We start from the raw sequence: 115,343 nt of genomic DNA on the forward strand, positions 1-115,343 counted from the left end.
AACGCCGCCAACATATCCCTTCCAGTCTCTACTTTATAACCCATATTCTCTTGTCAATGACCACCCCAGCCGCCCCGAAACTTCCGCTCCAGCGCCGCCGGTGAATGGGCTTATACGCAGATCCCCCCGACCGCACAACCCCATCACACCAAAAAAATCAAAAAAACTTCAAAAAAAGTTACACCCCCAAAAACAGCAGAGGGAATGGACCCTGCGATCCACTCCCTCTGCCCACCCAAATAATAGAATCATCCAACCTCAGAAATTCGGCATGGAAGGTAACAAATCTCCCCCCTGCCGGAACGGACAGACCCTGATGGCAAGGCCCGTCACATCATCTGTCTCCACCATCAGGCCAGAGACAGTGGCCTTTCCACTCGCAGGCTGAAACCGTTCCGTCGGCACCTTTTTGAGCATCTTGCGAATGGCGTTCTCTTTTTCCATGCCAATCACACTATCATAGTCGCCACACATGCCTGCATCCGTCTGATAGGCAGTCCCGCCTCTCAGAATACGGTGATCGGCCGTTGGTACGTGCGTGTGTGTCCCGACCACGAGAGAGACCCTTCCATCATAAAGATGGCCGAATCCCATCTTTTCACTGGTTGTTTCTGCATGGACATCCAGAATGGCCGCATGGACGGTTCCCCCGAGACGATGCCGAGAGAGAATCGCCTCCACCGCCCGGAATGGATCATCCAGCGCATCCATGAAAACACGTCCCATCACATTGATGACCAGAACCTTCCGTCCACAGGGCAAGGTGACGACACAGCTCCCATGCCCCGGGGTTCCTTCAGGATAATTGGCCGGGCGGACAACAGCTGGAAGCTGGTCAAGCTGACCGATGAGGTCTTTGCGATCCCAGGCATGATTGCCCAGCGTGATCGCATCCACGCCACCATCAAGCAGATCCCGCGCGATCTGGGGAGACAGGCCGAATCCATGAGAGGCATTCTCTGCATTCGCCACAACCACATCCAGCGACAGCTCTTCCCGCCAGCCTTTCAGCCCACCAAGAACAGCCTCACGCCCTGACCGGCCAACAATGTCTCCCAGAAATAGCAGTCTCAATGTCTATCCTTCATTCTTTACTGATATGAATGACCTCACGCTCCGTCACGATGACTGGCAATCGATGGTCATGTTCATCCATGGGCAGGGCCTCCCTTTCCTGCGAGGACAGACCATACCCCACAAGAGCAGCCTGTGAGTGGAGCGGCAATGTCCTGTCATAATAGCCCCCCCCATAACCAAGCCGCCCTCCCTGTCTGTCGAACGCCACAAGGGGGACCAGAATGACATCCGGCGCCCACCGCCTACCTGTAGGGTGCTGCGTCCCGAAACGACCTTTCCGCATCGGCCGGTCATGCCGCCACTCCCGAAAGACGAGTGGCTGACCCCTGGGGGGAGTTTCCGGCAGAACCACACGATATCCCGCCCGACCAAGCTGCCGACACAACGGACGCAGGTCCGCCTCTCCAGGAAGGGGCCAAGTAGCAGCAATGACAGCTGGTTGCATCCGACGGAGATAGGCCAGAAGATTGGAAACAAGCTGGCGGTTCTGCCGGGGCAGGACAGAACGGCGACGGGCCAGGACTTCCTGACGGATCATCGCCTTGGTCTGATCGGAAGGAAGAGAAAGCAATGCCATGGAATCCATCACCTAGTGAAGCCGCCTTGGCCGTTGGTCTCATCAGCCCTCCCGGACCTGCTAGGGCAGGTGGGCACCGGTAATAACGTGACCACAGCCACGACAGAGCCAGTTCCCTTGGAAGTGCTTATCGGCCCAGAGGTTGATCTTGCCTGACGCACCAGGCAGCTCCACCTCTCATATTGCACCCCTGCCCGGCGATAGACAAGCACTGGAGCCATGCTTTCTGCGGATTACAGCCACAGACAGAACCGATAGCCTCTACAGAATCTCATTCACCGGCCGCTGCCTCACCCGCAGCCGCTGCACTACCAGAAGGCCGAAGACCTTCTTCCACCCTGCTGAGCAGACTGGCCGCAATATCGGCAGCATCAGCCAGACGCCCTGCCGTCTGCTTGTAGGAGGCTTCGATTTGGCGGCTACGCTCTACCAGACTGCGCTCCTCATCCGTCATCTGCTTCTTTCGAGCCTCGTAAAGATCATCCGCCATGAGAAGCGATACCAGAAACATGGCCTCGCCATCACCACGCGGCCCCAATGTTCTGCGTACTTCCTCAAGACGCTGCGAAATGGAGGCGGCAAGCGCCTTCAGATGGTCTTCCTCACCATCCTGACAGCCAACCGTGTAGCTGAGGCCACCGACCGAAAGCGTTACCTGCGCCATGACCCTTATCTTTCCTCTTCTTCTGTTTCAGGAGACGCAGCAGCCCCGAGCGCCCCGGCATCCATCTCGAGAATTGTCCGCAGACGGGCCTCAAGAGCATCGATCCTGTCCAGCAGGGCCTGCCTCATTTCCTTCTGTTCCGTACGCTCGGCTTCGGCCTGGATTTCCTGCTGCTCCAGAGCAAAACCAAGCTGGACAAGGGCAATTTCCAACCGTTCAAGATCCGGATTTTTCTGCATGACACTCAACTGCCTGTTCTCCTGCACTGACACCCCCACCTTCATGGCCTATGATGCACGTCTGCCATGGCAGGATTCCCCTGCACTCCCAACATGACCATCCAGCTGATTTCCCAGATGAAGCCAGAATGACCGATCTTTACAGTGCGTCAAGCACCTTTCCACCCTTTCCACGCCCCTTCATCACCATTTCCACCCGCCCTGCCCTCCTGAAGGCTCATCAACATTTCGCCACACGCCCCTTCACCATCCTCTCGCCCCTCCATGCCGGGGCAAGCCTGGGCGTAGACTGGTGGCTCCACCTCACCAGAGGATCTGAAGCCCCTTCCATTCTTGATTGCGGTGCCAGCGCCTCACTGGCCATCAGCGCCCTGCATGAAGGGATTGACGGAGTCGTTTGCCGCGATTTCCGTGCTGGACTCCCCGACGACATGAAACATCGCCTTTTCTCCAGCCGCCCAGAAGATGACGTCATGCTGGACCTGCCTCTCTTCCAGGAGACGAAATGCTGGTCAACCAGCCAACAATCTGTCACATCTGACCCCCATGAATCACTGTGACCTCTACCCTGTCATCCCCTCACTTCCCGCCCTGACACAGCTTCAGGCGCAGCTTCCTCCCCTGCTGGCGCAAGAGGCCGTCACGGCTCTGCGGCTCTGCTTCGACAGGCCACCAGAGCGGAAACAGCTGGATGCCGTTCGTCAGATGGCCTGGGAAAGAGATGTCGCCCTGATTCTGGCTCCCGCCAACCTTGATCTGCTCCATGGTCTCTCCCTCAAGGAGAGCGATGGCGTCCATCTTTCCAGCCCGAAAGATGTCAAAACCTTTGCCGGACGCAGAGACAGACCGGAAGCGTTCCAGATCGGCTGCCATTGCCTGACACTGGATGACGCCATGCTGGCCGGGGAACAGGGAGCCGATTATGTCAGCCTGCCCGCCATCGGGCTGACAGCCCTGAAGCAGTGGAGCCTGTTTGCGGAACTGCCTGTCGTGGCCGAGCATGTCTGCACCACGGAAGAAGCCTTGGCGGCCACCCAGGCCGGAGCTGACTTTCTGGCCATCACGCTGGACCCGGCAGAGAATGGCCTGGACCATTTCACGGCCATAAGTGCAGCCATCCCCTGACGAAACCCTGTTACTGGTAGGGAAGGATTGAATCCACCATATACAGAACCCCGTTGGACTGCGGATAGCCATCACCGGCCAATGTCACGGTGCCATCTTTGCCGATGACCTCCACATTCCCGAAGACCGTGGGCTTCAGGATCACGTCATAGCCGGGGCCGGCCAATGTCCGCACCTGTATGCTCCCGCCCCTCTTCGCCGCCTTGCGCCGGATTGTCGGCATGTCCCAGTGCCCCACAAGAATCATCTGGCCGATGAAGCCCGTCAGATAACCATGCCCCGTTGCCCTCATGAGGTCCGGCCTGACCTCATGCTTGAAGGCTTCAAACGGCCCATTGGGAACAGCCAGCACGGTATGATCCTTCTCTCCCTCAAGAATGGACCAGTATCCCGCCCTTATGACGGCAGCCTCAAAATCGGCCAGCTCAATGGCACTGGCCAGATTGTCGCTCAACGGCCTGTCCTCAAAAGAGAAAGCAGGCGGCATGTGGTACCGGACCTGCGGATTGGGAGGCGCATCCGGTGCGGCAGGCCGGTATGTCGCCTGAATGCTTTTCGCCTCGGGCAAGGCCTCCGCATGGGTTGAGCCATGTACGTCAACAGGATCCTGCCGGACCACCCGGTGGCCAGAACAACCCGCCAGAACGGCAAGAACCATACAGGACAGACCCAGCCTCACGGACAGAGCCTGTCCTCCAAAAGAGCTACGCATCAGGCTCAACATCCTCCCCCATACAGCTTCCATCCCACAACCTTGTCTCCCACAACCTCAAATGTCGTCTGACAGGTAGCGCTGTAATAGCTCGGGGGAATGTTGATGCCCCCCCAGCCGCCACCATAGCCGTACCCGTATCCACCGCCCCAGCCCCAATCCCAGCTGGAATAGCCCGGCGAAACCTGCGTCTGTGTCTCGATATAAGAGAGGAAATTGTGCCCCTGTACATCGTAGGTACGGGCCGGAACCCCAAACCGCCGCAGCAGTTCAACGGTTGACTGACCAACCATGGAATCCAGAACCTTTGGCCGCTGAAGGGCCGGGACCGTACACCCGCCCAGCAGCATGACAGCCCCAAGGACCAGCCATGCCCGGCGCTTTCCCGCACCATTCACATCTCGTTCCATATTCCTCCCCCTGTTCCACACGCCTGCACCCTGAACACAGAAAATTCCACTCCGCCTCAGCTTAACCAAAGAATCTCCTCAAGACGAGGGGCACCCGTTGCCAGCATCACGAGCCTGTCGAAGCCCAGTGCAATGCCAGAAGTCGGCGGCATGTCGGCCAATGCCTCAAGAAAAGCTTCATCCAGCGGCCAGTCCTGCTCTGGTGTGATCTGCATCCGCCGTGCCCGGTCCGTTTCAAAACGCTGGCGCTGCTCCTGCGGGTCCGTCAGCTCCTCGAAGGCATTGGCCAGCTCCAGCCCGGCAGCATACAGCTCGAAACGCAGGGCCACCCGAGGATCAGCCGGATCACGCTTTGCCAGAGCCGCCTGTTCGGCAGGCCAATGCGTCAGAAAGGTCGGTCGCTCCCGCCCTATATGCGGCTCGATCCTTTCCAGAAGCAGGCGAAAGAACAGGTCCTCCCAGCTTTCTCCCTCCCGCAGCACCACCCCGGCCTCACGGGCCAGACGGTCGGCATCCCCGGCACTGGCCAGCAGGTCCACCCCGACATGGCGGGCAAAAGCCTCCTGCATCGTCAGGCGTTCAAAAGGCCGGTCCAGCTCCAGCATGACATCCCCATGAGAGAGACGGGGCGGCAGGACACGACGCAGCAGGTCCTCCGTCTCATCCATGAGGGACGACAGCCCGGCACCGGGACGATACCATTCCAGCATGGTGAATTCCGGCATGTGGGTCGCACTCCGCTCCCCGTTGCGCCAGACACGGGCCAGCTGGAACAGGGGCTGCCCCGTGGCCGCCACCAGACGCTTCATGGCAAATTCAGGACTGGTATGGAGGTAACGGACCTCGTCCGTGCCATCAGGACGTTCCAGAACCGTGCGGAAACAGCGCAGATGCACCTCTTCCCCCGGTGCCGGAACGGCATAGGGTGTCTCGACCTCCAGATACCCCCTGCCCTCAAAAAAAGCCCGCACGGCCTGCACCATCCTGGCACGCCGGCGCAGCAGGGGCAGGCGCTCCTGTATCCGGGCTGTCGTCTGTGTTGCGCTGGAACTCTCCATGACCGTTTCCTTCCACCCTCATCCGGCGATGCCGTCCCCTCCCTATAGGCCAGAGGCCCCGCACGGCACCATAGGCAGAGTTTTCTTGCAGGACGACGCGGCCTTTCGCTAGAGCAACTTCATGCACGATACCGCCTCATCCTCCCCGTCAGGCAGAACCCTCCGCAGCACACAATCGCTTCTCGAGGCGAAGCTCATCACGCCGGAACAGGCCCCGGCACTGGAGGAGGTGGCCAGGCATTATGCCACGGCCATTCCCCCCGCCTTCCAGCGGCTCATCACCAGCCCGGATGACCCGATCGCCCGGCAGGTCATTCCCGATGCCCGGGAGCTGCGGACCATGCCCCATGAAAGCGAAGACCCGATCGGTGATGAGGCCCTCTCCCCTGTCCCAGGCATCGTGCATCGCTATGAAGACAGGGCCCTGCTCAAGCCCCTGCTGGTCTGCCCGCTCTACTGCCGCTTCTGCTTCCGGCGGGAGCATGTAGGGCCCGATGGCGGCCTGCTGGGGGAAGAGGCTCTGGAAACCGCCTTCCACTGGATAGAGGCACATCCGCAGATACGGGAAATCATCCTGACCGGGGGCGACCCGCTGATGCTCTCCCCCCGCCGGATGCAACACATCATCCAGCGCCTGTCCTCCATCAGTCACATCGACATCATCCGCATCCACAGCCGTGTACCTGTCGCCGCCCCGGAACGCCTGACCACGGCGCTTCTCGACGCCATGGAGACTGACCGTGCCCTCTGGATGGTTGCCCACATCAACCATGCCCGGGAGCTGACGGACGAGGCCCGTGTGGCTGTCCGGCAGATGCTGGGCCGGGGTATCCCCGTCCTGTCCCAGTCCGTCCTGCTGCGGGGCGTGAATGACACGACGGAATCGCTGGAGGCCCTCCTCCGTGCCCTGATCGCCGCCCGCATCAAGCCCTACTACCTGCATCACCTCGATTCCGCCCCCGGCACGGCGCATTTCCATGTGCCGGTGGAGGAAGGCCGTGCCCTGCTGGAAAGCCTGCGGGGCCGGGTCTCCGGGCTGGTCTGGCCGACCTATGTCGTGGACATACCGGGCGGGAAAGGCAAGGTTCCACTCGGGCCGGATTATCTCGTCTCCACCCCGGCCGATGAAAGCTCCGGCTCCTCGCAGGCACGGGGACCGGACGGAAAGCCTTACCCTTTTACCTAGAGTGTACAGAGGGAGCTTGCGCCCGCCCCACCGACGCGGCTAGAAGTCTCCCTGAAGTTCATCAGAGAGTTTCCGCTTCTGCCCTGCCTGCATGGCCAGAAGCCTTGAGCAATACCCGATCTTTTGCATGTACATCAGGAGCTGACATGAAACAGCAAGCCAACCTCATCCGGGCCGGGCAGGTCATCGAACATAACGGCCGCCGCTGGACCGTCCTCAAGCAGCAGATTCTGACCCCCGGCAAGGGCGGTGCCTTCATCCAGGTGGAGATGCGCGACCTCGCCAGCGGCAACAAGAGCAACGAGCGGTGGCGTACGGCCGACACCGTCGAGCGTCTCGTCACAGAGGACAACGACTACATCTATTCCTACATGGATGGCGACAACATCGTCCTCATGGACCCCGAGACGTTCGAGCAGACCATGCTGCCGAAGGACATCCTTGGCGATCAGCTCCCCTTCCTTCAGGACAACATGACCATCAGCGTCAAGCTGGTCGAGGGCGACCCGGTGGCCGTCACCCTGCCGCCGCAGGTCACGCTGGAGATTGCCGAGGCCGACCCGGTCGTCAAGGGCCAGACGGCCAGCTCCTCCTACAAGCCTGCCGTGCTCTCCAACGGCGTGAAGGTGATGGTGCCTCCTTTCATCGAGGCCGGTGAGCGCATTGTCGTCCGCACGGAAGACGCCACCTACGTCGAGCGTGCCAAGGACTGATCATGCGTCTTTCTCCCCATATGGCTGTCATGCAGAACACCGCGCAGAAAGCGGCGCGGTCTCTCCTGCGTGACTTTGCCGAGGTCGAGCAGCTCCAGGTCAGCATCAAGGGTCCGGGAGACTTCGTCTCCCAGGCCGACATGCGGGCCGAGAAGACCATCCGTGAAGAACTGGCCCGTGCCCGTCCCGGCTACGCCTTCCTTATGGAAGAGAGCGGGGCCTCTGGCGGTGACAACTGGACATGGCGCTGGATTGTCGACCCGCTGGACGGCACCTCCAACTTCCTCCACGGCATTCCGCACTGGGCCATTTCCATCGCCCTCCAGCGTCGTCATCCGAATGGGGACGTCGAGCTGGTGGCCGCCGTCGTTTACAACCCGGCCTCTCATGAGATGTTCTGGGCCGAGAAAGGCATTGGTGCCTTCCTCAATGACCGGCGCATCCGTGTCTCTGCCCGGCGTAAGCTTTCGGAAGCCATGTTTGCCACGGGGATTCCTTTCGCCAAGGTACCAGCCCAGTACCGCATGCCTTTTGGCCGCGTGCTGAGCAGCCTGATGCCCAAGGTCGCTGGCATCCGCCGCTGCGGCGCTGCCGCCCTGGACCTCGCCTGGCTGGCTGCCGGCCGCTATGAAGGTTACTGGGAGCTGGGCCTGAAGCCGTGGGACTGTGCCGCAGGGCTGCTGATTGTCCGGGAGGCCGGTGGCCATGCCACGGATGTTGAGGGCAACGACCTCGGTACCCTTGATGATGATGTCCATGTCGTCGCTGGCAACCAGCACTTCCATGCCCCCCTGCGTGAACTGGTGCACAGCGCCCTCACGCAGGACTGAAACATCATTCCACCATGACCGGGGATGGAGCCGTGTTCTCTGCTATGGTACCGCCATAAAGATTGCAGGATGCGGCTCCTCCGCATAGGATGCAGGCATGAAAAACCGGCTGGCTTCCCTCTTCCCTCTGCTTTGCACGCCTCTCGTGGCGGGGCTTCTGTGCGCCCCGGCGGTGCGGGCCCAGGTTTCCACGAATCTGGATGCCCTCCCCGAGGCTGCACCAGCAACCCAGACACCCCGGCAATCCGCCCGGCAGGAAAATCGCACGGTGACCCATCCTGCCCCCGTACCGCAGGCCCCGCCCGTACCGCCGGGATATACCCGGGTTCCCAGCATTGCTGCTGAGGCTCCCAAACCGACAGTCATCACCCCACCAGAATTCCCTGTCATCCTGCACCCTGCCGTTCCCGCAGCGGACGTCCAGCCCGACGGAAGCAGCCACAGCCATACCGAGCCGCAGGAGGCGGACGCCCTGCGCATCCTGTTCGACACCGGCAGCACCGGCCTGAACGCCACAACCATCGAGTCCATCCGCCATTATGCGGAGACCATGGCCCCGAAAGCAGACACACGCTTCGTACTCCGCAGTTATGCCACGGTGCCCGGCAGCGACATTTCTGCACCCCGCCGGCTGGCCCTCTCCCGTGCCCTGGCCGTGCGTGGCCTGCTGGTACGGAGCGGCATTGCCACGACACGCATCTATCCCATCGCCCAAGGGCGGCCAGACAGTACCGACACCGCCCCTGCGGACAGGCTGGACATCCTCCCCGAAGCCAACCCCTCTCCTTCAGACAGTCCTGAAAAAGGAAACACGGCACCATGACGCGCCCGACCCGTTATCTCGTCCGTATCGTTGTTTTTCTGCTAATCATCATGGGGCTGGCCTTTGCCCTGCGGGATGTGCTGGTCCATGCCTTCATGGTCAATCCGGGACTGGACGGTGTCATCATCGCCATCCTGCTGCTGGGCATTCTCTGGAACCTCCATCTGACCATCCGGCTCTTTCCTGAAGTCCGCTGGGTCAACATCCTGCGCCAGCCACGAGCCGGGCTGAAAGTGCCGGAGCCGCCCCGGCTTCTCTCCCCCATGGCCCGTGTCCTGCGGGCACGGCGGGATGAGAATCCCGGTCTCTCCCTCTCCACCCAGACCACACGGGCCATGCTGGAAAGCCTGGAAGCCCGCATGGATGAAGGCCGGGAGATTTCCCGCTACATCACGCAGCTTCTGGTCTTTCTCGGGCTGCTGGGCACGTTCTATGGGCTGATTCTCACCGTACGTTCCGTGGCAGATGTCATCAGCGCCATGCCTTCCGGCGGGGCGGACATATCCACCATGTTCGAGCACGTCAAAACAGGACTGGTCAAACCGCTCGGTGGCATGTCCACGGCCTTCTCTGCCTCCATGTTCGGTCTGGCGGGGTCGCTCATTCTCGGCTTCCTCGACCTGACATCAGGACAGGCGCAGAACCGTTTTGCCAATGAGATCGAGGAATGGCTGGCTGACCAGACCTTTCTCGAAAACCCGGAAACAGGACCTGAGAGCCCCGCAGAAGACAGACTGGCCACCATGGAAGCCTGGCTGCCACGTGTGCAGGACTTCATGCGGCTCACGACGGAAAATGTGGCCCTGCTCCAGCAGAACATCACCATCCTGCGCCGCATCCTGGAGGTGGACGGAGAGGACAACGCCAAGATCATTCTTGGCCTGCGCGCCCTGAACGAAACCATGCACAAGCTCTATGCCGATGGTGCCTTCCACAGGGACCAGTCCGCCATTCTCGGCCAGCTGACCAGCATGAATGAGACCTTCCGCAAGGGAGCTCCAGCGACACAACATGACACATCCTCCCCATCCCGTGAAAATCAGGGGTCTCTCATTGAGAGACTGACGCGCATCAGCGAGAATCTCCTGCATCATCGTGAAGCAGCCGCTCAGCCTCATGATAAAGTCCTCCGTGAAGGGCAGGCCGCCATCATCGAGAAGCTGGCGGAGATCCGTGAAGCCCTGCCTCATGAACGTGAAACCACATCCCATCAGCATGATGAGGCCATCCGGGCTGGACAGACGCACATCATTGAGAAGCTGACAGAAATCAACGAGACCCTCCGCAGCCATCAGGCACCCCCTGCCGCCCCTGCGCAGGACCTCTCGCAGCTCCAGCAGATCCTTCAGCAGATCGAAGAAGGGAACCAGGCCACACTGCGGACCATGAAGGCCCTGAGCAGCAGCGTCAGCCAGCGTCACTTCGAGGATCCGGCCGTCACCCAGCTGCTTCAGGACATGGAAAGGCAGCTGCTCGGCCTGCGTACCGATATCGTTTCCCTTGCCAGAAGTGAGAAAAGCCCCTTCATCTCCCGGCGTGGGGAGGGCTGACCATGGCCCGCCGCCGTCACCGCTCCGGCTCCATCAATGCCTGGCCGGGCTATGTGGACGCCCTCTCCTCCCTGCTGATGGTGGTCACGTTCGTCCTGCTCGTCTTCGTCCTCGGGCAGGAATTCCTCTCTGCGACCATCACCCAGAGAGAACACGCTCTGGAAAACCTGAAGCAGGAGCTCACCCATCTCAGTGACATGCTCTCCCTCAGTGAGGCAAAGGTCAAAACGCTGAGCAGTGCCGAGCAGGAACAGCGTGCCATGGTCGCCACGCTGAAGAGCCAGCTTGATGAGCGACAGCATCAGCTGGACGACATGCAGACCCACTCAAAAGAGGTCGAAAGCGCCCAGCTTGGCAGCATTGCCGATCTCTCATCGCAGATCACCGAGCTGACCCGCCAGCTCCAGGCCGTCTCCAGTGCCCTGGAGATTGAAAAAAAGAACGAGGTGGACAAGGATGCCCGCATCGCCGAGCTGGGGCAGAAGCTCAACATCGCCCTCGCTGACAAGGTCAACCAGCTTCAGCGTTACCGTTCCGAGTTCTTTGGCAGACTGAGGGACATTCTCAAAAATCAGCCAGGAATCTCCATTGTGGGCGACCGCTTTGTCTTCCAGTCCGAGATTCTCTTCCCCAGTGGCAGCGCAACTCTCACCCCGACAGGCCAGAAACAGCTCCTCACCCTGGCCCGTACGTTCCGTGAGGTGGCGGCCACCATTCCGTCTGATGTCCCATGGATTCTCCGTGTTGATGGCCATGCGGACCGCAAGCCGATCCGCTCCACTTTCCCAAGCAACTGGGAGCTGTCATCCGCCCGTGCCATTACGGTCGTCAAAACACTGATCACCAATGGGGTGGACCCGCATCACATTGCTGCCACGGCATTCTCCGGCTATCAGCCACTGGACAATGGCTCAAGCCCGGAAGCTCTGGCCCGCAACCGACGGATCGAGTTCCGCCTGACAGACCGCTAGCCCCCTTCACCCGTGGCGAGGGCCTCCCCGCCACCACACATGCTGACAGAACTTTCAGAATCACCTAATTAGGGCGTCATGACCGACACACCGCTTCACCTCATCCGCAATTTTTCCATCATCGCCCATATCGACCATGGCAAATCCACCCTGGCCGACCGGCTGATCGAAGCCTGCGGCGCCCTGACTGCCCGTGAAATGAAGGGGCAGGTTCTCGATTCCATGGAGCTGGAGCAGGAGCGGGGCATCACCATCAAGGCCCAGACTGTCCGGCTGACCTATCCCGCCAAGGATGGCAACGTCTATACGCTCAACCTCATGGACACGCCCGGCCATGTGGACTTCGCCTACGAGGTCAGCCGTTCCCTCGCCGCCTGCGAAGGGTCCCTTCTGGTCGTGGATGCCTCACAGGGCGTCGAGGCGCAGACTCTGGCCAACGTCTATCAGGCCATTGACGCCAACCATGAGATCGTCCCCGTTCTCAACAAGATTGACCTCCCGGCCGCTGAGCCGGAACGTGTCCGTGCCCAGATCGAGGAAGTGGTCGGCATCCCGGCAGATGATGCCGTGGAGATCAGTGCCAAGACGGGCCTGAACATCGAAGGCGTGCTGGAAGCCCTTGTCCAGCGCCTGCCTGCCCCCAAGGGTGATGCCGAGGCTCCCCTCCAGGGGCTGCTGGTGGACAGCTGGTACGACAGCTATCTCGGCGTCATCATCCTTGTCCGCATCAAGGAAGGCCGCCTGAAGCGGGGCGACAAGATCCGCATGATGCAGACCGGGGCAACCTATCATGTCGACCAGGTCGGCGTGTTCCTGCCCAAGATGCAGCCGGTCGACTCCCTCGGCCCGGGCGAGATGGGCTACATCAACGCCGCCATCAAGACCGTGGCGGACTGCAATGTCGGTGACACCATCACGCTGGACAACCGCCCGGCGGAAAAGGCCCTGCCCGGCTTCAAGCCCTCCATACCGGTCGTCTGGTGTGGTCTCTTCCCTGTCGATGCCGACGATTTCGACAAGCTGCGCACCAGCCTCGGCAAGCTGCGGCTCAATGACGCCTCCTTCCACTTCGAAGCGGAAACATCGGCTGCCCTCGGCTTCGGGTTCCGCTGCGGGTTCCTCGGGCTGCTGCATCTGGAGATCATCCAGGAGCGTCTCTCCCGTGAGTTCAATCTGGACCTCATCGCCACCGCTCCCTCCGTCGTGTACAAGATGCACATGAACAACGGCGAGGTCGAAGAGCTGCACAACCCGGCCGACATGCCGGAGATCAGCAAGATCGACTATATCGAAGAGCCGTGGATCAAGGCCTCCATCCTCGTGCGGGACGAGTATCTGGGGTCCGTCCTCACCCTCTGCACGGAACGTCGTGGCGTCCAGATCGACCTGACCTATGTTGGAGACCGGGCCATGGTCGTGTACCGCCTGCCCCTCAACGAGGTGGTGTTCGACTTCTATGACCGTCTGAAATCCCTCACGCGGGGTTATGCCTCCTTCGAGTATCAGATGGATGGTTACGAGGAGAGCGATCTGGTCCGCATCTCCATCCTCGTCAATCACGAGCCAGTGGATGCCCTGGCTTTCATCGCCCACCGTACCGTGGCCGAGACACGGGGCCGGGCCATCTGCGCCAAGCTGAAAGACCTCATCCCCCGCCAGCTCTTCAAGATCGCCATCCAGGCCTCCATCGGCTCCAAGGTGATCGCCCGTGAGACGCTGGGGGCTCTCTCCAAGGATGTCACGGCCAAATGTTATGGTGGTGACATCTCCCGTAAACGCAAGCTGCTGGAAAAGCAGAAAGAGGGCAAGAAACGCATGCGGCAGTTCGGCAAGGTCGAAATCCCGCAGAGCGCCTTCCTCGCCGCCTTGAAGATGGACTGACCCATGCCCCGGACCGCCGCCCTTCTCTGCGTCCACAATGAAGCCAACAGGCTTGGCTGGTGGATCGCCCACCATATGGCGGCGGGTTTTTCGGCCCTGCTCATCTGTGACGACCATTCCACCGATGGTACGCAGGACATCCTGACCCAGGCAGCCCGCAACTACGACATCCGCCTGCTGACAACGGACCGCCAGGAAACAGACAGCCTGCACCGCCATCAGGATGCCCTGCTGACCATGCTCCAGCAGGAGGGCGACCATTTCGACTGGATCATCCAGCTGGCCGTGGATGAATATTTCACGCCTGATGGCGGCTCCGTGAAGGCGTTCCTGACCGGGATGGAGGCAGAACTGGGGGCAGAGACCTTCCAGAAAACCAGTCATCTCCCTGTCAACTGGTGCCTGACCGGCCTTGGCCAATGGGCCCACAAAACCCTTGATGGGCAGATGCCCCATCCACGGGCCCTCTTTCAGACCCACGCCGACAGCAATTTCCCGGACAGCCGGGTCACACGGTCTTTTTTCCGTCCTTCCAGCAGACAGGGCCTGCCAGACCCGTTTGCCCATATCCATGCAGCGCCGGACTGGTCCGCTGCCCGCATCCTGCATGATGCTGCCACCAGCAGCCACACACCGCAGATGCGCCGCCACTTCGACCGCAGCGAACAGTTCTACGACAAAGGGCAGGCTCTCCTGCCCCAGACGCTGGATATCAGCGCCCATCTCCTTCAGGGCCTGATCCTCGGTGCCTGTTACGCCATACAGAATGGACAGGCCCCTACCTCCTCCACCGGGGCACCTCCCCCCGAGACCGCCTGCCGCTTCAACCGGTTCCATCTGCACCGCGACGGACAGCGGCTTGCCCTGAACAGGGACAGCCGCATGACAGGCTTCCACCCCCTTGAGGAACTCCGGGACAGTCCCACGCTGATACCGCTCTGCCTCATCAAGCCGGAAAACCCCGTACCGGGAATGGAAAATCGGGCATGGCTGTATGCAGACCGTCCGTCTGGCCTCCCATACCTGCCCGCAGCAGCCCCTGCCTCCACCTGTTTCCCGACCCTGCTGGACTGCCTGCCCCTCCATCTCCAACAGGATGACGGAGCTGTCAGGCTCTCGCTCCGCCCGACGGCGCTGGCTTTCCCCGATGACGCCCCCGTAACCCTCGTCCCCGCAGAGATCTCCTCATTCTCCAGGCTGGACCCCGTGGAAAACGCTCTCCAGCACTTTACACTCCATGGTTTTTCAGCCGCTGGACTCCATGAAGCCATACGGCAGGGCCGGTGGCTCTCACCATCCGTCATCGGGGCTCTCTATGCCCAGCTGCCAGAGCAGGAGGCCCGTACACTCTTTACCCCCCTGCTCTACCGGCTCTTCCACGACTGGCCCCGCTAGACATCCCCTCTTTCATGAAACATGACGCCGTGATCCGCTCTTCCCTTGACCATTTCTTCCAGATCACCCGGCGTCACTCAACAATCCCCCGTGAAATCAGTGCCGGACTGACCATTTTTGGCTCCATGGCCTATATCATGGCCGTCAATCCGGCTGTTCTGGCAGGTGCCGGACTGGCCCGCCATGACATGATCATGACCACCATCGCCGGTGCCGTAGCCGGAACACTGCTCATGGCCCTATGGGCACGGCTGCCCATAGCCCTGGCCCCCGCCATGAGCAGCAATGTCCTGTTTGCCCAGGTGGTCGTTCAGCAGGCCCATGTCTCACCCTCCACGGCCTTCACGGTCGTCCTCTTCAGCGGGATGTGTTTCACGCTCCTCTCGCTCACACGGCTTCGCCTGAAAATCATACAAAGCTTTCCACCCTGCATCATACTGGGCATCCAGACAGCCATTGGCGCTTTCATCGCCCGGATCGGTCTCATCTCCGCCGGAATCGCAGTCCCATCCGCAGGCGGGCTTGGTTTTGCCTCCCTCTCGCACCCGGCCGTGATCCTTGCCCTGGCTGGGGTGATGTTCTGCCTGCTGCTCCAGCTTCTCCGTATTCCCGCAGGGCTGCTTATCACCATCATGGTCCTGACCCTTGCCGGCCTTGTCGTCCCCGGCCCTGATGGGCAGCCCCTGACCCAGCTTCCCGGCCACCTGATTGACTGGCCCCATTATCCGGTCAACATGCTTGCGCCCTTCGACTTCCATGAATTCTTTCAGCATCTCGGGCTGCTGCTGCCCATCACGCTCTATATCCTGCTCAGCGATTTCTTCGATGCCACAGGAACGATGCTGACAGTGACACGACAGGCTGGGCTCTGCGGCACCAGAGAACAACCCGACCTGCCTCCCCGCGCCTTTGCAGCGGACGGAGCAGCCAGCATCATCGGGGCCCTGCTTGGAACCTGTACCGTTTCCGCCTATCTGGAAAGCCTGACAGGCGCCGAAGCCGGTGGCCGTACAGGCCTCAGCGCCCTTGTGGTCGCCCTGCTGTTTGCCCTCTCCTGTTTCTTCTGGCCCCTGATAACAGCCATCCCCGCTCTGGCAACAGCCCCTGTACTGGTCTTTGTCGGAATCATCATGCTCAGCAACCTGACCGAACTGCCCGACAATCTGGAAGAGTCCTTCCCACCCCTCTGCATGGTTCTGCTGACGGTCGTTACGGGCAGTTTCATGCTGGCCCTTGCCTGCGGAATGCTGCTCTATACGGCCATGCTACTCATCAGACGGGCATTTCACAAAGTTACACCTGTCATAATTTGTCTTGATATAATTTTTCTCTGTTACATGATTCTGCAGGGGCGGTTTTAATGAAACTGTAAGACAAAAGCCCTGATGTTCCTCGATAAAAAACGTTAAAACAGGGTTGCCACTCTCCCGGAAAAACATCACGGCGCTCCGTGATGTTCCCCGACGGGCAGGATGAGGGCTGGAAAAAATCTCTCCATCCCTGTAATGCCCTGTAAGTTTCATGATCTGAACCCCGGCTGGATAGTTCATGCCCGACCCTACGACGACACAGACAACACCGCTGCACCAGCTTTCTTTTGAAAACGCCCTGGCCGAACTTGAGCAGATCGTCCGCGGGCTGGAAAGCGGCCAGATGAAGCTGGAAGACGCAATCTCCGCTTATGAGCGCGGTGCTGCCCTGCGCCGCCATTGTGAGGAAAAGCTGGGAGAGGCAGAAATGCGTGTGAAGGCCATCGTCCAGAAGGCTGATGGCTCCCTGTCGGAAGAACCTCTGGAGAAGGCGGAACAGCCTGCCCCACGCAGAAGGGCCAACGCCAGCCCCAGAAGGCCATCACCCGCCCCAAAGGAAGGCTGGTCTTCCCCGCCGCCTCATCTGGATGATGAGATTCCATTCTGATGAATCATTGCCTGCACACACTTACGACAGCCACCTTCCGCAAGGAGACTTCCCGATGACCGACAGCCACGCCCTTCCCCTCAAGGATGCCCTCCGCCAGGCCTGTCGTGAGATCGAGGCCAGCATTGATGCTCTCCTGCCGCCAGTGCCGGGTGATGAATCCCTGCTGATCGACGCCATGCGCTATGCCGCCCTGAATGGCGGCAAACGGCTGCGAGGATTCCTCGTGCTGGAGATCGCAGCCCTTTTCGGGGCATCCCGTGAAGCCGCCCTGCGTGTGGCTGCCTCCGTCGAGTTCCTGCACGCCTATTCTCTCGTCCATGATGACCTGCCTGCCATGGATGATGATGACCTCCGCCGGGGCCAGCCTTCCACCCACAAGAAATTCAATGAAGCCTTCGCCATCCTCGCTGGTGATGCCCTCCAGACCAGTGCCTTCGAAGTCCTGCTGGAAGACGCCACAAGTGCAGACCCCGCCATCCGGGCCGAGCTGGCGCTGGCACTGGCCCGTGCCTCCGGCAGTGCAGGCATGGTGGGCGGTCAGGTCATCGACATCCGCGGGGAAGGCAAGGCTCTTCCTCTCGAGAAGGTCAAACGCCTTCATGCCATGAAGACAGGTGCCCTCATCCGCTATGCAGCAGAAGCCGGGGCCATTCTGGCAGGGCTCAAGGCCGATGACCCACGCCGCCAAGCCATCGTCCGCTACGGAACCGACCTCGGCACGGCCTTCCAGGTGGCTGATGACATTCTAGACACTACCGCCAGCACCGAAGAACTGGGCAAAACGGCAGGGAAAGATGAAGATGCCTGCAAGTCCAACTACGTCTCGCTGCTTGGCATCGAAGGGGCCCGCAAGGAGGCCCTGCGCCTGAGCGAGCAGGCCCGCCAGTCCCTTTCCTCTTTCGGTCCCCGTGCGGATACGCTCCGTGCCCTCGCTGATTATTTCGTTGAACGCAGGAACTGATTGTTCATGAGCACGTCTTCCTCCATCCCTACTCTGGGCCGTTATCCTCTTCTGGATCGGGTAAGCGTACCGGCGGACATGAAAAACCTGTCCATCGAGCAGCTCACCACCCTGGCCGAAGAACTCCGCTCGGAGACCATCAATGCGGTTTCCACCACGGGTGGGCATCTGGGTGCCTCCCTCGGCGTGGTCGAGCTGACGGTCGCCCTCCATGCAGTGTTCAACACACCGGATGACCGGGTGATCTGGGATGTCGGCCACCAGGCCTATCCGCACAAGATCCTGACCGGCCGCCGTGAGCAGATCCGCACGTTGCGCCAGCCGGGCGGTCTCTCCGGCTTCACCCGCCGGTCGGAAAGCCCCTACGACCCCTTCGGTGCGGCCCATTCCTCCACGTCCATCTCTGCTGGACTGGGCATGGCTGTTGCCCATCACCTCTATGCGGAGGACCATCCTTCCTACCGGGAACGGAATGTCATCTCCGTCATCGGGGACGGGTCCATCTCCGCCGGCATGGCCTATGAGGCCATGAACAATGCCGGGGCCATGGGTGGCAAGGGGGCGGAACGGCTCATCGTCATCCTGAATGACAATGAGATGTCCATTGCGCCGCCTGTCGGGGCCATGTCCAACTATCTCAGCCGCCTGATGTCCTCCCGCCGCTTCCTCACCCTGCGGGACATGGCGGGCAAGCTGGCCAAACGGCTGCCCTCCCGCATTGAGCGCACAGCCAAGCGGGCCGAGGAATATGCCCGTGGCATGATCATCGGCGGCACGCTGTTCGAGGAGCTGGGCTTCTATTACATCGGCCCGGTAGATGGACACGACATGCACCAGCTTGTCCCCATCCTCCGCAACCTGCGGGATGCCGAGGACAAGGGACCCGTCCTGCTGCACGTCATCACGGAAAAGGGCCGTGGCTACAAACCGGCCGAGGCCGCCGGGGACAAATATCATGCCGTCGCCCGCTTCGACGTGGAAACCGGCAAGCAGAAAAAAGGGCCTGCTGGTCCCCCCACCTACACGGATGTCTTCTCCCGCGAGCTGCTCCACCGGGCCAACCAGGATGACAGGGTGGTTGCCATCACGGCAGCCATGCCGTCCGGCACCGGGCTGGACAAAATGGCCCAGCAGCATCCTGACCGCTATTTTGATGTCGGCATTGCCGAGCAGCATGCCGTGACCTTTGCCGCCGGGATCGCCAGCGAAGGGATGCGCCCCTTCTGCGCCATCTACTCCACGTTCCTCCAGCGGGCCTATGATCAGGTCATGCATGACGTGGCCCTCCAGAACCTGCCTGTCCGCTTTGCCGTGGACCGGGCCGGGCTTGTCGGTGCGGACGGCGCAACCCATGCAGGCTCCTTTGACCTGAACTATCTCTGCTGTCTGCCCAACATGACGGTCATGGCTCCGTCTGATGAGGTGGAGCTGCTTCACATGACGGCCACGGCATGGGCGCATGACAGCGGACCAATCGCCCTGCGCTATCCCCGTGGGGCTGGTCTGGGCCAGAAACTCCCCGATGAAGGGGAAATTCTGGAAATCGGCAAAGGCCGCATCATCCGCTCCTCCGAAGGAGAAGGCGTAGCCATCCTTGCTCTCGGTCCCCGCCTGCACGAGGCCCTGAAGGCCGCCGAAACGCTGGCCAGGGACGGTATTGCCGTCACCGTGGCCGATGCCCGCTTCGCCAAGCCAGTTGACGGTGCGCTGATCGAATCCCTCGCCCGCCAGCACAAGGTCTTCATCACCATTGAGGATGGCGCACCGGGTGGGTTCAGCACGCAGGTAGTGCAGCATCTGGCCGAAACCGGCCTGCTCGATCAGGTCCGTTTCCGCCCCATGGCCCTGCCGGATACGTGGATCGACCACAACACTCCTGCGGCCCAGTACGAAGAAGCGGGCCTGACAGCCCGTCACATTGCCGATCTGGCCCGCAAGGCCTTTGATGGCAAGGCTGGGGCCTGATGGCCAAACGCCGTGCGGACCAGCTCCTTGTGGACAGGGGGCTGGTGGAGACACGCAGCCGGGCACAGGCCCTCATCATGGCCGGGCTGGTCTATGCCGGCCCGCATGGTGACAGGCCCGTCAAAAAAGCAGGGGATCAGCTCACTGAAGACATGCCCCTGACCCTGAAAGGGCAGGACCATCCCTGGGTCTCCCGTGGCGGGCTGAAACTGGCCCATGCACTGGAACATTTCCCCCTCTCTGCAGAGGGAAAGATCGCCGTGGATGTCGGAGCCTCAACGGGCGGCTTTACCGACGTGCTGCTCCAGAATGGAGCGGCAAAAGTCTATGCCGTGGATGTCGGACACGGCCAGCTGGCCTGGAAGATACGCTCCGATGACCGTGTGGTGGTGCTGGAGAAAACCAACGCCCGCCACCTGAATGCCGAACACATACCCGAGGCCCCGGACATTGTCGTCTGCGATGCCAGCTTCATCAGCCTGAAAACCGTTCTGGCTCCGGCCCTTGGCATGGCAAAAAATGGGGCTTGGGCCGTGGCCCTCATCAAGCCGCAGTTCGAGGCAGGCCGGGCCGACATCGGCCCCAAGGGGGTCGTACGGGACCCCGCCGTGCATGAACGTGTCTGCGAGGAAATCCGGGACTGGTTTGCCAGCCTCCCCGGCTGGACCATCCTTGGCCTGGTTCCCAGCCCGATCACCGGGCCCGAAGGCAACAGGGAGTTCCTCATCGCCGCCCGCAAGGACGCCATCGGGTAAGCCCACCCTCGCCCCTCACTTTTCTGACCCGGAAACGGGTTCCCATGCTATAGCCACCACATGACACATCCGATGCCTTCTTCAGCTCCCATTTCCTCCGATGCCGTGAATGCCCTCAACGAGAGCGAGCGCAAACGCATCGAGGCCAAGTCAGCCCTGTTCGCACCGCCAACACCGGTCACGGAGGATGGACGCCGTGAGCTGGTCGGCCTCTCCCGGGAAGAGCTGGCCGGGGTCCTGACCGAGATTGGCGAGAAGCCCTTCCGGGCCAAGCAGCTCTGGCACTGGATCTATCATCAGGGCGTGACGGACTTCTCCCGCATGTCCACCATCGCCAAGCCCTTGCAGGCCAAGCTGGAAAAGCACTTCATCGTCGGCCGCCCCAGCCTGACGACGCAGCAGACATCCAAGGACGACACGCGCAAGTTCCTCTTCCGCTTCCGGGACGGGCAGGAGGCAGAGACTGTCTATATTCCAGACAGGCGGGAAGACCGTGGAGCCGTCTGCATCTCCTCCCAGGTGGGCTGCACCCTGTCCTGCACCTTCTGCCATACGGGAACGCAGAAGCTCGTCCGCAATCTGGGAGCAGCCGAAATTGTCGGGCAGTTCATGGCAGCACGGGACAGCTATGGCGAATGGCCCAGCCCCAAGGGGGACACGCCCCGCCTGCTCTCCACCATCGTGCTGATGGGCATGGGAGAGCCGCTCTACAATTATGAGAACGTCGCCAAGGCCATGAAGATCATCATGGATGGCGAAGGCATCGCCCTCTCCCGCCGCCGGATCACGCTCTCCACCTCCGGCGTCGTGCCCATGATGGACCGCTGCGGTGACGAGCTGGGCATCAATCTGGCCATTTCCCTCCATGCCGTCCGCAACGACCTGCGGGACCAGCTCGTACCGCTGAACCGGAAATACCCGATCGAGGAGCTGATGGCCGCCTGCCACCGCTATCCGGCCGCCTCCAACTCCCGCCGCATCACCTTTGAATACATCATGATCCGGGACGTGAATGACAGTGATGCCGAAGCCCGGGAGCTGGTGCGGCTGATCCGTGGCCTGCCCGCCAAGGTCAATCTCATCCCCTTCAATCCATGGCCGGGATCGGACTTCCGCCCCTCCACACGGGAGCGGCTGGCCAGTTTTGCCCAGATCGTCATGGATGCCGGTTATGCCGCCCCCATCCGCATGCCCCGTGGCAAGGACATCCTCGCCGCCTGCGGGCAGCTCAAGACACAGAGCGAGCGGAAACGGCAGGCCGAATCCCGCAAAAACGAGGCCTGAGCCTTCCCTTGCGGATATGGGCCTCTGGCCCAATGGCCTGACAGCTGTTACAAGACCATAATAACTTAACGATATCTGGTTCTGTCTTTCAGCAGAGGTATATAACGATCATGAGCAAAGCCTCAGGCATCAAGAAAGTCGTTCTGGCCTATTCCGGTGGGCTGGATACGTCCGTCATTCTCCGCTGGCTTCAGGAGCATTATGGCTGCGAGGTTGTCACCTTCACGGCTGATCTCGGTCAGGGGGAAGAGCTGGAACCCGCACGCCGCAAGGCTGAATCCCTTGGCGTGAAGGAAATCTTTGTCGAAGACCTGCGGGAAACCTTCGTCAAGGACTACGTCTTCCCGATGTTCCGTGCCAACACGGTTTATGAAGGCCAGTACCTGCTGGGCACCTCCATCGCCCGCCCGCTGATCTCCAAACGCCAGATCGAGATTGCCGAGGCCGTCGGTGCGGACGCCGTGGCGCATGGTGCGACAGGCAAGGGGAACGATCAGGTCCGCTTCGAGCTGGCCTATTACGCCCTGAAACCGGACGTGAAGGTTATCGCCCCATGGCGTGAATGGGACCTGACCTCCCGCACCAAGCTGCTGGACTTTGCCGAGAAGAACCAGATTCCTGTCACCAAGGACAAGCGGGGCGAGGCTCCGTTCTCCGTCGATGCCAACCTGCTGCACTCTTCCTCCGAAGGGAAGATTCTGGAGGATCCCTCCCTGCCGCCGGATGAGATCGTCTTCCAGCGCACCATTTCCCCGGAAGCTGCCCCGGACAAGGCAACCGAGATCACCATCGACTTCAAGCATGGTGACCCGGTGGCCATCAATGGTGAAGCCCTCTCCCCGGCCAATCTGCTGGCCCGCCTCAACGAGCTGGGCAAAGCCAACGGCATCGGCCGTCTCGACATCGTGGAGAACCGCTTCGTCGGCATGAAGTCCCGTGGCATTTACGAGACGCCCGGCGGTACCATCCTGCTCCAGGCGCACCGCTCCATGGAGTCCATCACGCTGGACCGTGAAGCTGCCCACCTCAAGGACAGCATCATGCCCCGCTATGCCGAGCTGATCTATAACGGCCTGTGGTTCTCCCCGGAGCGTCACATGCTTCAGGCCCTGATCGACAGCAGCCAGAAATCCGTCAATGGCCGTGTGCGCCTGAAGCTCTACAAGGGCAATGTCATCTGCGTGGGCCGTGAAAGCCCCGACAGCCTGTATGATGCCCGTGTCGTGACCTTCGAGGATGACGAAGGTGCCTACAATCAGGTGGATGCACAGGGCTTCATCCGTCTGAACGCCCTGCGGCTGCGGCTGGGTGCCAACAAGGGACGCCGCGGCGGCACACCCTGAGCCTGCCGTCTCCACCGGGTCTGACGGCCCGGTGGTGCCCGCCTTTTCCTCCCAGCTTGCAAAGAGGCATTTCCATGTCCCGTTGTCTGCGTTCTTTCTTCCGTTATCTGCCGGTCTGCGCTCTGGCTGGTCTGCTCGGCCTGACAGGCTGCTCTGGCGACCAGAAACCGGACCTGACACCCCAGCAGTTCATGGATCAGGTCTACAAACAGCCCGGAGTGCAGAAACTGCCTGATGGTCTGGCCTACAAGGTCCTGAAATCTGGCCCCAAGGATGCGCCCCACCCACAGAAGGGAGCCACCATGATGGTCATCTATGAGGGCCGCCTGCCAGACGGGGGCATTTTTGATGCCTCGGAAATGCACACCGGCGCCGCCTACATGGAGATGCCTCTTGATGGTGTCATCGACGGCTGGATGGAAGGGCTGCCCCTGATGCGTGTTGGCGATACGTGGGAGCTCTATGTCCCGCCCCAGCTGGGGTATGGCAAACGGTCCATGGGGATCATCCCGCCCAACAGCCCGCTGATCTTCAAGATCCAGCTTCTGGGTGTCGAGGATGACAATTCCCTTCAATAAGGGCATAGCCTTCTGCCATCTGCCCAGCCAGCAGGGTTTTCCGCCGTCCCCTCACCTCTGAGCGGGGCGGCTTTTGTCTTTTCCTTCTGTCAGGACCATGTTCATGCAGCGTGTTTTTTCAGGAATCCAGCCAACAGGCATTCCCCATCTGGGCAATTATCTCGGAGCCATCCGCAACTGGGTCACCTTGCAGAAGGACCATGACTGCCTGTTCTGCCTTGTGGACATGCACTCCCTGACCATGCCATGGTCCCCGGAGGCCCTGCGTGAACAGACACTGGCCTCCACTGCCTGCCTTCTGGCCTCCGGCATCGACCCGACCCGCCTGTACAACCAGTCCGCCGTCAGTGCCCATGCCCGCCTCGGCTGGATTTTCAACTGCGTGTCCCGTCTGGGCTGGCTGAACCGCATGACACAGTTCAAGGACAAGGCAGGCAAGAACCGGGAAAACCATTCCGCTGGCCTGTATGTCTATCCCAACCTCATGGCGGCGGACATTCTGGCCTTCCACGCCACACGGGTGCCCGTGGGTGACGACCAGCGGCAGCATCTTGAGCTGGCCAATGACATCGCACAGAAGTTCAACCACGATATGGGTGTCGAGTTCTTCCCGCTGATTGAACCGCTCATTCCGCCTCATGCTGCCCGTGTGATGAGCCTGCGGGACGGCAGCAAGAAGATGTCCAAGTCCGACCCGTCTGCCCAGAGTCGCATCATCCTGAATGATACGGCAGACGATATCGCCCAGAAGATCCGCAAGGCCCGCACGGATGCCGAACCTCTGCCCTCCGAGGAAGCCGGGTTGGAAGGCCGCCCGGAGGCCCGCAATCTGCTGACCATCTACGCTGCCATGTCCAACAGGACGTTGGCTGACGTGCTGGGCCAGTTTGCCGGCCAAGGCTTCGGCACCTTCAAGCAGGCTCTGGCTGACCTGCTGGTCGAAACACTGGCCCCCGTGGCCGATGAAACCCGCCGCCTGATGGATGACAAAGCTCACCTCATGCAGGTCCTGCGCCAGGGAGCCGAACGGGCCCGTGCCGTCTCGGAACCGATTGTGAGCGAGGCAGAAAAGCTGGTTGGCTTCCTGCGCTGAAAGCACTCCCAGGTTGCCATCCTTCGGCATGAAAAAAGCCTGTCCCCTAGCAAGGACAGGCTTTTTTCATGAGCGCCGCAATTCAGACAATGGCGTTTCCATCAATGCCAATACCTCTCTGGCCGCTGACATGGCAGGCAGCTCCCCGCCCGGAGCTTCCAGCATGGCCAGAATATCGGCAAAAGCCTCCTGCTGGGCCTGCCGCTTTGCCCCATCTGTCAGGAGAGAAGTAATTTCATCCGCCAGTTTCTGGGGAGTACAGTCATGCTGGACCAGTTCTGGCACGACTTCACGCCCTGCCAGAATATTGATCATGGAAATGAAGGGAAGCCGCAGGAAAAGCCGCCCCAGCAGGGCTGAAAGCGGATTGACCCTGTAGGTGACCACCATGGGTACCTGCCCTATGGCCAGCTCCAGAATGGATGTACCCGATTTGGTCAGGGCACAGTCAGCAGCCCGGATAGCATCGTGCTTGTCCTCCGTATCCGTCAGGATGGAGGGGTGAACCGCCCAGTGCCGCACCATCTTCTTCACGAGTGGGGCCATGCCCGACGTGGCCGGAATGACGGGCTGAAGATCGGGGAAACGTTCATGAAGAATTCCGAGAGTCTTCTCAAAAACAGGCAGCAGCTTTGGGACCTCGGAGGACCGGCTGCCCGGCATGAGGATCAGAATAGGGCTGTCCGACCGAATGTCATGCCGTTTATGGAAACGCTGTGCCTGACCATGCGCCACGCCCGATTGCAGGATGGGATGGCCGACAAACCGGGCCTCGGGCAGGCCCCGTTCGGCAAACCATGCTTCCTCAAACGGGAAAAGGCAGAGCAGCCTGTCCCACAACCCCCGATACCCTTTGACCCGACTCTCCCGCCAGGCCCATGTCTGCGGCGCTACATAATGCAGGCGCCGGACATTCAGCTTGCGGATGCGCCGCAGAAGCCGGAACGAAAAACCCGGGCTATCAATGGTGATGACAATATCAGGACGGCGCAGCTCAATATCCTGCTCAGCTTCCAGCAGCCTCTGTGACAGAAGGCGCAACCGGGGCAGGACTTCCATGAACCCCATGACCGTCAGGTCTTCCATCGGGAAGAGGCTCCGCAGGCCCCGGGCCTCCATCCGCCCTCCGCCAACACCAGCAAAGACCAGCATCGGGTCAATGCGGTGCAGGGCCTGCATCAGACGGGCCCCGATACTGTCCCCACTGGGCTCACCGGCCAGAATCCAGATCACCCGGCCATGGTGATGAAGGGGAACCTCACCCTCTACAGGGGCACTCTCATCCACCATGGCAGCCTCTCCTTCTTTCCCGCCGTTGCAGGGCTCAACGCCGCAGCGTTGCCCCCGTCGCCTTCTGGACGGCACTTTCTACAGCCGTCATCAGCGCATCAAGCTGAGTATCCGTCAGGCTGTCTTTCTGCGGCTGGAGGGTCACCTCCACTCCCAGAGAGCGATGCCCTGCCGGAACGGAGCCACCCTCAAAGATGTCGAAAAGACGCACATCCGTGATCAACTTGCGGTCTGCCATACGGACAGCCTTCAGCACATCCTGTATCTGCACCTTTTCATCAGCCAGGAAGGCAAAGTCACGACGGACAGGCTGAAGGACCGACAGCGTCGGGGCAGCCTTCCGCTTCACCTTGGGCAGCGGAACCCTGTCCAGCGTCATCTCAAAGAGCGCCACTGTGCCGCTCAGGCCGAAGTGACGGGCCACACGGGGGTGCAGCTCACCGAAGCTGCCCAGCACCAGCTTGGGCCCCTGCCGCACGACACCGGAACGCCCCGGATGGTAATAGCCCGGCGCATCCGCCGTGCTGCTCAGGGAAGCCTCGGCCACACCGAGAGCTGCAAGAGCCGCCATGAGATCGGCCTTGGCATCCATCCATGATGGTTCCTCGGCAAACTGACCCGGAGCTCGGCCACTCACGCCACCCCGCACACCAGCCAGCACCATACGGGTGCCCTGCTGCCCGAAGCAGGGGCCAAGCTCGAAGAAGGAGGCATCCCCGCTGAAGCCCTGCCCGTGAGCCAGATTCCGCCCAAGGGCACGCAGCAGGTTGATGATTGGTGTCGGCCGCAGCTGGTTCAGGTCCGTTGCAATCGGGTTCAGCAACCGGTCCTGCTCCCGTCCTTCTTCAAACAGGGCCGCATCCTGATCGGACACGAAGGAAAAACCAACGGTCTCCATCAGGCCACGCCCCGCACACAGGCGGCGCAGAAGGGCTACCCGGGCCTGCTGTGGTGTCACCGCCGGAGCAGGCACCATATGGGCACGGGGCAGGGACAGGGCCGGAACTTCATCCAGACCACGGATGCGCAGAACCTCCTCGACCAGATCGGCCTCGGCTTCCATGACCTCCACACTGGCGGCAGCCCGTTCGGCCACAGCGGCATCGAGCGTGACAGCCTGTGCCAGACCATGCCCTGCCGCCACGTCATTCCGCCATGACGGCACGGAGAACACGGCCTTCTCTGCCGTGCGCTCCTGCACCTCAAACCCCAGGGCCTCGAGGATGTCCACGGCCCTGTCCGCCTCGATCTCCAGACCGCCCAGCGAGGCCAGACGCTCGAAACGCAGGCTGGCGGTTCTCTGCCATGCCGGTTCCGCCCCCGCCTCGGTCACCTCACTTGGCGTGCCGCCACACAGCTCCACGATCAGGGCCGTGGCGGCTTCCAGACCGGAACGTACGAGAGCCTGATCCACACCACGCTCGAAACGGTAACGGGCATCCGTCTGCACCCCAAGGCGGCGGCCTGTCAGGGCGATGCGCACCGGGTCAAACAGGGCGGATTCCACGAAGACATCGACCGTCTCATCGGTCACCGCACTGGCCTCACCGCCAATGATGCCCGCCAGCGACTGCACCCCGGCCTCATCCGCAATGACGAGATCATCCGTGCCCAGAACCAGCTCCTGCCCATCCAGCGCACGGAAATGCTCCCCCGTGCCGGATGTCAGGGAAAGCCTGTCACCGGTCAGGCGGGCGGCATCAAAAACATGCAGCGGCCGCCCGACATGCATCATCAGATAGTTGGTCACATCCACCAGGGCGGATTGCGGCCGCAGCCCCACGCTCTCCAGACGACGCTTCAGCCAGGCCGGGCTGGGGCCATTCTTCACGCCACGGATCAGCCGCCCCGTAACATAACGGCAGGCCGGGTGGCTGATCTCCCACTGGATCGGGCTTTCACCCTGCCCTTCCACCGTCTCCGTCAGCCACGGCTTCAGGGTGCCCAGCCCCGCAGCGGCGAGGTCACGGGCAATGCCCCGGACGCTCAGCGCATCGCCACGGTTGGGCGTGATGGCAATCTCGATGACGGGGTCATCCAGCCGGGCATGGCGGACATAATCCTCACCCAGCGGAGAACCATCAGGCAGTTCAGCAATGCCATTGGACTCCTCACCGATCCCGAGCTCCCGCAGGGAGCAGAGCATCCCGTTGCTGGCCTGTCCCCGAATCTTGCCGGGCTTGATCGTCATGTCACTGCCGGGAATGTAGGTCCCCGGCGGAGCGAAAATGACATGCAGCCCCGTGCGGGCATTCGGCGCACCACAGACGACCTGAACGTCCTCGAAGCCCTGACCGGCCGAGACACGGCAGAGCTGAAGGCGGTCTGCATCCGGATGGGGAGAAGCCTCCAGAATCTTTGCCGTACGGAACCCGGCCAGACGTTCCGTCGGGTCATCCACGCTTTCGACCTCAAGGCCGATGCGGTTCAGCGTCGTGCATATCTCGTCCAGAGAGGCGGTAAAATCGAGGTGATCCCGCAACCATGAGAGTGAAAATTTCATGTCAGAAACCCTCCGTCAGCGTTGCCGGGGACAGTGATGAAAAACCGTAATGACGCAGCCAGCGCAGGTCACTTTCATAGAAGGACCGCAGGTCCGTGATGCCATTCTTCAGCATGGCCAGACGTTCGATCCCCATGCCGAAGGCAAAGCCCTGCCACTCTGCCGGGTCCAGCCCGCAGTTGCTCAGCACCCGGGCATGGACCATGCCGGCACCCAGCACTTCCAGCCAGTCCGCCCCGGCACCGATCACGCCTGTCTCCCGGGACCAGCCGATGTCAATTTCCATGGATGGTTCGGTAAAGGGGAAGTAGGAGGCACGGAACCGGACAGGCAGGTCCGGCTGACCAAAGAAGGCCCGCAGGAATTCGGTCAGGCAGCCCTTCAGATGGCCCAGCGTGATGCCTTTCTCGATGACCAGCCCCTCGCACTGGTGGAACATGGGGGAATGGGTGGCGTCATGATCGGCCCGGTAGGTCCGGCCCGGTGCGATGATGCGGATGGGGGGCTTCTCACCCAGCATGGTGCGGACCTGCACGCCGGATGTCTGCGTCCGCAGCACCCGCAGGTCCTCGCCTTCTCCGGCTGCCGGAAGGTAGAACGTGTCCTGCTCTGTCCGGGCCGGATGATGTTCCGGCGTGTTCAGGGCGGAAAAATTGTGCCACTGGCTTTCAATGTCCGGCCCTTCCGCCACATGGAAATCCATCGCCCCGAAGATGGTCGTGATTTCCTCGATCGTCCGGCTGACGGGATGGATGAGACCGGCCGGTGCCGGGGCGGGAGGCTGGGTGATGTCCACCGTCTCCTCCGCCAGACGCTGCTGGAGGGCCAGCTCCTCGATCTCCCTGCCACGCTGCTCGATCAGGGCCGTCAGCTCGTCACGCAGGCGGTTGAGGGCCTGCCCCCGCTCTTTCCGCTCCTCGTGCGAGAACGAACCGAGCTGCCGGAGCAGGCCGGTCAGTTTGCCTGAGCGTCCCAGCGTCCCCACACGGACAGCATCCCATTCCCCATGGGTGCTGGCCTGTTTCAGGGCCGCCAGTGTCTCATCCTTCAGAGTGTCGAGGTCATTGGCCATAGCCTGTCTTCCATCATCTCATGAGCCTGTTTCAGGAACGCTTCCTGCCCCGGCCCCTGAAGGTCCGGATGTTGAAACGTTTCTGAAGCAGCCTCAAAGAAAAACGGGCTGCTCCGTTGCCAGAACAGCCCGCCAATCATCAGTCCCATTCCTCACGGTCCATCAGGAACAGACCATGAAGCATGAGGAATCCCCTTACAGGGCTGCCTGAGCCTTGCGTACGATCTCGGCAAAGGCCGCTGCATCGTCATAGGCGATGGCAGCCAGAACCTTACGGTCGATCTCGATCCCGGCCTTGTTCAGACCGTTGATGAAACGGCTGTAGGTCAGGCCATGCTCACGCACGGCAGCGCTGATGCGCTGGATCCACAGGGAGCGGAAATCACGCTTCTTGTTGCGGCGGTCGCGATAGGCATAACGCAGTGCCTTCTCGACGCGCTCCAGAGCGATGCGATAGTTTGTGGAAGAACGCCCGCGATAGCCTTTGGCCAGATCAAGGACCTTCTTGTGACGGGCGTGGGTGGTCGTACCCCGTTTAACACGTGCCATGGTTTCTTAACTCCTTATGACAGCCCGTAGGGTGCCCACTGTTTGACGGTACGGGCATCCATGTCCGTCATTGTCTGCGGACCACGGTTGCTGCGCTTCATCTTCTGCGGACGGTTAATCAGGCCATGGCGTTTGTTGCCGGGACCACAGGTCACCTTGCCAGTCGCGGTGATCTTGAACCGCTTCTTGACCGAAGACTTCGTCTTCAATTTGGGCATTTTCATCTCCTTACAGTTCTGAAGTTCCCATTCCCCTAGTGGACAACGGAAACCGCACGGCCGGGCATGCCACATCATATGGCCCGGGCGCGTGCACGACCTGTTGGCGCTTATAGGGACAACGGGGGACGGCCTCAAGCAAAAACCGCATCAGAACGGCATGTTTTTTGAGCAGTGAGCATTAACTATTGTGAAGTAAATATCACATGGTTGTGAATATGATGATAGAGGCACTCATCCAGTCCGAATTATTACCCCCTGATGCTTGACCCATGGCCCCTTCCCTGTGCTTAAAGGCAGGAGATCATCATCCATGACGGGACATTCCTGTCAGGGCAACGCTTATCCAGGTTGAGTGATCGAGTTTAACAACACTGAGGCTTATCCATGTCCTCCACTTCCCGTACAGGGGGAATCTGGGTCTCGCTGGTTGCCATCCTCATGGCGATCGTCGGCCTGCTGCTGGTTGCCGGTGGTATCTATGCCATCAGCGAAGGCGGTCCCTTCTATTATCTCATCAGCGGGCTGGGCACGCTGCTCAGCGCGTTCTTCGTCCATAAACGGAAGCCGATCGGCCTTGCTGTCTATGCGGTCGTCCTGCTTGGCACGCTCATCTGGGCTCTCTGCCTCGTAGGCCTCAACCTCTGGAGCCTCGTGCCCCGGCTGGATGTGGTCATCGTCATCGGCATCGTCCTGCTGCTTCCTTTCATCCGCCGTCCGCTGGCCGCCAACCGGCTGGCCACCATTCCTCTGGGCATCGGCGTGGTCCTCAGTGCCCTGGCACTGGTGGTTTCCGCCTTCATGGACCCGTATGACATCGGTGGTTCCCTGCCTACGGAGCAGGTCAATGCCAGCCCGGCAAACCCGGACAACGTGCCGGATGGTGACTGGACCTCCTACGCACGCACGCAGGATGGCAATCACTGGTCCCCTCTGACACAGGTCAACAGCCAGAACGTCAACCAGCTGAAGGTTGCCTGGGTCATGCGGACCGGTGACCTGCCGGACAAGTCCCGCGACCCGGGTGAGGCCACCAACGAGGCCACGCCGCTGGAGTTCGACAACACGCTCTATTTCTGCTCCCTGCATCAGAAGGTCTTTGCCGTCGATGCCGTGACCGGGAAGACGAAATGGGTGTTCGACCCCAAGCTGAACGTCAATCCTGGCTTCCAGCATCTGACATGCCGTGGCGTCAGTGCCCACACGAAGCCTGAAAATGCCGTCGACAGCAGCGGCCAGCCTGTCACCACGACAGACTGCACCAAGCGCATCATTGCCATGGTCAATGACGGCCGCATGGTCGAGATCGACGCACAGACAGGCAAGGTCTGCCAGGGCTTTGGGGACAACGGCCAGGTCGATCTGCGCTTCTCCCACCAGCCTTACACGACGGCTGGGGAGTATGCCCCGACATCACCGCCCGTCGTTACCGACAAGCTGATCATCGTCAACAGTGCAGTGAAGGACAACGGCTCCGTCCACCAGCCTTCCGGGGCAACACGGGCCTATGACGTCTACACGGGCAAGCTTGTCTGGGTATTCGACGCCGCCAATCCTGACCCGAATGAAATGCCGAGCGAAGAGCATCCGCATTTCCATCCGAACTCCCCCAACTCCTGGTCCGTCTCGTCTTACGACAAGAACCTGAACATGGTGTACATCCCCATGGGGGTTGGCACGCCTGACCAGTGGGGTGGCTACCGTGACAAGGATGCCGAACGCTATCCGCCGGGTGTCATTGCGCTGAATGCGGACACGGGCAAGCTCGTCTGGTTCTACCAGACCGTCCATCATGACCTCTGGGACATGGATGCCTCCGCACAGCCCAACCTTGTGGACATCACCCAGAAGGATGGCAGCCTGGTTCCGGCCATCTACATCCCGACCAAAAGTGGTGACATTTTTGTTCTGGACCGCCGCACCGGCAAGCCGATCGTTCCGGCACCGGAGGTTCCTGCCCCGGGTGGCGCTGCCACGGGTGACCATACAAGCCCGACCCAGCCCCATTCCGAGCTGAGCCTGCGCCCGAAAGATCCGCTGTCCGACCGTGACATCTGGGGGGCCACGATCCTTGACCAGATGGTGTGCAGCATCTACTTCCACAGCCTGCGTTACGAGGGGCCCTATACGCCGCCTTCCACGCAGGGGACGCTGGTTTTCCCTGGCGATCTGGGCATGTTCGAGTGGGGCGGCCTTGCGGTTGATCCTCGCCGCCAGGTAGCCTTCTCCAACCCCATCTCCATTCCGTTTGTCTCCACTCTGGTTCCCCGTGGCCCGGGCAACCCGCGCTGGCCCGACCCGAATGGTGACAAGGGTGGCAGCGGCGGTGAGACGGGTCTCCAGCCGAATTACGGCATCCCGTACGCCGTCAACCTGCATCCCTTCCTAGACCCGCTGTTTGCCAAGTTCGGCCTTTTCGTGCCGTGCCGCACGCCACCGTGGGGGGCTGTCGCCGGGATCGACCTGCGCACCAACAAGGTTGTCTGGCAGCACCGCAATGGTACGCTGCGTGACTCCCTGCATGGCTCGTCCCTCCCGATCCAGCTGCCGCCCATCAAGATCGGTGTCCCGAGCCTTGGTGGCCCGCTGGCAACGGCTGGCAATGTAGCCTTCCTGACATCATCGCAGGACTACTACATCCGGGCCTATGACCTGACGACCGGCCATGTCATCTGGAAAGACCGTCTCCCTGCCGGGGCACAGTCTGCACCGATGACCTACAGCATCAACGGTCGCCAGTACATCGTGACCTACGCTGGTGGGCATGGCTCCTTCCTGAGCCGGATGGGTGATTATCTGATCGCCTATGCTCTGCCGGAACAGGCCGAGAAGAAGTGAGACCCTGACAAACAGGTTGTCACAAAACAGAAAAGGGGAGGTCCAGCCGGGCCTCCCCTTTTTTCATCATGCGGCTGATCCCGGACCATACAGGCCAGCAGCCAATATCCTTCCCGTGCAGCACTATCAGTAACCCGGGACGATGGAGACAATTCCAGAGCCCTGTCCCCCACCCAACCTCAATTGATAATATTTGGTAATGACTGGCCGTTATTCTTTAAAAATAACATAGACTTCACTATCACCAGCCTGAATTTCCTGTATAGGATAATGCCAGCCTATTCGTTCCCTGTTCTGACAGAAGGAAAACCCCCATGATGTTCCGTCGCATGGCCACATTCGCCCTCATTGCCAGTGCCCTGACCAGCCAGGTTGCCTTTGCCGCCTCTCATGGCAAGGCTCACCACTGCCGCAATGAGAAAGGTCAGTTCACAAAGTGTGAAAAGCCGAAGGCCAAGCCCTGCCGCGACAAGAACGGCAAATTCAGCAAGTGCAACACTCAGGATGCCGCCAGCGCCAAGCCGGCCGAAAAGGCCGAAGCTACAGCTGACAGCGTGAAGGACAGCTCCAACCCGATGAAGTCCGACATGCCTGCCACCGATGCTGCGGCTCCGGCCACGCACTGAGACACGGGGACAGCCCCTGCATGAAAATGCCCTCTGGTTTTACCGCCAGAGGGCCTTTCCTGTTCCGGCCAACGGCTCAGACTGCGGCGGCTCTTTGCCGGATGGCTTTTGCCATGGCCTCCACGCCATTGCCCCGATTGGCTGAAAGCGCCTTCACCAATCCCAGCTCATGCAGAAAAACCGGGTCAGTCGCCAGAATCTCATCCCGTGTACGACCGGAATAGACACGCAGCAGCAACGCCACCAGCCCCTGAACGATAGCGGCGTCAGACGCACCAGCAAAAAACAGACATCCGTTTTTTTCCTCAGCTTCAAGCCAGACCTGGCTCTGGCAACCCGGCACCCGGTGCGCGTCATCCTGCCAATCCTGCGGAAAGTCCGGCAGTTTCCTCCCCATCTCGATGATGTACTGATAACGCTCCATCCAGTCATCGAACAGCGCCAGTTCATCCCCGATGGCCGTGATGGCCTGTGCTGCATCATCTTCCTGCGGCTGAACAAAACAGGCTTCCCTATCGGCCATGCCATCCCCCTTCCTTCATCAATTTATGTTCGTGCGATCCATCATAACTGGAGGCACCAAAATGGGAACCGCTCCCCTCCGAAATGTCCTCGGCTCACTGTTTCAGCAAGGGTAACAGAAGACGCATCACCGTTCCCTCTCCGGGTCGGCTCTGCACAACAACATCCCCATGATGGGCCAGAACGAAACTGTAAATGCCAGCCAGCCCCAGTCCTGTGCCTTTCCCCGCCTGCTTGGTGGTGAAAAAAGGCTCAAAAATATGGCGCTGGACCTCTTCACTCATGCCTTCCCCTTCGTCCCGGACATCAAGGGCCAGCGCATGATCCTGCTCGCAACTGGATGGGGCAGCAGGCAGGACGTGGCGTATCCGGCTGGCAGAAAGAGTCACGGTCCCGCCATCAGGCATCGCATCCCGGGCATTCACACACAGGTTGAGCAGGGCCATTTCCAGCTGTTCCGGGCAGGTCAATACAGGGGGAACAGTCCTTTCCGGGAGGTCCAGCACAAAACGGATGGCCGGGACGGCTCCATAAAAACCATGCCGGAACAGGCTGGCCCGTTCCTCCAGAAAAGCCGCGATGTCAAACGGGCGCACCGTCCCACCATTCCGCCCCGCCCGGCCAAACTGAAGCAGACGGCGGGTCAGCCCTTCCCCCCGTTCCACGGTCTCCAACGCCCGGACCAACCACTTCTTCTGGGTGGCACGGGCCGCTTCATCTCCCTGCAACTGCCCGGAAAGAGCCTCCAGACAATTACCCAGAATGGTGAGCAGGTTGTTGAAATCATGCGCGACACCACCGGCCAGACGGCCCAGGGCTTCCAGCCGCTCACCCCGGTTCAGCCGGTCTTCCACCATCACACGCTGGGTCACGTCCCGATCCATGCTGACCTGCCAGGCCTCTTTCAGCGGGACATCCTCCGGCCATTTCAGCGCCAGGCGGACAATCTCGTGCCAGCGTCTCTGCCCATCTTCCGCCACGACCTCCAGAAGCTCCTCTGCCTGCCCGTCCTCCCAGACCTTTTCCCGCAGACGGGCAATCACAGGCTGAAGAATGGCCGTGTAATGGTCACTCTCGCACGTCCCCTGATGATGCCGGTTGCTGCGGATACAACGGCCTTGCGCATCGGAAAAAACCAGACCGAACGGCAGGCTCTCCATGAGGCCATGCAACAGGGCCTGCTCCACCTTCAGGGCCCTCTGGGCCTGCCATGTCCTGTGTGCCTCATGGACGAGGGACAGCACATGGTCCGCCTCCCACGGCTTGTGCACATAGGCAACGATCCTGCCGTGATTCAGGGCTGCCACAACGGCATCCAGATCCGCATATCCTGTCAGCAGAATAGCCCGGGCGTCGGAGCAGGCACTGGCACGGCTGAGAAACTGGTCCCCTGTCATGCCCGGCATCCTCTGGTCTGAAATGATGACCGAAATCTCCGGATGGGCGGCCAGCAGGGCAAGGGCCCTGCCAGGCTCGGCCGCTGTCAGAACCGTGCAGCTTTCCTCCAGCAGATCCCCGAGTGCCACGAGAATCTCTTCCTCATCATCCACCAGAAGAACACAAGGTTGGGCCTCGATACTGTAAGGCTCGTTCATGCCGTTTTTACTTCCTCCTGTGCCCTGTGCCGTTCAGGCTCCCGCACAGCCCAGCCTTCTGCCGTCTCGTGGACAGGAAGGCGAATCACGAAATATGCACCACGCCCGCCATTGGTCTGCCCATCTTTCTGGCAGCCATCTCCAGCCTCACAGGCGTCTGTCACGTCGATGGTTCCACCATGGGCCTGCACGATGCCATGAACGATGGAAAGGCCCAACCCTGTCCCTTCCCCCTGCACCTTCGTGGTGAAGAACGGGTCAAAAATCCAGGGGCGGATCGACTCTTTTATGCCTGGACCATTGTCACTTACCGTAATTTCATAAACATCATCGTAAAGACGGGTCGCAATCCGTATCAGCCCATCATGATGCTTCTGCCCTTCCCGCCGCATATCATTCAGCGCATCGGCAGCATTGGCAATGAGATTCATGACAGCCTGATGGAACAGTGTTTCCTGGCAGACCAGCTGCCGGGGTGCCTCAAGCTGGCAGTCCACGGCAATGGACCTGCCAAGCCTATGGCGGACCAGGGCCAGCCCTGTCTCTATCGCCTCGCCCACATCCACCATGCGCCACTCTCCTTCTTCCAGACGGGAGAAACGGCGCAGACGCACGACCAGGTCCCGGATACGCCCCAGCCCTGTCTTCATCGCAGCCAGACGGTCCCTGGCCCGCCGAATGCGGGTCTGACCATCCTCATCCTGCACGACAGTATCCATCCAGTGCAGGCATCGCTCGACCGTATCGGCATGACCCAGAGTGAACGCCAGAGGATTATTGATCTCATGGGCAATGCCGGCCACCAGCTCTCCCAATGAAGCCATCTTGGCCGTCTGGACCAGTCGGGCCTGTGTCTGCACCAGCTCCTCATTCGCCTTGGCCAGCTCCTTGTTGGCTCTGGCCAGAGCCTCCGCCAGCGAGGCCTGCGCCTGTGCAGCCTCCAGCGCCAGAGCCGATTGCTGGCGTTCCATCTCCCGCTGATGAAACGCCTCATTCTCCCGCCGCCGCCGGACCATGGCCCGGATGCGCAGAGCCAGCACCATGGGCGTCATGTCACTCGGAACAAGGTCCTCCAGGCCAGCTTCCAGAAAAGCCACGCAGGATTCACCCCGGAAGCGGGCTGCCTGTATGATGCAGAGAATGCGGAACGGTGTACCCCCCTGCTCCCGCAGGGCCTGGCGGCGCTGGTCCAGCAGACGGCAGAAAGCGAGGTCTGTCTCGTTATCCTGTATGTCCTCCAGCACGATGCAGTCCGGCCCGTCCGGGCCTGTCAGCCAGCCGCCATTCAGCAGATCACTGGAGCGGGTGACAGAGGTCACCGTGTGTCCATCCCGCCAGAGAAGCTCCCCCAGCCCAGCCTCCTCCGTGCCGTCCCGGCTGTTTTCATGATCCATGATGCTGGGGTCATTCCAGAAATCCAGCAGGGTCTCATCATCAGGGGCACGGACGATGACAACCCTGGCCCGCCGCATGTGCCATTGGGGATGAAGCTGGCGCTTTTCTTCCGCCAGATGCAGGAGCGTGCGTATCCGCAGCAGCAGCAGGTCAGAATGGGCAGAGCTGGAAAGATAGGCATCGGCCCCGCTTTCAAAGCAGTCCAGCTCAACCCGTGAGGATACATCCTCCGTCAGCATCAGCACCGGTACGCCCTGCATGGCAGGAGTCGCCTTGGCACGGCGAACGAACTGCCCGGCGCTCATGCCTTTCTGGAGAGTGCAGCAGATGACCATGTCCACCTGATTGATACGACAGCGGGCCTCCAGCACTTCCAGCATCATTTCAGCACTCTGCCGGCAGACAACATCCATCCCCTCCCTGCGCAGAAGCTCATGGACCCGACTGTGAGCAGGACCGGCTGGATCCAGAAGAAGAACATGGACATCTTTTTCATCCAGCGTGGGTAAGATTTGCATTACGCCTCTCTTGAAGCTAGGTGCAGAAGCAGGAGGACAGAACAGAGGCCCCTCCGCCCTGCTTTCCGTCTCCCTCGCCATTACTATGCCATTGCCAGCCCGGCTGTCTTGCAGGAAGGTCTGAAACATTCATGGATACATCGCCCTCTTCCTCCCATTCCTCCCCGGCACGGGGCGAACGCCTGCTCTCGGCCACGCCATCACGCCAGCAGCAGGGCGGAGCCATCATGGGGCGGGTCCTGCTCAACCTCATATGGGCCGTGGCGCATTTCGTTTTCAGCTTTCTCATTCAGCTGACAGAACTGTTTGCTCCCATCCTGCTCATCCTTGGCGTCGGCTGGTCCCTGCTGCCGCACCTTGTCACCGTTGCCACGGCCAATCTCGGGTCCCTCACGGAAGACCAGCAGACGCATGAGATCGTCAACCACATCGCCCATACCATCCCCGAACAGCTCATTGTAGCCGGTCACACCCTTACACCGCACGGGCTGATAAAGGATGGTCTGCTCCTCATGGCTCTGGCAGCAGCCTCCTCCACGGCGGCGGCCTGGCTGGCCCGGAGGCTCTGAGGCACAGCCATGCGGAGCCCTGCATGATCGCCCTGGAGACGCTTCCGCTGCCTGTCGGCACGTCTCTCGTGCCGGGTGGCGTGCAGCACCTGTCCCTGCGGCTGGAACGGGGTGGCACCCTCTGGGTGACAGGCCCTGCCGAAGCGGGCAAGACAGCCCTGCTGGATACCATCGCCCTGCGCCGCCCTGCCACGGGCGGGATGATGACCCTCCTCAACCATGCCGCAGGGCCCGGTCTTTCCGCACGGGGTCGCAGGCAGCTCCAGCAGCGCATCGGGTACATCGAGGCAGCCCCCCTTTTCATGGACCGCCTGACGCTGGCGGACAATATTGCCCTGCCGCTGGAGCTGAACCACCTGCGCAGAGCAGATGTGAAACGGGAAACCGACTCCATCATCCGCTGGTTCGGGCTGGAGAGCCATGCACAGCTCCTTCCTCACTCACTCAGTCAGACCATGAGAATGCGGGCCGCCTGTGCCCGGGCCCTGATCACCCAGCCTTCCATCGTCTTGGTAGATGAACCAGCCCTGACCCTCTGCCCTGTCCTGCGGGATCATCTTCTTTCCACCCTGCGGGGCCTGGCCAGAAATGGCACCACAACCCTTCTGGCCATGCAGCACCAGCCAGAAGGGACAGACCCTGATGACCAGCTCCTGACCCTGCCCCGGCTCCCCCCATCACCGGAAGTCTCCATTTCTTCTGCCTCCGGGAATGATCTGGCAGCCCCGCTGATCCTGTCCCCCAGAGATGAAAGGCTGCTCCCATGACATGCCTGTCCCGTGCTACAGACCGGCCTGCCCTGTGGCCCCTGCTGCTTGGCCTCTGTCTCGTCACATGGCTGGCCGGGCTGGCTCTGGCCCTGCCCTATGGTATGGATGGAGCTGTCCAACGCTGGGAAGGACAGGTGAACAGCCAGATCGTCATCGCCCTGCCTGTGATCGGCAAGGAGGCTCCCGCCCTGGCGGACAGCCTGCCCAAAGCCCTGACCGCCACATTCCCCGAAACCCACGCCACCCTCCTGCCAGAGCAGGAGGTTTCCCGACTTCTGGCCGCATGGTCCGCCCCGTGGGAGGGGCCTCTCCCCAGGATTCTCACCCTCTCGTATCATGGGGACATGACCAGACTGGCCGCCTTTGTTCACAGCACCGCCCCAGAGGCCATCATCGTTCCGCCGCCCCCCCAGCTGACAAAGCTTACCCCACTCATGACAGTCCTCCAGCAGACTGCACGCCATGTCGCCCTGATGGCTGGGCTGGCAGCAGCTCTGATCGTTCCCGCCCTGCTCTATCTGGCAGCCAGAACCGTCGCTCTGGCCAACCGGCAGCAGCAGGCCGTCCTGTGGAGACTGGGCGGAAAGCTGTCCGTCCTTCACCGTATTTTTGCCCGGCGGGTCGCCCTGATGGCCTTTCTGGGCAGCCTTGCAGGCATCGTCCTGCTCCTGCCTTCACTGGGCTTCATCACCGCTGCTCTGCACCCTCTGCTGCGCCTGCCACCCGCAGAGGGAAGCATGTCGTCCTTCATCTCTCCATCACTGCTGCCAGTCCGGCTCTGGCTGGCCTTTTCCCTGATGCCGGTCCTGATGGCACTGGCGGGCTGGGCCATGGTGCATCTGGTCTGTGCCAGACAGGGGCAACAGGCATCATGAAACGGCCGGGCCCCACTGTCTGGTCTCTCTTCTCTGGTGGGGTGACCATCGCAGGATGGCTCATGCTGGCCAGTTTCATTTACTTCTGTGCCGATGCCCTGCGCCCCTCACCGGACCTGCACAGCATCCCGGCTGACTGCGACGGCATCGTTGCGCTGACGGGCGGCAAAAACCGCATAGAAGCCGGAATTGCCCTGCTCCAGCAGAAACCGGAGCGACTGCTCCTGATCTCCGGCGTTTCCCCCCATACGGGGCTGAACCATATTCTGGCCGCCACGGGAATCGGCCCGCTGCCGCCGGACCTGACGCAGCGCATCAGCCTTGGATATCGGGCCGCCACTACCATCGGCAATGCATGGGAAACCGCCCAATGGGCAAAGCAGAAAAACCTGCATCATCTTGTTCTGGTCACGGCGGGGTATCACATGCGCCGCTCCCTGCTGGAGTTCCACGATATTGCCCCGCAGCTTCAGTTCACCCCCTACTGGGTGCAGCCTCCCGCCATGAGCACCCCCTTTCATCCACACACCATGCTGCTGATGTTCAGCCAGTACGGAAAGCTGATCGGGGCCTTCATCCGTCTCATGGTCCTCCACCAGCCGGACCATGCCCAGGAAGGATTCCGCCCTGTTCCTCCAGCTTCAGGAACACCTCCCGCCTGATTTCTGGCTCGCCCATCTTTTTCCCTTGCTCTTCGGATAGATTCTGCGCCATGCAGGGAGCATTATGATGAGTCTCGTCCGTGGCAGCCTGTTCAACCTGTATCTCCTGATTCTGACCCTCGTCATGGGGGTCTTCGCCTTTCCCATCCGCCTGCTCAACCGGCGGGATGCCGCCTTGGGCTATGCCAAGCTCTGGTCCAGGGCCGTGCTCTGGGGGCTGGAACGCCTCTGCGGCATCCGCATCGTCATCAGCGGGCAGGAGAACCTGCCTGATGGCCCTGCACTCATTGCCTCACAGCATCAGTCTTTCTTTGATGGTTTTGTCTGGATGAATACCGTGCCGCTGCCGGCCTATGTCATCAAGAAGGAACTGACATCCATTCCGCTGGTCGGCCCCATGCTCATTCTCAGCGGCATGATTCCTGTCGATCGTTCCGGCGGATCTCAGGCCCTGCGGGGCATGATGGATGCCGTGGCAAAGGCACAGGGAGCCGGGCGACAGATCATCATCTTCCCGCAGGGCACACGCACGAAACCCGGTCAGGCTGTTCCGCTACAGAATGGCGTCATCGCTCTGGCCCGACAGGCCACCTGCCCCATCCTTCCCGTAGTGACGAATTCCGGCCTGTTCTGGCCACATTCCCCGTGGCGGAAATACCCCGGCACGCTCCGGGTTGCCATCGGGAAGCCTCTCGCCGCCAGCCTGAAGGGACGTGACCTCATACCGGCCATCAGCGGCGCCTGGGAGGCACTCTGCCAGGAACATGACCTGCCCCATGAAGCTGTGGAAAACTCTGTGGATGTGAAGAAGGATAACCAGTAATTCCTGTCCCGCACGGAATGGACGCAGGTATAGACCATGAAAGTGCTGCCCTGTGGGTATCTGCCTAACCATCTGTAATACAACACATTTCATGAGGACTGCAGAGGGCCTCCCTTTTTGCCCCGTATCAACATTCTGGTGTGATTACTCTACAAAAGGTGAAGAACCTTCTGGGGACAAAGTAACAGGCCCGTCGTTCTATCCTTCTTCCACAGCGGAGGACAAATCTTGAGCCTGTTCCGCCGCCGTTCCATCCTGATCACCTCCTGTCTGTTCCTCGCTCTTCTGGCAGGCAGCTGGGGGTTGTACCTTCGGACGCAGGCCCTGCTTTCCAACCAGCTGGCCCATCTGGCCGTCCAGTCCCTGCCTTCGGACGGTCCCACCCCAACCCTGACCATACAGAAAACCTCTGCCAGAGGATGGCCTTTCGGGGCCTGGCGTCGGCTTTACGGCGTGTCCTTTCACACCCATCTCAACGGGGCCGATATTGTCGGGGCCACCCCCATGCTCCGCCTGGGTGGGAACTGGCTGGACTGGGCACATTCCCTGACCACACGGACCGAACTTCCACTACAGCTGCCGGACAGCACCATCCTCCGCATGGTCCGCAACGGCGAAAGCCTGACCCTGCGCCTGCGCAAGGCAAAACTGCGCATCAGCAAGGAAAGTCTTCCCTGTCCACCAGATGCCAGATGCCATGACCACGGCACGCTGCCCCTGTACTGGGCACATTTCCGCATTGCTGAACTGGAACTGGCCTCCTCCCGCCTGCCACACAGCCTCATGCTGAATCACACTGCCGGGACCATCCGTTTTGCACCGCAGTCCCTGTCGCAACCTGACCCTGCCCTGCAGAACAGGCCTCTGCTTTCCGCTGCCATCACGGCCAGAGAGCTGACCTATCCCTCCTCATTTCTACAGAATTTTCGGGTGGAACAGGTTCATGCTGCTTTTGCCCTGCTACCCGGCACCGGCACGACACCCCTCAGATTGCCGCCAGAAACCGATCATGCCACATCCTCCTGGCCTGACATTCCGTTACAGCTCAGGCTTCATGAGCTCAGTGCCACCATCCATCCGGTGGCTCCGGGAAAACAGGACACGCCACCGCCGCATCTCTCCCTTGGTGGCAAACTTTATGTCCCGGCCTTTTCTGGCATTCTGTCCGTCAGTCTGACCAACTGGCAGGAGCCCCTGCATGATCTGCTTCAGAGTTCATGGATCCAGCGCAACGTACCCATCGCCATGCAGGGGCTCCTGAACGACATGATGACCAGCCCCCGGATGCTGTCCCTCTCCTCCCATCCCCTGACGGTCAGCATCCCTCTTGACCACGGCGTTCCCCCGGGGCTTTCATCCGACCATTTACAGACCCTGTACAGCCATTTCCGCCAGCTTGCTCCTCATCCTCAATGACCTTCCAGAGCCTTTGCCCGACAGACCTGATTACCGTTCTCATGACATTGGGCGATGATGCACCCCACGTCGCCCTGCTGCGCCATGACCGGGACACCCCCCCCCTGGAGGAAAGCCATCATTCCCTGCAGAAACGCCTCTGCCATTGGGCGGAAACCCTGACACACTGCCCCATCGGTTACATGGAGCAGCTCTATACATTCAGCTCCTTTCCCATACGGGAACAGACGCCCCATATTCACATCACCTATCTGGCCCTGAGCCACAGCCACCCACGGGGCTGTCACGGTTCGCTTTACCAGCGTTTCCCCTGGGAAGACCGCCGGGACGAAAGTGGCAACAAGCAGCTGGCCGAGTTCAGCACAGCCATCAGGCAATGGGCCGACGACAATGAGGAACGCCAGAGCCGCATCGCTCCAGCCTTTGGGCTGGATGGTCTGCCGTGGGACGATACCCGTGTTCTGGAGCGTTACGAACTGCTGTGGGAATCCGGGCTGGTGCCACGCAGCCCGCCCAAACAGAAAAACACGGACCGGGATGACCGTCGCCTTCTGGCCACGGCCCTGTCCCGGCTACGTGCCCGCACCCGCTACAGTCCAGCCGTTTTTGAGCTGCTTCCTTCGTCTTTCACTCTTCTACAGCTGCAACAGGCGATGGAAACGGTATCTGGCCGCCTCATGCACAAGCCCAACTTCCGCCGCCTTGTCCTGCATCAGCAGCTTGTGGAAGAAACTGGCACCTACGACCGCCCAACCGTAGGACGCCCCGCCCAGCTATACCGCTTCCGGCCAGCTGCCATGGCTTCCTGCTATCTGGGAGCGGCATTTTTACCGCTTGATGTGCCGACTCTTTAAGCGATTTTTATCACGTATGATGGAACTTCATTGAAACAGGCCCATCTTTAGGGAAAGACATCACAAAACTGTCCCAATTTCCCTGTCCTGCTTCTTCCATAAGTTCGTGAAGTGCTGGTACACCCACCGACACTTCCCCAAGGCATATTCACTCAGGGGGCGCAGACTGGCTTTCACTACTCTCATCATGCAAACGCCCTCCACCAAGAAGACCCGCAGAGTTCGCCGCCATCCCCTTGGCAAGGCCGACGAGCTTCTGCGACATCGATCCGGTAACCAAGCCGCCGCCTGCATGGCCGTGCTACGATAATCCGATATGTTCGCCCGTTGCATCTGCCCAAAAGCAGACAGGCTGCCATGAATGAGCCGAAGCCACTACCGTATTCCAAAGCCAGAAAGAGACAAAGGCTGAGCCTGCGATGATGCCCCCGCCACCATTACCCATCCGGTTCCCGGAGAAGGGCTGACCTTTCCGCCCACATATCTGGCTCCATTCCGGGTATCTCCGGTAACCGTACCCCCCAACCAGAAGACGCCACCTTCCCCTGATTGTGGAGAGCCTCTGCCCAGTCACTCCCATCCAGAATACGCTCCCGAAAGAACGGTACGATCTTTCCTCCTGACACACCCGGAGCAGAAACCCCTTGGCATGGTCTCCAGCAGGGCCTATATTATGCTCATAGTGAGTATAACCTTGGTAAGGACCTCTCCATGATGCAGGGCATTGCCCCTTCTCCGTCCCGCGCTGCGCTGTACAGCCCCGTGGCCTCCCTCATGGCCCGGCAGGACTGGGACCGGCTTTTTGCAGATGACATCGAGGCCATTCTCGAGCTGAAGCGCAAGCATAATGCCGTCATCCTCGCCCATAATTACCAGACACCAGAAATCTTCCACTGCGTGTCCGACATCCGGGGGGACAGTCTGGCTCTGGCCCGTGAGGCCCAGAATCTGGAACAGGATGTCATCATCATGGCGGGCGTCCATTTCATGGCCGAAACGGTCAAGCTGCTGAACCCCACGAAGACCGTCCTTATCCCGGACGAACTGGCAGGCTGCTCCCTGGCCGAAGGTATCACGGCGGAAAATGTCCGCACCCTGCGGGAACGCCACCCCGGCGTGCCGGTCGTTACCTATGTGAACAGTTCCGCTGCCGTAAAGGCCGAGACAGACGTCTGCTGCACGTCCGGCAATGCACGCCGTGTCGTGGAAAGCCTTGGCGTACCGGAAGTCATCATGATCCCCGATGAATTCCTTGCCCGGAACATCGAGCGGGAAACCGGCATCAAGATGCACACATGGTCAGCCCGCTGCGAAGTCCATGAACGGTTCACCCCGCAGGAAATCCGCCAGTACCGGCGGATGCATGGCCCGCTCCATATCATTGCACATCCGGAATGTTCACCCGATGTCGTGGCAGAAGCCGACCATGCCGGGTCCACGGCCAGCATGATGGACTACATCGCCCAGCATAAACCTGAAAAGGTCATGCTCATCACCGAATGTTCCATGAGCGACAACCTCGCCGCCATGCACCCGCAGACCGACTTCATCCGTCCCTGCAATCTCTGCCCGCACATGAAGCGCATCACCCTGAAGAACATCCGTCAGGCTCTGGAAACCATGAGCACCGAAGTCACCATCCCGGCTGACCTTCAGGAACCGGCCCGCCGCTCCGTCGAGCGGATGCTGGCCATCAAGTGAAGGACCGTCCCATGCAGGGACATGCCCTTTCCCGCCACGCAGGCTGGCCAGTCATCATCGGGGCCGGGCTGGCTGGCCTCATGGCGGCTCTGGAGATGGACGGCCCCTGCGTGCTGCTTGCTCCCTCCTTCACAGGGGAAGGAACATCCAGCACCCTGGCCCAGGGCGGCATGGCAGCGGCGGTCGGTCCCGGTGACAGTCCGGCCAGCCACGCCGAGGATACGCTCAGGGCCGGTGCCGGTCTGTGTGATCCGGCCATCGTGCAGCGCATCACCGAGGCAGGGCCGGGTGCCGTGGAAACGCTCCTGCGGCTTGGCGTACCCTTGGCCCATAACGGAAAGGGCCAGCTTGCCCTCCATCTGGAAGCTGCCCACAGCCATGAGCGGATTGTCTTTGCCGGTGGCGACCGGAGCGGACAGGTCATCCTTCAGCATGTTCTCCAGCAGGCCCGGGAAAAGGACACCATCCACTGGCTACAGGCCACGCTGGAAGGGTTCCACGCCCCTGATGGGACAGTGCAGGGTGTATGGACATCCGCCGGGTTCATCCCCACACGGCACTGCATTCTGGCCAGCGGCGGCTGCGGCGGGCTGTATCAGCACACGACCAGCCCGCTTCCCAACCGGGGTACGACACTGGCTCTGGCCGCATGGGCAGGAGCCACTCTGCAGGACATGGAATTCACGCAGTTTCATCCCACGGCCCTCGTCGCACCGGGCCAGACAGGCCGCCTCTCCCTCATCAGTGAGGCCGTGCGGGGAACCGGAGCCGTACTGCGTCTGGATGACGGCCACCGTTTTACGGAAGAACTCGCCCCCCGTGATGTCGTCAGCCGGGCCATCGCTGCCCAGCTGCGGGAAGGACGCACCGTTTTTCTGGATGGACGCTCCCTGCCGGGTGCCCCCTTCAGCGCACGTTTCCCCGGCATCACGCAGGCCTGCCGAAAAGCCGGTCTTGATCCGGACACCCAGCTTCTCCCCGTCCAGCCCGCCATGCACTACCACATGGGCGGCCTGAAGGTGGACCAGACAGGCCGCACGACCCTGGAGGGATTGTGGGCCTGCGGAGAGGTCGCCTGTACCGGCCTTCATGGTGCCAACAGGCTGGCCAGCAACTCCCTGCTGGAGGCTCTGGTCTGCGGGCAATGGGCAGGGCGGGACGTCAACACCAGCCGGAACGACGGAACAGCTCCCCCTCCCGCCACGGTACCGGCACGCCCCACCTTCACGACGGACTGGCCTTTCCGGGCTGAAATGCAGCAGCATCTCGGCATTCTCCGCACCCGCACAGGACTGGAAAATTTTCTGGAACGTACCCTGCCACTGGCCCGCCAGAATCTCTGCGCCCTGACCGCCTCCTTCATCGGCTGGGCCGCCCTGAACCGCCCGGAACAGAGAGGGGCACACTGGCGGGAAGACACGCCCGGTCTTCAGCCGCCCCGTCACATCGACATGCAGCTGACCGACCTGCCCCTGTAACCTCCTTCCATCCAGCACCAGGAGACCTATCATCATGGCCCTTGAGACGCTTTTCCTGCCCGACCTGCTCTGGGAACCGGTCATCAGCAACGCCCTGCGGGAAGATTTCGGCACAGGTGGCGACGTCACCACGCAGGCTCTCATGCAGGGCCAGCCCACACTTCGGGCCTCCTTCGTCGCCCGGCAGGATGGACGGCTGGCCGGACTTCCCGGTGCCCGTCTGGCCTTCACGCTTCTGGATGGCCGGACCCGTTTCACATCCTTCAGACAGGAGGGCGACCGCATCACCCGTGGCGACGTTCTGGCTGAGGTGGAAGGCCCGGCCAGCGCCGTGCTGGGCGGGGAACGTGTGGCCCTCAACCTGCTGTCCCATCTCAGCGGAATCGCCACCACCACGGGCCAGATCGTGGATGCCGTGGAAGGTACGGGGGTCAGCATCTGCTGCACCCGCAAGACGCTCCCCGGCCTGCGTGCCCTACAGAAATATGCCGTCCGGGCTGGTGGTGGCAGCAATCACCGCCACAGGCTGGATGATGCCATCATGCTCAAGGACAACCATCTGGCTCTTTTCGGCAGCAACATCCCCGCCGCACTGGCCGCTGCCCGCCAGCGGGCCGGACACCTCATGAAGATCGAGCTGGAAGTGGACTCCCTCGCCCAGCTTGCCGAGGCGCTGGACTGCCCCGACGGGCCGGATGCCTACCTGCTGGACAACATGACCCCCGCCATGCTGCGTGAGGCCGTGAACATGATCGAAGGCCGGGCCATTGCCGAGGCCTCCGGTGGCATCACGCCCGACACGGCCCGCAGCATTGCCGAAAGTGGCGTGGACATCCTCTCCCTCGGCTGGCTGACCCACAGCGTGAAAGCACTGGATATCGGGCTGGACATCCGCACGGCCTGACAACTCAGAACTGGTCTTTCTGCTTCCGCAGGCGGGCCAGTTCTTCCGGCGTCCGGGCCATGAGGAACGGGTTGGTCTGCCGCTCCACGCCCAGCGGAACAGGCACCGAGGGCCGCCCTTCCGCCCGGAGCTGCGCCACCTCTGCCCTGCGGGCCTCCAGCGCAGGGGTGCTTCTGCCCAGTGAGGCAATGAATTTCAGGTTCCCCTGCGTGTATTCATGGCCGGGGCAGAGAAGTGTCCCGTCCGGCAGATCATCAAACTGGCGGAAGCTGGCAAAAAGCTGTTCCGCAGTCCCCTCGAACAGGCGGCCACTCCCACCACTGAACAGCGTATCCCCACTGAAGAGGGCCGGGGTTCCACCCTCCAGCGCATAGCAGAGGTGATCCAGCGTGTGACCCGGTGTGGCCATGACACGGAATGTCAGCCCGGCCACCTTCACCTCATCACCGTCCTTCAGCGGGTGATCGACACCTGCCACATCCGCTGGACCATAAACCGGCACGTCGTGGCGCCGTGCCAGTTCTGCCGCCCCACCGACATGATCGCCATGATGATGGGTCAGCAGGATGGCAGCCGGAGCCTCTTCCCCCAGCACCGCCTCTGCTGGCCCGGCTTCACCGGGGTCGATCACCACCCAGGGGTGCCCCTCCTTACGGACGAACCAGATGTAATTATCCTGAAAGGCGGGAACCGGCCTTATCTCCACACTCATGAAACCTCTCTCCAGACGAGGTTATCCCGCAGGAAACAGCGGGATAACGGAAGCCATGCCTCCAAGATGGCCCCTGCCACCTTTCCCTGCAAGCACACACCCAGCCCTGACCACGCCCTCCCCATCCCCGTCACGAAATACTTGACCCATCCAGCAGGTGACGTATGAGTAATCTCATGTCACTGATCAAATCTCTCAAACTCGTCCTTGCTCCGCCGCACCGTGCGGCAACACCCTTTCTGGGCATCGGCCTTCTGGCTGGTGTGTTCGGGCGGGCCACGCCATGGCGGCTGACACGGGCCCTGGGGACAGCAGGCTTTGCGTTCACAGGCTTCTGCCTCTATTTCTTCCGCAACCCACGGCGGACGTCTCCACAGGGTGAAGGGCTCGTCCTCGCCAGTGCGGATGGACGTGTGACAGGTGTTTCCATGGTCCCGCCGCCGGCTGCCCTGGAGATGGGCAGTGAGCCGGTCTGGCGTGTTTCGACCTTCCTCTCCGTACTGGATGTGCATGTAAACCGTATGCCCGTCAGTGGGACAGTCACGAAAATTGCCTATCATGCAGGCAAATTCCTCAATGCCAGCCTGGACAAGGCCTCCGAACATAATGAACGCAACGAACTGCGCGTAACTCTCCGGGATGGCCGCCAGGTGGCCGTCGTGCAGATCGCCGGGCTGGTCGCCCGCCGTATTCTCTGTGATGTGAAAGAAGGCGAACAGGTGCAGGCCGGGGAGCTGTTTGGCCTCATCCGCTTTGGCTCCCGCACGGACATCTACCTGCCACCGGGTATCACCCCCGATGTCCTGGAGGGACAGACGATGATCGGAGGCGAGACGGTCATAGCGAAGCTCTGAGGGCCAGACATATGCAGAAGCCATCTTCCGACACGGCCATGGTGCATAGATACCGGCGCAAGCGGCGCCGGGTCCGTGGGCTTTCCTTCAACCGGCTTGTCCCCAACATCCTGACGATGCTGGGCCTCTGTGCGGGGCTGAGCGCCATCAAATTTTCCATGACAGGCCATTTTACCCATGCAGCCGGGGCCCTGCTCATCGCTGCCTGCATGGATGGGCTGGACGGACGCATCGCCCGCCTGCTGAAGGGGACATCCCGTTTCGGAGCTGAATTTGACAGCCTGTCGGACTTTGTCTGCTTCGGCGTCGTGCCGCCCTTCATCCTCATGCTCTGGGCTCTGCCTGCCACGCAGCGGCTGGCCTTCATCCCGTTCATTCTTTTCACGGTCTGCATGGCCCTGCGGCTGGCCCGCTTCAACTCCGCACTGGACGACGATACGGCACCGGAATATGCCGCCAATTTCTTCTCCGGCGTGCCCGCACCGGCAGGGGCAGGGCTTGCACTGTTCCCGGTCTTTCTGGGGCTGGAAGCCAAGCGCAACAACCTGACAGGCATCGAGCATTTCGCCCACTCCCCATGGCTGGCCGCTGGCTGCCTGATCGTCACCGCCCTGCTGCTGGTCTCCACCCTGCCGATCTGGTCCTTCAAGAACTTCAAGGTACCATCACGCTATATTCTGCCCATGCTGGTCGGTGTCGGTGCCTATGCCGCCATTCTGGTAACAGAACCATGGGGCGCTCTGGCCGCAGCTGGTGTCCTCTATCTCGTCATGATCCCACTCTCCCGCCGGTCTTACTGGCGGCTGCGGCGTGAGGCAGAAGATGCATGGGAGCCCGTGGGAGATGAACCACCCTCTGCCAGCTCCACCAACGCCTGAAGAATGGATGCGGGCGACGGCGGGCAGCCAGGGATGGACCCATAGACCCGGCTGAGCGCATGGAGGCCACCCAGCGTGGCGTATGTGTTCTTCCACAATCCACCATCATGGGCGCAGTCTCCCACAGCCACGAGGCTGCGTCCTGCGGGCATGGCCTCCCACGCACTGGCCAGATCGCCTGCGCAGGAGCGTGTTACAGAGCCGGTGACAAGGAGCCAGTCCGCATCCTCCGGATGCTGGACCCTCTGAAACCCGCTCCCTTCCAACGGGTAGGCGCTGCTTCCCAGAGACACCAGTTCCATCGCACAGCCTTCGCAGCTTCCCGCCTCAAGCGTGAACAGCCTGATGCGCCGCCCCTGCCGCCTCACGGGGCGGGGGCGCCATTTCTGTACATCCAGAAAAGCAAGCATCATGGTCAGGGGAGCTGACTGCATGGCAGATGTGATCCTCACAATGGGAACAAAACAGCAGAACCTGTAACAGAAGGTTCATGCCGGGCACTATATAGTGTCCCGGCCCAGAGTGAAGTACCCTCCCCCGCCATGCACCCACCATCCTCCTCACAGCACCCCCATCCCCGCAGAGCACTGCTCATCATCAACCCGACAGCGGGGCATCACTCTCCCCGGCGGCAGGCCGCCTTCGTGAAGCATCTGGAACAGGCCGGGCTGGACGTGCGTGTCATGGAAACCCGCTACCGGGGCCATGCTGCGGAGATCGTGAAAATCCACCTGCCAGAAGCGGACCTCATCATTGCCGGTGGAGGGGATGGAACGATTGCCGAAATTACCCACGCCATGCTGGGCCAGCCCTGCCCTCTGGCCCTCTGGCCCGTCGGATCAGCCAATGTGCTGGCATTGGAGCTGGGCGTCCCCTTCCATGACGCCCGCAACGCCACCCTGATCGCCAGCGGGCAGACCCGCACGCTCTGGCCGGGCTGGCTCACCACAGAAGGACAGGCCAGCCCAACCCTGTTCCTCCAGATGGTCGGGGTCGGCCCCGATGGCTGGGTGGTGCAGCAGCTCTCCACGGCCCTCAAGAAACGGATCGGCCGGGCCGCCTATGCCGTCACCGCCCTGCGCCTGCTGTCCACCTATCCCTTCCCCGCATTCGAGACAGACGTGGATGGCCGATGCTACCAGTCCCGCCTCACCATCATCTCCAAAGGGCGGCTTTATGGTGGTCCGTTCCGGCTGTTCCGCCACAACCACCATGAAGAGGCCGCCTTCTCCGTCTTCATGCTGCACCGGCTGCACCCGCTCTGCCTGCTGAAGCAGGCATGGGCTTTCCTCTGCCGGAACGACTGCACCACCCCGACCTTTTCCTTCATCCGGGGACGGACCATCACCTGCCCCGGCAGCCAGCCCGTTCCTGCCCAGAGTGATGGGGACTTCAGAGGAACAACGCCGCTCCACATCACCAGCGCACCAGCTCCCCTGACGGTCATCTGCCCGGCTAGAAATCAGCCCCCATCTGGAGAAAGAAACTTCTTCCGGCAATGTAGCCTGAATATTGGGAAAAGGCGGTATTGAAGGCCCCATCCGGCACGAAGGGCGGCCGACGGTTGAACAGGTTGCTGATGCCTCCCATCAGCTGGAACTGGTGCCACGTCCCTGACACCGTCACGTCATGCAGGATCGTTCCTCCCACGTGGGTTCGCCCGGATGTGGCCGGGTCAAGATCACGGTGCCCGTCATTCATCCTCATCCCGCTGATGAGGCGTGTCATCCAGATGAGGCTGACATGGTCATGCCGCCATGTCGTGCTGATGTAATGCTGCTCCCGTGGTCGGCCACTGCCATTCAGATAGAGCAGACGACCTGTATAGTCCTGCCAGCTCCCGTTACGGGTCAGCTTCTGCCTGTAATTCAGAAGATACTGGGTGTTTTCATGAAGGCTCAGCTGGTCCCTGTCGCCCAGGGGCAGGCTGTAATGCAGGCTGAAATCCAGACCATCCGTCTTCAGGGCACCGACATTCTGCGGCAGGGCCTTGATGGCCGTGATCTGCCCGCTGCTGGAACGGGGCAGGATGGCACTACAGAAATCCGGCTCGCTGCCCGTGTAACATCCATCCAGAAGCGTCTGCGTGCTGAGGGTCGAGATCATGTCCCGCAGGCTGTAATGCCAGTAATCGACAGAGAGCCGCAACGCCCTGAGAGAGTGGGGCGTGATGTCCATGCCGACCGTTGCTGTACGTCCATATTCCGGCCCCAGCCGAGGATTGCCACCGGAGAGGGTCGGCAGCTGCCCGACCAGTGAAGAAGTGAAGCTGGCCGGGTTGATTCCTTCCTTCTGGCACCGTGCCTGCACCGCTCCCGCACGGCTGCCATAGCTTCCCACATGGGCGCAGGGATCGGATGCAGAAGCATAGCTCAATGTCTGGCCGCCATAGACATCATACAGCCCCGGCTGCCGGAACGAGGTGCCCAGCGTCCCCCGGAAGGCCACGTCCTGAACCGGTGCCCAGTGCAGGCCGGTCTTCCAGTTCAGCGGTGTTCCGTAATGACTGTATGAAGAGACACGGCCCTGAAGATCAACCGTCAGGTCCCGGGCCAGTGGCGCACGCCGCAGCAGGGGAAGCTGGATTTCTCCATAACCCTCCGAAACGGTGAACCCACCGCCCGTATAGGCCCCCGCCGCCCCTGTGGACGCCCCCTGCGCCACGAGGGCATCAGGGTGATAGCTCAGCTGCTCCCCCCGATGTTCCATGCCTGCCGCCACCCCGACCGGCCCGCCATACATCCACGGCAGGGCAAAGAGATGCGGGTTCCGCAGGCGCAGCATCGTGTCCCGCAGCTGATAGGTGGCCCGGTCCTTCTGGGTGAACCGGACATGATCCTTCGCCTGCTGGCTGTAGGGCGCAAAAGGATTCTGCAACACGCAGCCCTGCGCCGCCTGGCATATGCCCGGATCATAGACCACGGGACTGCGGGAATCCGTCACATCCAGCTGTCTCGTCCCTGTCGTTTCCAGCAGATTGCGGTAATTGATCATGTCCTGCGTGTGAGAGGACAGATGGCTGCGCCCGTAGGTATAGGAGAGGTCATAATCCCACCCGGCTCCCAGCTGTCCTTTCAGGCCGGGCAGGAAGGTCCATGTATCAGTGTTGATGTGATTGCGCCGTGGCCCGACATCTTCCATCCGCTTGATGATGGACGCATCCCGCCCCCACGGATTGTACGGACTGGCCGCCGGCAGCAGCCATGAAGACGGCAGTGTGGATGGCGGGACACTCCCCTGCACCGGCGCTGGCGACTGGGTCCGTTCCACGAGCGTATGGCTGTATCGCATGGTGCCATAGAGCGTCACGAACCGGGAAAACCGCTCATGGGCATCAAAAGAGGCCGTGCCGTCATCATGGCGGTTCATGATCGTGGAATAGCGGGCAAAATTGTACAGATCGTCCCTGGTGAAGCGGCGGAAGCCGCCCTGCCCATCCGGCACCATCTTCTGCCCCGTCTGCGGATTGATGAGCACGCCGGAAGGAATGATGGACGACCCATAACTGGGGCTGCCCGTGGCCGGATTGTCATTCTGTGGCAAGGCTGACCAGCTGCGGTCCCGGTTATAGATGGGGCCGGTCGTGCTGTAGCTGCCCGCCAGCGTGACGTTGCCCCGCCCCTCATCAAAATTCATGCCGTGATAGGCGGAGACCTCGCCACCCCGGGCATCCCCGGCCTGCGCAATGCTCCCCCGCATGGTGATGTTGCTGCCCGTGAGGTCGTGCCGCAGATGGATGTTGATGACCCCCGCCACGGCATCCGCCCCATACAGGCCGGACCCGCCATCCTTGAGAATTTCCACCTTCTCGATCTGCTGCAACGGAATGGTGTTGAGGTCCACACATTCGGACCCGGCATTGAGGGTCGCCCTGTGCCCGTCAATCAGCACAAGCACCCGCCCCTGCCCCAGATTCCGAAGGTCCGTGCAGGATGCCCCCTTGCCCCCGTTGGTCAGGCTGTTCGGCGAACCGGATGAGCCGATGGAAGGCATCCTTTGCAGATAGTCCCCCAGAGACGTCACGGCACTGCGCTGTATCTCCTTCCCCGTGATGGTCTGCACGGGATTGGGGGATGTCTTCCGCCCACCCTGAAGGTAAGACCCTGTGACCGTCAACTGCTCGACAGACTGGAAACGGGCCTGTGCTGCCTGATGTGCTGGTCCGTTGCCCCTGTTTCGAGAATGTTCTGGTGCTGAGGGGGTTTTCACCGTCCCGGCCGTCTCAGGCTCCGCCACTGGCGGTTGGGCCTGCACAGGCAGCACCGTCAGGACCGGGCAGACCAGCCCTCCACCCAGCATGAGGGCAACGCCCTGTCTGATAAACCGCACAGCCCCTCACACAGCGCATGATGAATCTTAAATCATATTTTATATGTTATAATATAACACCCTGACGGATACCAGAGCTTTTCAGGCAGGCCATCTCACAAGGCAACTCCGGCGGGCGACAGGCCCAGAGATACCAGCGCAAGCCCCAGCTGTTCCGGCTCATGCCCTTCCAGCACGGAACCCAGCACGGCCAGAAGAGGCACAAGCGGATCCCGTATCTGAACACTGGCCAACCGTCCCTCCTTCAGCACGACATGGTACCAGACATCTCCTCGGGCTCCCTCGGCCACGCCCAACCCTTCATCAGTACGGGGTATGGCCTGGCGCTCACTCTCCGCACCATAATCGGCAACAATACACTCCATGATTTTCAGGGCTTCCTGACTTTCTGCCAGACGCTGCCGACTGCGTGCCCAGGCATCCCCTTCATGACGCCCAGCCCCACCCATCGCCCGCGTGCGGACACCCTCATCCATGTAACGCATGTCCAGATACCGCCCACTGGCCCGGCCAATCACCCCACCCAGCGCATAATCCCACGCCAGTTCTGTCGGCACGGTGGCTATGGTCTTCAACCGTCCATCCGACAGACGGGCCAGCTGTCTGATCTGCTCCAGCCGTGGGGCCACCCCCTGCACCACGGCCTGAACAAACGGAATCATCGCATCAACGCCACTGCTTCCCTCCAGCCTGATGCTGTCTGTCAGACGGCGGGACAGACCATGCGCCGTACAGAGGCCCGCAAGATGCTCCCGGGCATGGTCGCACAGGCTCGCCATCAGGCCAGCACCAGCCTGATGGGCCGTCTGCGCCAGATCAAACAGATGCAGCCCCAGCCGCTCCACCTCCAGCAAAATGAGCCGTCTGTCCCGCTCCCGTGGGTCTATCTGGCGATTTTCTGCCTGCTCCAGCGCCCGGACGAACGCCAGAGGATGGGCCACAAACCCACCTGCTGAAATCCGGGCCACCAGCGGCATGGCCTCCTGCGGTGTCAACCCGACCAGACGGGACAGGACACCACGATGGCCAGCCGCAATCTGCACCTCCACCTGCTGCATCACACCGTCGGCCAGCACATAATCCACACCCAGCAGGCCCGGTATGGCCGTACGGAAGGGCGCAATCCTGCATCGTGGCAAAGGCTGCCCCGTCCCCTCGCTGACAGGCAGGGGACGGGCAGACAATGGCGCCGCAAGGGACCAGCTGCCATCATCCAAAGCCGGACTGTCATCCAACGCAGACCAGGCCTCCACACCCCAGAGGTCCCTGGCCATACGCTCCCCCCACTGGGCCGCCGGGAAATACTGCGAGGCTGCCTGATAACGCCCCTGCACCACCGCTGTACTGAGCAGCAAAGGCTGCTCACCCTGTAACAGGAACAGGGCCGTGGCCCATTCCTCATCCGCCCAGAAACCCAGCAGGGACATCAGCCGGACATTCTGCTGCAACAGATGCAGCCAGCCCTCCGCCGTCACACGGTAATGAAACAGCCCGACACGCTCCCCTTCGGGCAGGACGACTGATCCTTCCGTCATGTTCAATGTCCTTTCAGGTCAGGCAAGGGAGGAACCAGCATGCCTCCCCAGACCAGCAGCGCAACGGCCAGCAGGGCCAGAAGAACCAGCAGCAGAAGGAGCCCCCGCATCACCCAGCCACCACGCTGCCAAACGGCCAGAACACCCTGCGGCATGGTTTCCAGCTCCAGATGCCGGAATCCCAGCATCACACAGGCCAGCAGCCCAAGCAGGGCCGACCAGCCCAGCAGCGGCGCCATGACAGCCAGTACGATCATGATGACGGGCAGGACCATCTGCACCGGCAGGGCAGCCACACCTCCCAGAAGCAGGCCATCACATCCCAGCCGCAGGGCCGTGGCGAGCAGGGCGCCCCCATAAAGCAGGAGAAGGCATGGCATCTGCCCTGTTCCCGCAGCCAGCACGCCCAAACCCGTCATCCATGAAAGAAGTGGAAAACTGCCCTGTCGCCCCAGAAACGTGCCTGCCAGAGCCAGCAGTCCAGCCACCACCATGAGGTGCCGCATGAAAGGGATCACGGCCAGCAACGCCATAAGAAACAGCGGAACAAAACGCAGCCCCGCATCCAGCAGGACCAGCTCTGCCCGGCTGGACACGGCACTCCCCAACCCCGCCATCATGCACAACCCTGTCAGCGCCAGAACCTGCCCAACCTGGGCTGCACTCTCGCTGCTGGAAAACACACCCCCTCCCTGCATCACTGCAAAGCCAAGCCCCGCCAGTATCAGGCCACTCAGCCGCAGACGGACCACCTCCCAGGCAGGCATGGCCCGCCGGGTTGCCCGGCCATCCCACCAGGCCAGCAGGACAGTCCCGGCACCATCAAAAAACAGGGCTGCCAGAGGGGGGCGCAGCAGAAGCCCCATAAACACGCAACCTGTTACCAGAAAGGGCAGATAGACGCTCATCCCTTCCCTGAAGGACGCCGTCCCCGTGATCGGTTCAGTTCTGCCCCGCAGAACAAAGAGCAGCGCCGGTACACAGGCCTCCATGGCCAGACAGACCTCCTGTCCCCACGTCATGCCGGACGAACAGCCCAACAGGGCCAGGCCACTGAGACCCAATCCCAGCCGTGCCATGAAGCTGGCCTGATCGGGCCGACGTGAAGCCCACAGGACCCAGACCACCAGAAACGGCCAGCACATCAGCCCGAACAGCACAGGAGACGCAAACAGTCCGGAAGAGAAAGACGCGGCAGCCAGCATCATCACCCTTCCTCCACCCGCAACCAGGCCAGCCGGGGCAGAAGCACAAGTGCCAGGAACACCATGACCGCCCAGAGTGCCACAGCCGTCACGAACAGCCCCCATGAAGGCAGGATGGCCGCCATCACCATGAGGCCATCCACAGCCATGATCAGCCCGCAGAACTGGGCCAGAGCCACACCACAGGCTGCTGCACACAAACCGGCCAGCACCAGACCGATGCCAAAAGTCGGCACCAGTCCGAGACCTGCCCCAAAGAAAGCCAGAACAACCTGAAGGAGCAATGTCATCACGACAGGCAGCAAACCCCGCCCACTGGCAAGGAGACGCCCTTGCTGGCCAACAGCAAAATGCCGCACGAGCCCCCACAGAATCAGATTGAAAACCGGCAGCAGCAGGGCACAGAGACCTGCCAGCCCTCCCGTACCGGATGTCCCCGCAATGATGGCGCAGAACCCGCCATAAAGCGGCAGCCAGCGACCATCCCGCCCCAGCCTCAGCAGAACGAATACCAGTGCGCAGGCAAACCCGGCCATCATACGGCAAACCTCCCGGCAAGCGCCATCAACCCGGCCAGCCCCAGCAGAAGGGCCACAAACCGTCCATGCCGTCTCATGCCTGTCATCTGCCCCAGAGCTACCAGAACACTCCCCCCCACGAACCTGACAGACAGCCCGAGAACTCCCCCCGGCCCCTCCAGACCAAACAGGACAGGCAGCAGAAGATCCCCCAGAAGCAGCGACCAGCCAGCATGATACACGCCCACGATCACCTGTCGCTGATCCCGTGCCAACCGGCCAACAGGCTGGCCCCTCGCCACCATGTCATCAGCCAGTGTCTGGCGATCCGGCAGGGAGGTCGTCAGGGCCAGCGCCACGGCACAGCAGAGGGCTGTCCCAGCCAGACTGGACCCCGGTGCCGCCAGCAAAAGCTGCTGCACACCCCGCAGGCCGGTCACACCCGGAGCCGCCAGCACGATGAAGGATTCTGTCAGACAGAGGACCAGGCAGCAGCGTCCATGCATCCACCAGAGCGGCCCCGGGACAGCCCAGAAAGCGCCAGCCAGCAGAACACTCCCCATCAGCAACGGGTCCGCCAGCCATGCACCCATCACGGCACCGACATCCGGCATGACGATGGACAAACCCGCCAGACAGAGCAGCACCAGCAGCACCAGAGCCAGCATCAGCCCATCCTCCAGCGGCAGGCCATGCCGCAGGGTCAGCCGCCAGAATGCAGCCATCCGGCCATATCTCTCCCGCAATGGTGCCACAGCCCTGCCAACCAGCAGGGCCGGAACATCCTCCCCCAGCCAGAACATTACCGGCAGGAGAAGCAGGATCACGGCCAGCTGAAGGCTCAGCTCCAGCAGAACACGAAGGCCAGAAAGCAGAACCATGCCCATCATTGCGCCAGCCCCATGACAACCAGCACACCCCCCAGAAAGACAAGCCAGAAAACTGCTTCCGGCTCCTGCACAGGGAGAAGGGACAGAATCTCCCTTGCGGAAAGACGAACACTGCGAACCTGCCGCTGCCCCCGCATCAACCACCGCCGCAGGCCCCGGGGACGGACAGGCTGTGCCTGCATGTAAGGCTGGAGACTACCCAGCATGGGGCTGCTCCCTCCATCCCGTTGCAGGCCAGCATCCGGCCCATCACGCCAGCGCCCACGGGACAGGCAGAACCAGAGAGGCAGCAGGCCCGCCCAGAACAGCGGCAGAGCCATCAGACTGCCATCACCACCGGACAGGCCATACAACCAGGCCGCCCAACCCGCACCATGGCCCGTCATCCAGCCTGCCACCATGCCACAGGCCGAAGGCAGCCCCATGGCCAGAAAGAGACCCCATATCCAGGACCGGCGGCGCTCCTCTGGCAGGACGGCCGCACCTTCACCCAGCAGCACCATGCCATCCCCACAGGCAAGCCCCATGATGGCCACCCCCAGCAAACAGCCCACCACGGTCCATCCTTCCGTACTGCTGCTCAACCCCAAAGCCGCATGAAGACCAACCCACCCTACGACAAATCCCGGCAACGGCGGAGCTGGCAACAGCAGCAGGGCCGCCCGGTGCCAGATCACAGCCAGAGACTGACAGACAAGGTCCAGCAGAAGCGCAAAAAGGGCACCCTCCACCCCAAGGTCCATGCCCTGTTGGCGTGAAATTTCCACAATGCCCAACAGAAGCACGGGCCGCACCAACCGACAGTGCCGATACAGGGAGAGCCGGTCCGGCCACGCCCCGGCCAGAAGACATACCCCCGCCAGACCGACAGCGGCCAGAACCCACCCCAGAGGATGCAGGGCAGCCAGCCCATGCCCCAGCCCCAGCAGCAGGAACAGGGCGACCAGACGGGCCGCCCCATCGCTGCCGGCCCGGCCCGCACCCCAGAGACAGACGGCCATCAACCCCACGCCCCCTGCCCCATCAGGCAGCAGACCATACCCAACCAGCGCCGGAATCCCCCAGACGGGCTGAAAAACGGCCCCTCCTCCCATGAGGGTGAGCGACACGGCCACCAGACAGGCCGCCGCCCCCACATGGTGCGAAACCGCCAGCGCCAGCATGGCCACGACCATGCCTGCCATGTGGCAGCCACCCCGCCGCCAGAGAGCCAGTGGCACCGAACGCCAGAGCCCGCTGACAAAAATGCGGACATGCCTCTCCCCACAGAGCAGCACGGCCATAAAAACCAGCAGACAGACCATGAAAGGGTCATGAAACGACATGTCCGGCTTTACCCTGCCCTTCTCCAACCTCTGGCGTCCTGCTGCCAGTATGTCAGGCGGTATCCGGCCTGTTTCATCTCTTTCCAGCGCAGACGGGCCTGCTGGACGGCGTCCCCGTCATGCCCGTTGAACAGGTCGAAAATCCTCCTGAACCCCGTCAGCGCCCCATCCCAGGCCCCATTCATGCGGAACAGGAAGGCGCCGCCATTGGGTAATTCATCACACGCTGTCAGCCAGACAGGCTGGCGGTCCGCATGGCCCATCGCACGGCTGCCATGTGGCAGCCAGACACCGGCAGGCGTGGCCCACAGGGCCTCGTCCAGCATCTTGACCTGCCCGGCATCCTGACAGCGGATCACGGCACGCTCGCCAGCCTCAAGCGTCCGGTTCAGCAGGGCAGGCAGGGCGGCTTCAAAAGACGTCCGTGTCAGATGATAGAACCCCACCTGCACGTCCTGCGGCGGATACACCCTGCGCGTGACCAGCCCATCAGACGGCTCCTGCATGTCATGCCTCTTTCATGAAAAGCCCTTGCCGGTTTCCTTTCCCACAGGGAGGAAACCAGCAAGGGTCAGCCCGGACATGCCCCCCTGCGGGGACTGCCCGTCTCTCCATCCCTCAGTGCCGGGACGTTCTCTCCTGATGCAACCGGACAAACCGGTCCAGCAGCCGTACACCAAACCCACTGGCACCTTTAGGGGTAATGGCAGAAGCCTGCTCTGCCCACGCTGTGCCGGCGATATCCAGATGAGCCCAGGGTGTATCCCCGACAAAACGCTTCAGGAATTCGGCTGCCAGAATGGAACTGCCCGGCCGTCCCCCGATGTTCTTCATGTCGGCAATGTCGGAATCAATCCGGCGATTGTAAGAGGCCCCCATCGGCATGCGCCACAGGGTCTCACCGCTTTCCTCACCAGCCTGAGCCAACGCACTGGCAAGCTGGTCATCATTGCTGAACAGCCCAGCATGATCGCTGCCCAAAGCCACGACAATGGCCCCTGTCAGCGTGGCCAGATTGACCATCAGGGCCGGTTCAAAAGTCTGCCGTGTGTAGGACAGGAGATCCGCCAGAACGAGACGCCCTTCCGCATCAGTATTCAGCACCTCGATGGTCTGCCCGCTATGGCTTTTCACGATATCACCCGGACGTTGGGCCGCCCCGGAAACCATGTTTTCCACAAGGCCGACAACCCCCACGGCATTGACCGGTGCCTTCCGGCGGGCCAGAGCGCTCATCACGCCCACAACAGCGGCAGCACCGCCCATGTCCATCTTCATTTCATCCATGCCAGCAGCGGGCTTGATGGAAATGCCACCGGAATCAAAGGTCACGCCCTTGCCGATGAAGGCCAGCGGCGCACTGTCAGTCCCGGCAACCCCCCTATGCCGCATGATGACGGTGAAAGGCGGCTTCTCGCTGCCCTGCGCCACGCCCAGCAGGGCCCCAAAGCCAAGCTCTTCCATCCGGGCACGGTCCAGCACCTCGACCTCCAGCCCCAGAGATTCCAGCTCTTTGATGCGCTGTGCAAATTCCTCCGGAAAAAGGACATTGGCGGGCTCGTTGACGAGGTCCCGCGTCAGGAAAACACTTCTGCCAAGCCCTTCCAGCTCCTTCCAGCCTGCCCGGGCCTCTGCCAGCTGTCCGGCATCAGGCAGGACCACATGCAGTGCCTGAAGGGCCGGTGTCCTGCTGCTTACCGTTCTGTAACGGTCAAACCGATAGCTGCCCAGCTGGGCACCCAGGGCGATTTCCGCCGCCAGCGGCGCCTGCCCGGCTTCCAGCAGCAAGGCAGCGTCCTGCGCCTCGACACCGCTGGCCTTCAGCAGTTTCACAGCCTCACCCCCGGCACTCCGGGCCGCCGTCCCAGCACTCTGCGGCTCATCATCCGCCGGGGCGCAGCCCAGAAGGTGGAACTGCGCCACAGCCGCTGATGGAGCTGTCAGGCTGAGAGTCTGTCCGGCCTTGCCAGAGAAGTCCCGCAAGGAAACAGCACGGGACAGGGCACCGCCCAGGGCCTCATCATGCTGGCGGAACACGGCACCCTGTGCAAACTCCGCTCCATGACAGAGCAGAACAGCGGAAAGGCCATTACCATCTTCCGGGCGGGCTGCTGCTGTAAAAGAAATATCGATCATGATCATCCTGTTTCATTCTTCTGGCAGGCCCCACCTTCTGCAGGAACAGCATGGACCCTGCCCTCATCTGCAAAGAAAGCCACAGCCCCGGCCAGGACTGGCGGACCAGCCTCACATGAGCGTGACGGGATGGGACTTCCTCTTTTCAGTCCGCCCATCATAGCAGAGAAGAGGAGAAGTGACGAATGATCCATAATACGGTAACCTGTCGCCATGACTGTTTCCCCCGAGACCCTCCCACACGACCATGAGCTGCTGACGCTGGCTCTGGAAATTGCCACCGAAGCCGCCGGGATCGTAAGAGAGATCCGTGACCGTGGGTTCCAGACCGAGATCAAGGCCGATTCCTCGCCTGTCACGGAAGCAGACAAGGCATCGGAGCGCCACATCCTCGCCCGCCTGCGGGACGCCTGCCCGGCCATCCCCGCCATTGCGGAAGAGGAACATGCCGCAGGCATCCATGTCCCGGCGGGCAACAGCTACTGGCTGATTGATCCCCTTGATGGCACACGGGGGTTCGCCGCCGGAGGGGAAGATTTCACCATCAATATCGGGCTGATCCGCAACAACAGGCCCGTGCTGGGTGCCGTGGCCCTGCCCGCCAGACAGGGCGTGTATGGCGGGGGTATCGGGCAGGGAGCCTTCCAGCTGATCGGCACGCAGCGCCACCCCATCAGGACGACAGAGCCGGGACCGGATGGGCTGCGGGTTCTGACATCATCTCACCACACATCCGAGGCCCTGCTGAAAAAATGGCTGGCCGGGCGGCATGTCCAGTCCGTCACGCACATGGGGTCTGCCGCCAAGATCATCCTCATTGCCGAGGGCAAGGCTGATTTCTACCCCCGCTTCGGTCCGACCATGGAATGGGACACCGCTGCCCCGCAGGCCATCCTGGAAGCCGCAGGCGGGCACCTGCTGGACGATGCAGGCCAGACACTGCGCTACGGCAAAAAGGGCTGGCTCAACTCCCCCTTCTTCTGCACCGGCTATTCGCAGGACTGACCTCCCCCTCCCAACTCTCTCCCCCTCCCCGCTTCATCACCCGGTATCATCACCATGCCCCATACTGCCTCCTCCCATCACTGCACAGAACGGCTCGACCAGGACCATGATGGTATCCGGCGTGCAGCCCGGCTGCTCCGGCAGGGGGCTCTGGTCGCCTTCGGGACGGAAACGGTCTACGGGCTGGGAGGGCTGGCCACCTCACAGCGGACAGTGGAGCGTATCTTCAAGGCAAAAGGACGCCCATCCTTCAATCCCCTCATCAGTCATTTCGCTTCAGCTGATGCCGCCTTTGCCGAGGCCGACATGGCCATTCCCCTGCATGACATGGCCCGGCGTCTGGCCCAGCGTTTCTGGCCCGGGCCGCTGACACTCATCCTGCCCCGCCATGCGAAGAGCCGTATTGCACAGGCGGTCACCGCAGGGTTGGAAACGCTGGCGGTCCGTGTTCCCAAAGGCCGTGCGGTGGAAGACCTGCTCCGCCTGGCCGGGGCTCCCATTGCGGCTCCTTCCGCCAATCGTTCCGGCAGGGTCAGCCCTTCCACCGCACGTCACGTTCTGGACGAGCTGGAAGGCCGGATTGATGCCGTGCTGGACACGGGGCCCTGTGCCGTCGGGCTGGAAAGCACCGTGCTGGACCTCTCCGGGTCCCACCCCATACTCCGCCGCCCTGGAGGCGTGACGCTGGAAGAGTTGCAGGAAATCTGCGGTCCCATCATTGTGGCCGACCATGCTGGCGCAGCTGATGGCACCAGCCACCCCAACGCCCCGGGGCAGCTCTCATCCCATTATGCACCGTCCCTGCCTGTCAGGCTGGATGCTACCCACGCCCAACCCGATGAGGCCTTCCTGACCTTTGGGGACACACAGGCTGAGACAGTTTCCTCCAGCCTCACCCTCAATCTCAGCCCCGATGGCAATGTGGAAGAAGCTGCCCGCCGCCTGTTTGCCAGCCTGCGCCAGCTGGACCAGTCTGCCAGCCGGCAGGGACTGGCCGGCATAGCCGTGGCTCCCCTGCCGGATGCCGGGCTGGGCCGTGCCCTGAAAGACAGGCTGAAACGGGCGGCCGCTCCCCGCCCGACGGATTCTGCCGCTCCCCCAACCTGACATGGCCCGGCTCCATGCAGGCAGGGGCGGGCGCCTCATAAAACCCGAAAGGCTCCTCCCCCTGCGGGAACGTTACATCCTCCAGCACCTGCTTCTGGGACTGGCCGCCCTGACGGGCGGAGCCACTGCCCTGATATGGCTGACCCAGTCGCTGCATTTCATCGGCATGATCGTCCAGCACGGTCTCTCCCTGCCAGCCTTCCTGCATCTGACCCTGCTGATGCTCCCCTCCTTCATCACCGTCATTCTGCCGGTGACCTGCTTCCTCGTCATTCTCTGGGTCTATCAGCGGCTGGACAGTGACCGGGAACTGACCATCCTCCAGGCTACCGGTCTGTCCCCTCTACGACTGGCCTGCCCCGGCCTGCTCTGCGCCGGTTTTGCCACTCTGACAGCTTATGGATTGAGCCTGTGGGGGGCACCTCTCGCCTATCATCACTTCCACCGGTATGAGCTGGAAATCCGCAACCGGGCGGCCGCCTTCCTGCTGGAAGAAGGGGTCTTCACCCCCATCTCGAAAGCCATGACCGTTTATGTCCGTGAACGCCGCAGCGATGACAGTTTTGGTGGTATCATGATCGAGGACAACCGGGTTCCGACCAATCCCGTGACCATCCTTGCCGAGGATGGGCTGGCAGAGCCGCACGGCAATACGCTGCGCCTGATCCTGCATAACGGCTCCCGCCAGACACTCAACCGCCGGACCGGGGAACTGAGTACCCTGCTCTTCCAGCTTGAAACGCTGGATTTCGGCTCCCCACATGACCAGGCCCTCAGCCCGGACGTGGCGGAACTGACCATGTCCCAGCTTTTCCACCCACAGGGCGATCTGTCCCCCCATGCACGCAACAAGCTGCTCATCGAAGGCTGGACACGCCTGACCGGCCCGCTGGCCTGCCTGTCCTACGGCATGATCGGACTGCTCTGCGTGCTGCGGGGGCGTTTCAGCCGCCATGGCAACATCATCCGGCCAACAGTGGCCATCCTGAGCGTCGTGGGGCTGATGATCCTGTCCCTGATGCTCAAGAATCTGGCGGAAAGAGACCCATCACTCGTGCCCCTGCTATGGACGGAGGTTCTGCTGCCCATTACCCTCGGGGGGGGGCTTCTGCTGTGGGATGCCACCCGCCGTTACAGGCTGTCCGCCGCCCCTGTTCCCTCCCCGGCCTCCCGCTAGCCCGACACGACAGAGAGCGCTGCGCCCCCATGGTCCATTCCGGTTTCTCTTTCACTCTTGCCCGTTATGTCGGCCGCCGGTTCGTCATGACAACGTGCCTGACCCTATTGGCCCTGACCGGACTGATCTCCCTGTTTGACTTCATCGACCTCCTCCGTCGGGCTGCCGCCCATCCAGAGGCTGGCCTCATGCGCGTGCTGGAAATCACCGCCCTGCATGTGCCGTATTATGTGATCTATATCCTGCCCTTTGCCATATTGCTGGGGGGTGTGATCTGCTTCTCCCGTCTGGCCCGGTCTTCCGAACTTGTCGTAACCCGGGCGGCGGGAATATCCGCCTGGCAGGTTCTCACCAGCCCTGCGCTCTGTGCCGCGCTGATGGGACTTGCCGTCAGTGCCGGGCTGTCGCCCCTTTCCTCCTTCAGCTACGGGCTGGCGGCCCAGCTGGACAAGACATGGCTGCGGGGCCAGCACGACCATGACGGAACCCGTTTTTCCGATCTATGGATACGGGACCCCGGCAATCCGGCTGCCCATGGTGATGTCATTTTTCATATCGGCACACTCCAGCAGCAGGGCCGGACCCTGCGCGGGCAGGCCATCACCATCTTCCGGCTGGGTCATGACATGACACTCCAGCAGCGGATGGAAGTCTCCGAAGGTCTGCTTGCGGATGGCTTGTGGAGACTCCATGGCGTTCTTGTCCTTTCGGATGGCCATCCCCCACAATGGAAAAATGACAGCCTGTTCCCCTCCGGAATCACTGCGGAAACCTTAAAACAGCGCACCCTTCCGGCTGATGCCCTGTCCCTCTGGGCATTGCCCGGGGTGATTAAACTGTTGCGTCATTCCGGTTTTTCCACGATACCTTATCGTCTCCACTTTCAAGGGCTACTGGCCCTTCCTATGCTGGCCGTCACCATGACGCTTGTTTCCGCCGGTTTTTCCATGCGCCCAGCCGGGCGGGGCGGGATCATGCGCATGCTGGGCGTTGGTGTCACCGCTGGCTTTGCCCTTTTTGCTGTCTCCAAAATAGCCGAGCAGCTGGGAAAGTCTGGAGCTCTACCCCCGTTCCCTGCTGCATGGGGTCCGGCGGGTGCCGGTTTGTGTCTTGCCGCAGCCCTGCTGCTGCACTTGGAGGATGGCTGATGCCACTGTCTGATGACTTTCCATTCCGCGCTGGAAAGCCCCGGTCACTGCTTAGCCAGGCCCTTGCAGGGACAGCCCTGGGGGCCCTGCTTCAGGTCATTCCTGCCTCTGCCCAGCCCGCCCCGCAGACCACTCCCGACAGCACGGCAGCCATGGCGGGCACAGCTCCCCGGGCAAAAGCCCCGAAGAATGCCCGCACTCTGCCCTCCAGCCCGACGACGGACAGTTCAGCAGATGGGCGTGTTTCCAGCTCAGACCCGGTGACGTATCTGGCCGACCATGAAAGCTACGATAAAACCGGGCTGCTCATTCTGGAGGGGAATGTCCGCCTCTGGCAGGGCGAGCAGACCCTCCGGGCTGATACGGTCACCTACGACCGGGCAGCAGGCATCATCAGGGCCATCCATCATGTAGCCCTGACACAGCCTGACGGGACCATCGCCTACGCTGACCATGTCGAGCTGGCCCACGGCATGAAAGATGCTGTCAGCTCCTCCATGTATGTCCGCATGCCAGATGAGGCCAAACTCTCCAGCAGCGGCATGCGCCGGAGCAACAGCCGCGTGACGGATTTCGCCAACCCCGTCTATACGGCCTGTCCCGTCTGTGCGGCTCACCCCGAGCGCTCACCCGTCTGGGACATCAAGGCCCATGGCATGACGCAGGACAAGGACAACCAGAACATAGAGTTCGACCGGGCCTGGCTGCATGTCCTTGGTGTGCCGGTCTTCTATTTTCCTTATCTGCCTGTCACGGATCCCAGCTCACAACGCCACAGTGGCCTGCTGAATTTCAATGTCAAACCCCATGACCATTATCTGGGTACGGTCTTCAGCCTGCCCTATTACTGGGTCATTGACGGACATCAGGACGCCACCTTCACACCGCTGGTCTCCACCAAATCCGGCCCGCAGCTTTCCACCATCTACCGCAACCGCCTGAACAACGGTTATATCCGTTTTGAAGGAGGGGTGGCTGATGACACCCTGCGGGGACGGCCCTTCTACAACGCCTTTGGCGAGCTCAGCAACGGCGGGAAAGAACACGGCGCACAGGCCTATATCGCCAGCCGTGGCGAGTTCAATCTCTCTCCGCACTGGCGGGTTGGCTTCAATGCCAATCGTGCCACCTCAGCCAACTACATGCGCGACTACAGCCTGCCAGGCTATGGCAACGACACGCTCAATTCCAACGCCTATCTGGAAGGCTTCGGGGTCGGCTCCTATCTCCGGCTGGATACGCAGGTCTATCAGGGGCTGAACCAGGGGCTCATCAACAACAGGGACCTGCCCTATTCCCTGCCCCGCTTCACCTATGAGTTCCAGGGAGAGCCGGACCGGCTCGGCGGGCGGCTGAGCATCCACACGACCGATTTCGTGGTCCTGCGCGAGCGTGGTGCCAACGACCAGCGTGGCGAGCTTGCCCTCCAGTGGGATCGCCCATGGACCAACCGTTGGGGACAGCAATGGGTGCTGACCGCTCGTGTTGACTCCATGCTCTACCACGCCACCCGCATGCATGAGCAGCCGCTCTATGAAAATGCAGGCTCCCATGTCCGGGGGCAGGCCCAGCCGACGGTGGCTGTCAAGGTCAGCTGGCCCTTTCTCCGCTCCTTTGCCAAAGGGCATGGCACGCAGGTTCTTGAGCCCATCGTGCAGCTGATCGCCGCCCCCAATACCGGTAATGCCCTGCACAGACAGCTCCCCAATGAAGACAGCTTCGCCTACGAATTCAACGATACGACGCTGTTCGCGCTGAACCGGTACATGGGCACCGACCGGCTTGATGGTGGCCTGCGGGCCAATGTCGGCCTGCATCAGAACTGGAGCTGGAATGGCCGCTCCATCGACATGCTGATCGGGGAGAGCTTCATCGAGCACCCCACCCGTGGTGGTCCGGCCTATCTTGCCTATTCTGGTGTCCAGCACACCTTCTCCGACCCTGTCGGACGGATCCAGATGACACCGTCGCGCTTTTTCGACCTGACAGCCCGCGGGCGCTTCAATCCCTACAGCCGGAGCTTCGATTACGGGGAGGGCCTCGTTTCTGCCGGGCTGCCTTTCCTGCGTGTGTCGGCCGGGTATGTCTATGAGCCGATAACATCATATTACTATTACTACACCCCGCATTTCAGACATCTGGACCCCACAATCCTGAACAATCCCTATCTCAGCAAGACAAGCGAGATCAGCGGGGGCGTCACGGGCCGCTGGAAAAACTTTCACTTTTCCTATTATACGAGGCGCAGTCTTTCCCGTAAGGAATTTGTGGCGAACGGAGGTGCAATCGGTTACTCTAATGACTGTCTCACATTGAACATCTATATTTCCCGTCAGAATACCCGCATCGGTGGGCGGCGTCCTAAACCGAATGTCGGCTTCAGCATTTCACTCAAATCTCTCGGTACGTTCGGAAAATGATCTTGACCACGTCCTTCTGCTCCCGTCTCTTCCGCTCCACCCTTCTGCCCCTGACAGCCTGCGCCGCCCTGATGGTCGGCGGTGGCGCCGTGGCCGCCCGCCATGGGCAGGCCCCAGCCCAGAAGCAGGCAGCTGCGCCCCCATCAGACCAGGCAGGTTCTCCCTCTGCCCTGACAGAAGACCAGATCATTGCGATCGTGAACGGGCAGATCCTCACACAGCGTGATGTGGAAGACCGGGCCCGGCTGTTTGCCGTTTCCACCGGGCTGCCCCTCACCCCCGAAATCATGGCACGGATGCGCAGCCAGCTCATCAACCAGCTGATTGATGAACGGCTGAAAATGCAGGAAATCCTTGGTCGGCACATCAATGTCGAGCCTGAACAGATTGCCGAGGCCATCCACACCATTGAGGCCCGCAATGGCATGCCGGAAAATGCCTTGCGGAACCGCCTGAAAGCGGATGGCATCTCCCTGACGACCCTGATCGACCAGCTGCGTGTCCAGATCGGCTGGATGCAGGTTCTCCGGGAAGACCTCGGCGTTCGCAGCCGTGTGACCCCCCTCCAGATCACCCAGCGTGAGCAGGCCCTTCAGAATGAAGCAGGCCGCCCGCAATATTTCATCAGTGAAATCTTCATCCCTGTCATTGATCCCCGTCATGATGAGACGGAACTCTCCTTTGTGAAGACCATCATCACACAGCTGCGCAACGGAGCTCCCTTTCCCATCGTGGCAGCCCAGTTCTCGCAGGACCAGTCCGCCCTTCAGGGGGGCTCCCGCGGATGGATGCAGGAAGACAACATCGAGCCGGAAGTGCTTTCCGTCATCAGAAAAATGCCGGAAAATGCCATCTCCAACCCCATCAAGGTTCCCGGCGGTTATGCCATTGTCACTGTTCATGCCCGCCGGACCATCGGCAAGCAGATGGGGACACTCCTCAGCATGAGGCAGGCTTTCTTCCCCTTCAGCTCTGCCCTGAATCCAGCTGAACCGACAGACCAGCAGAAGCTCTCCCTCCAGAAAGCTCTTCATGCGTCCCAGACCATCAAAAGCTGCAATGAGATGGAGAGCCTGAACACCTCCCTGGGCAATACCCGCCCCAGCAATCCTGGCCTTCAGGTCATGGAGCGTCTTGCGCCGCAGATGCGGCAGGTCGTGGAAAAAATCCCCACGGGGCATGTCTCCCGCCCACTTGTGGCACCGGATGGCATTGCGCTCATCATGGTCTGCTCCCGCGAAGAACGCAATCTGGCACAGCAGACACCCGGCCAGATTGCCGACCAGCTGATGAATGAACGTGTTGAGCAGGCCTCCCAGCAGCTCCAGCGTTCCCTGCGCCGCCACGCCATCATCAAGCTCCGTCCGGCCGCCAAAACCGTGTTGTCCCACGGATGACACCCGAGACTGCCCTGCCCCCCCTTCCTTCCCTGCGGGAGAGCATCCGGGCGCATGGGCTGGACGCCCTCAAGACACTCGGCCAGCACTTCCTGCTGGACCCCACGCTCTGCATGCGCATTGCCGCTCTGGGCGGCAATCTGACCGACAGTCACGTCGTGGAGATCGGTCCTGGGCCGGGGGGGCTGACCCGGGCCCTGCTGCAATCCAATGCCAGAAGCGTTCATGCTGTTGAAATTGACCGACGGGCCTGGCCTCTCCTTGAAGAGCTTCAGACCCATTATCCAGACCAGCTGCACATCGTCCGCCAGGATGCGCTGAAGCTGGATGCGGCCCAGCTCGCCCCCGCCCCCCGACAGATCATCGCCAATCTGCCCTATAATGTCGCCACCCCTCTTCTTGTAGGCTGGCTACGACAGGCCGACCAATGGTCCCGCATGGCTCTGATGTTCCAGAAAGAGGTGGCTGAACGGGTCTGCGCCGCCCCCGGCACCTCCGCTTACGGGCGACTGGCCGTTCTTTCACAATGGTGCGCTGACTGCTCCATCGCCTTGACCCTGCCACCGGGGGCCTTCTCACCACCACCCAAGGTCCACTCAGCTGTGGCGCTCATCATCCCTCATGCTGAGCAGCCTTCTCCGGCCTTGTTCAAGGCCATGGAACAGGTCACGGCAGCCGCCTTCGGGCAGCGCCGCAAGATGCTGCGGGCTGCGCTAAAACCCATCAAGGGGGCCATACTGCTGGAAGAAACCGGCATCGACCCGACCAGACGGGCAGAGACGCTCTCCATTGCCGAATTTGACGGCCTCGCCCGCTGTCATCTCCAGCAAAAGCAGAACGATACATAAACAGAAAGCCCCCCATCATTTATCTGGGGGGCTTTCTTCTTCACGGACCTATCGACAGGCTCAACCTCCCGTCTTCGCTCTGTCTTTTTCCCGCTGGGCATTTTCAGCCTCAAACATGTAATCACGAGTCAACGGTACTGCTTCAATGCCCCGGGTGATCTGAAGCTGGAAGTTCATATGCCCCTGAATACGGAAGGCCAGCTCACTGGCCAGCAGATAAAGCTCGAACATCCGCACGAAACGGTCATCATACAGGGCCCGTATCTTTTCCCTGTTCCCATCAAAACGCTTCCGCCAGTGTGCCAGTGTCTTGGCGTAATGCAGGCGCCAGACCTCGCAATCCGTCAACCACAGACCTGTCTGCTCCAGTGCAGCCAGTGTCTCGCTCAGGGCCGGAGAATAACCGCCGGGGAAAATATATTTCGAAATCCACGGATTGGTCATGCCCGGCCCATCCATCCGCCCGATGGAATGAATGACCGCCACGCCATCCGGTTTCAGAAGCCGCTTGATGTGGTTGAAGAAGGTCTCATACTGCCGCACCCCGACATGCTCGAACATGCCGACAGACACGATACGGTCGAACTGCTTTTTCAGCGTCCGGTAATCCAGCAGCTCAAATGACACAAGATGATCCAGCTTCTCATCCTGTGCCCTCTTACGGGCCACCTGAAGCTGTTCAACGGACAGGGTAATACCCGTCACCTTTGCACCGTAATCCCGGGCAAGCGTCAGGGCCATGCCACCCCAGCCACAGCCAATATCCAGAACCTCCAGCCCCGGCTGATTCAGGTTCAGCTTGGCAGCAATGTGCCGCTTCTTGGCACGCTGAGCATCATCAAGCGACATGCCATCATGCTCGAAATAGGCGCAGGAATACTGTCTGTCCTTATCGAGAAACAGCTCATACAGGCTGCCATTGAGGTCATAATGATGAGCGACATTGCTGCGGGAACGCTTGAGCGAGTTCAGAGGGCGCAGCACACGGCTGACATAACGCAGCCTGCCGCTGATATCCTCACTCAACAGCCCTCCACGCTCCACATTGGGTATGATAACCCACAGGACGTCCTCCAGCGAACAGCCATCAGGCACGACCGTGCCGTTCATATATTCTTCACCAAAGGCAAGCGCCGGTTTGAGAGCCAGTGCCCTCTCCGCTGCGGCTGTAAGGATCCGGACAGCAGCCCTGCGCCCCGGCCTTTCTCCCTGATACTGTCGCACCGTGCCGTCGCTATAGGTCACGGACAGGCTACCAAAATAAATGAAGCGCTTCAGCAGAGCATCAAGAACCGATTTCATGCGTTATTCCATCCTGATTCGGAACGAAACAGGTCTGTTGCTACCAACCCCCTGCTTCAACTGCTTTTTCAGACTTTGGCATAGTCCAGCAATATGGCAAGCCCCCCAGCATACTGGAAAAACGTCATCAGCTGAAAGGCGTCACTTTCTTCCCGCCCCCAAAAAGAAAAAACCCGGCAGGCGCCTTGCCTGCCGGGTTCTTCTGGACGATGTCCGAAAGGAATGATCGAAGATCAGCCCTCGTGACCAGCGCCTTCAGCAACTTCGCCTTCAGCTGCCAGAGCAGCGGACTCAGCCGCAGCCTCTTCAGCAGCCTGCTCGGCATGAAGCTCACCGAGGATGTTGTCCTCTTCCTCTTCATGACCGACGGCCTCACCACGGGCCTGACGCTCGGCCTCTTCCTCAGAACGGGCCACATTGACCGTGATCTGGATGGAAACTTCCGGGTGCAGGATGATGCGGGCTTCCACAAGGCCAAGAACCTTGATCGGCTCATCCAGCACAACCTGCTGGCGGGCCACTGTCAGGCCAGCAGCCGTAGCGGCAGCAGCGATGTCACGCGGTGTCACGGAGCCATAGAGGCTGCCGCTGTCACCAGCCTGACGGATCAGCGTCACGCTCAGGCCATGCATACGCTCGGAAAGACGCTCAGCCTCTTCACGCTTGCGGATGTTCTGGGCTTCCAGCTGGGCGCGCTCGTTATCAAAACGGGCACGGTTTGCAGCCGTGGCACGCAGGGCCTTGCCCTTGGGCAGGAGGAAGTTGCGGGCATAACCCGGCTTCACACGGACGACGTCGCCCATCTGGCCGAGATTTTCCACACGCTGAAGCAGAATCAGTGATGTCTGGGACATGTCGTGCTCCTCAGTTTACAACGTAAGGGAGCAGGGCGAGGAAGCGGGCGCGCTTGATCGCCTGCGCCAGTTCACGCTGCTTTTTGGCCGACACTGCCGTGATGCGGCTGGGAACGATCTTGCCACGCTCGGACAGGAAACGGCTCAGAAGACGCACGTCCTTGTAGTCGATCTTCGGAGCGTTCGCACCGGAGAACGGGCAGGATTTCCGACGGCGGTAGAAGGGACGACGTGCCCCAACAGCCAGACGGCGGGAGGCAGGGTTGACTGCCGGTGTCGTGTTTGTGTCTGACATGGTTTCTTACTCCGCTGCAGCCGCGTTGTGATCGCGCGTCTCTGAGGAATCGTTATGACGACGGCCGCCGCGACCGCTCTCATAACGCCCACCGCTGCGAGCCCCACCACGGGACCCACGGTCACCACGATCATCCTTGCGGGACAGGATCGGGGACGGTGTCTCATCGATCTCATCAACACGGAGTGTCAGCAGACGCAGGACATCGTCATGCAGGCCCATCTGACGGCTCATCTCGTTCATGGCCTCGACCGGGGCTTCAATCCCCAGCAGGACATAATGGCCCTTGCGGTTCTTCTTGATGCGGTAAGCAAGGGTACGCAGACCCCAGAACTCACGCTTGCGGATGGTCCCGCCGTGCTCGCCAAGAATACCGGAGATGTTCTCGACCAGGGTTTCAACCTGAGCCTGAGAGACATCGTTACGTGCAATCAGCACGGTCTCATAAAGTGGCATGAAAACTCCCTTCGGATAAGGTCAACCCGGACCAGCCCAGTGCTGGCCTGACCGCACTCCCCCCAACGAAGGAGTGCCGGGTATAGCCGTTGCGCCGCCATAGCGCACGGCAGGGAAAGCGGCCTTTAAGCACAAAAACGACCCAAAGGCAAGGAAAACCGGCAGGGCCCGAGGCCCTTACCGGCAAAGCGGATCAATCATCAAGGAAGGAGCGCAGCTTGCGGCTGCGGCTCGGATGCTTGAGCTTGCGGAGCGCCTTGGCCTCAATCTGGCGGATACGCTCACGGGTCACATTGAACTGCTGGCCCACTTCCTCCAGCGTGTGATCGGTGTTCATGCCGATACCAAAGCGCATACGCAGCACACGCTCCTCACGAGGCGTCAGAGAGGCCAGAACACGGGTCGTTGCCTCACGCAGGTTCGTCTGTATGGCGGCATCCAGCGGAATGACGGCGGTCTTGTCCTCAATGAAGTCACCAAGGTGGCTGTCTTCCTCATCACCGATCGGTGTCTCAAGGGAAATCGGTTCCTTGGCGATCTTGAGGACCTTGCGGACTTTCTCCAGCGGCATCCCCAGCTTTTCAGCAAGTTCTTCCGGGGCGGGCTCACGGCCAATTTCATGCAGCATCTGCCGGGATGTCCGTACCAGCTTGTTGATCGTCTCGATCATGTGCACGGGGATACGGATTGTCTTGGCCTGATCGGCAATGGAGCGGGTAATCGCCTGACGGATCCACCATGTCGCATAGGTGGAGAACTTGTAGCCACGGCGATATTCAAACTTGTCTACCGCCTTCATCAGGCCGATGTTCCCTTCCTGGATCAGGTCAAGGAACTGAAGGCCACGATTGGTGTATTTCTTGGCAATGGAGATCACCAGCCGCAGATTGGCCTCAATCATCTCCTTCTTTGCCCGGGTGGAATCACGTTCCCCACGGGAAATGGTCTGATAGACCAGACGGAACTCATCCACCGGCAGGCCAGTTTCCTTGGCCAGGGCAGCCACTTCGTCCCTCATTTTCTCAAGGGCGGGGAGGTGCTTGCTTGTCAGGGTCTTCCAGCCTTTGCCGGGAAGCTGGCAGATGCCTTCGATCCAGTCCGGCGCCAGCTCCTGATGACGATACCGGTCCATGAAATCTTCACGGGGAATCTTGCATGTTTCTGCCAGACGCAGCATCCGCCCCTCAACGGCATTCAGCTTCTGCACATGAGCCTTCAGGGACTGGACCAGCTCCTCAATACGATTATTGTGCAGGCGCATCCGCTCCACAAGAGCGACAAGCTCCGTCCGCAGCTTGTTATATTTCTTCTCGTCCGTATCGGACGGGGACCGCCCTTCCAGCAGGACCTTGAGACGCTGGCTCTGCATCTTTATCAGCTTCTGATAAAGCGGCTCGAAGGCTTCAAACAGCAGCATGATGTCCGGGCGGAGTTTTTCCTCCAGCGCAGAGAGTGACAGGCCACTCCCCTCGCTGCCACTGCCATCCCCATCACTGTCCTCAGACTCGTCATCCGGTTCGTTCTCTTCCTCGGATGTCAGGTCTTCCATATCCTCTGGCGATTCAGGGTCGCTCTGGCTGGCCTCAAGATCGATCACCTCACGCAGGAGCAGCGTCTCGTTCTTGAGCTGCTCATACCAGCCCAGGATGGACTGGAAGGTCAGCGGGCTGCGGCACAGCCCTCCGATCATCTCTCCACGCCCGGCCTCAATACGCTTGGCAATGGCAATCTCACCCTCACGGGAAAGGAGCTCCACCGCTCCCATCTCACGGAGATACATGCGGACAGGGTCATCCGTCCGGCTGGCCGCAACAGCATCGACATTACCACCATTCGCCTCGTCATCCGAGGCGTCGTCATTGCCAGAACGGTCTTCGCTACTGCCCTCTTCTTCCTCCTTGTCCACGCTTTCGACCACCTGTATCCCCATTTCGGAGAGGGCAGCCATGACGTCCTCGATCTGCTCGGAAGACATCTTGTCCTGCGGGAGGATGGCATTCAGTTCATCAAACGTGATGTGACCGGCAGACCGCCCCTTGGCAATCAGCTTCTTGACGGCCGAGGACTGCACATCAAGCGGAGAACTGTCCTGCTCTGGTGCATTCCTGTCTGATCCAGAGGCTGATTTTGTGGCCATGCGTCTCTCCGTCAACTTTACTCGAAAGCCAGTAATGGGGCAGCTTGGAATTGGTTAATCCAGCCCTCCAAGTCAAGGACCGGGGCACCAGAAAGTTGCGATTGCGTGCTTTATCCCGGGCATCGGGCTCAACGTCCATCCGCCACTTCAGCCGTCTTCCGGCTCCAGCTGCGGGCTTTCTCCCCGGCGGAGGGCAAACAGCACGTTCTGCTTGGCCTGCATCGCCGCCAGTAATGTCCGCTTCGTTGCCTCATCCGATTCGGAGGAAGAATTCAGAAGCTGCTCCACTGTCCGGCGCACCTCTTCTTCCACTGTTTCCTGAAGTGTCCTGAGATTTTCCAGCGCATAGAAATGCCACCAGAGCTTCATGACCGCCTGCATGCGGTCCTCATCATCCTCCACCCGCACCTGCCGGGGCATGGAACTGCTGCACAGTGCTGCCACCGCATCCGCCAGCCCCTGCTCGGCCATCCACTCCCGGCAGCTTTCCACCGTCAGGGCACCGGTACATTCATCAGCCCAGCTCAACAGGGCCGTACGGATGTCGGCGAGAGAGCCCGACAGGGCCAGCGCATTATATTCCCGGTCAATACCCGGCAATATGTCCGGATGCTGGAGCAGGATGGCCGTGAGAATGTTCAGCCGTTCACCACTGCCCTCCTCTACGGTGCGCTCCGCTGAGACCGGAATGACAGAGGCGGTCATGCTGTCCTGCTGCCCACGCCTCCCCCATCCCGGCTTCTGACGGCGATAGCGGGCGAAGAACATATCGTTCAACGTGCTGCGATATTCACCAGCCAGCACCTTGTCCGGAATCATCCGGGCCAGGGCATTGAGTTTCTCCCGCAAGGCCGCCCGCCGCTCGGGCGTCGGGTCACGCTCCTGCGCTGTCAGCAGGCCGAACAGCTCTTCTTCCATCGGGCTGGCAGCCGCAAGACGGCGCTCCATGCCCTGTACGCCCTCCCGCCGGAGAAGGGAATCAGGGTCATCTCCACCATCCAGACGACAGAACCGCAGGCTGCGCCCGACCTTCAGCAATGGCAGGGCAACCTCGCAGGACCGCAGGGCCGCACGCTGCCCGGCGCCATCACCATCAAAACAGATGATGGGCGTGTCCGTCATCCGCCAGAGCAGTTCCAGCTGCTCATCGCCCAGAGCCGTACCCAATGGCGCCACAGCCCCGGCAAAACCTGCCTGAGCCATGGCAATGACATCCATGTACCCTTCCACCACCACGGCTTTTGCGCCCTTGTGGATGGCCTGCCGTGCCAGATCGATATTGAAGAGTGTCCGTCTTTTGGAAAAGATTTCTGTCTCTGGCCCATTCAGATATTTGGGCTGGCCATCCCCCAGAACACGCCCGCCGAAAGAGATGATCCGCCCCTTCCTGTCCCGGATCGGAAACATGACCCGGTTGAAGAACAGCTCGCCCTTGGGATGCCCATTTTCATCGGTCCGCATCAGCCCGACCTGAACCAGCGTCGCCGCTGTAATGTTTTTCCCTTCCAGCGCCTTCAGCAGGGAGCGCCCGTCACCAGACCAGCCGAGCCCGAAACGCTCCAGCGTCTCTTCACTCAGGCCACGCTTCTGCAGGTAATCCAGCCCGGCACGACCTTCCGGCTGGTAGAGCCTGCTGCGATAGATGGCCTGGACCTCATCCATGACATCATGCAGGGTCTGCCGGACACGGGCCTTCTCGACCTGCCGCGGGTCATCAGCCGGAACCTCCATCCCGGCTTCCGACGCCAACCGCTCGACAGCCTCACGGAACCCGGCCCCCTCACTCTGCATGATGTAGCTGATCGCATCACCATGTGCGCCACAGCCAAAGCAGTGATAGTGATCATCATAGATGTAAAGCGAAGGCGTCTTTTCCCCATGAAAGGGGCAGCAGACTTTCCAGTTCCGGCCGGACCGGACCAGCTTGTTCCGCCGGCCGAACAGGGATGTAAGGGATGTCCGCTGGCGCAGTTCATCAAGAAACGCAGTGTCTATGGCCATGCACACACTGTGACACTCTCCCCCCCAAAAAGGAAGATGCTCCCGATTCCCCCTTGACGAAAGAACCCCAAACTTCAACACACGACAGGTCACACCCTCCATTCCAGAGCAGAGAGCGGGCCTTTTCATGACACGTTCCACCTTCACCGGCATTGCCTGCGGCGCCGCAGCAGGAGCATTGTGGGGACTGTCCCTCCTCGCTCCGGAGCTGATCGGCCCCTTCGCACCATTGCAGCTCGCGTCTGTCCGGTTCGTCACCTATGGGGTCATCGCCCTGCTGCTGCTCGCCCCGAAGCTGAAGACACTCCTTCCCCATCTGGGTGCTGCCGAATGGTGGGGCCTGCTGGGGCTCAGCCTGATGGGCAACATCATCTATTACAGCCTGCTCAGCACGGCCGTGCAGCTCTGTGGCGTAGCCATGCCCTCGCTGATCGTCGGTTTCATCCCTGTCACGGTGACCCTCGTGGGAGCACTGCGGCATGATTCCACCCTGCATGTCCGCCAGCTTGTCCCTTCCATGCTGCTCAGTGCAGGCGGCATTGTCTGCATCGCCTGGCAGAATTTTCACAATGCCTCTCCCCAGCATCAGGGCGGCCTCTGGGTCCAGCTGGCCGGGCTGCTCATGGCGGCCTGTGCCCTGCTCAGCTGGACAGGCTTTGTCGTCAAGAACGCCAACTGGCTGCGGCGGCTTGACCACATCACCCACAATGACTGGAACCTGCTGACGGGTCTCGTCACCGGGGCTCTCGCCCTGCTCATGCTGCCTCTGGCCTTCCTGCTGCCGCAGCATCTGCCCGCCACGGGCTGGGCGCATTTCCTCATGGTTGCCTGCGGGATGGGCCTGCTGGCCTCGGTCGTGGCCAATGCGTTCTGGAACAGCATGACACGCCTGCTGCCCCTGACGATGGTCGGGCAGATGATCCTGTTCGAGACGCTCTTCTCCCTGTTCTACGGCTTCCTCTGGGAGCAGCGTTTTCCCCGGCCTCTGGAGGCCTGCGCCATCGTTCTGGCCATCAGTGGGGTCATCTCCTGCGTCCGTGCCCACGGTCCGGCGAAGCACGGCTGAACATTCTTCCCTCTTGACGCAGGCACCATTACCTACAACACAGGCCCATATCGCATAATTAACAATTCAAGAATGAGCCTGCATGACACGTTCCATCCTCATGGGCACCGCTTATGGTGCCATGGCGGGAGCATTCTGGGGGATAACATTTCTCGCCCCGGAGCTTGTCGCCCCGTTCACGCCTTTTCAGCTGGCAACGCTGCGCTATCTGACCTTCGGGATTGTCTCCCTTCTCATCCTTCTCCCACGCCTGAAAACGCTGCTGCCACACCTTACCTTCAAGGCATTCCGGGCGCTCGTACTTCTCGCCATACTGGGCAGCGTGGGCTATTACAGCATGATGGGCGTGGCCATCCAGCTGAGCGGCGTAGCCATGCCATCCCTCATCATCGGCTTCATCCCCGTCACGGTGACACTGGCTGGCATCTGTCGCCATAATGCCGTTGTCACATTCCGCCAGCTCATCCCATCCATCCTGCTCAGCACGGCGGGCATCCTCTGCATCTCCTGGCAGAATTTCTTTGTCGGCTCCGCCCTGCATCATACCGGCCCGCTGCTACAGGCCGTCGGCCTGCTGATGGCCATCGGGTCCCTGCTGGGCTGGACACTGTTCAATGTCATCAACTCTGACTGGCTGAAAAAGCTGGATCACATCACGAGCGATGAATGGAACCTGCTGACAGGCGTCATGGCCGGTATCCTGTCGCTGGTCATTCTCCTGCCAGCCGCCTTCTTCTGGCCGGCGCACCTGCCCACGACCGGCTGGACACGCTTCATCCTCATTTCCTGCGGTGTGGGGCTGTTCTCCTCCACCATCGCCAATGCGTTCTGGAACCGCATGACCCATCTTCTGCCCCTGACGATGGTCGGGCAGATGATCCTGTTCGAAACGCTCTTCTCGCTGATCTACGGCTTCCTCTGGGAGCAGCGCCTGCCCACCATGTGGGAAGCTGCTGCCTTCCTGCTCTCCGTCAGCGGCGTTCTGGCCTGTGTCCGGGCCCACAAGAACAACGAAGCCTCCCACTCCTACCACTGACACGAAAAACCCCGCCTGTTTCATCAGGCGGGGTTTTCACACTCCGGTCCGCAAAGCGGAAAAACCGTCAGCCGAGATGGGCCTTGACAAGACCACTGGCCCGTCCGGCATCCAGTGCCGCACCGAAGCGACCTTTCAGCACACCCATCACCTTGCCCATGTCCTTCATGCCCTCGGCACCTGTTTCCTTCACGGCCTCGGCAATGGCTTCTTTCAGGGCATCTTCGGACAGTTCCGCCGGGAGATAGTTGCGGATGGTCTCGATTTCCGCCTCTTCCTTGGCGGCCAGTTCGGGCCGGTTGCCCTGATGGTACATGGCCGCAGACTCCGTGCGTGTCTTGATCATGGAACGCAGGGCCAGAAGGATATCATCCTCACTCACCTCCCCACTCTTGGCCCGGGCAGCGACATCAAGGTCCTTGATCTTTGCGGAAATGGCACGGATCTGCGCCACACGGTCAGACTGACCGGCCTTCATGGCTGCCTTGAGATCATCCATGATACGGGTACGGAGTGACATGATGGTTCTCTCTCTTAATGATGAGTTTATAAGTTCCATAAAGGAGCGTAAGAGGTACCAGCCCTGCACTATCCTGTCGATATTGCAGGAGTCCACAGGGAGCAGTCACAGATGCGGGAAAAAACTTCCCACCACTGCTTGTATTCCGGCACCCTCCCTCCATATGGGAAAAAACTTCCCATCACGCTCTGGCTGCCCTATGAAGGGACAGGCCCATCCGGGTTCAGAACAGACAGGGCACGAGGCAGAGCAGCAGACAGATGAACGTCGATTCACTCATCAAGAAAGCAGGCGGTGCGGCTGAAATCGCCCAGCTTACCGGTGTCAGCACCGAGGCCGTGCGCAAGTGGCGGCAGGCTGGTATGATACCCACAAAACACTGGCCTGCCCTGCTTCATGTGCCGGGGATCACCCTGGCCGACCTGAACGAGACGTCAGAGGAGACATCCGCCATGACCCACCCTACCGATGACATGCCCCCCAAAGGCGCAACGGCCGTCCTCGTGCTGGCGGATGGCTCCCATTTCTGGGGCCGTGGTTTCGGGGCTTTCAATGACGGTGCCGCAGGCGAGCTCTGCTTTTCCACCGGCATGACGGGCTATCAGGAAACACTGACAGACCCTTCCTTCGCCGGACAGATCATCACCTTCACCTTCCCCCATATCGGCAATGTCGGCACCAACGGGGATGATGACGAGGCCCCCACCATGGCGGCCCTCGGCCTCGTGGTGAAAGAAGATGTCACCGCCCCAGCCAGCTGGCGGTCCATCCAGCCACTGCAGGACTGGCTGAAAGCCCACGGGCGGGCCGGCATCAGCGGTGTGGACACACGGGGCATCACCCGCCTGCTGCGGGACAAGGGGCCGCAGAACGCCCTGCTTTTCTACCCGAAAGATGGCCGCTTCGACCTCGCCGCCCTGCGCCAGAAGGCCGCAGAATGGCCCGGTCTGGAAGGGATGGACCTTGTGAAGGAGGTTGCCCAGCCCGCCCGCAGCTGGACGAAAACCACATGGCACAACACCCGCCCCGAGCGGGCCGTGAAACGCCGTGTCGTGGCTCTGGATTACGGAGCAAAAGACAACATCCTCCGCAGCCTCGTTGCCGCTGGCTGTGAGGTGCATGTCCTCCCCGGCACCGCCACGGGTGAGGAGATCCTCGCCCTGAAGCCGGAAGGCGTCTTCCTCTCCAACGGTCCGGCCGACCCCGCCGCCACGGCCGTCTATGCTGTCCCGGCCATCCAGGCCGTCATGGAGGCGGACATTCCGGTCTTCGGCATCTGCCTCGGCCACCAGCTTCTGGCCCGGGCACTGGGCGGCACAACCTACAAGCTGGACCGTGGCCACCGTGGGGCCAACCAGCCGGTGAAGGACCTCACGACGGGCCGGGTGGAAATCACCAGCCAGAATCACGGCTTCGCCGTGGATGAGAAGTCCCTGCCCGATACCGTCAGGGTGACGCATGTCAGCCTGTTTGACGGCTCGAACGAAGGACTGGCTTCCACCGTGAAGGAAGCCTTCTCCGTCCAGTACCATCCGGAAGCCAGCCCCGGCCCGACCGACAGTTTCTACCTCTTCGAGCGGTTTGTCGCCGTGATGGACCGCCGCGCCGCAGCCCGCACAACCAGCAAGGCAGGAGCCTGACCCATGCCCAAACGCACAGACATCCGCTCCATCCTCATCATCGGTGCTGGCCCCATTGTCATAGGGCAGGCCTGCGAGTTCGACTATTCCGGCGCACAGGCCTGCAAGGCCCTGAAAGAGGAAGGCTACCGTGTCATCCTCCTGAACTCCAACCCGGCCACCATCATGACCGACCCCGGTCTGGCTGATGCCACCTACATCGAGCCCATCACGCCGGAATTTGTCGAGCGCATCATCCTCAAGGAGAAGCCCGACGCCGTCCTGCCGACCATGGGTGGCCAGACGGCCCTGAATGCCGCCATGGCGCTGGACAAGTCCGGCTTCCTCACCAGGCACGGCGTGGAGCTGATCGGCGCACGGGCTGACGTGATCGACCGTGCCGAGGACCGCCTGAAGTTCCGTGAGGCCATGGATGCCATCGGCGTGGAAAGCCCCCGCAGTGCCATCGCCCACACGCTGGACGAGGCCCGCACGGCCCTGGAGCATATCGGCCTGCCCGCCATCATCCGTCCGTCCTTCACCATGGGCGGCTCCGGCGGTGGTATCGCCTATAACCGGGAGGAATTCTCCCAGATCGTGGCCAGCGGGCTGGATGCCTCCCCCACCACCGAGGTGCTGATCGAAGAATCCGTCATCGGCTGGAAAGAGTACGAGATGGAAGTGGTCCGTGACGTGGCGGACAACTGCATCATCGTCTGCTCCATCGAGAACATCGACCCGATGGGCGTCCATACCGGGGATTCCATCACCGTGGCCCCGGCCATGACGCTGACGGACAAGGAATACCAGCGGATGCGTGATGTCTCCATCGCCTGCCTGCGGGCCATCGGCGTGGAGACGGGTGGTTCCAACGTGCAGTTCGGCGTGAATCCGAAGGATGGCCGCATGGTCGTCATCGAGATGAACCCCCGCGTGTCCCGCTCCTCCGCCCTGGCCTCCAAGGCTACCGGCTTCCCGATCGCCAAGATCGCCGCCAAGCTGGCCGTGGGCTACACTCTGGATGAGCTGACGAACGACATCACCGGCACCATCCCGGCCAGCTTCGAGCCGACAATCGACTATGTCGTCACGAAAATTCCCCGCTTCACCTTCGAGAAATTCCCCAGCACGCCGGCCCTGCTCTCCACCTCCATGAAATCCGTCGGTGAGGCGATGGCCGTGGGCCGCAGCTTCGCCGAATCCCTCCAGAAGGGCCTGCGCTCCATGGAGACGGGCCTGACAGGTCTGGACCCTGTGGAGGCCCCCGGCGATGGCTCCCCGGATGCCTACCGTGCCGCCCTCTCCGAGCCACGGCCGGAGCGCATCCTCATGGCCGCCCAGGCCTTCCGGGCCGGTCTCTCACTGGAGGACATTCAGGAAGCCTGCCATTTCGAGCCGTGGTTCCTCCGCCAGCTGGAAGGCATCATTGCGACGGAACGTGAGATCGAAGCGAACGGCCTGCCGGATGACGCCATCAGCCTGCGCCAGATCAAGGCCCAGGGCTTCTCCGACCAGCAGCTTGCCCGCCTGAGCGGCAAAAGCGTGAAGGACGTCGTCGCCCTGCGCACAAAGCTGGACGTGCTGCCCGTCTATCGCCGGATCGACACCTGTGCAGCCGAGTTCTCTTCTGACACGCCGTATCTGTATTCCACCTATGAAGGGGGCTTCGGCATCCCGGACTGTGAGAGCCGCCCGACGGACAAACAGAAAATCGTCATCCTCGGCGGTGGCCCCAACCGGATCGGTCAGGGCATCGAGTTCGACTACTGCTGCGTCCATGCCGCCTACGCCCTGCGTGAGGCCGGTTTCGAGACGATCATGGTCAACTGCAACCCGGAAACCGTCTCCACGGACTATGACACGTCCGACCGCCTCTATTTCGAGCCGCTGACGGCCGAGGACGTCATCAGCCTCGTGAAGAAGGAGATGACGAACGGCACCGTTCTGGGCTGCATCGTGCAGTATGGTGGGCAGACCCCGCTGAAGCTCTCCCGTGCGCTGGAGGAAGCGGGCATCACCCTGCTGGGCACCCCGGCCGATGCCATCGACCGTGCCGAGGACCGGGAACGCTTCCAGGCCATGCTGCGCAAGCTGGGCCTGCGCCAGCCCCGCAACGGCATCGCCCGCACCCCCGACGAGGCCCTGAAGATTGCCGAGGAAGTCGGCTATCCGGTCGTGGCCCGTCCCTCCTACGTGCTGGGTGGCCGTGCAATGGAGATCGTCTATGACAGGGCCGGTCTTTCCCATTACCTCAACACCGTCCTGCGTGCCGCCGGTGAGGATGTCTCCACCGGGCCGGTCCTGCTGGATCACTACCTGAATGAGGCCATCGAGGCCGACGTGGACTGCATTGCCGATGGTCATGATGTCTATGTCGCCGGGGTGATGGAGCATATCGAGGAAGCCGGAATCCACTCTGGCGACTCTGCCTGCTCCCTGCCGCCCTACACGCTCTCCCCGGCTCTGGTGACGGAGCTGAAGGCCCAGACCGAAGCCATGGCCCGTGAGCTGGGCATCCGTGGACTGATGAACGTGCAGTTCGCCATCAAGGATGACGAGGTGTTCGTTCTGGAGGTCAATCCCCGTGCCTCCCGCACGGTGCCTTTCGTGGCCAAGGCCACAGGTGTGCCGGTCGCCAAGATCGGGGCCCGGATCATGGCCGGAGCCAGACTGTCCGAGTTCCCGCTGGAAGGCCGGTCCGTCGCCCCACATGTGGCCGTCAAGGAAGCGGTCTTCCCCTTCAACCGCTTCTCCGGCGTTGATACGATCCTCGGGCCGGAAATGCGCTCCACTGGTGAGGTAATGGGGCTGGATGCCAACTTCGAGATGGCCTTTGCCAAATCCCAGCTGGCCGCAGGCGTGAAACTCCCCCGGACAGGCACCGTCTTCCTCTCCGTCCGGGAGAGCGACAAGGCCCATGTGCAGCCACTGGCCCGCAAGCTGGTGGAGATGGGCTTCACCATTCTTGCTACCCGTGGCACGGCGGACCGGCTCAAGGAAGCCGGTATTCCGGTCACCCGTGTCAACAAGGTGCTGGAAGGTCGCCCACACTGTGTGGATGCCATCCACTCCAACGAGGTGCAGATGGTCATCAACACCGCCCAGGGTGGCCAGTCCGCCCGGGACAGCTTTGACATCCGCCGCTCCGCCCTGACGATGAACGTGCCCCATTACACGACCATCGCCGGTGCCCGGGCAGCAACCTATGCCATCTCTGTCCTGAAACAGAAGGAGCCGGATGTGGCGCCGCTGCAATCCTATTTCCACGGCGCCTTCTAAGAGAAGGCTTGCAGCACGCATGGCGTGCTGGTTATCCTGTCCGCCACAGCGTATGCCGCCCCGCCCTTTTCCGCTCCATGTGGAAGGGGGCGGGGCGGTGTGCCATTCATCTCTTTGTACCAGTGCGAGGATTCCCTCCATGCAGAAAAGCCCCATGACCGCCCAAGGACTGAAACGCCTTGAGGATGAGCTGCGCCAGCTCAAATCAGAGGAACGCCCCGCCGTCATCCGGGCCATTGCAGAAGCCCGCTCCCACGGGGACCTCTCCGAGAATGCGGAATACCACGCCGCCCGGGAGCGTCAGTCCTTCATCGAGGGGCGGGTGCTGGAGCTGGAGAGCCTGATCTCCACGGCCGAGGTGATCGACCCCACGACCCTCTCCGGCAGCCGCATCCAGTTCGGTGCCACGGTCGAGCTGGTGGATGAGGAAACCGACAAGGAAAGCACCTACCAGATCGTCGGCGCTCACGAAGCTGACATCAAGCAGCACCGCATTTCCATCTCCTCCCCCCTTGCCAAAGCCCTCATCGGGAAGGAAGCTGGGGACAGCGTTTCCGTCCCGGCACCGGGCGGGGACCGTACCTATGAAGTTCTGAAAGTGATCTACAAATAATGCCGGACTCTGCTTCCAAGACCAGCCTGACCTTCAACGACGTCAAAGACGCCCAGAAGCGCATTGCCGCCACCATTGCCCGCACGCCCACGATCAGCAATGTGGCCCTTTCCCGGCTGACGGAAGCAGAGATTATCATCAAGCTGGAAAATCTTCAGGCCATTGGCTCCTTCAAGGAGCGTGGAGCGGCCAACCGCATGGCCCTGCTCACGCCCGAGGAACGCAAACGGGGTGTCATCACCGTCTCGGCAGGCAACCATGCCCAAGGCGTAGGGCGGCAGGCCAGCCTGCTGGGCGTGGAAGCCACCATCGTCATGCCCCGTTTCACCCCCGCCACCAAGGTGGCTGCCACCCAGAGCTGGGGGGCCCGGGTCGTTCTGGCGGGCGAGAATTTCGACGAGGCCGTGAAAACGGCCGAAAAAATCCGTCAGGAAGAAGGCCAGACCCTCATCCACCCCTTCAATGATCCTGCCGTCATCGCCGGACAGGGCACCTGCGCTCTGGAAATGATCGAGGATGCGCCCGATCTGGATGCCATCGTGGTGCCGATCGGTGGAGGTGGCCTCATGGCCGGTTTCGTCACGGTACTGAAAGAACTCAGCCCGAAGACGAAACTCTATGGCGTGCAGGTGGAGGGCTATTCCCCACTGGGAGCCTATCCTGAACCGCTCCGCTCCGTTCCCGGCGGGTCAACCATTGCCGAGGGCATCGCCGTCGTCCAGCCGGGCCATCACTGCCTGGATGTCATTGGCAGGAACCTTGATGGCGTGTTCGTCGTCAACGAACTCCAGGTCGAAAGTGCCATCACGACGCTGGCCGAGAAGGCCCGTCAGGTGGGCGAAGGGGCCGGAGCCACGCCACTGGCCGCCATTCTGGCCAATCATGACCTCTTCAGAGGCAAGAAGGTGGGCTTTCCCATCTCCGGCGGCAACATCAATGCCCGCATCCTTGCCCATGTCATCCTCCGCTCCCTGCTGCGGGAAGGACGCATCCTGCGGCTGATCTTCCAGATTCCCGACCGCCCCGGCCTGCTGGCCGCCATCTCCGAGAAGATTGGCAGCTATGGTGGCAACATCATCGAGGTCTCCCATCACCGCCTCTTCGCCGCTCCTTCCGTGCAGACGGCAGAGCTGGTGGTGATGATCGAAGCCCGTGACACGGAACATGCCCTGGAAATCGAGCGGGAACTCTCCCGCCATTACCACGTCGAACGGGACTGACCCCCCGGAACGTCCTCTGAAGCAGAAGGGAGTGGTCCCGCCCGTGTGAGACGGGGCCACTCCCTTTTTTGCGTTCAGGCTCCCTCTTCATCCGGGACGAAATGAAGGGCCAGACCATTGGTGCAGTAACGCAGCCCCGTGGGCGGGGGGCCATCAGGGAAGACATGCCCCAGATGACCGTGACAGCCTGCGCAATGTATCTCCACCCGCACCATGCCGAGACTGCGGTCCTCACGCTCGCCCACCGCCCCGGGCACGGCCCGGAAGAAAGACGGCCAGCCTGATCCGCTCTCATATTTCGCCGTCGAGCTGAACAGCCTCTTCCCGCAGGCGGCACAGTCGTAATGACCGGGCCGTTTCTCACCATTCAGCGGGCTGGAACCCGGCGGCTCGGTTCCATGACCATGCAGGACATGCTTCTGCGCTTCACTGAGCGGCCCACAGCCACAGACGGCTGCTTTTTCAGATGTCTGGTCTTTCATCTCCACTCCTCTCCGGGGCACCATCCCGCCCCTCCGGCTGGACAGACAGCCCATTCTCCGCCACAAAAGACATACGAAAACCAATCATCGCATCTGTCCCGCATGTCCCTGTCACTCATTCCTGCCTGACTGATCTCATGCTGTCAGATGTGTTTTTCAAGCCCCATACCATCCCACCCGGAAAGGGATTCCCAGGCAGGCTCATGCTCCCGAAACGCACCAGCACATCCCTCGCCCTCTGCTGGCTGCTGCCTTGCCTGATGCTGACCTGCCTTGCCGACCAGCATCAGGCCCATGCCACCCCGGACCAGGCCGGTACTCTGTGGGGATCAAACACGCCCATTCCCACCACGGAGGCTGGCATCCGCAAGGCACGGGCTGCACGGCGGAATCTGCAGCAGCTTCTGGCCCAGAAAGCCCAGCTGCTCCAGCAGAAGGAAGAAGAAACCCGCAAGGCTGAAGCCCAGGCGCATCTCAGTGCCCGTCAGCTGGCCCGCCTGCGCCAGAAGCAGGCCAGACTGGCCCGGCAGCACATGCTCGTGGAACGTCACCTCACAAAGGTTTCAGCTCAGCTGGACCAGCTCAGTACGGGCAATGACCAGCTGAAAGCCGAAGAAAACACCATTCTTCTGGATGAAGCCACACGTCTTCCTGCCCTCCAGCAGATGAACACCACGCCAGAACTCGCCCTTCTTATGCCACCAGACAATCCAGCCATCAGCCCTGCAGTTCCTTTTGCCCTTCTCGCCCTGCGCCACCAGCAGAACCGGGACGCCATGGCAGACAACATCCAGCGGCAGACCCATCTCCAGAGAGAGCAGATGCGGCTGACAGACCAGAGCCGTACCATCACAGCACAGGAAACCCGCCTCCAGACCAGCCAGAACGAGGCAGAAAGCCGGGCCGAGCAGGCGGCCATAAAATCGGAACAGGCCCAGCAGACCCTGCTGAAGCAGCAGGCTCTACTGACACAGGCCCGCCAGAGCACGGAGGCCCTGACAGCCATCATCACCGTCCTGGCCCGGCAGGAAGCTGAAACACGCCGCCGCCTGCGGGCCCAGAAGGCCCGGTTCCACAAGCTGCACCAGCGCCACAGGGAACAGGAAGTGGAGCAGCAGGACCGCAGCTTCAACCCCGGCAAAGGGCTGATGCGGGGCTCTGCACGGGCCCCTGTGCAGGGGCGCATCGTCACACGCTGGGCACAGCCTACCGAGGCTGGCCCCGCCACGGGGCTGACCTACCAGACGGCTCCTTCCGCCCCTGTGACCGCCCCCTGCACGGGCCGCCTGCTCTTCAGCGGGGCCTTCCGCTCCTTCGGCCCCATGGTGATTCTGGACTGCGGGCAGAAACAGCGACTTGTTCTGGCCGGTCTTGGCACGCTCCAGCTACAGAGCGGCCAGTCCGTCCAGCAGGGGGGCGTGATCGGCCAGATGCCCACCCGGGACCCTCTCCTCTTCGTACAGCTGCGGCAGGGAACAAAGCTCATGGATCCGGCCCATTTCTTCTGAGGCCATGCTGAGTCCTGCCGGGAGTTTCACCCGTGCCGAAAACACTGTAAGCTGCCTCCATCATGTCTCCGGGCCAGGGCCCTCTCATATTGATCGCAGCGAACCGCCTGTCTTCTAAATGTTAAGGAATAGACCGACCATGAACTTCCGCACTGGCCTTATGCTGGGTCTTGCCTGTTCAGCCATGGGTGTTGCCTCTGGTGCCTTTTTTGCCAGTCGCCCGTCACTCGTCCCCCCCGCCTGGGCGCAGGAGATCACACACAAGGACAGCAACACGCCGGCCAACAGCAGCGACAGCAACAATGCTGAAACCGTCCGTATGCTGACACTGCTGGGCACGGTGATGGACATTGCCCATTCGGAATATGTCTCTCCCCTTCCCAACAAGAAGCTCATCCGCAATGCCATTGACGGAATGATCAGCAATCTGGACCCTCACTCCTCCTTCATGGATGCCCAGCAGCTCAAGGACATGCAGGATGAGATGTCCGGCCAGTTTGGTGGGCTTGGGCTACAGGTGCAGGGCGATGCCGGGCATGTACGGGTCGTCTCCCCCATTGATGGCACACCGGCCGCCAAAGCGGGCATCCAGTCCGGCGATGTCATCACCATGGTGGACAACAAGAGCATCGCCAACCTCACGCTGGATCAGGCCGTCCGCAAGATGCGGGGCAAGCCGGGAACGCAGATCACCCTGACCATCCTGCGCCCAAAAACTGGCAAGCAGCAGAACCTGACCCTGACACGGGAGATCATCCATGTGCAGATCGTCCGTTCCGCCCTCTATGGGCAGACGGGCTATATCCGCCTGAGTGAATTTGATGATTCGCTGGAAAAGGAGATGCGCAAGGCTTACGGCAAGCTGGTCCAGTCCGTCGCCAAGACGCCCGGCAAGACACTGAACGGCCTCGTGCTGGACCTCCGCTCCGACCCCGGCGGGAAGCTGGACCAGGCCATCGCCGTGGCCCGTGACTTCATCAAGGATGGAGAGATCGTCTCCATCCGTGGCCGCCACCCCGAGGGCAACCAGCATTGGGATGGTGTCGGCAAGGACATCACCCACGGCCTGCCCATCATTGTCCTGACCAACGCCGGCTCGGCCTCTGCCAGCGAGATCGTGGCCGGTGCGCTGAAGGACCATCGCCGTGCCATCATCATGGGAGACCGGACCTTCGGCAAGGGGTCCGTCCAGACGATCATTCCCATTGCCGACCAGGGGGCCATCCGGCTGACAACCGCCCGTTATTACACACCGTCGGGCCGGTCCATCCAGGGGCTGGGCATCACGCCGGATGTGCCCGTTCTGGCCAGCCGGGATGATGACAGCCTCTTTACATACCATGAGGCTGACCTCGCCCACACCATCACCAACACGGATGGCAAACTGCCCAAGGAGGCCCCACGGACGGACCTGCCCGCTTTCGCCAAGACCGTGGAACGTCTGCCCCCTGCCAAATGGCCTGCCTTCGACCCCACGAAGCCGGAAACGGACTTCCAGCTCCAGCAGGCCCTGCATTTCATCAATGCCCAGACTGGCGGGGCTGATGCAACCCATGAGGCCGCCCTGCTCGCCCATCCACAACTGCCGCCACAGTCCCACGACACGGCCCCTGATGAGGCCAAGGACGACAGTGCAGCAAAGACGAAGAAATAAGCCCATGTCCCTGCGTGAAACACTGGCCTACCGCCCCAATGTCGGCATCGTCCTCTTCAATGGAAAAGGCGAAATCTTCATGGCCCGCCGTGCGGACCTGCCGGGGGACATCTGGCAGTTTCCGCAAGGCGGCATTGATGAGGGCGAAGAGCCGGAACAGGCCGTCTGGCGGGAAATGAAAGAAGAGATTGGCACAAACAACGCCACCATGATCGGTAAGCGGGATGGCTGGTTTCTCTACGACCTGCCGGACCACCTTATCGGCAAGGCCCTGCACGGGAAGTATCGGGGGCAGAAACAGCAGTGGTTCCTCTTCCGCTTCACCGGCCAGGACAGCGACATCAGGCTCGACACGTTTGAGGAAATCGAGTTCACCACATGGCGCTGGGTGCCGCCGGAGGATGTCCTGAGCGGCAGGTACAATCTGGGCTTCAAGAAGGACGTCTACGAACGGCTCCTGCCCGACATTCTTGCCATCTACCGGGCGGCGTCCAGAGCCTGAGCCTTCACCAGCCGGGCGTAAAGTCCGGCCCTGGCCATGAGCTGGGCATGGGTGCCCGTCTCGACAATCTGGCCCTGATCCAGCACCACGATGTGATCGGCACTCTGTACGGTGGAAAGCCGATGCGCCACGATGAGCGTCGTCCGCCCCTGCCGAAGCTGGGCCAGAGCCTCCTGCACACGGGCTTCATTCTCTGAATCCAGCGCACTCGTGGCCTCATCCAGCAGCAGCAGGCGGGGGTTACGCAGCAGGGCACGGGCCAGCATGATGCGCTGCCTCTGTCCACCCGAGAGCCTCTGCCCACCGGGACCGATGATGGTTTCCAGCCCTTCCGGCAGATCATGCACGAAATCCAGTGCCGCCATCCGGCAGAGTGCCTCCACCTCCTCCCGTGTCGCTGAGGGGCGGCCAAGATGGATGTTCTCCCGCACGCTCATGTCGAACAGGGCCGTTTCCTGACTGACATAGGCCAGATGATCCCGCAGGCTGGCCAGCGTGAGGGACCGTATGTCCACCCCCTCCAGCGTGATCGTCCCTTCCGTCACGTCAAAAAGACGGGGGATCAGGGCCAGCATGGTGGATTTCCCTGCCCCGCTCGGCCCGACCAGAGCCACGCTCTGCCCCGGCCTCACATCCAGAGATATATTTTTCAGGGCATGATGCCCATCCTGAAAACGATAGGATACACCCCTGAACACAAGGTGCCCCGGCCCTTCCGGCAGGGGCCGGGCCTCCGGCTGTTCCTGCACGCTGGCCGGTTCATCAATCACGGCAAAGATACGTCCCAGCCCGGCCAATCCTTCCTGCATGGAGGTGTTGAGCGACCCCAGGGCACGCAGAGGACGTGAGGCCGCAAACAGGGCGGCAATGAAGGCCGTGAAGTCCCCCAGCGTGGCCCCGCCCGTGGCGGCACGCCAGCCCGCAAACCCCAGCACGAAAGCGATCGCCACACCACCGATGACCTCCAGCATCGGATCCAGACGGGCACGGTTGCTGGCAATACGGAAAAACATGTCATGCAGCCTGTCGAGAGCCGAACCGATGCGGTGATGCTCATGCTCCTCCATCCGGTAGATGCGTATCTGCCGGGACAGGGAGAAGCTTTCCGTCAGCAGGGCCGAAGCTTCCCCGACCTGCTCCTGCATCCCGCCGGAGGCCCGGCGCACCCGCCGCCCGAGCTTCTGCACGGGAATGATGGCCAGAGGATACAGCACGACCGCAATCAGGCTCAGTTCCCAGTCCGTCCAGATCATGGAGGCGACAAGCCCGATGATGGTGATGACGTCCCCCAGCGCATTGACCGAACGTGTCAGGGCTTCCCTCATGGCGAGGGCATCCGTGGTGAAGCGTGCCGCCCAGCGGGCGGGTGCCTCCCTTTCAATCCGGGCCACATCCGCCTTCAGGGCATGGGTGAACATGCGTTCCTGAAGACGCCGCACGACCTGAAGGACCAGTGCCTGCACGCAGACATTCTGCCCATACTGGGCGAGAGCCTTGGCCCCCGTCACGACCACAACCAGCAGGGGAATCTGATACAGGATGCGGGGATCATGTGCCGTGAACATGTCGATCGCCCGCTTGATGACAAGCGGATAGGCCGCCGTCAGCAGGGCCATGACGACCGTCAGCACGAACACGGCCAGCAGCATGAGCCGGTGCCGGGCAATGTCCTCCCGCCAGAGCCTCCGCATCAGGGGGAAGGTTGCCTCATACGCTGCCCTGTCCGCAGGGTGCCTGCCTGTCTGCTGTGTCATGCAGACCTTCTAGCAGCCCCCTCAGGAAGGGGAAAGCTGGTGGCTCACCCAGTCCCGACATGCCCCGGCATCGGGACGGCAGCCCTGTGTGAGCCACCAGTGCTGCGTCTGTTTCAGCCACCGCCCCATTTCCGGCCCCGGTTTCACACCCAGAGCAATCAGGTCCCGCCCCGCCAGAGGAAAAACGGGCTGCTCCACGGTTTCCAGCCGGTGCCGCAGCTCATTCCAGCTCCCATCAGGCCGTCCCAGCTCCTGCGCCTGCACCAGCCAGCTTCGCAGCAGCAGGATGGACCTGTCCTGCTGGAAAAGAACCCGCCGGATGTCGTCATCATCCAGCGTGACCGCCAGTTCCGGCCCGTATCTGGCAAAAGCGGCCAGCATGTCCCGGCTCTCATTGGAGAGTTTCAGATGGGCACCAACATCCGCCATGCCCTGCCCGTCCCCTCCGCCGGGTGGATACAGGACGGCAAGACGATGCAGCGGCTCGGCAGGATCACCACAGGCCAGAAGACGCTCCAGACCAGACAGGGGCGCATGATGCGGCAGCAGCACGGCAAGGGTGCCCGTTTCCTCCATCAGTTCCAGCGTTCGCAGAAGCTGCGGGCCTGACAGGATTTTCAGCAGCTCCATCGCCACACGCTCGACTGAAAGACGGGTCATCGTCTCCCGCAGGCGGATGATGGCCTGACAGGCCTCGCCATCCGGTTCGCCACGGCCATAACGGGCAAAAAAGCGGAAAAACCGCAGGCACCGCAGGGCATCCTCCTCGATGCGCCGTGCCGCCTGCCCGACAAACCGTACCTTCCCGGCCCGGAGATCATCCAGTCCGCCGAAATAATCATGCAGCCGCCCATCCTGATCCAGCGACATGGCGTTGATCGTGAAGTCCCGCCGCTGCGCATCTTCCTCCCAGTCATCCGTCCAGGCGACGACAGCATGGCGGCCATCGGTACTGACATCACGCCGCAAGGTGGTGATTTCATAAGGATGATGGTCAATCACCGCCGTGATGGTTCCATGCTCAAGGCCGGTCGGTATCACCCTGGCACCGACCTCTTCCAGCCGCCGCTGGGCTTCTTCCGGTGGAACCGGGCTGGCCAGGTCAAGATCATGCACGTCGCGACCACAGAGCAGGTCCCGCACGCAGCCTCCCACCAGCCGGGCCTCCGGCAGGGCCTGCCAGATACGGTCCAGCCCGGCGTGACCGGGCACATCGGACAGGGCTGCCAGAAGGGCGGCCGGAGATGGTGTCCTGATGGTCACACGCACAGCTCCTCGAGGTCGTCCACGGTCTCATCCGGCAGGCGGGAAAGCGGGAAGAACATCCCGTGGCTCCAGACTCCCATGCAGGGTTCACCCCCCACGCAGCCCGGAACGGCCAGAGCCGCCAGCTCGAAAAGGACCGCCCGGCTGATGCGGGCCAGAATGGGCTGCCCGCCTGCTCCGGTCCTCATGTGGATGTAGGGCACGGTCGCTCCATCAGCCGGGCGGTCCCAGTCACACAGAAGGGGATGCTCCGCATCCACACAGAAAACCTCATCCAGATTGGTCCGCAGGCACAGTGTCTGCGTCTTTTCCGAACAGCCCCTGAAATCCAGCTCCACCGCCAGAAAGGGAACGTCATCCACCTGTATGACGCCAGCCTCGGTCGGCGTCCGCAGCCAGTAACGTCCCTGGCGGTCCCGGTCGAGGCAGGAGGCGAACAGGCAGAGCATGGCCTTGCGCCGGATGGGCGTCCCCCGGTACAGCCATGTCCCGTCCCGCCGGATATGGAAAGGCAGGTGCAGGACCATCTCGTCCTCGGACATCACGGCCTCATCCGGCCCCTCCAGCGGGGGCACCGGTCTCTCATAAGGCTTGATGCTCATGATCTCCTCCCTTTCCGTCCTTCCATCACGATGGACCTGCATGATGGTGTGCCACTTTCCTGCGACCCTCTCTTTTTAAAAGGGCCTCTTACATGGTAGCTTACCGCCTGCCCCAGAGTTGGGAATGATCCCGGCCTGTTAAAACCCCCCTACCCTCTGTTTCCGAATCTGTAATGACCCAGCATCCTTCTGCCTCCGGCCCGACATCCTCCCCCCAGGACAGGGCGTTCCACCATGATGACACGGTCCGTGCCTTTGATGGGCTGGCCCCCAGGCTGAAAACGCTCGTACAGGAAATTGGCCGAATCGTCCTCGGGCAGGAAACGGTCATCGAGCATGTCCTCACAACCCTGCTGGGGGGGGGGCATGCACTGCTGCTCGGGGCGCCGGGGCTGGGGAAGACGCTGCTGGTCAATACCTGCGCCCATGTTCTGGGGTTGGAAGACAGCCGCATCCAGTTCACGCCAGACCTCATGCCCTCCGACATCACCGGGGCGGAAATCCTGGAGCAGGATGAACAGGGCAGGCGCCATTTCCGCTTCCTGCCCGGCCCCCTCTTCGGGCAGCTGGTGCTGGCGGACGAGATCAACCGCGCCAGCCCCCGCACCCAGTCCGCCCTGCTTCAGGCCATGGCGGAGGGGCACGTCACGCAGGGTGGCAAAACATGGCCCCTGCCCAAGCCATTTCATGTTCTGGCCACCCAGAACCCCATCGAGCAGGAAGGAACCTACCCCCTGCCAGAAGCCCAGCTTGACCGTTTCATGATGCGTATTCCGCTGGATTTTCCGGCACGGGAGGCCGAGCGCCGGATGCTGCTCCAGACCACAGGGGCCACGAAACGGAAGGCTGAACGCATCTTTTCCACCGCAGAGCTTCTGGCCACCCAGAAACTCGTCCGCACGCTGCCGGTCGGGGAAACGGTCGTGGAAGCCATCCTGACCATTGTCCGGGGCCTGCGGCCACAGGATGAAACAGCCAGTGCCGAGGTCCGTCAGTCGCTGGATTACGGCCCCGGCCCCCGTGCTGCCCAGGCCCTGATGATTGCCAGCCGGGCACGGGCCATGCTGCATGGCCGTCTCTCCCCCTCGGTGGAAGATGTCCGTGTGCTGGCCGAGCCTGTTCTGGCTCACCGCCTGGGCATCAGCTTCGCCGCCCAGACGCAGGGTGTGGATGCCCGGCAGCTCATTGCCGCCCAGCTGAAGCGCCTCGGCTAGGCCGTGCTCCCAGGCGGTTCCCAGAGTACGGACATGGCCAGCTCACCCTCCTTCTTCCAGCGGTTTTTTGGCACTCGCAAAGGGCGTGATGCCGCCCCGCAGCCTGTCTCCCTGCCGGAGCTGGTTCTCTCAGCCCGAGGGCTGGCAAAGCAGCTGCGCAATGGCCCTCACGGCAACCGCAGAGCCGGGGACGGACATGAATTCTGGCAGTTCCGTCCCCATCAGCCAACAGAACCAGCCTCCCTGATCGACTGGAAACAGTCTGCCCGCTCGCCGGAACCAAACCTGCTCTGGGTTCGGGAGCGGGAGCAGCATGCCCCCCGGCCACTTTTCATCTGGGTTGACCCCTCTGCCTCCATGCGCTGGCGATCTGCCAACAGCCTGCCCAGCAAACATGACACCGCTCTGGCTGATGCCCTGGCCCTTGGCCAGGCAGCCCTGCTGGGCGGTGAGGATGTGGGCATTCCTGGCTTCCGGTCCCGTTTTTCCGGTCATCAGGCCTTGCCCCGTCTCGCCCATGCTCTCATGCAGCTTCCTCCCCGTGACGATACTGGCAGGGATGCGGTCCTGCCCAGCCTGACAGCTGTTCCCCCTCATGCAGCTCTGCTGCTCGTCAGTGACTTCCTTTGGAAAGAGGCCACCATGCAGCATTGCCTGGCGCCGCTGGCCACCCATCCCGGCCACATCGCCCTGCTGGCCGTGCTGGACCCACAGGAGCATCGCCTGCCCTTCAGCGGGTCTGTCCAGTTTACCAGCTGCGAGGCTGAACCAGACCTGACACTCCCGGCCACGGAGAGCCTGCATGAGGCCTATCAGGCCCGATTGACCGAACATTTCAGCCAGCTTGAAAAGATCGGAAAGGGACAGGCGCCCTTCTTCCGCCTCCATGTCACCGACCATCCTGCCCTGCCTGTCCTGGCGGACTGCCACACCTTCCTGCGGGGGCGGGCATGATCCTTCTCTCCCCTTACCTGCTGCTGTTCCTGCTCCTCCTGCCTGCCCTGTGGTGGCTGGTCCGGGCCATTCCTCCCCACCCCCGGCAACAGCGTTTCCCCTCTCTCATCCTGCTCCGCAGGCTCTCGCCTGTCCGACAGGATGCCGCACGCACGCCGCTCTGGCTCCTGCTCCTGCGCATGGTTGCCTTGGCCCTGCTCGTTCTGGCCTTTGCCCGGCCACTCCATCTCCCCGGACAGGACCAGCAGACCCCGCAGAAACTGGTTCTCATTCTGGATGATGACTGGGCGGCCACCCCACACTGGGATGACCGCAGGAAAAATGCCCTCGCTCTGGGAGAAGCCACACTCCGCTCCGGCGGGCGGGTGACCCTGCTGCTGAACACGCCAGAGGCGGACGGCCACATGCCTCGCCCCTTCCAGCCCGGTGACCGCACTGCCCTGCAACAGTTTCTTGCCGGTCTGTCTCCCCACACATGGCCTGGGGACCGGCAGACCCTCGCCCGCCAGCTTCAGGCGCTCGCCCCGGACCTGCATGGAGCAACGGTCATCGCACTTTCCAATGGCCTGGCACAGCCGGGGGATGAGGCCCTGCGTGCCGCCCTTCAGCCTGCCCGCCGGACCGAAGATGTACGCTGGCCCCGCTGCGACCTCATCCGTCTTTCCATCCGGCAGGAAAGCCAGCTGACGGCACAGGCGGAAACACTCCCCGACTGCCCGGAGCAGACACGCCGCCTGCTGGGCATGACGCTGGAAAAAGACGGACATTTCGCCGTCCAGGCCGATACGCCACTTCCCACCGGAACCTGGCGTACCCTGCCTGACCCGGACCATTTCGATGCCTTCAGCCTGCCATCCGTTTCCGGTCCGGCAGGCATGGTGCTTCTACCCGGCAGGATGGACCAGCACCGGGTTGGCCTTCTGCACATCAATGGTGATGATGCACCGCTGACAGGTAGCAGCTTCTACCTGACCCGTGCCCTGCAGGCTGTCATCCCCTATCAGGAGGGCACTGTGGACAGTCTCCTGCCCCGCCACCCGGACATCATCATCGCCACGGATGGCACACTCTCCGATGCGGGGCTGAGCGACATACTCGGCTGGGTCCGCAAAGGAGGCATCCTGATCCGCTTCGCAGGGCCGGAACTGGCCCGCCAGAGCCAGCAGACCATGAAAGACGATGACGCTGCTCTTCTGCCCGTGCCCCTCCTCTCCGGCATGAGGCAACTGGGGGGCCCCATGTCGTGGGGCAGCCCGCAGAAACTGGCTCCCTTCCCGGCAGACACCCCTTTCGCCGGGCTGACCATCCCCGAAGACGCCACCGTATCCCGTCAGCTTCTGGCCCAGCCCACGGATGACCTGTCCCGGCATGTCTGGGCCACGCTGACCGATGGCACCCCCCTCGTAACTGCCCGGCAGGAAGGCGGCGGCCTGATCGTCTTCTTCCACATCACCCCGACGGCAGACTGGTCCAGCCTGCCACTCTCCGGCCTTTTCCCCCAGATGATGGAACGTCTCATCACCCGTACTCCCATCATGCAGACAAAGACAGGCACCAATCACACCACTTCGGACGCCCTGGCGCCATGGCGGGTCCTGACTCTCGACAAGACCCTCGTACCGCCATCCCCCGCCATCCGCCCGCTGCCCAGCACGACAGAACAGCCTGTCGATGCCCTCCATCAGGCCGGATTCTACGGAGGGGCTGCCCAGCATCACCCACTCAATCTGGCAGACCATCAGCCCCCTATGGCAGATGAAGCCGCTCTCGGTCCGATCAGGGCAGCAGGGCAGGCCACGCCAGAACAGCCCCTCTGGCCACCCCTCATGCTGCTGGCCCTCGGGCTGATCCTGCTGGACCTCTACCTCTCCCTCGGTCGGGCCGGACTGTTCCGCATGGCCCGCAACGCCACTCTTTCCCTGGGAGCCGGGCTGCTCATCGTGACGCAGTTGCAGGCCGCTACGACGGGGCAACCAGCCTCGGCCCCGCAGGCTCCTGTTCCTCCTGCGGCTCTGGCCATCCGTCTGGCCCATATCCAGACCGGTAACGCAGACACGGATGAGGCAGTCCAACAGGGGCTTGAAGGGCTGACGCACTTCCTCAACCAGCGCAGCACCACACATCTGGACAGTCCCGTAGGGGTCGTGCCGGGACAGGATGATCTGGCCTTCTATCCTCTCCTCTACTGGCCTGTCATACCCGGCACCCATCTGGATCCAGCCGGGAAAACAGCGCTTGCCCATTACCTCCAGCACAATGGCATGATCCTGATTGATGAGATGGGCGCAGGCAGCGCCATGGACGGTACGGATGGCCAGGCTACCCGCACCGCCCTCAGACAGGCCATGGAGGGACTGCCCATCCCACCGCTTGCCAGACTGACCGACCAGCACACCCTCTCCCATACCTTCTATCTGCTGCACGATTTTCCCGGTCGCATTGCTGGACAGCCCGTCTATGTCGCCCGGCAGGGAAACAATGATGACAGCGAAACCGTAAGCCCTGTCATCATCGGCAATGCAGACTGGGCCCATGCCTGGGCCATTGACCAGAATGGGGAGCACCCTTTCGCCGTCATTCCTGATGGCGAAAATCAGCGGACACTGGCCTACCGCTTTGGTTTCAACACCATCATCTATGCCCTTACCGGCAACTACAAGAACGACCAGCGCCATTATCCAGAGATGCTGAAACGTCTCAGGAACGGGGATGATGACAGCCCTGATGACGCTGATGAAAGTGAGGCTCCATGACGGACGCCCTGTCTTCCATCATTTGGGCACCATTCCTGCCCCCTTGGCTGCTTGCAGCACTGGCGGGCCTATGCCTGCTCCCTGGTCTCTATGGTGCCCTGCGCGGAAGGCGGGATGTCCTCTGGCGGGTGGGTGCCATCCTGCTGGGGCTGCTCTGGCTGGCCAACCCCCGGCAGATACACCCCCACATGCAGACCCAGCCACAGGATGCCCTCCTCGTGGTGGATGTTTCCCCTTCCATGGACATCGGGCAACGGAAAGCCCTCGTCCAGCAGGCTCGTGCCCAACTGCTGCACCAGGGCCGGGCACTGCATGACCTGACAATCCATGAGCTGGAAGTTTCTGGCGGGCATGGCCAGGGCACACGCCTTTTCGACGCCATGGACCATGCCGCCCTCTCCCTGAACAATCCGGCAGGCATCTTCCTGCTCACGGACGGAATGGATCACGACATTCCCGACCAGCTTCCCCCGTCCCTCAAGGACATGACGGGCCGCATCATTCCCCTGCATCTCCTGCTTTCCGCCAGAGGGGAGGAAACGGACCGGCGGCTGCGGGTTCTCAGTGCCCCCCCTTATGTCATCATCGGCCAGACGGCCCATATCCGTGTTCAGGTCGATGATCTGGGAACGCCTGGCGGGCAGCCTGTCGATATTCTGGACCATGGCCCTGACGGCCAGACGAACATCCTCGCCCATACGAAGAGCGGCCAGCCCGTGGAGCTGGATGTCCCCGTCACCCATGCCGGGCTTACCCTGAAGGAGCTCACGGCCTCCCCCCTGCCGGGTGAAGCTTCCCTGCGGAACAACAGTACCATCATCCAGCTTCAGGGCGTGCGGGACAGGTTGCGTGTCCTGCTTGTTTCCGGTGTACCCAATCAGGGGGCCCGTGTCTGGCGCACCCTGCTGAAGGCCGATCCATCTGTTGATCTGGTCCACTTCACCATTCTGCGATCCCCCGATACGGAAGATGATACCCCCCTCTCCGACCTCGCCCTGATCCCTTTCCCCACGCATGAGCTTTTTGCCCAAAAGATCAACAGCTTCGACCTCATCATTCTGGATGGCTTCCGCAACCAGAACATTCTGCCGGAGAGTTATCTGGAAAATATTGCCCGCTATGTCCGCAAGGGTGGTGGGCTGCTTGTGGTTGGTGGGCCGGAAATGACACAGCCGGGCACGTTGCAGGATACACCTGTCGGCGCCATCCTCCCTGCCCATGTCCCCTCTGAACAGGGTATCATGACACAGCCCTTCTCCCCCAGACGGACCGCCCTCGGGCTGTCCCATCCCGTCACGCAGGCCCTGCCGGAACAGGGCCCCTGGGGCAAAGAATGGGGCCCATGGTACAGGGCACTCCGTACGGACCAGACGCAGGGCCGTACCCTTCTGGCCACACCTTCAGGGGCACCGCTGCTGGTGCTGGACCAGAAGGGACAGGGGCGTGTGGCCATGCTTCTCTCAGACCAGATCTGGCTCTGGTCCCGTGGAGAAAAAGGTGGAGGACCACAGGCCGAACTGCTGCGCCGCCTCTCACACTGGCTGATGAAGGAGCCGGAACTGGAAGAAAACCAGCTGGACGCCCATATCGAGCAGGGGCAGCTGCATGTCAGCCGCACCAGTCTGGCTCCTCTGGCCAATGTTCAGGCTGACATCATCGACCCGGATGGCCATCATGCTGTCCTTCCCCTCTCCCCCGTGCCGGGGCGTGACGGTATCTGGACAGGCAGCCTGCCCCTGCCATCACGGCCTGAGCAGAATGGCCGGATATGGACCGTCCAGCAGGGCGGGCTGAGCACGACCGTGGCCCTGCCTGAAACCAACCCGCTGGAAGACCAGGACCTGCGCAGTACCGCCACAAGGATGGCCTCCCTCGTGAGCCGCTCCGGTGGTGGCCTGTTCTGGCTCGGAACAGGGACCATCCCGGAGATCAGACAGGTCGCCGAAGGCCATCCCCTGCATGGAACAGGCTGGGCAGGGCTGCCCCTGCATCAGTCGGCCCTTGCAGCGGGCGGATCCAGCACGGCTTTTCTGCCAGGATGGCTGGCCCTCATCCCCATTCTTGCCATGATGGGCCTTGGCTGGTGGCGTGAAGGACGGTAAAACGACAGCAGTCCATGCTGTGGTGCCGTCACCCTGTGAAATTGACAGGCCCTGCCACTGCCTGACATGATGCCTGCGGCCTGTCCCCCGTAGCTGGTAGAAAAGAAAGCACTGTTCCCGATCATGCGTCCATTGAGTTCATTCCTGCCCCGTCTCGCTTTCGCCATCGGTCTTTCGGCTGCCTCCGTTGTGGTTCTGCCACACCGGGCCCATGCCCAGTCCGCCGATGAAGCCGAGGCCGAGCAGGAAGCCATGGACGCCCAGAAACAGGCCGAGGCCCGCAAGGATGCACGACGTGCGGCGCCACCTTCGGCCCTGCCCGGCGCAGAGACGGACAGCGGCGACAACAGCCATGCCCGGATGGACATCAACCCGACAGCCGCCCTGTTTGATGCCATCAACCGTGGGTCACTCATCGGCGCCAAAGAGGCCCTCAGCCGTGGTGCTGACATCAATGCCCGCAACGTGCTGGAGCAGACGCCTCTGGACCTCGCCATAGACCTTGGCCGCAATGACATCATGTTCCAGCTGCTTTCCCTGCGGACCTACAATCCCGATGGCAAGCTCATCACCAGCGCCACGCATGATGAGAGCAGCAGCCATATTACCGTCAATGGCCAGGCCAGCCTTGCCGCACGTGCTCCTGAGCCTGTTGTGGAAAATCCGGGCCAGCCCGTCCCCTCGGTCGGCTTTCTGGGCTTCGGGGGGCCGGCAGCCCCTCCGGCACGGACTGGAACAGCCCATGCCCCACAGCGCAGGCCCCACGCTATCGTGCATCGCACATCCCATCCGCAGAAAGCTCCAGCCCCTCGGACTGCGCCCTGAGCCTCTTCCTTTGCTTTCACAAAGCATGACTGATCATGAAAAAAGCCCTTCCCGTGGTCTGACGGAAAGGGCTTTTTTCATGGCAGCTGCCGGATGGTCACGATGAAGCCATTAGCGGCAGAGCGCTATAATAGATGATGGAAATGCCCGCCAGACAGATGAGAAAAATCAGCAGGTCCCAACAGAAACAGACAAAAGCGGACTTCTTCTGCGGGCGCATGATGATGAAATGAAACAGAATGGCAAAAACCAAAGCTATGACGGCAATGACCAGCCCGGTATGTGTCTCCAGAAAATCCATGCGTCGTCCCTTCCCTTCACATCTCTGAAAAGCCGTTTTTCAGGCAGTTCGGCGCAGCAGATGTGTCTCCTGCCGCAATGTATCAATGGACAGGAACTGCCCGTCCCGTTCAAAATACCAGAAGGTCCAGCCATTGCAGGAGGCCGCATTGGTCAGCAGGGCCCCCAGCTTGTGAATGGATCCCCGATGCTGGCCGGATACCAGCGTTCCATCCGGTGAGACACGAGCCTTCAGCCGCTTCTGGCGATCATATACCACCGTACCGGCGGGCAGGCTGCCATTCTCCACGAAAGACCCGAATGGAATGCGGGGCATCTCCCGTTTGGCCGGAGTGATCTCCAGCTGGTCTGCTGGCAGAACTTCCACCCGCTCCAGCCGGGCTTCTGCTGCCTTGATGTAATCCGGATGCCTCTCAATGGCGAGATAACGGCGCCCCAGCTTTTTGGCCACGGCCGGGGTAGTCCCTGTCCCGCAGAACGGGTCCAGCACCACATCATCTTCTACCGTTGCGGCCAGCAGGGTCCGGTGCAACAGACTTTCCGGCTTCTGGGTCGGGTGCAGCTTCAGCCCGTGATCATTCTTCAGCCGTTCATTCCCCGTGCAGAGAGGCAGATACCAGTCCGACCGCATCTGAAGGTCCTCATTGAGTGCCTTCATCGCCTGATAGTTGAAACGGTATTTGCTCTCCGGCCCCCGGGCAGCCCAGATCAGCGTTTCATGGGCATTGGTAAAGCGACGCCCCCGGAAGTTGGGCATGGGGTTCGACTTGCGCCAGATGATGTCATTAAGAATCCAGAACCCCAGGTCCTGCATGATCGCACCAAGACGAAAAATATTGTGATAGGAGCCGATCACCCAGATGGTTCCGTCCTTGTGCAGCAGACGGCGTGCCTCACCCAACCAGGCACGGGTAAATTCATCATAAGCCTCATAGCCCGTGAATTTGTCCCAGTCATCATCCACGCCATCCACCACGCTCTCATCCGGGCGACGAAGCTCTCCCCGCAACTGAAGGTTGTAGGGAGGGTCAGCAAACACGCAGTTCACGCTGGCATCCGGAAGTGTCTTCATCACCTCCACACATTCCCCGCGTAAAATCCTGTTCAGGGGCATATCCGCTTTCATGCTGCGTGAACCTTTGCTGCGATCATCTGTCTCACAGGGGCAAAACTGCGCCTGTGATGGAGGGTTATCCCCTCTTCTTTCAGTCCCGTCAGATGATGTGCCGTGCCATAACCAGCATTCCGGTCCCAACCATAATTACCATGGCGCATAGCGAGACGGGTCATCAGCCTGTCCCGCACGACCTTCGCCAGGATGGAAGCTGCCGCAATGGAGAAACTCCGGCTGTCACCCTTGACGACCGTCTCCACACGGCAAGGCAGGGATGGTGCCCTGTTGCCATCAATCAGGGCAACGGCGGGCCATTCTCCCAACGCCTCGGCCAGACGGACCATGGCCCGCCGCATGGCCAGATGGCAGGCCTGACCAATATTCAGCCGATCAATCTCCGGGACGGATGCCGCACCAAGAGCCGCACAGACCGTATCATCCTCCAGCAGAGCGGCATAAGCCTTCTCCCGGCGGCGGGCCGTCAGCTTTTTTGAGTCATCCAGCAGTCCGGACAGCAGAGGAGATGGTGGCGCACGGAACACAACCGCAGCCGCCACGACCGGCCCAGCCAGAGGGCCACGACCGACCTCGTCCACACCGGCTACAAGCCCGTCATACTGTTCTTCCAGGCTGTAATCCGGCATCGGGTCCTTCTTCCACTCGCCTCACACGGCACATCATCAACGTGAGGCCGATTCTGAATCACTCCGAGTCGAAAGGAAAGACCTTTTTTGAAATAAAATGAGTCAATAGGAAAAATTATGCCCTGCTGGCCGGACAGACAGAAGCCGTCTGGCCGTCAGAGCTCCACATGCCCGTTCTGGTCCGGACTTCCATCAGAAGATGCCCCGGACCCTCCATCACCATGAGACGCCTGACCATCCTGCCGGGGAAGCTCACGAGGGGACGAAGCAACCGGTTTTTCTGCCTGTTTCAGCTTCAGGAGCGGTTCAAAACCCGGTGGCGGATTGGAGAGAAGAATTCCGGCTTCCAGGAAGCCCAGGAAAAGGCAGGCAGCAAACAGCCCCACCCCACGGCGCAGCACTTTCATGCGGCACCAGAAATAACCCGGCAAGAACAGCCACCACCAGAAAGAAGGAGGTTTCACCCCAGCCCGGGCCAAGGTCTGGCGGTCCTTTATCAGCGTCAGAAACAGGATGACGTAAATACAGACACCCGTTACCGGCCGGTCCGGCGTGACCGCCCAATGTGTCCGCTGCCCGACAACGAGAAGAAGAAGGTCAACCAGCCCGGGAACCAGCATCAACCAGGCCCAGACGGACGACACCGCTCCCGCCACTCCTTCGTCCCGTGTGGATGACCGCCCACCCACGGCGACAAACAGCCGCACACCGGCGGAAGGCGACACAAGCCCAGCCTTGCTGGCCGGACGCCACTCATTCCCGAAACCCGGATGCCAGACGAGGGTTTGCGGCCGAATATGACGATGAATGATCAGCCGCACCATCTCGCTCTGCGATACTGGCCCAACCTCCCGACCATCCCGTTCGTAATACCAGTGCATGAACCCTCTCCGGCCTCCTGTTCCCTGCTTCAGCCACGCTTCCTGAAGAAGAGGCGTCCGATCACCAGCCCAACAAGGGAAACGATCCCCAGGGCAACGAAAGGACGCTCCTGAATGAAAGCGGCTACAGCCTCCAGGCGGCTTTCATTGGCATCGTAGAGATCCGCAAATTCATGTTTGGCACGACCACCCAGCTGGTCAATCTTCCCACCGGCCTGCATGGCAGCATCACCAGAGATCGCACCGACCGTGTCCTTCAGCCGACCTTTGGCTTCCTGCACGAAACCCTCGGCCTTCATCGACGTTGTATCAACCATTCCATCGCTCCCAATCAGCGCCATGCATTTCCATGCACCGTTTCACCTGTGGGCCCCAGTGCACTGCATGACGGGGCCACCCCGCAGATATGTAACCCTCATGGATTTTCTTCAAGAGGGGGACAGCCGTCCTCCCCCCTCAGGAGGAAGGTATTTTTGTGACTGCCGAATGTTTAGGTGCAATTCTGGCCAAGCATCTTTAATATGCGCCGGACTTTCTGACATAATGTCGATGATGTGCATGTCATGCACCGTTTCCCCAGCCTACAGGAGTGCCCTGCGACCATGAGCGCCGCCCCAGCTTCAGAAACCCGGCAGCCCGGCAGGGGGAAAAAATGGTGGATCATCGGGGCTGCCCTGGTCGCCATCCTGCTTTTCCTTGTCCTGCGTCCTCATGCCGGTGGTGGGCAGACCACCATGGCCCATGGCGACGTCGCCCAGGCCGTAGCCGTGGAGGCTGCCCACCGGGCCGATGTGCCGGTCATTCTCCAGCTGCTCGGTACGGTTGTCCCCATCACCAACGTCACCATCACACCCCGTGTCAGCGGGCACATACTGGCGGTCTATTATCAGGAAGGGCAGCACGTCCACCGTGGGGATGAGCTGGAACTGATCGACCCCCGCCCCTATGAGGCCACGCTGCACCAGTACATGGGCACCCTGGCCGCCGACCGTGCGCAGCTGGCCAAGGCCCGTGTGGACAATGCCCGCTACCAGAAGCTGATAAAGCAGAACTCCACATCGGCCATGCTGGCACAGGACCAGGCCTTCACCGTCCAGCAGCTTGAAGGGCAGGTCGCTTTTGACGAGGCCAATGTCCGCAATGCCGCACTGAATGTCCTGTACTGTCACATCGTCGCCCCGGTGGATGGCCGGGTGGGTATCCGTGCCCTGGATGCCGGCAACTATGTCACGGTCGGGCAATCCGGCGGGCTGACAACCCTGACCCAGATGCAGCCCATTTCCGTCATCTTCACCCTGCCGCAGAACAGCCTGCCGGATGTGCAGGACCAGCTGAACAGCCATCCCAGCCTGACCGTAGAAGCCTGGAGCAGCGACAACACCCGCCGCCTCGCTACCGGGACGGTCAATGCGCTGGACAGCCAGATTGATACGGCTACGGGGACCGTACGCCTGCGCGGCATCTTCCCCAACGAAACGGAGCGGCTTTTCCCCAATGAGTTCGTCAATGCCCATCTCCTCGTCCAGACACTGAAAGACGCCCTCGTCGTGCCCGGCAATGCCATACAGACAGGCCCTGACGGTGCCTTTGTCTATGCCGTACAGCAGGACATGACCGTGGCCATCCGCCTCGTGAAGACAGGCCATAGCGATGACCACCATACCGTCATTCTTTCCGGTCTCCAGGAAGGAGACCAGGTCGTGACAGATGGCGTCAACCATCTGCGCCCTGGCAGCAGGGTCACCATTGCTGCCGGGCCCGGTTCCTCACCGAACCCTGCCACCACCCAACCGCACTGATGCCTGCAAGGATGCCCACGCCCCTTTCCTGCCCGCCGACCGGAAGCCCGAGCCCGTGAATCCCTCGCGCATCTTCATCGAACGTCCCGTTGCCACCAGCCTGCTCATGCTGGCCATCATGCTGGCCGGTGTGCTGGGGTACCACTTCCTGCCCATCTCGGCCCTGCCGGAAGTGGAATATCCCACCATCACGGTCTCCACCTTCTATCCCGGTGCCAGCCCGGACGTGATGAGCACCTCCATCACCGCCCCGCTGGAAACACAGCTGGGACAGATGGCCGGGCTGGACCAGATGACCTCACAGTCCTCCGGCGGCGCCTCCGTCATCACGTTGCGCTTCGGGCTGAACATGAAGATGGACATTGCCGAGCAGGAAGTGCAGGCCGCCATCAACAATGTCGGCTCCCTGCTGCCCAGCGACCTGCCTGCCCCCCCCATCTATGCCAAGGTCAACCCGGCGGACACGCCTGTCATGACGCTGGGCATCACCTCCCGCATCATGCCGCTGCCGGAGGTGGAGGATTACGTCAACACACGGCTTGTCCAGAAGATCAGCCAGATTTCCGGCGTCGGGCTGGTGACGCTCTCTGGAGGCAACCGCAAGGCCTACCGGGTGCAGATCAATGTTCCAAAGCTGACCTCCTACGGCATTGCACTGGATACGGTCCGGACCATCATCGGCACAGTCAACGTCAACTCTCCGACAGGGACCTTCGATGGTCCCCAGCACGCCACCTCCCTGCGGATTGACGGGCAGATACAGTCTGTCGAACAGCTGATGGACCAGGTCATCGCCTATCAGAACAATGGGCCCATCCGCCTCCGTGATGTCGGGCGCGTGGTGGAGGGCGCAGAAAACAGCCAGCTTGCCGCCTGGGCCAACAGGACACCGGCTCTCATCCTCAACATCCAGCGGCAGCCCGGTGCCAATGTCATTGCCGTGGCGGACAATGTGCTGGCCATCCTCCCCCGCCTGAAACAGGAACTGCCACCGGGCATCGACATCATCCCCCTGACCGACCGCACGACCACCATCCGGGCGTCCGTCAAGGATGTGGGGTTCGAGCTTGTTCTGGCCATGCTGCTCGTCGTGGGGGTCATCTTCGTCTTTCTCTGCAATGTTCCGGCCACCATCATTCCGGGTCTCTCCGTCCCCCTCTCGCTGATCGGCACCCTGTCGGCGATGTACATGCTGGGCTTCTCGCTGGACAATCTGTCCCTCATGTCCCTCACCATCGCCTCCGGTTTTGTGGTGGATGATGCCATCGTGGTCATCGAGAACATTTCCCGCTTCGTGGAGGCTGGGGACGACCGCTACACTGCGGCCCTGAAGGGCGCAAAGGAAATCGGTTTCACCATCATCTCCCTGACCGTCTCCCTGATCGCCGTCCTCATTCCCCTGCTCTTCATGAGTGACGTGGTAGGCCGTCTCTTCCACGAATTCGCCATGACGCTGGCCATCACCATCACCATCTCGGCCCTGGTCTCCATCACGCTCGTGCCCATGATGTGCGCCCGGATGCTGAGCGAGCATGGCCCCACCAGACATGGCCATACCCGCCGTGAAGGTCGTCTGGCCATGTTCGCCCGAAAAACCGGCCAGATGATGGACTGGTGCATCCGCCATTATGACCATGCTCTCGGCATCGTCCTGCGGCACCAGCCCCTGACACTGCTCACCACGCTCGCCAGCCTCATCATGACCGGCCTGCTGGCCTGGTCCATCCCGAAAGGCTTTTTCCCCCCGCAGGATACGGGAGTGATCCAGGGTATTTCCATCATGCCAGCCAACATCTCTTTTGAAGGCATGAAGAAAAAGCAGGCCGAACTGGGAGCGCTCCTCCTCCAGAACCCGGATATTGTCAGCCTCTCCTCCTTCATCGGGATTGACGGCCAGAACATGACACTCAATTCCGGCCGTTTCCTCATCAATCTCAAGCCCAAGGAGATGCGGACCCACTCACTGGCAGAGATACAGGCCGGACTGGAAAAAGCCGCCACAGCCCTGCCGGGAGTTCACCTTTATACCCAACCCGTACAGGACCTCTCACTGGAATCATCCGTTTCGGCCATGCAGTACCAGTTCCTGCTGGAAACACCCGATTATGATGACTTCTCCCTCTGGGTGCCCCGCTTCCTTGATGCGCTGAAACATGAACCCTCTCTGGGAGGGGTCACCTCCGACCTTCAGGCGGATGGTCTGACCGCCATGCTGACGCTGGACCGGACCAACGGTGCCCGCTACTCCATCACCCCGCAGACGGTTGACAACCTGCTCTATGACAGTTTCGGCCAGCGGCAGGTGTCCACAATCTACACGCAGTCCAACCAGTACCGCGTGATTCTGGAGACAGACCCACGCTTCCAGAAACATGAAAGCAGCCTCTCCCAGCTCTATCTGCCCGGCATCTCTTCGGAGGCCGGAGGCAGCACGAGCGGCCCCAGCCGCCAGCCCACATCGGGACTGGTCCCGCTCCTCCAGGTCACGAGCCTTTCCCGCATCGTGTCTCCCCTGCTCATCACCCATTACGGGCAGTTCCCCGCCACGACGATCTCCTTCAATGTCGCACCGCATCATGCGCTGGGGGAGGCCACGACAGCCATTGACCATATCCGCCAGAAGATAGGCCTGCCCGCCACATTCCAGACAGCCTTCCAGGGGACAGCAGCCGCCTTCCGGAATTCCCTGACCAATGAGCTGGGGCTGGTCGTTGCTGCCATCGTGGCCGTTTATATCGTGCTGGGTGTGCTGTATGAGAGCTTCATCCACCCCGTGACGATCCTTTCGACCCTGCCCTCGGCGGCCATCGGTGCCCTGCTCGGGCTGTACGCATTCGGTATGCCGCTGGACATCATGGGCATCATCGGCATCGTGCTGCTCATCGGCATCGTGAAGAAGAACGCCATCATGATGATCGACTTCGCCCTCCAGGCCGAACGTCAGGACGGGCTGGCACCTCCCGAAGCCATACGCCAGGCCGCCCTGCTGCGCTTCCGCCCCATCCTCATGACAACCCTTGCTGCCCTCTTTGGGGCGCTGCCGTTACTTCTCAGTGTCGGGACAGGGGCGGAGCTGCGCCGCCCACTGGGCGTGGCCATCGTCTTCGGGCTGATGCTGTCCCAGCTTCTCACCCTTTTCACCACACCTGTCATCTATCTCTTCATGAACCAGTGCAGCCTGAGGGTGAAGCGCTTCTTCCGGACCTCAGCCGATGACAGCGGCCTGCCTGCCGATACACCGTGAGTCTGATCCGCCTCTTCGTCACCCGGCCTGTCGGCACCATCCTCATGACACTGGCCATGTTCCTTGCAGGCTGCATCGGCTATGTGAACCTGCCTGTCTCCGACCTGCCTGATGTCGATTTTCCGGTTGTCATGGTCATTGCCAACCAGCCGGGCGGGTCTCCCTCCGAAATCGCCAGCACGATTGCCGAACCACTGGAGCGCCACCTTGGTGCCATCGCTGGAATCCGGGAGATCACCTCCCAGTCCACCGTGAACCAGACCCGGATTCTTCTCCAGTTCGATCTCTCCCGGGACATTGACGGGGCTGCCCGGGATGTACAGTCCGCCCTGCGGGCCGCACGGCAGGACCTGCCCACCACCCTGCGCAGCGACCCAAGCTACATGAAGGCCAACGCAAACGGGCCGCCCATCATGGTCCTTTCGTTGACTTCACCCACCCGCACGCCGCAGCAGCTCTATGATTTTGCCAACAATGTCATCATGCCCGGCCTCAGCCAGGTCGAAGGGGTAGGCAATGTGGACATCCATGGCAGTGCGCTGCCTGCTGTCCGGGTGGAAATCAACCCCCTGCGCCTCTTCCGTTACGGCATCGGCTTTGAGGACATCCGGGCCGCCCTGACCTCCGCCAACGCCCATACACCAAAGGGCTTCATAGAGCTTCAGGGGCAGCGCCTCATCCTTGCCACCAACGACCAGGCCACGAAAGCAGGTGCCTACCGGTCTCTCATCATCGCCTACCGCAACGGCCAGCCTGTGCGTCTCTCCGACGTGGCTGATGTCGTGGACAGTGCAGAGGACCTCCGACAGGCCGGTTATGTCAACGGTGAGCCGGACATCATCTGTACCGTCTATCCCCAGAGCGGGGCCAATGTCATCAGAACAACCGATGGACTGAAAGCCCGCCTGCCCCAGCTGCGCACGGCCCTGCCGGGCAATACGAAACTGGACCTCCAGCTGGACAGGTCCATCACCATCCGGGCCTCTCTGGCCGATACGCAGCGCACGCTCATCCTGTCCGTCATTCTGGTCGTGTTCGTGGTGCTGCTCTTCCTGCGGGACGGTATTGCCGTCCTCATCCCGGCCATTACTGTTCCCGCCTCCATCGTCACCACATTCGCCCTGATGGATCTCCTTGGTTATCAGCTCGACATCATGTCGCTCATGGCCCTGACTATCGTGACCGGCTTTGTGGTGGATGATGCCATCGTCGTGCTGGAAAACATCACCCGCCACCGGGAAATGGGCAAGACAGCCCAGCAGGCTGCCATAGAAGGCACCGGAGAAGTCATTTTCACCGTCATTTCCATCACACTGTCGCTGATCGTCGTGTTTGTGCCCATCCTGCTCATGGAAGGGGTATCCGGCCTGTTCTTCCACGAATTTGCCATGACGATCATTCTGGCACTCTGCGTCTCCATGCTGCTCTCCCTCAGCCTGACCCCCATGCTCGGGGCCCTGCTGCTCGCCCCGGGGGACAGATACCGCCCCAGTCTGGTCCGGCGAGGCCTGCGCTGGTGTGGGGCCAGGCTGGATGATGGCTTCCGGATGCTGACAGCAGGCTACATGAGGTCACTCCATGCCATCATGCGCCATCCCGTACCCGTACTGCTCTCCCTGCCTCTCAGCCTGCTGCTGGCAGGCTGGCTCTTCGTCATCCTGCCGAAGGAACTGTTTCCCCAGCAGGATGAAAGCATGCTCATGGGACGGCTGGTAGCTGACCAGGACATTTCCTTCCATGCCTTGCAGGCCCTGACCATCCGGGTGGAAAAGCGGCTGGCAAAGGACCCGGATGTCGTCAGTGTCATTGGGGGGCCGGGCAAGCGTTCCGCCAACTCCGTGAATCTCTTCGTCACGCTGAAGCCAAAAGCCGAACGGAACGATGATATTTCCGCCACGGTCAGCCGGCTGAATCACATATTCCGACACAGGGCCGGTTTTTCCATCAGGTTGCGCCTGCCCAGCATGATCGGCGGGGGGGCACGATCAACAGACGGCGCTTATCAATACAGCCTTCAGGGCGACTCTGCGGAGGAGCTGTATCAATGGACACCCCGGGTCGTGACGGCGCTCTCCCACCTGCCCATGCTCTCGGACGTGACCTCCGACGTGGAGGAAGGTGGCCGTGGCATCACGCTGGCCATCAACCGGGACATGGAGGCCCGCTACAGCATCACACCACAGCTTGTCAGCAACGCCCTGTACGACGCCTTTGGCCAGCGGGCTGCCTCCATCATCTATGAGCCCCTCAACCAGTACCGTGTCATCATGGAAGCTGCGCCCGTTTTCTGGGCCGATCCCGCTTTTCTGGAACAGATGCGTGTCAGTGTTACAGGGGGAACGGCCAACGGGGCCTATGCGTCCAACAACATCCGTGTCCGGGCCAGCAGCCGCCCTGCCACCATGTCGCAGAGCCAGCTTTCCTATCTGAATTCCGTGGCCAATGCTCTGGCCGGTGGCCGATCAGCCTCCAATGGTTCGGCTGTTACCACCAGCAGCGAAACCATGGTCCCCCTGCCATTGCTCGGACCGCTGAAAGCAGTCAATGCGCCGCTTGCTGTCAACCATCAAGGCCAATTTGTCGCCACGACCATCTCCTTCAATCTGGCACCGGGGGCCAGCCTGGGACCCGCCATACAGGCGGTGGAAGGCACCATGGTCCGCCTTCACCTTCCCCACACCATACAGGGGGGATTCACCGGCAACGCCGCCAGTCTGAAAAAATCCGTCAGCCGGGAGCCACTCCTGATCCTCACAGCACTGGTAGCCGTCTATGTCGTGCTGGGCATCCTGTATGAAAGCCTGATCCACCCACTCACGATTCTCTCCACACTGCCTTCTGCCGGTGTGGGGGCTCTGTTGACCGTTGATCTGTTCGGGCAGCCTTTTTCACTTCTGACCCTGATCGGCGTCATTCTGCTCATCGGCATCGTCAAGAAAAATGCCATCATGCTGATCGACTTTGCCACCCATGCCCGCCATCAGGGCAAGACGGCAAAGGAAGCCATTCTCACAGCCAGCCATCTGCGTTTCCGCCCTATCCTCATGACAACGGCAGCCGCTGCCCTCGGAGCCGTTCCACTGCTTGTCGGTGGTGATTATGGCAGTGAAATGCGCCAGCCCCTTGGCCTCGCCATCCTGGGGGGGCTCTGCCTCAGCCAGCTTCTGACACTCTATACGACACCACTTGTCTATCTGTCACTCGACCGGCTGAGCCACAGGGTGCAGCGTTCACTCTTCAGGAAACATACATGACGTAATCTGCCCTCCGTATTGGAAAAACAAAAATCTCCTCCAATACGCCATGACAGATGTGATCGAATCATTCCCTGGAGAGAAAATTGCTTCAGAAAGACTGAAATACCTGATGGTTGTATGCATCGTATCTTATATATTCTTTTTTTGGATCAAACCGATGAAGAAATCATAAATTCAGCCATGCGTGGGGACCGACAGACCTGTGACGGAAGGAATAGGCATTCACATGCAGACCTGTCATCACACCACATTCAGACAGGCTGAGCTTGTTAGAAATTCTACTGCACATCTTTTGCCATCCTGGCTCAGTCATGCAAA

The 115,343-nt window shown here is 61.4% G+C and carries 98 protein-coding genes, 1 other RNA gene and 1 pseudogene; 58 read left to right on the forward strand and 42 right to left on the reverse strand.

Annotation, left to right across the window (positions count from 1 at the left end):
• Nucleotides 1-258: 258 nt before the first annotated feature.
• From DTI93_RS07830 to DTI93_RS07850, 5 genes are all read right to left on the reverse strand, one after another.
• Entirely contained in the window at nt 259-1,074 is an 816-nt protein-coding gene (locus tag DTI93_RS07830; protein ID WP_081563303.1) for a TIGR00282 family metallophosphoesterase, read from the reverse strand.
• Between the two features lie 10 nt (nt 1,075-1,084).
• A complete protein-coding gene (locus tag DTI93_RS07835; RefSeq protein ID WP_103765194.1) occupies nt 1,085-1,654 on the reverse strand; it encodes a 5-formyltetrahydrofolate cyclo-ligase in 570 nt (189 codons plus the stop codon).
• Nucleotides 1,655-1,668: 14 nt separating this feature from the next.
• A non-coding RNA gene (ssrS, locus tag DTI93_RS07840) (6S RNA) lies at nt 1,669-1,828 on the reverse strand.
• Nucleotides 1,829-1,925: 97 nt separating this feature from the next.
• Nucleotides 1,926-2,318: a cell division protein ZapA gene (locus DTI93_RS07845; RefSeq protein WP_081563301.1), complete on the reverse strand. Its 393-nt coding sequence runs from the start codon at nt 2,316-2,318 to the stop codon at nt 1,926-1,928.
• A 5-nt stretch (nt 2,319-2,323) separates the two neighbouring features.
• Nucleotides 2,324-2,557, reverse strand: a complete 234-nt coding sequence (locus DTI93_RS07850) for a hypothetical protein (RefSeq protein ID WP_103765175.1) — start codon at nt 2,555-2,557, stop codon at nt 2,324-2,326.
• 128 nt (nt 2,558-2,685) lie between these two features.
• Here DTI93_RS07850 and DTI93_RS07855 point away from each other — a divergent pair, with 128 nt between their 5' ends.
• Entirely contained in the window at nt 2,686-3,117 is a 432-nt protein-coding gene (locus DTI93_RS07855; protein WP_143539899.1) for a hypothetical protein, read from the forward strand.
• The gene (locus DTI93_RS07860; protein ID WP_081563299.1) at nt 3,104-3,682 is read left to right on the forward strand and encodes a thiamine phosphate synthase; all 579 of its coding nucleotides are present in this window, start codon (nt 3,104-3,106) and stop codon (nt 3,680-3,682) included. The genes DTI93_RS07855 and DTI93_RS07860 overlap by 14 nt, the downstream gene beginning before the upstream one ends.
• A gap of 10 nt (nt 3,683-3,692) precedes the next feature.
• Here DTI93_RS07860 and DTI93_RS07865 read toward each other — a convergent pair whose 3' ends face one another.
• The 3 genes from DTI93_RS07865 to epmA are packed head-to-tail and all read right to left on the reverse strand — an operon-like array spanning nt 3,693 to nt 5,862.
• A complete protein-coding gene (locus DTI93_RS07865) occupies nt 3,693-4,394 on the reverse strand; it encodes a hypothetical protein (RefSeq protein WP_043557950.1) in 702 nt (233 codons plus the stop codon).
• 5 nt (nt 4,395-4,399) lie between these two features.
• Nucleotides 4,400-4,804, reverse strand: a complete 405-nt coding sequence (locus tag DTI93_RS07870) for a hypothetical protein (RefSeq protein WP_086431220.1) — start codon at nt 4,802-4,804, stop codon at nt 4,400-4,402.
• Between the two features lie 56 nt (nt 4,805-4,860).
• Complete coding sequence (gene epmA / locus DTI93_RS07875; RefSeq protein ID WP_043557946.1) at nt 4,861-5,862, reverse strand: EF-P lysine aminoacylase EpmA; 1,002 nt, start codon at nt 5,860-5,862, stop codon at nt 4,861-4,863.
• A 121-nt stretch (nt 5,863-5,983) separates the two neighbouring features.
• On the opposite strand from epmA, the gene DTI93_RS07880 reads away from it, so the two are divergent.
• The 17 genes and pseudogenes from DTI93_RS07880 to trpS all read left to right on the forward strand — a co-directional run bounded on the left by DTI93_RS07880 (nt 5,984) and on the right by trpS (nt 25,110).
• Nucleotides 5,984-7,048 carry a lysine-2,3-aminomutase-like protein gene (locus DTI93_RS07880; RefSeq protein WP_086431221.1) on the forward strand — a complete coding sequence of 355 codons (1,065 nt, stop codon included), beginning with the start codon at nt 5,984-5,986 and terminating at the stop codon, nt 7,046-7,048.
• Nucleotides 7,049-7,194: 146 nt separating this feature from the next.
• Nucleotides 7,195-7,761 carry an elongation factor P gene (gene efp, locus DTI93_RS07885; RefSeq protein ID WP_043557943.1) on the forward strand — a complete coding sequence of 189 codons (567 nt, stop codon included), beginning with the start codon at nt 7,195-7,197 and terminating at the stop codon, nt 7,759-7,761.
• Nucleotides 7,762-7,763: 2 nt separating this feature from the next.
• Entirely contained in the window at nt 7,764-8,591 is an 828-nt protein-coding gene (locus DTI93_RS07890; RefSeq protein WP_103765179.1) for an inositol monophosphatase family protein, read from the forward strand.
• Nucleotides 8,592-8,688: 97 nt separating this feature from the next.
• Nucleotides 8,689-9,414 carry an OmpA family protein gene (locus DTI93_RS07895; RefSeq protein ID WP_052348880.1) on the forward strand — a complete coding sequence of 242 codons (726 nt, stop codon included), beginning with the start codon at nt 8,689-8,691 and terminating at the stop codon, nt 9,412-9,414.
• The gene (locus tag DTI93_RS07900) at nt 9,411-10,964 is read left to right on the forward strand and encodes a MotA/TolQ/ExbB proton channel family protein (protein ID WP_249080215.1); all 1,554 of its coding nucleotides are present in this window, start codon (nt 9,411-9,413) and stop codon (nt 10,962-10,964) included. Before DTI93_RS07895 ends, DTI93_RS07900 begins: the two co-directional genes overlap by 4 nt.
• A gap of 2 nt (nt 10,965-10,966) precedes the next feature.
• Nucleotides 10,967-11,935, forward strand: a complete 969-nt coding sequence (locus DTI93_RS07905) for a peptidoglycan -binding protein (protein ID WP_043557940.1) — start codon at nt 10,967-10,969, stop codon at nt 11,933-11,935.
• 78 nt (nt 11,936-12,013) lie between these two features.
• Entirely contained in the window at nt 12,014-13,816 is a 1,803-nt protein-coding gene (lepA, locus tag DTI93_RS07910) for a translation elongation factor 4 (RefSeq protein WP_043557939.1), read from the forward strand.
• Between the two features lie 3 nt (nt 13,817-13,819).
• A complete protein-coding gene (locus tag DTI93_RS07915) occupies nt 13,820-15,211 on the forward strand; it encodes a glycosyltransferase family 2 protein (protein WP_249080217.1) in 1,392 nt (463 codons plus the stop codon).
• Nucleotides 15,212-15,225: 14 nt separating this feature from the next.
• Complete coding sequence (locus DTI93_RS07920) at nt 15,226-16,572, forward strand: NCS2 family permease (RefSeq protein ID WP_249080219.1); 1,347 nt, start codon at nt 15,226-15,228, stop codon at nt 16,570-16,572.
• Between the two features lie 187 nt (nt 16,573-16,759).
• Nucleotides 16,760-17,005, forward strand: a pseudogene (locus tag DTI93_RS07925) (exodeoxyribonuclease VII small subunit); the annotation flags it as partial.
• A 178-nt stretch (nt 17,006-17,183) separates the two neighbouring features.
• The gene (locus tag DTI93_RS07930) at nt 17,184-18,092 is read left to right on the forward strand and encodes a polyprenyl synthetase family protein (protein ID WP_086431226.1); all 909 of its coding nucleotides are present in this window, start codon (nt 17,184-17,186) and stop codon (nt 18,090-18,092) included.
• A 6-nt stretch (nt 18,093-18,098) separates the two neighbouring features.
• Complete coding sequence (gene dxs, locus DTI93_RS07935) at nt 18,099-20,057, forward strand: 1-deoxy-D-xylulose-5-phosphate synthase (RefSeq protein ID WP_249080221.1); 1,959 nt, start codon at nt 18,099-18,101, stop codon at nt 20,055-20,057.
• Nucleotides 20,057-20,812 carry a TlyA family RNA methyltransferase gene (locus DTI93_RS07940; protein ID WP_249080229.1) on the forward strand — a complete coding sequence of 252 codons (756 nt, stop codon included), beginning with the start codon at nt 20,057-20,059 and terminating at the stop codon, nt 20,810-20,812. Before dxs ends, DTI93_RS07940 begins: the two co-directional genes overlap by 1 nt.
• 72 nt (nt 20,813-20,884) lie before the next feature.
• Nucleotides 20,885-22,096, forward strand: a complete 1,212-nt coding sequence (gene rlmN, locus DTI93_RS07945; RefSeq protein ID WP_373364578.1) for a 23S rRNA (adenine(2503)-C(2))-methyltransferase RlmN — start codon at nt 20,885-20,887, stop codon at nt 22,094-22,096.
• A gap of 110 nt (nt 22,097-22,206) precedes the next feature.
• Nucleotides 22,207-23,439, forward strand: a complete 1,233-nt coding sequence (locus tag DTI93_RS07950; RefSeq protein ID WP_043557929.1) for an argininosuccinate synthase — start codon at nt 22,207-22,209, stop codon at nt 23,437-23,439.
• Nucleotides 23,440-23,525: 86 nt separating this feature from the next.
• Complete coding sequence (locus DTI93_RS07955; protein ID WP_043558393.1) at nt 23,526-24,017, forward strand: FKBP-type peptidyl-prolyl cis-trans isomerase; 492 nt, start codon at nt 23,526-23,528, stop codon at nt 24,015-24,017.
• Between the two features lie 103 nt (nt 24,018-24,120).
• Nucleotides 24,121-25,110 (forward strand): tryptophan--tRNA ligase, encoded by a 990-nt coding sequence (gene trpS, locus DTI93_RS07960; protein ID WP_086431348.1) that lies wholly within the window; start codon nt 24,121-24,123, stop codon nt 25,108-25,110.
• Nucleotides 25,111-25,176: 66 nt separating this feature from the next.
• Here the strand turns inward: trpS and lpxB are convergent, their stop codons facing one another.
• The 5 genes from lpxB to rpmI form a co-directional block, all read right to left on the reverse strand.
• Entirely contained in the window at nt 25,177-26,400 is a 1,224-nt protein-coding gene (gene lpxB, locus DTI93_RS07965) for a lipid-A-disaccharide synthase (protein ID WP_081563289.1), read from the reverse strand.
• A 34-nt stretch (nt 26,401-26,434) separates the two neighbouring features.
• Nucleotides 26,435-28,903: a phenylalanine--tRNA ligase subunit beta gene (gene pheT, locus DTI93_RS07970; protein ID WP_249080231.1), complete on the reverse strand. Its 2,469-nt coding sequence runs from the start codon at nt 28,901-28,903 to the stop codon at nt 26,435-26,437.
• A 1-nt stretch (nt 28,904) separates the two neighbouring features.
• Entirely contained in the window at nt 28,905-29,975 is a 1,071-nt protein-coding gene (pheS, locus tag DTI93_RS07975; RefSeq protein ID WP_103765185.1) for a phenylalanine--tRNA ligase subunit alpha, read from the reverse strand.
• A 195-nt stretch (nt 29,976-30,170) separates the two neighbouring features.
• Nucleotides 30,171-30,524: a 50S ribosomal protein L20 gene (gene rplT, locus DTI93_RS07980; protein ID WP_043557924.1), complete on the reverse strand. Its 354-nt coding sequence runs from the start codon at nt 30,522-30,524 to the stop codon at nt 30,171-30,173.
• 14 nt (nt 30,525-30,538) lie between these two features.
• A complete protein-coding gene (rpmI, locus tag DTI93_RS07985) occupies nt 30,539-30,742 on the reverse strand; it encodes a 50S ribosomal protein L35 (RefSeq protein ID WP_043557923.1) in 204 nt (67 codons plus the stop codon).
• A gap of 387 nt (nt 30,743-31,129) precedes the next feature.
• Between rpmI and DTI93_RS07990 the strand changes: the two genes are divergently transcribed.
• Both DTI93_RS07990 and DTI93_RS07995 read left to right on the forward strand, forming a co-directional pair.
• Complete coding sequence (locus DTI93_RS07990; RefSeq protein ID WP_043557921.1) at nt 31,130-33,580, forward strand: membrane-bound PQQ-dependent dehydrogenase, glucose/quinate/shikimate family; 2,451 nt, start codon at nt 31,130-31,132, stop codon at nt 33,578-33,580.
• A 314-nt stretch (nt 33,581-33,894) separates the two neighbouring features.
• A complete protein-coding gene (locus tag DTI93_RS07995) occupies nt 33,895-34,206 on the forward strand; it encodes a hypothetical protein (RefSeq protein ID WP_197981626.1) in 312 nt (103 codons plus the stop codon).
• A gap of 76 nt (nt 34,207-34,282) precedes the next feature.
• On the opposite strand, the gene DTI93_RS08000 is transcribed toward DTI93_RS07995, so the two are convergent.
• The 3 genes from DTI93_RS08000 to DTI93_RS08010 form a co-directional block, all read right to left on the reverse strand.
• Nucleotides 34,283-34,729: a SufE family protein gene (locus tag DTI93_RS08000; RefSeq protein ID WP_043557920.1), complete on the reverse strand. Its 447-nt coding sequence runs from the start codon at nt 34,727-34,729 to the stop codon at nt 34,283-34,285.
• Nucleotides 34,730-34,823: 94 nt separating this feature from the next.
• Nucleotides 34,824-36,323 carry an ATP-binding protein gene (locus DTI93_RS08005; protein ID WP_249080234.1) on the reverse strand — a complete coding sequence of 500 codons (1,500 nt, stop codon included), beginning with the start codon at nt 36,321-36,323 and terminating at the stop codon, nt 34,824-34,826.
• Nucleotides 36,320-38,236 (reverse strand): hybrid sensor histidine kinase/response regulator, encoded by a 1,917-nt coding sequence (locus tag DTI93_RS08010; RefSeq protein WP_249080235.1) that lies wholly within the window; start codon nt 38,234-38,236, stop codon nt 36,320-36,322. Before DTI93_RS08010 ends, DTI93_RS08005 begins: the two co-directional genes overlap by 4 nt.
• A 131-nt stretch (nt 38,237-38,367) precedes the next feature.
• Here DTI93_RS08010 and DTI93_RS08015 point away from each other — a divergent pair, with 131 nt between their 5' ends.
• The 10 genes from DTI93_RS08015 (at nt 38,368) to nadC (ending at nt 48,288) form a co-directional block, all read left to right on the forward strand.
• Entirely contained in the window at nt 38,368-38,805 is a 438-nt protein-coding gene (locus DTI93_RS08015) for a hypothetical protein (RefSeq protein WP_249080251.1), read from the forward strand.
• Nucleotides 38,806-38,828: 23 nt separating this feature from the next.
• On the forward strand, nt 38,829-39,572 hold the full coding sequence (locus tag DTI93_RS08020; protein WP_043557917.1) for an ATP-binding cassette domain-containing protein: 744 nt from the start codon (nt 38,829-38,831) through the stop codon (nt 39,570-39,572).
• The gene (locus tag DTI93_RS08025; RefSeq protein ID WP_249080254.1) at nt 39,569-40,450 is read left to right on the forward strand and encodes a hypothetical protein; all 882 of its coding nucleotides are present in this window, start codon (nt 39,569-39,571) and stop codon (nt 40,448-40,450) included. The genes DTI93_RS08020 and DTI93_RS08025 overlap by 4 nt, the downstream gene beginning before the upstream one ends.
• A complete protein-coding gene (locus DTI93_RS08030; protein ID WP_081563284.1) occupies nt 40,447-41,112 on the forward strand; it encodes a YdcF family protein in 666 nt (221 codons plus the stop codon). Before DTI93_RS08025 ends, DTI93_RS08030 begins: the two co-directional genes overlap by 4 nt.
• A gap of 67 nt (nt 41,113-41,179) precedes the next feature.
• Nucleotides 41,180-41,935, forward strand: a complete 756-nt coding sequence (locus DTI93_RS08035) for a 1-acyl-sn-glycerol-3-phosphate acyltransferase (RefSeq protein ID WP_103765189.1) — start codon at nt 41,180-41,182, stop codon at nt 41,933-41,935.
• Between the two features lie 228 nt (nt 41,936-42,163).
• Nucleotides 42,164-43,351 (forward strand): hypothetical protein, encoded by a 1,188-nt coding sequence (locus DTI93_RS08040; RefSeq protein WP_249080256.1) that lies wholly within the window; start codon nt 42,164-42,166, stop codon nt 43,349-43,351.
• Nucleotides 43,348-44,205, forward strand: a complete 858-nt coding sequence (locus tag DTI93_RS08045; protein WP_249080265.1) for an NrtR DNA-binding winged helix domain-containing protein — start codon at nt 43,348-43,350, stop codon at nt 44,203-44,205. The genes DTI93_RS08040 and DTI93_RS08045 overlap by 4 nt, the downstream gene beginning before the upstream one ends.
• A 714-nt stretch (nt 44,206-44,919) precedes the next feature.
• Complete coding sequence (gene nadA, locus DTI93_RS08050) at nt 44,920-45,906, forward strand: quinolinate synthase NadA (RefSeq protein ID WP_081563426.1); 987 nt, start codon at nt 44,920-44,922, stop codon at nt 45,904-45,906.
• An 11-nt stretch (nt 45,907-45,917) separates the two neighbouring features.
• Nucleotides 45,918-47,384, forward strand: a complete 1,467-nt coding sequence (locus tag DTI93_RS08055; RefSeq protein WP_249080267.1) for an L-aspartate oxidase — start codon at nt 45,918-45,920, stop codon at nt 47,382-47,384.
• A gap of 34 nt (nt 47,385-47,418) precedes the next feature.
• On the forward strand, nt 47,419-48,288 hold the full coding sequence (nadC, locus tag DTI93_RS08060; protein ID WP_249080275.1) for a carboxylating nicotinate-nucleotide diphosphorylase: 870 nt from the start codon (nt 47,419-47,421) through the stop codon (nt 48,286-48,288).
• A 4-nt stretch (nt 48,289-48,292) separates the two neighbouring features.
• On the opposite strand, the gene gloB is transcribed toward nadC, so the two are convergent.
• A complete protein-coding gene (gloB, locus tag DTI93_RS08065; protein ID WP_248630606.1) occupies nt 48,293-49,000 on the reverse strand; it encodes a hydroxyacylglutathione hydrolase in 708 nt (235 codons plus the stop codon).
• Between the two features lie 176 nt (nt 49,001-49,176).
• Here gloB and DTI93_RS08070 point away from each other — a divergent pair, with 176 nt between their 5' ends.
• Both DTI93_RS08070 and DTI93_RS08075 read left to right on the forward strand, forming a co-directional pair.
• Nucleotides 49,177-49,854: a phosphatidylserine decarboxylase gene (locus DTI93_RS08070; RefSeq protein WP_043558376.1), complete on the forward strand. Its 678-nt coding sequence runs from the start codon at nt 49,177-49,179 to the stop codon at nt 49,852-49,854.
• Nucleotides 49,855-49,865: 11 nt separating this feature from the next.
• Complete coding sequence (locus tag DTI93_RS08075) at nt 49,866-50,732, forward strand: phosphatidylcholine/phosphatidylserine synthase (RefSeq protein WP_081562888.1); 867 nt, start codon at nt 49,866-49,868, stop codon at nt 50,730-50,732.
• Here DTI93_RS08075 and DTI93_RS08080 read toward each other — a convergent pair.
• On the reverse strand, nt 50,648-51,166 hold the full coding sequence (locus DTI93_RS08080) for an NADH-quinone oxidoreductase subunit B family protein (protein WP_043557909.1): 519 nt from the start codon (nt 51,164-51,166) through the stop codon (nt 50,648-50,650). The genes DTI93_RS08075 and DTI93_RS08080 overlap by 85 nt on opposite strands.
• A gap of 108 nt (nt 51,167-51,274) precedes the next feature.
• Between DTI93_RS08080 and DTI93_RS08085 the strand changes: the two genes are divergently transcribed.
• Nucleotides 51,275-52,264: a diacylglycerol kinase family protein gene (locus tag DTI93_RS08085; RefSeq protein WP_249080277.1), complete on the forward strand. Its 990-nt coding sequence runs from the start codon at nt 51,275-51,277 to the stop codon at nt 52,262-52,264.
• Here DTI93_RS08085 and DTI93_RS08090 read toward each other — a convergent pair.
• From DTI93_RS08090 to DTI93_RS08125, 8 genes are all read right to left on the reverse strand, one after another.
• Nucleotides 52,188-55,061 (reverse strand): TonB-dependent receptor domain-containing protein, encoded by a 2,874-nt coding sequence (locus DTI93_RS08090; RefSeq protein ID WP_249080292.1) that lies wholly within the window; start codon nt 55,059-55,061, stop codon nt 52,188-52,190. The genes DTI93_RS08085 and DTI93_RS08090 overlap by 77 nt on opposite strands.
• Nucleotides 55,062-55,156: 95 nt before the next feature.
• A complete protein-coding gene (locus tag DTI93_RS08095) occupies nt 55,157-56,596 on the reverse strand; it encodes a hypothetical protein (protein WP_249080294.1) in 1,440 nt (479 codons plus the stop codon).
• Between the two features lie 2 nt (nt 56,597-56,598).
• Nucleotides 56,599-57,804, reverse strand: coding sequence for a hypothetical protein (locus DTI93_RS08100; protein WP_249080296.1), 1,206 nt, complete (start codon nt 57,802-57,804; stop codon nt 56,599-56,601).
• On the reverse strand, nt 57,804-58,340 hold the full coding sequence (locus DTI93_RS08105; RefSeq protein WP_043557906.1) for a hypothetical protein: 537 nt from the start codon (nt 58,338-58,340) through the stop codon (nt 57,804-57,806). The genes DTI93_RS08100 and DTI93_RS08105 overlap by 1 nt, the downstream gene beginning before the upstream one ends.
• The gene (locus DTI93_RS08110) at nt 58,337-59,200 is read right to left on the reverse strand and encodes a hypothetical protein (RefSeq protein ID WP_156878833.1); all 864 of its coding nucleotides are present in this window, start codon (nt 59,198-59,200) and stop codon (nt 58,337-58,339) included. Before DTI93_RS08110 ends, DTI93_RS08105 begins: the two co-directional genes overlap by 4 nt.
• A 5-nt stretch (nt 59,201-59,205) precedes the next feature.
• Complete coding sequence (locus DTI93_RS08115) at nt 59,206-60,534, reverse strand: hypothetical protein (protein ID WP_249080297.1); 1,329 nt, start codon at nt 60,532-60,534, stop codon at nt 59,206-59,208.
• Between the two features lie 8 nt (nt 60,535-60,542).
• Entirely contained in the window at nt 60,543-61,040 is a 498-nt protein-coding gene (locus DTI93_RS08120) for a DNA polymerase III subunit chi (RefSeq protein WP_052348873.1), read from the reverse strand.
• Nucleotides 61,041-61,152: 112 nt separating this feature from the next.
• Nucleotides 61,153-62,670, reverse strand: a complete 1,518-nt coding sequence (locus tag DTI93_RS08125) for a leucyl aminopeptidase (protein WP_249080299.1) — start codon at nt 62,668-62,670, stop codon at nt 61,153-61,155.
• A gap of 213 nt (nt 62,671-62,883) precedes the next feature.
• Between DTI93_RS08125 and DTI93_RS08130 the strand changes: the two genes are divergently transcribed.
• The 7 genes from DTI93_RS08130 to rsmA are packed head-to-tail and all read left to right on the forward strand — an operon-like array spanning nt 62,884 to nt 71,772.
• On the forward strand, nt 62,884-63,675 hold the full coding sequence (locus tag DTI93_RS08130; protein ID WP_043557903.1) for a 3'(2'),5'-bisphosphate nucleotidase CysQ: 792 nt from the start codon (nt 62,884-62,886) through the stop codon (nt 63,673-63,675).
• A 54-nt stretch (nt 63,676-63,729) separates the two neighbouring features.
• On the forward strand, nt 63,730-64,782 hold the full coding sequence (locus DTI93_RS08135) for an L-threonylcarbamoyladenylate synthase (RefSeq protein ID WP_249080301.1): 1,053 nt from the start codon (nt 63,730-63,732) through the stop codon (nt 64,780-64,782).
• Nucleotide 64,783: 1 nt separating this feature from the next.
• A complete protein-coding gene (locus DTI93_RS08140) occupies nt 64,784-65,959 on the forward strand; it encodes an LptF/LptG family permease (protein WP_249080305.1) in 1,176 nt (391 codons plus the stop codon).
• A gap of 29 nt (nt 65,960-65,988) precedes the next feature.
• On the forward strand, nt 65,989-67,107 hold the full coding sequence (lptG, locus tag DTI93_RS08145) for an LPS export ABC transporter permease LptG (protein ID WP_081562877.1): 1,119 nt from the start codon (nt 65,989-65,991) through the stop codon (nt 67,105-67,107).
• Nucleotides 67,107-69,527 carry an LPS-assembly protein LptD gene (locus DTI93_RS08150; RefSeq protein WP_249080307.1) on the forward strand — a complete coding sequence of 807 codons (2,421 nt, stop codon included), beginning with the start codon at nt 67,107-67,109 and terminating at the stop codon, nt 69,525-69,527. Before lptG ends, DTI93_RS08150 begins: the two co-directional genes overlap by 1 nt.
• Nucleotides 69,524-70,924: a peptidylprolyl isomerase gene (locus DTI93_RS08155; protein ID WP_408902109.1), complete on the forward strand. Its 1,401-nt coding sequence runs from the start codon at nt 69,524-69,526 to the stop codon at nt 70,922-70,924. Before DTI93_RS08150 ends, DTI93_RS08155 begins: the two co-directional genes overlap by 4 nt.
• Nucleotides 70,921-71,772, forward strand: coding sequence for a 16S rRNA (adenine(1518)-N(6)/adenine(1519)-N(6))-dimethyltransferase RsmA (gene rsmA, locus DTI93_RS08160; protein WP_249080319.1), 852 nt, complete (start codon nt 70,921-70,923; stop codon nt 71,770-71,772). The genes DTI93_RS08155 and rsmA overlap by 4 nt, the downstream gene beginning before the upstream one ends.
• Nucleotides 71,773-71,832: 60 nt before the next feature.
• Here the strand turns inward: rsmA and DTI93_RS08165 are convergent, their stop codons facing one another.
• The 6 genes from DTI93_RS08165 to dnaG all read right to left on the reverse strand — a co-directional run bounded on the left by DTI93_RS08165 (nt 71,833) and on the right by dnaG (nt 78,817).
• A complete protein-coding gene (locus DTI93_RS08165) occupies nt 71,833-73,074 on the reverse strand; it encodes a cyclopropane-fatty-acyl-phospholipid synthase family protein (protein ID WP_043557898.1) in 1,242 nt (413 codons plus the stop codon).
• 233 nt (nt 73,075-73,307) lie between these two features.
• Nucleotides 73,308-73,928, reverse strand: a complete 621-nt coding sequence (gene rplI, locus DTI93_RS08170) for a 50S ribosomal protein L9 (protein ID WP_043557897.1) — start codon at nt 73,926-73,928, stop codon at nt 73,308-73,310.
• 10 nt (nt 73,929-73,938) lie between these two features.
• Nucleotides 73,939-74,223 carry a 30S ribosomal protein S18 gene (gene rpsR / locus DTI93_RS08175; protein WP_043557896.1) on the reverse strand — a complete coding sequence of 95 codons (285 nt, stop codon included), beginning with the start codon at nt 74,221-74,223 and terminating at the stop codon, nt 73,939-73,941.
• A 6-nt stretch (nt 74,224-74,229) separates the two neighbouring features.
• Nucleotides 74,230-74,679: a 30S ribosomal protein S6 gene (gene rpsF, locus DTI93_RS08180; protein ID WP_043557894.1), complete on the reverse strand. Its 450-nt coding sequence runs from the start codon at nt 74,677-74,679 to the stop codon at nt 74,230-74,232.
• Between the two features lie 193 nt (nt 74,680-74,872).
• The gene (gene rpoD / locus DTI93_RS08185) at nt 74,873-76,816 is read right to left on the reverse strand and encodes an RNA polymerase sigma factor RpoD (protein WP_043557893.1); all 1,944 of its coding nucleotides are present in this window, start codon (nt 76,814-76,816) and stop codon (nt 74,873-74,875) included.
• A 147-nt stretch (nt 76,817-76,963) separates the two neighbouring features.
• Complete coding sequence (gene dnaG / locus DTI93_RS08190) at nt 76,964-78,817, reverse strand: DNA primase (RefSeq protein WP_249080321.1); 1,854 nt, start codon at nt 78,815-78,817, stop codon at nt 76,964-76,966.
• Between the two features lie 127 nt (nt 78,818-78,944).
• On the opposite strand from dnaG, the gene DTI93_RS08195 reads away from it, so the two are divergent.
• Together DTI93_RS08195 and DTI93_RS08200 are read left to right on the forward strand one after the other, a co-directional pair.
• Entirely contained in the window at nt 78,945-79,883 is a 939-nt protein-coding gene (locus tag DTI93_RS08195) for a DMT family transporter (RefSeq protein ID WP_043557891.1), read from the forward strand.
• An 82-nt stretch (nt 79,884-79,965) separates the two neighbouring features.
• Complete coding sequence (locus DTI93_RS08200) at nt 79,966-80,919, forward strand: DMT family transporter (RefSeq protein ID WP_249080324.1); 954 nt, start codon at nt 79,966-79,968, stop codon at nt 80,917-80,919.
• Nucleotides 80,920-80,986: 67 nt separating this feature from the next.
• Here the strand turns inward: DTI93_RS08200 and DTI93_RS08205 are convergent, their stop codons facing one another.
• The gene (locus DTI93_RS08205) at nt 80,987-81,439 is read right to left on the reverse strand and encodes a GatB/YqeY domain-containing protein (protein WP_043557888.1); all 453 of its coding nucleotides are present in this window, start codon (nt 81,437-81,439) and stop codon (nt 80,987-80,989) included.
• Nucleotides 81,440-81,699: 260 nt separating this feature from the next.
• Between DTI93_RS08205 and carA the strand changes: the two genes are divergently transcribed.
• The 4 genes from carA (at nt 81,700) to DTI93_RS08225 (ending at nt 88,170) form a co-directional block, all read left to right on the forward strand.
• On the forward strand, nt 81,700-83,079 hold the full coding sequence (gene carA / locus DTI93_RS08210) for a glutamine-hydrolyzing carbamoyl-phosphate synthase small subunit (protein WP_086431254.1): 1,380 nt from the start codon (nt 81,700-81,702) through the stop codon (nt 83,077-83,079).
• Nucleotides 83,080-83,082: 3 nt separating this feature from the next.
• Entirely contained in the window at nt 83,083-86,337 is a 3,255-nt protein-coding gene (gene carB / locus DTI93_RS08215) for a carbamoyl-phosphate synthase large subunit (protein ID WP_081562870.1), read from the forward strand.
• 139 nt (nt 86,338-86,476) lie between these two features.
• Nucleotides 86,477-86,950 carry a transcription elongation factor GreA gene (gene greA / locus DTI93_RS08220; RefSeq protein WP_043557883.1) on the forward strand — a complete coding sequence of 158 codons (474 nt, stop codon included), beginning with the start codon at nt 86,477-86,479 and terminating at the stop codon, nt 86,948-86,950.
• Nucleotides 86,950-88,170 (forward strand): threonine ammonia-lyase, encoded by a 1,221-nt coding sequence (locus DTI93_RS08225; RefSeq protein ID WP_043557881.1) that lies wholly within the window; start codon nt 86,950-86,952, stop codon nt 88,168-88,170. The genes greA and DTI93_RS08225 overlap by 1 nt, the downstream gene beginning before the upstream one ends.
• A gap of 74 nt (nt 88,171-88,244) precedes the next feature.
• Here the strand turns inward: DTI93_RS08225 and msrB are convergent, their stop codons facing one another.
• On the reverse strand, nt 88,245-88,652 hold the full coding sequence (msrB, locus tag DTI93_RS08230; RefSeq protein ID WP_043557880.1) for a peptide-methionine (R)-S-oxide reductase MsrB: 408 nt from the start codon (nt 88,650-88,652) through the stop codon (nt 88,245-88,247).
• Nucleotides 88,653-88,855: 203 nt separating this feature from the next.
• On the opposite strand from msrB, the gene DTI93_RS08235 reads away from it, so the two are divergent.
• The 3 genes from DTI93_RS08235 (at nt 88,856) to DTI93_RS08245 (ending at nt 92,316) form a co-directional block, all read left to right on the forward strand.
• Nucleotides 88,856-90,160 carry a murein hydrolase activator EnvC gene (locus DTI93_RS08235; RefSeq protein ID WP_249080326.1) on the forward strand — a complete coding sequence of 435 codons (1,305 nt, stop codon included), beginning with the start codon at nt 88,856-88,858 and terminating at the stop codon, nt 90,158-90,160.
• Between the two features lie 139 nt (nt 90,161-90,299).
• Entirely contained in the window at nt 90,300-91,814 is a 1,515-nt protein-coding gene (locus tag DTI93_RS08240; RefSeq protein WP_249080328.1) for a S41 family peptidase, read from the forward strand.
• A gap of 4 nt (nt 91,815-91,818) precedes the next feature.
• On the forward strand, nt 91,819-92,316 hold the full coding sequence (locus DTI93_RS08245; RefSeq protein WP_043557878.1) for an RNA pyrophosphohydrolase: 498 nt from the start codon (nt 91,819-91,821) through the stop codon (nt 92,314-92,316).
• Here DTI93_RS08245 and DTI93_RS08250 read toward each other — a convergent pair.
• From DTI93_RS08250 to DTI93_RS08260, 3 genes are read right to left on the reverse strand one after another with little or no spacing between them, the layout of a single operon-like run.
• Nucleotides 92,292-94,070, reverse strand: coding sequence for an ABC transporter ATP-binding protein (locus tag DTI93_RS08250; RefSeq protein WP_249080330.1), 1,779 nt, complete (start codon nt 94,068-94,070; stop codon nt 92,292-92,294). The genes DTI93_RS08245 and DTI93_RS08250 overlap by 25 nt on opposite strands.
• 21 nt (nt 94,071-94,091) lie before the next feature.
• Complete coding sequence (locus DTI93_RS08255; RefSeq protein WP_249080333.1) at nt 94,092-95,333, reverse strand: CCA tRNA nucleotidyltransferase; 1,242 nt, start codon at nt 95,331-95,333, stop codon at nt 94,092-94,094.
• Entirely contained in the window at nt 95,330-95,878 is a 549-nt protein-coding gene (locus DTI93_RS08260) for a DUF1285 domain-containing protein (protein WP_086442113.1), read from the reverse strand. Before DTI93_RS08260 ends, DTI93_RS08255 begins: the two co-directional genes overlap by 4 nt.
• Before the next feature lie 233 nt (nt 95,879-96,111).
• On the opposite strand from DTI93_RS08260, the gene DTI93_RS08265 reads away from it, so the two are divergent.
• From DTI93_RS08265 to DTI93_RS08285, 5 genes are all read left to right on the forward strand, one after another.
• Complete coding sequence (locus tag DTI93_RS08265) at nt 96,112-97,152, forward strand: MoxR family ATPase (protein WP_086442043.1); 1,041 nt, start codon at nt 96,112-96,114, stop codon at nt 97,150-97,152.
• A gap of 33 nt (nt 97,153-97,185) precedes the next feature.
• Nucleotides 97,186-98,106, forward strand: coding sequence for a DUF58 domain-containing protein (locus tag DTI93_RS08270; protein WP_249080335.1), 921 nt, complete (start codon nt 97,186-97,188; stop codon nt 98,104-98,106).
• Nucleotides 98,103-100,859, forward strand: coding sequence for a DUF4159 domain-containing protein (locus DTI93_RS08275; RefSeq protein WP_249080337.1), 2,757 nt, complete (start codon nt 98,103-98,105; stop codon nt 100,857-100,859). The genes DTI93_RS08270 and DTI93_RS08275 overlap by 4 nt, the downstream gene beginning before the upstream one ends.
• Nucleotides 100,856-102,961 (forward strand): glutamine amidotransferase, encoded by a 2,106-nt coding sequence (locus tag DTI93_RS08280; RefSeq protein ID WP_249080345.1) that lies wholly within the window; start codon nt 100,856-100,858, stop codon nt 102,959-102,961. The genes DTI93_RS08275 and DTI93_RS08280 overlap by 4 nt, the downstream gene beginning before the upstream one ends.
• A gap of 123 nt (nt 102,962-103,084) precedes the next feature.
• Nucleotides 103,085-103,786, forward strand: coding sequence for an ankyrin repeat domain-containing protein (locus tag DTI93_RS08285; protein WP_249080348.1), 702 nt, complete (start codon nt 103,085-103,087; stop codon nt 103,784-103,786).
• 97 nt (nt 103,787-103,883) lie between these two features.
• Here DTI93_RS08285 and DTI93_RS08290 read toward each other — a convergent pair whose 3' ends face one another.
• From DTI93_RS08290 to DTI93_RS08310, 5 genes are all read right to left on the reverse strand, one after another.
• Complete coding sequence (locus tag DTI93_RS08290) at nt 103,884-104,087, reverse strand: hypothetical protein (RefSeq protein WP_043557871.1); 204 nt, start codon at nt 104,085-104,087, stop codon at nt 103,884-103,886.
• A 39-nt stretch (nt 104,088-104,126) separates the two neighbouring features.
• Complete coding sequence (locus tag DTI93_RS08295) at nt 104,127-105,212, reverse strand: DNA methyltransferase (RefSeq protein ID WP_043557870.1); 1,086 nt, start codon at nt 105,210-105,212, stop codon at nt 104,127-104,129.
• Nucleotides 105,209-105,844 (reverse strand): ribonuclease HII, encoded by a 636-nt coding sequence (locus tag DTI93_RS08300; RefSeq protein ID WP_249080350.1) that lies wholly within the window; start codon nt 105,842-105,844, stop codon nt 105,209-105,211. The genes DTI93_RS08295 and DTI93_RS08300 overlap by 4 nt, the downstream gene beginning before the upstream one ends.
• Nucleotides 105,845-105,999: 155 nt before the next feature.
• Entirely contained in the window at nt 106,000-106,725 is a 726-nt protein-coding gene (locus tag DTI93_RS08305; RefSeq protein WP_052348863.1) for a DUF4339 domain-containing protein, read from the reverse strand.
• Between the two features lie 29 nt (nt 106,726-106,754).
• Nucleotides 106,755-107,066, reverse strand: a complete 312-nt coding sequence (locus DTI93_RS08310; protein WP_227449673.1) for a CsbD family protein — start codon at nt 107,064-107,066, stop codon at nt 106,755-106,757.
• 261 nt (nt 107,067-107,327) lie between these two features.
• On the opposite strand from DTI93_RS08310, the gene DTI93_RS08315 reads away from it, so the two are divergent.
• The 3 genes from DTI93_RS08315 to DTI93_RS08325 are packed head-to-tail and all read left to right on the forward strand — an operon-like array spanning nt 107,328 to nt 115,022.
• A complete protein-coding gene (locus DTI93_RS08315; RefSeq protein WP_249080351.1) occupies nt 107,328-108,524 on the forward strand; it encodes an efflux RND transporter periplasmic adaptor subunit in 1,197 nt (398 codons plus the stop codon).
• Nucleotides 108,525-108,579: 55 nt separating this feature from the next.
• Nucleotides 108,580-111,768, forward strand: coding sequence for an efflux RND transporter permease subunit (locus DTI93_RS08320; RefSeq protein ID WP_284438451.1), 3,189 nt, complete (start codon nt 108,580-108,582; stop codon nt 111,766-111,768).
• Nucleotides 111,765-115,022: an efflux RND transporter permease subunit gene (locus tag DTI93_RS08325; RefSeq protein WP_249080353.1), complete on the forward strand. Its 3,258-nt coding sequence runs from the start codon at nt 111,765-111,767 to the stop codon at nt 115,020-115,022. The genes DTI93_RS08320 and DTI93_RS08325 overlap by 4 nt, the downstream gene beginning before the upstream one ends.
• The last annotated feature ends 321 nt before the right edge of the window (nt 115,023-115,343 follow it).

The sequence above is a fragment of the Parasaccharibacter sp. TMW 2.1884 genome, from assembly GCF_023337695.1.
Classification (GTDB): Bacteria; Pseudomonadota; Alphaproteobacteria; order Acetobacterales; family Acetobacteraceae; genus Bombella; species Bombella apis.

Excerpts from the sequence above, each read along its gene's own strand:
- DTI93_RS07835 (WP_103765194.1), bottom strand. The coding sequence starts at position 1,654 with ATGGCATTGCTTTCTCTTCCTTCCGATCAGACCAAGGCGATGATCCGT.
- DTI93_RS07845 (WP_081563301.1), bottom strand. The coding sequence starts at position 2,318 with ATGGCGCAGGTAACGCTTTCGGTCGGTGGCCTCAGCTACACGGTTGGC.
- DTI93_RS07850 (WP_103765175.1), bottom strand. The coding sequence starts at position 2,557 with ATGCAGAAAAATCCGGATCTTGAACGGTTGGAAATTGCCCTTGTCCAG.
- DTI93_RS07855 (WP_143539899.1), top strand. The coding sequence starts at position 2,686 with ATGACCGATCTTTACAGTGCGTCAAGCACCTTTCCACCCTTTCCACGC.
- DTI93_RS07860 (WP_081563299.1), top strand. The coding sequence starts at position 3,104 with ATGAATCACTGTGACCTCTACCCTGTCATCCCCTCACTTCCCGCCCTG.
- DTI93_RS07865 (WP_043557950.1), bottom strand. The coding sequence starts at position 4,394 with ATGCGTAGCTCTTTTGGAGGACAGGCTCTGTCCGTGAGGCTGGGTCTG.
- DTI93_RS07870 (WP_086431220.1), bottom strand. The coding sequence starts at position 4,804 with ATGGAACGAGATGTGAATGGTGCGGGAAAGCGCCGGGCATGGCTGGTC.
- epmA (WP_043557946.1), bottom strand. The coding sequence starts at position 5,862 with ATGGAGAGTTCCAGCGCAACACAGACGACAGCCCGGATACAGGAGCGC.
- DTI93_RS07880 (WP_086431221.1), top strand. The coding sequence starts at position 5,984 with ATGCACGATACCGCCTCATCCTCCCCGTCAGGCAGAACCCTCCGCAGC.
- efp (WP_043557943.1), top strand. The coding sequence starts at position 7,195 with ATGAAACAGCAAGCCAACCTCATCCGGGCCGGGCAGGTCATCGAACAT.
- DTI93_RS07890 (WP_103765179.1), top strand. The coding sequence starts at position 7,764 with ATGCGTCTTTCTCCCCATATGGCTGTCATGCAGAACACCGCGCAGAAA.
- DTI93_RS07895 (WP_052348880.1), top strand. The coding sequence starts at position 8,689 with ATGAAAAACCGGCTGGCTTCCCTCTTCCCTCTGCTTTGCACGCCTCTC.
- DTI93_RS07900 (WP_249080215.1), top strand. The coding sequence starts at position 9,411 with ATGACGCGCCCGACCCGTTATCTCGTCCGTATCGTTGTTTTTCTGCTA.
- DTI93_RS07905 (WP_043557940.1), top strand. The coding sequence starts at position 10,967 with ATGGCCCGCCGCCGTCACCGCTCCGGCTCCATCAATGCCTGGCCGGGC.
- lepA (WP_043557939.1), top strand. The coding sequence starts at position 12,014 with ATGACCGACACACCGCTTCACCTCATCCGCAATTTTTCCATCATCGCC.
- DTI93_RS07915 (WP_249080217.1), top strand. The coding sequence starts at position 13,820 with ATGCCCCGGACCGCCGCCCTTCTCTGCGTCCACAATGAAGCCAACAGG.
- DTI93_RS07920 (WP_249080219.1), top strand. The coding sequence starts at position 15,226 with ATGAAACATGACGCCGTGATCCGCTCTTCCCTTGACCATTTCTTCCAG.
- DTI93_RS07930 (WP_086431226.1), top strand. The coding sequence starts at position 17,184 with ATGACCGACAGCCACGCCCTTCCCCTCAAGGATGCCCTCCGCCAGGCC.
- dxs (WP_249080221.1), top strand. The coding sequence starts at position 18,099 with ATGAGCACGTCTTCCTCCATCCCTACTCTGGGCCGTTATCCTCTTCTG.
- DTI93_RS07940 (WP_249080229.1), top strand. The coding sequence starts at position 20,057 with ATGGCCAAACGCCGTGCGGACCAGCTCCTTGTGGACAGGGGGCTGGTG.
- rlmN (WP_373364578.1), top strand. The coding sequence starts at position 20,885 with ATGCCTTCTTCAGCTCCCATTTCCTCCGATGCCGTGAATGCCCTCAAC.
- DTI93_RS07950 (WP_043557929.1), top strand. The coding sequence starts at position 22,207 with ATGAGCAAAGCCTCAGGCATCAAGAAAGTCGTTCTGGCCTATTCCGGT.
- trpS (WP_086431348.1), top strand. The coding sequence starts at position 24,121 with ATGCAGCGTGTTTTTTCAGGAATCCAGCCAACAGGCATTCCCCATCTG.
- lpxB (WP_081563289.1), bottom strand. The coding sequence starts at position 26,400 with ATGGTGGATGAGAGTGCCCCTGTAGAGGGTGAGGTTCCCCTTCATCAC.
- pheT (WP_249080231.1), bottom strand. The coding sequence starts at position 28,903 with ATGAAATTTTCACTCTCATGGTTGCGGGATCACCTCGATTTTACCGCC.
- pheS (WP_103765185.1), bottom strand. The coding sequence starts at position 29,975 with ATGGCCAATGACCTCGACACTCTGAAGGATGAGACACTGGCGGCCCTG.
- rplT (WP_043557924.1), bottom strand. The coding sequence starts at position 30,524 with ATGGCACGTGTTAAACGGGGTACGACCACCCACGCCCGTCACAAGAAG.
- rpmI (WP_043557923.1), bottom strand. The coding sequence starts at position 30,742 with ATGCCCAAATTGAAGACGAAGTCTTCGGTCAAGAAGCGGTTCAAGATC.
- DTI93_RS07990 (WP_043557921.1), top strand. The coding sequence starts at position 31,130 with ATGTCCTCCACTTCCCGTACAGGGGGAATCTGGGTCTCGCTGGTTGCC.
- DTI93_RS07995 (WP_197981626.1), top strand. The coding sequence starts at position 33,895 with ATGATGTTCCGTCGCATGGCCACATTCGCCCTCATTGCCAGTGCCCTG.
- DTI93_RS08000 (WP_043557920.1), bottom strand. The coding sequence starts at position 34,729 with ATGGCCGATAGGGAAGCCTGTTTTGTTCAGCCGCAGGAAGATGATGCA.
- DTI93_RS08005 (WP_249080234.1), bottom strand. The coding sequence starts at position 36,323 with ATGAACGAGCCTTACAGTATCGAGGCCCAACCTTGTGTTCTTCTGGTG.
- DTI93_RS08010 (WP_249080235.1), bottom strand. The coding sequence starts at position 38,236 with ATGCAAATCTTACCCACGCTGGATGAAAAAGATGTCCATGTTCTTCTT.
- DTI93_RS08015 (WP_249080251.1), top strand. The coding sequence starts at position 38,368 with ATGGATACATCGCCCTCTTCCTCCCATTCCTCCCCGGCACGGGGCGAA.
- DTI93_RS08020 (WP_043557917.1), top strand. The coding sequence starts at position 38,829 with ATGATCGCCCTGGAGACGCTTCCGCTGCCTGTCGGCACGTCTCTCGTG.
- DTI93_RS08025 (WP_249080254.1), top strand. The coding sequence starts at position 39,569 with ATGACATGCCTGTCCCGTGCTACAGACCGGCCTGCCCTGTGGCCCCTG.
- DTI93_RS08030 (WP_081563284.1), top strand. The coding sequence starts at position 40,447 with ATGAAACGGCCGGGCCCCACTGTCTGGTCTCTCTTCTCTGGTGGGGTG.
- DTI93_RS08035 (WP_103765189.1), top strand. The coding sequence starts at position 41,180 with ATGAGTCTCGTCCGTGGCAGCCTGTTCAACCTGTATCTCCTGATTCTG.
- DTI93_RS08045 (WP_249080265.1), top strand. The coding sequence starts at position 43,348 with ATGACCTTCCAGAGCCTTTGCCCGACAGACCTGATTACCGTTCTCATG.
- nadA (WP_081563426.1), top strand. The coding sequence starts at position 44,920 with ATGCAGGGCATTGCCCCTTCTCCGTCCCGCGCTGCGCTGTACAGCCCC.
- DTI93_RS08055 (WP_249080267.1), top strand. The coding sequence starts at position 45,918 with ATGCAGGGACATGCCCTTTCCCGCCACGCAGGCTGGCCAGTCATCATC.
- nadC (WP_249080275.1), top strand. The coding sequence starts at position 47,419 with ATGGCCCTTGAGACGCTTTTCCTGCCCGACCTGCTCTGGGAACCGGTC.
- gloB (WP_248630606.1), bottom strand. The coding sequence starts at position 49,000 with ATGAGTGTGGAGATAAGGCCGGTTCCCGCCTTTCAGGATAATTACATC.
- DTI93_RS08070 (WP_043558376.1), top strand. The coding sequence starts at position 49,177 with ATGTCACTGATCAAATCTCTCAAACTCGTCCTTGCTCCGCCGCACCGT.
- DTI93_RS08075 (WP_081562888.1), top strand. The coding sequence starts at position 49,866 with ATGCAGAAGCCATCTTCCGACACGGCCATGGTGCATAGATACCGGCGC.
- DTI93_RS08080 (WP_043557909.1), bottom strand. The coding sequence starts at position 51,166 with ATGCAGTCAGCTCCCCTGACCATGATGCTTGCTTTTCTGGATGTACAG.
- DTI93_RS08085 (WP_249080277.1), top strand. The coding sequence starts at position 51,275 with ATGCACCCACCATCCTCCTCACAGCACCCCCATCCCCGCAGAGCACTG.
- DTI93_RS08095 (WP_249080294.1), bottom strand. The coding sequence starts at position 56,596 with ATGACGGAAGGATCAGTCGTCCTGCCCGAAGGGGAGCGTGTCGGGCTG.
- DTI93_RS08100 (WP_249080296.1), bottom strand. The coding sequence starts at position 57,804 with ATGATGCTGGCTGCCGCGTCTTTCTCTTCCGGACTGTTTGCGTCTCCT.
- DTI93_RS08105 (WP_043557906.1), bottom strand. The coding sequence starts at position 58,340 with ATGATGGCCGGGTTTGCCTGCGCACTGGTATTCGTTCTGCTGAGGCTG.
- DTI93_RS08110 (WP_156878833.1), bottom strand. The coding sequence starts at position 59,200 with ATGGTTCTGCTTTCTGGCCTTCGTGTTCTGCTGGAGCTGAGCCTTCAG.
- DTI93_RS08115 (WP_249080297.1), bottom strand. The coding sequence starts at position 60,534 with ATGTCGTTTCATGACCCTTTCATGGTCTGTCTGCTGGTTTTTATGGCC.
- DTI93_RS08120 (WP_052348873.1), bottom strand. The coding sequence starts at position 61,040 with ATGCAGGAGCCGTCTGATGGGCTGGTCACGCGCAGGGTGTATCCGCCG.
- DTI93_RS08125 (WP_249080299.1), bottom strand. The coding sequence starts at position 62,670 with ATGATCGATATTTCTTTTACAGCAGCAGCCCGCCCGGAAGATGGTAAT.
- DTI93_RS08130 (WP_043557903.1), top strand. The coding sequence starts at position 62,884 with ATGACTGTTTCCCCCGAGACCCTCCCACACGACCATGAGCTGCTGACG.
- DTI93_RS08135 (WP_249080301.1), top strand. The coding sequence starts at position 63,730 with ATGCCCCATACTGCCTCCTCCCATCACTGCACAGAACGGCTCGACCAG.
- DTI93_RS08140 (WP_249080305.1), top strand. The coding sequence starts at position 64,784 with ATGGCCCGGCTCCATGCAGGCAGGGGCGGGCGCCTCATAAAACCCGAA.
- lptG (WP_081562877.1), top strand. The coding sequence starts at position 65,989 with ATGGTCCATTCCGGTTTCTCTTTCACTCTTGCCCGTTATGTCGGCCGC.
- DTI93_RS08150 (WP_249080307.1), top strand. The coding sequence starts at position 67,107 with ATGCCACTGTCTGATGACTTTCCATTCCGCGCTGGAAAGCCCCGGTCA.
- DTI93_RS08155 (WP_408902109.1), top strand. The coding sequence starts at position 69,524 with ATGATCTTGACCACGTCCTTCTGCTCCCGTCTCTTCCGCTCCACCCTT.
- rsmA (WP_249080319.1), top strand. The coding sequence starts at position 70,921 with ATGACACCCGAGACTGCCCTGCCCCCCCTTCCTTCCCTGCGGGAGAGC.
- DTI93_RS08165 (WP_043557898.1), bottom strand. The coding sequence starts at position 73,074 with ATGAAATCGGTTCTTGATGCTCTGCTGAAGCGCTTCATTTATTTTGGT.
- rplI (WP_043557897.1), bottom strand. The coding sequence starts at position 73,928 with ATGTCCCAGACATCACTGATTCTGCTTCAGCGTGTGGAAAATCTCGGC.
- rpsR (WP_043557896.1), bottom strand. The coding sequence starts at position 74,223 with ATGTCAGACACAAACACGACACCGGCAGTCAACCCTGCCTCCCGCCGT.
- rpsF (WP_043557894.1), bottom strand. The coding sequence starts at position 74,679 with ATGCCACTTTATGAGACCGTGCTGATTGCACGTAACGATGTCTCTCAG.
- rpoD (WP_043557893.1), bottom strand. The coding sequence starts at position 76,816 with ATGGCCACAAAATCAGCCTCTGGATCAGACAGGAATGCACCAGAGCAG.
- dnaG (WP_249080321.1), bottom strand. The coding sequence starts at position 78,817 with ATGGCCATAGACACTGCGTTTCTTGATGAACTGCGCCAGCGGACATCC.
- DTI93_RS08195 (WP_043557891.1), top strand. The coding sequence starts at position 78,945 with ATGACACGTTCCACCTTCACCGGCATTGCCTGCGGCGCCGCAGCAGGA.
- DTI93_RS08200 (WP_249080324.1), top strand. The coding sequence starts at position 79,966 with ATGACACGTTCCATCCTCATGGGCACCGCTTATGGTGCCATGGCGGGA.
- DTI93_RS08205 (WP_043557888.1), bottom strand. The coding sequence starts at position 81,439 with ATGTCACTCCGTACCCGTATCATGGATGATCTCAAGGCAGCCATGAAG.
- carA (WP_086431254.1), top strand. The coding sequence starts at position 81,700 with ATGAACGTCGATTCACTCATCAAGAAAGCAGGCGGTGCGGCTGAAATC.
- carB (WP_081562870.1), top strand. The coding sequence starts at position 83,083 with ATGCCCAAACGCACAGACATCCGCTCCATCCTCATCATCGGTGCTGGC.
- greA (WP_043557883.1), top strand. The coding sequence starts at position 86,477 with ATGCAGAAAAGCCCCATGACCGCCCAAGGACTGAAACGCCTTGAGGAT.
- DTI93_RS08225 (WP_043557881.1), top strand. The coding sequence starts at position 86,950 with ATGCCGGACTCTGCTTCCAAGACCAGCCTGACCTTCAACGACGTCAAA.
- msrB (WP_043557880.1), bottom strand. The coding sequence starts at position 88,652 with ATGAAAGACCAGACATCTGAAAAAGCAGCCGTCTGTGGCTGTGGGCCG.
- DTI93_RS08235 (WP_249080326.1), top strand. The coding sequence starts at position 88,856 with ATGCTCCCGAAACGCACCAGCACATCCCTCGCCCTCTGCTGGCTGCTG.
- DTI93_RS08240 (WP_249080328.1), top strand. The coding sequence starts at position 90,300 with ATGAACTTCCGCACTGGCCTTATGCTGGGTCTTGCCTGTTCAGCCATG.
- DTI93_RS08245 (WP_043557878.1), top strand. The coding sequence starts at position 91,819 with ATGTCCCTGCGTGAAACACTGGCCTACCGCCCCAATGTCGGCATCGTC.
- DTI93_RS08250 (WP_249080330.1), bottom strand. The coding sequence starts at position 94,070 with ATGACACAGCAGACAGGCAGGCACCCTGCGGACAGGGCAGCGTATGAG.
- DTI93_RS08260 (WP_086442113.1), bottom strand. The coding sequence starts at position 95,878 with ATGTCCGAGGACGAGATGGTCCTGCACCTGCCTTTCCATATCCGGCGG.
- DTI93_RS08265 (WP_086442043.1), top strand. The coding sequence starts at position 96,112 with ATGACCCAGCATCCTTCTGCCTCCGGCCCGACATCCTCCCCCCAGGAC.
- DTI93_RS08270 (WP_249080335.1), top strand. The coding sequence starts at position 97,186 with ATGGCCAGCTCACCCTCCTTCTTCCAGCGGTTTTTTGGCACTCGCAAA.
- DTI93_RS08275 (WP_249080337.1), top strand. The coding sequence starts at position 98,103 with ATGATCCTTCTCTCCCCTTACCTGCTGCTGTTCCTGCTCCTCCTGCCT.
- DTI93_RS08280 (WP_249080345.1), top strand. The coding sequence starts at position 100,856 with ATGACGGACGCCCTGTCTTCCATCATTTGGGCACCATTCCTGCCCCCT.
- DTI93_RS08285 (WP_249080348.1), top strand. The coding sequence starts at position 103,085 with ATGCGTCCATTGAGTTCATTCCTGCCCCGTCTCGCTTTCGCCATCGGT.
- DTI93_RS08290 (WP_043557871.1), bottom strand. The coding sequence starts at position 104,087 with ATGGATTTTCTGGAGACACATACCGGGCTGGTCATTGCCGTCATAGCT.
- DTI93_RS08295 (WP_043557870.1), bottom strand. The coding sequence starts at position 105,212 with ATGAAAGCGGATATGCCCCTGAACAGGATTTTACGCGGGGAATGTGTG.
- DTI93_RS08300 (WP_249080350.1), bottom strand. The coding sequence starts at position 105,844 with ATGCCGGATTACAGCCTGGAAGAACAGTATGACGGGCTTGTAGCCGGT.
- DTI93_RS08305 (WP_052348863.1), bottom strand. The coding sequence starts at position 106,725 with ATGCACTGGTATTACGAACGGGATGGTCGGGAGGTTGGGCCAGTATCG.
- DTI93_RS08310 (WP_227449673.1), bottom strand. The coding sequence starts at position 107,066 with ATGGCGCTGATTGGGAGCGATGGAATGGTTGATACAACGTCGATGAAG.
- DTI93_RS08315 (WP_249080351.1), top strand. The coding sequence starts at position 107,328 with ATGAGCGCCGCCCCAGCTTCAGAAACCCGGCAGCCCGGCAGGGGGAAA.